The following is an 81,668-nucleotide window of genomic DNA, read 5'->3' as shown; positions in this document are numbered from 1 at the left end:
TCAACCAAACTTCGGCGATGATAGCCTGACCATTTTTTCCATAGTGTCCTACCTAAACGTTTAATTGTTCGAAGTAATTCATTTCGCTCTAGCGAGCTACTCTTTGTATCTTTCCATGGTTTCGCATTTTTTCTAGGTGGAATCACCGCATGTGCTTGCCGATCTGCAATGACCTGACGGCATTGCTTGGTGTCATAAGCTCCATCGGTATAAACAGAGTCAATCTGCTCATCTTGTGGAATCTGATTAAGTAAATCACCAAGCACCTGTGAATCACAGACATTATTGGTTGTGAGCTGAATAGCGCGTATTTGTAGGGTTTTGGCATCTATACCAATATGTAGTTTACGCCATTGGCGACGATATTCAGCTCCATGTTTCTTGCGTTTCCATTCGCCCTCACCTAGAAACTTCATCCCTGTAGAGTCTACGAGTAGATGCAGCCCATCGCTACTTTTTTGGTAGCTGATTGCAATATCAATATGCTTTTGTCTTCTACAAAGCGTACTGTAATCTGGTGCGGTCCAATTTAATCCGCAAAGTTTAATCAGACTTTGCACAAAGCCAGTGACCATACGTAAAGATAGACGGAATAAGGATTTAATCATTAAGCAGCATTGGATGGCTGCGTCGGAGTAGGTTTGATTTCGCCCTTGTTTGCCTTTTGATGGAGCATACCATTGCGTAGCAGGATCAAACCAAAGGGCAATATTTCCGCGATTAATGAGTGCTCGGTTATATGCGGGCCAATTGGTTGTGCGGTAGATTTTGTGTGTAGGCTTCTTCATTTGAAAATTATATCGCTGAAAAAGCCTTTACAGATAGGTTTGTGCAACAAAGCCTCAGTGTACTAGAAATAATAGAAAAATCTGGAGAGGAAAGTATTTCCTTTGAGTTGAAAACGATATTATTTTCATTGTTGACATAAAATAATTCATCAACATGTAAATCAACTCGATGGTCTACATAAATAATTTCTAAATCTAAATTTTTTTCTTTCAGGTACAGCGCTAAAATCTTTTGAAAAGATGGTATTTTTTTAACTCTTTCATCGAGTATAAGCGTTTTAATATTATATTTATTAAGTAAATCTGAATTTAATAAAAGAATTTTAGGAGATATTTCTATAAGCCAATGATAATAGTTAAAAACACCATTTCCACCTAGAAAAATAGCGTGCGGAATATTTTTTTTTCTTTTGTTGTAACGGAAGATTGTATTTTTATGATTATGCCATTTAATAATTCCAGTCGAGTAATTACAGTACCTAATATCGGCATGCTTTATTCGTTCAAATACTGCATTTGTAGCTGTAATCAGATGGCTTGAGTTAGTATTTATAATGACATTGCTGAATCTATATAAATTAATTTCAGGTATTTCAGCTTTGAAATCAAATTTTTGATTCAAGTTAAGAGTTTTAGGTTGAAAATTTAGGTTATTTTTACAATATTTAAATGTCAGAATTTTTTCATGATCGAGCTCATCAAGCCATACAATTTTTCTGGTTTCGATCCTTTTTATCTTCTTTAATAAAACCTTAACGTATTGAGATGTATATGTATTCTTTTTTATTAAATACTTAATAAGGAGGCGACCAAGCATTTTAGCAACTCTATGAAAATCATCTAGACATTAAATAAATCAGATAGTACTTTAATCTAAGAACCAGCGCTTTTAAAGGATTTTTCTTCTGATAGGGGCGGACTTTATATTTTTTCTGAATGCGATAAACCGCTTTGGCATAATCAGGTTCATCTTTATATTGGTCCACAATTTTGAGAACCTCTTGATACATCAACTCTAAATTCTTACTGATATTATGTTCATGAGATCTATAACCAACTAAAGCATGAGGAATATAGATGATCTTTTTATCTAATTTACTGAGCTTTAACCATAAGTCCCAATCCTCAACTTTGGTGTTTGGATTGAATCCGCCCACTTCACGCAGTATCGCAGTTTTAATCATTTGAGAAGATGCAGGTAAGTCAAATCGATGCATAAAAATTCGATGGAATTTATATTCACCATAACCATTCACATTGCACTTAATCGTTTGATTTTGGGCATCTATAGAGTGATTTCCGCCACAAATACACACAATATCTGGGTCTTGTTGAAATGCTTCAAGTTGTAGACGTGTCTTTTCTGGGAAAATGATGTCGTCTGATGCTAAAGTACAAAAAAATTGTCCCTCAGCCCATTCAAGTGCCTCATTAAGCGTATTACATAATCCTCGATTAGCTCTATATCTAAATTCAAATCGGACAAAGCGCTCCTTACATTGAGCAATAAGAGGTTTGATTTTTTCAATAGAGGTATCTGTTGAGCCATCATCAATGATGATGAGCTCAATGTTTTCATAGCTTTGGTTTAAAGCACTTTTAATTGCATCTTGGATATATTGCCCATGATTATAACTGGGAATTGCAATAGTGACTAAAGGGTGAAATGCCGAATGACTCATACAGGATTAAACTCATTACAAAGCTGAATAATCCTTTGAACTTCATCCAATTGAAGGGTAGGTCCAATCGGTAGACTCATCACTTCTGCATGCATTTGCTCTGAAATAGGATAACTTTGATCATTCCACTCTTTATAGGCTTGTTGTTTATGTGGTGGGATAGGGTAATGAATAAGTGTTTGAACCCCATGCTCCGCTAAATAGTTCTGTAAAAGATCTCTATATTCAGTTCGAATGACGAACAGATGCCAAACATGCTGCTGATACTCTTCTGCATTGATCTGGCTTAATGGCAGTTTGATAAAGGGAGTATTGATATTATCCAGATATAAGCGTGCGATTTTGCGACGATGTTGCACTTCCTGCTCTAAAAAGCTTAATTTAATATCGAGCATGGCGGCTTGAATTTCATCTAGGCGACTGTTTACACCAGGTACTAAATTTTTATATTTTTCATGCGAGCCATAGTTGCGAAGTGCGCGTAGCATTTGGGCCAGCTCTTCATTATTGGTTGTGATTGCACCTGCATCACCTAGCGCACCTAAGTTTTTACCCGGATAAAAGCTGAAGCCAGAAGCATCGCCCCAATTGCCTGCTTTAATTCCATGAATTTCTGCACCGTGACTTTGTGCAGAGTCTTCAAGTACCAATAGGTTATTTTTTTTTGCAATTTCCATAATTTCAGGCATTGCAGCAAGTTGTCCATAAAGGTGGACAGGTAAAATAACTTTGGTTTTTTCTGTAATAACCGCTTCAATTTTCTTTGGATCAAGGTTAAAAGTCTGTGGGTCCGGCTCAACCAAAACAGGTGTAAGCTGGTTGGCACTGATTGCCAAAATACTTGCGATATAAGTATTTGAAGGGACGATGACTTCATCACCTTCTTTGAGTTGACCAAGCTCTTTCCAGGCTCTTAAGGTTAAGATAAGCGCATCTAAACCATTGGCTACACCAATCGCATATTTCGTACCGCAAAATTTGGCGAAATTCAGCTCAAATTGTTCGAGTTCTTTTCCGCCAATATACCAACCCGAATCGATCACGCGTGTACAGGCTTCAATTAGTTGTTGTCGATACTGTCGATTAATACTTTTAAGATCAAGAAAAGGAATCATTGCTCAATATAACCTTTAATTATTGCTGGATTGCCTACCATAATTGCATTTTCTGGCACATCTTTTGTTACGACCGCACCAGCACCAATCAAGGCATTTTTTCCGATACGAATACCCGGTAAGATGGTTGCATTCGCCCCAATACTGGCCCCTTGCTCTACAACCGTTTTTGCAAAACTGTCAGGATATTGTTTAGAACGTGGTTTTTTATCGTTGGTAAAGGCCACGGATGGGCCAATAAACACATTATCTTCTAGGGTAATGCCATCCCAAAGATAGACACCAGATTTTACCGTGACATTGTCACCAATGTGCACATCATTCTCGATTAGGGTATGGGCACAAATATTACAACCAGCACCAATCACCGCATTTTTGAGAATAACGCTATATTGCCAAACACGTGTATTTTGACCGATATGAGGGCTATGCACATCAGATAATGGGTGAATAAATGGACGATTCACAACACTGATAAATTCATCATAACTGCGGATATAATCGCTTTCATCATAATGTTCACTTGCCAACACTAATAACACACAATCTTCTGAAAAGTCGTGCATTTCACGCCAAGTCATACTTTCGATAATCAAGCCTTGGGTTGGAGAGTTAAGTAAAACTTCTTCTTTACTATATCCATCATCTAAAATGAAACGGCATTGTCCATGTAGGCAAATTGCTAGCTGTTTTAAGTCTTTATGTGCGTGAAAGCCTCTAGGTTTATTCTTTGAAGCGGAAAAAATATAATAAATACGTTTAATATCAAAAGGAATATGTTGGTTCGCTTCAATTGCGACCAGTCCACCGCGCTGATCACCCAAATCAGGCAAATCAATAAGTTTCTTTAAGCTCATATTTCATGCACCAAAGAAATTAAATATCGACCATAGTCATTTTTATTCATACTTTGGCCAATTTCTAGCACTCGCTGTTTGCTTAACCAGCCATTATTAAAGGCAATTTCTTCTAAACATGCCACTTTATAACCTTGACGTTTCTCCAAGGTTTCTACAAATTGTGCAGCCTCAAGTAAGCTTTCATGTGTACCAGTGTCAAGCCAAGCAAAACCTCGACCCAGTAATTCAACATTTAAGTCACCACGTTCTAGATACATCTGATTAACAGTCGTGATTTCTAATTCACCCCGTTCGGATGGTTTGACCTGTTTCGCGATTTCAACCACATCATTGTCATAGAAATAAAGACCGGTGACCGCAAAATGTGATTTTGGCTGTTTGGGTTTTTCTTCAAGAGAAATGGCACGTTTTTGTTCATCAAATTCAACTACGCCAAAGCGTTCTGGATCTTTAACTTGATATCCAAAAACTGTCGCGCCTTTTTGGCGGGCAACGGCTTGACGTAACATCGGCGTAAAACCTTGACCATAAAAAATATTATCGCCAAGAACCAGACACACGTTACTTTTACCAATAAATTGTTCGCCAATGATAAAGGCTTGGGCCAATCCATCTGGGCTTGGCTGGACGGCATAACTCAGCTCTATCCCCAATTGAGAGCCATCGCCAAGTAAGCGTTTAAACCCATCGATATCGTCAGGTGTACTAATAATCAGGACTTCACGAATCCCTGCCAGCATCAGTACTGAAAGCGGATAGTACACCATGGGCTTATCGTAAATCGGGAGTAACTGTTTTGAAATGCCTTTGGTAATAGGGTAGAGGCGAGTACCTGAACCCCCAGCAAGAATAATACCTTTTGTTGACATTATAGGTGTACCCCTAATCTTTCACGTTGATAGCTGCCATCTTGGACATGGCGACACCATTCTAAATTATCTAAATACCATTCAACTGTTTTACGGATACCTGTTTCAAATGTTTCTTGAGGTTTCCAGCCCAGTTCACGTTCTATTTTTGTGGCATCAATCGCATAACGCAAATCATGTCCTGGTCGGTCTTTCACGAACGTAATAAGGTTTTCATAAGGTTGAACATTATCTTGTGGACGTAATTCATCCAAAATTCTACAAATGGTCTTCACCACTTCGATATTTTGTTTTTCATTATGTCCGCCGATATTATACGTTTCCCCAACAGTACCTTGAGTGACAACTTGATATAAGGCGCGAGCATGGTCTTCGACAAATAACCAATCTCGAATCTGGTTTCCGGTGCCGTAGATTGGCAGGGCTTTACCATCTAAGGCATTCAGAATGACTAATGGAATCAATTTTTCAGGAAAGTGATATGGACCATAATTATTAGAGCAATTGGTTACAATAGTGGGCAGGCCATAAGTTCGTTGCCACGCCCGAACCAAGTGATCCGAACTGGCTTTACTGGCTGAGTAAGGTGAACTTGGTGCGTATGCTGTTGTTTCGGTAAATAAGTCTGTGGTACTTTCTAAATCACCATACACTTCATCAGTTGAAATGTGGTGAAAGCGAAATTTCACTTTTTTATTTTGATCTAATGTCTGCCAATATTGGCGAGTGGCTTCTAATAAGCTGTAAGTTCCTACAATATTGGTTTGAATAAATGCACTCGGCCCATCAATAGAACGGTCAACATGTGACTCAGCAGCCAAATGCATAATTGCGTCAGGTTGAAATTGCTCAAATACTAGCGCTAGTTTTGATGCATCACAAATATCAACCTGTTGAAATTGATAACGTGGATTCTGATCAATTTCTTTTAATGATTCCAAGTTGCCAGCATATGTAAGCTTATCTAGATTCAGAACCTCATCATTCGTATTTTTTATAATATGACGTACAACGGCTGAACCAATAAATCCAGCTCCGCCTGTGATCAAGATTCGCATGAAACTACTTTCCTTTTAAATGATTCGATCATTAAATTATTCATTTGAAAAATAAATTATTTTTGAAATACTTCAAGAAATATTTATCTAACGTTAAACTTATTTTTAATAAAATTTTTCATCCCCTCCCCTAAACCGTTTATAACCCCACATATATTCAGCAGGAAAGCGGTTGATCATCTGTTCAACTGCCTGATTGAGTGCAGTGGTCGCAACTTCGATATCCCGATCATACAACTGCGGATCGTTGAGATCATCACAATACACATCAAATCCCTCACCATCGTCACGGCGGAAACAGCTTAGCCCGACTAAACGGCATTGGGTTTTCTGTGCCATTTTACTGGCCAATGTACTGGTGAGGCAGGGAATTCCGAAAAAAGGAACCACGACACCGCCAGAAGGGTCTGGGACATGGTCCGGCAGAATCACACTGAAACCGCCTTGTTTTAGATTCTTAAATAAGGCTTTAACCCCAGACGCATCTGTCGGCACTAAGGTTGCATTCAGACGTTGACGTGCATGTAAGGCAAATGCATTGAATCCCGAGTCTTTCATCGGTTTATACATGATGGTCGGGATGCCATATTGATGTACCCAGGCATTCATCATTTCCCATGTACCCAGATGTGGGGTAATGATCAGTGCGCCACGAGGATCACTCAGTGCATCGGTCAGGACTTCCAGGTGATGCACGGTATGAATCTGTTGAATGCTCCACTCGGGGGGCATGGCCCAGCATTTTCCAGATTCGATATAACTGAGACATTGCTTGGTCACACTTTCACGTGCAAGCTGTTCCTTTTGCGCTTGGCTGAGTTCAGGATAAGCCAGCCCAAGATTGACTCTGGTTTTCCACAGCATACTTTTATTCGGGTTTTGATTGATAAAGTAAGCCGCCACTTTCGCGATACTGCGCAAAAATGGGAGGGGGAGAATACGGAGCAGAGTAGGGTAAAACGACATGCTAGTAGGTCTTATTTATCGGCATTGCCTTTAAGCACCATATAAATCAGTGCCACAAAAATCAGTAAGGCGCCCACCAGACTACTTACGCAGAAGTATAAAATACGTTGGTTGGTATCCATATTGAAAAGTTCATTTGCCAGGATGTAACGCATAAAGAACCATTGAGCAAGTGAAAACACAATAATGATAATTGTATGTCGACGTACATCAGGACGCATTGCCATAAGACTGACCTCTCAATAAAAAGCAGTCTATTATGCCATTAGCGGCCATGATCTCAAAGCAAAACTCGGTATTATAAAAAAACCCTGCAGCGCGCAGGGTTTTTGTTGAAGCATAAACTCAAGGTTTATTTTTCTTCAGCTTTTGGCTTTTCGCGTAAACGAATACCCAAGTCACGCAATTGATTTGCTTCAACTGGTGCTGGCGCTTGAGTCAACGGACATTCAGCAGTCTTGGTTTTCGGGAATGCAATCACATCACGAATCGAAGATGCACCTGTCATCAACATGATCAAGCGGTCAAGACCGAATGCCAAACCACCGTGCGGAGGCGCACCGTAACGTAATGCATTCAGTAAGAAGCTGAATTTCTCTTCTGCTTCTTCTTCACCAATGCCTAAAGCTTCAAAAATTGCCTTTTGCATTTCTAAAGTATAGATACGAAGTGAACCACCACCGATTTCAGTACCGTTCAGTACCATATCGTAGGCAACAGACAGTGCTTCACCTGGATTGTTCTTCACTTCTTCAACGCTTGATTTTGGCAGGGTAAATGGATGGTGAACAGAGGTCCATTTACCATCATCCGTTTCTTCAAACATTGGGAAATCAACAACCCAAAGTGGCGCCCACTCACACGTTGCAAGATTAAGATCATGGCCGATTTTCACACGAAGTGCGCCCATCGCATCGTTTACAACTTTGGCTTTATCTGCACCAAAGAACACGATGTCGCCATTCTCAGCACCCACACGTTTTAATAAATCAAGTACGATTGGCTCGATGAATTTAACGATTGGTGATTGAAGACCTTCGATGCCTTTTTCAAGCTCGTTGACTTTGATGTAAGCCAAGCCTTTCGCACCGTAGATACCGACAAATTTGGTGTATTCATCAATCGCACTACGCGGTAATGAACCAGCACCAGGAACACGTAAAGCAACGATACGGCCTTTAGGATCTTTTGCAGGACCTGCGAAAACCTTGAACTCAACGTCTTGCATCAAGTCTGCAACGTCAACAAGTTTCAATGGAATACGCATATCCGGTTTGTCAGATGCATAATCACGCATTGCGTCAGCGTAAGTCATACGTTCAAACTTATCGAATTTTACATTCAATAATTCGTTGAACATTTTAACTGTTAAGCCTTCCATTAAATCCATGATGTCATCGTCACTCATGAACGATGTTTCAACGTCGATCTGGGTAAATTCAGGCTGACGATCCGCACGTAAATCTTCGTCGCGGAAACATTTAGCAATTTGGTAATAACGATCGATACCACCCACCATCAACAACTGTTTGAACAACTGTGGTGATTGTGGAAGTGCGTAGAAGCTACCATTTGAAACACGGCTTGGTACTAAATAGTCACGTGCACCTTCTGGCGTTGCGCGAGTCAAGATTGGTGTTTCAACGTCAAGGAAACCATGATCTTCAAAATAGTTACGGATCAAGTTGGTGACTTTAGAACGGAAACGTAAGCGCTCTAACATTTCTGGACGACGGATGTCCAAGAAACGGTATTTCAAACGAATTTCTTCTGAAATATTGGTATTTTCGTCATTCAACGGGAATGGCGGAGTATCAGAAGCTGCAAGAACTTCGATCTCTTTACCTAAAACTTCAATCTGGCCACTCACCATGTTGGCATTTTCAGTACCTTCATAGCGACGACGAACACGACCTGTAATTTTTAAAACAAATTCTGAACGTGCTTTATCTGCTGTTGCGAATGCTTCAGGGGTATCTGGATCGATCACCACCTGTACGAGACCATCACGGTCACGCATATCAAGGAAAATCACACCGCCATGGTCACGGCGACGATGAACCCATCCGCATAAAGTCACTGTTTGATCGATTTGGGCTTCAGTTAAAGAGCCACAGTAATGAGTGCGCATCATATTGAATTATTTATCCAAACTATATTGGCTGTAGAAGGTGAATGCGTAAACAGCGCAGCACCAATGAAGGGGAGATTATGCCTTGTTGAACGTATAGTCTCAAGTCTTAATGTTTTCAAGCGAATTTTAAACACACGCTTTTTGTTAAAATGATTTGCTACGGGCAGTTCGATCCAAAAACAAGAATAATAGACAGGCCATGGTAAAGACGGTTAAGCCTGCTTGGGTAAATTCATTCATCGATTTGCCAATAAAAAAATAAGGTTCATTTTTCCAAAGATCAGTACTGATATGACGGCTATAGTCCAGCACTGACAACAGTCCATAGAAGACGGAAAGGACAATACCGGTCAGCGCCAATCCTTTGAGTCTGGACGGAATGGGATGATGATGTTGATGCGTTTTATAATAATCCCAGCACATTTTCATCAAAAACGGCAGAGCAATAATTGAAGAGCCAATCTGTAAGACAAAATGTAATGGATAACTAAAACCCCACAATGAAATGTTATGGGCCAGTATTTCTTTAAAAGCAAATGTTCGAAAATCAAGATGGGTGAGTCCATCCCAGATCAAATGTGTGCTGATTCCAATGATAAGTGCAATGCAATTCAAAAAGCTGAAAGAAATAAAATCATCCAGTGACTTGATATTTAAAGGATCTTGAATCTCAAGACAACGATAAGTCACAGGACGATAGATGATATACCACAATAGACAAAAGCAGAGGCCAAGCGGTAGGTTCGGAAATAAGAGGCCGGCCCATTGATGGGTTAAAGGTGTATTTTCTTGCGTAAATAATCGATAAAGATCAGGTGTCATACAACCAATCGCCAAGGCGGCGACAGGTAAATATCCCTGGCTCAGTTTGGATAAAGGTGGAGCAAGTACAGCATGTGACAGAGTAAAAGGCATATCGTTGGGGAATAACCATTGATTGCAAACATGGACAAGCAGTTTAACAAATGTGCTTGGTCAGACTGTTTTTTATTGCAAAATAAATGAAATGTTATAATATAACAAAAAATAACGATCAACTGATTCGAGACACGGTATGTCATTTCCGCACAATATTTTGACCTTATCCATTTTAGCTGCTGTTTCTGTATCTGCCTTTGCAGCAGAAAATGAACCAGTGACCACCTTAGATACCATACGTATTAAAGCGCATCCGCTTGAGCAAACCTCAAAAGATTTTGCGGTTGCAGACACCGTTGTAGATGAAAAACGTTTACAACAGGGGGCTGTGACCATTGGTGAAGCGCTGAGCAGTGAGCCTGGCATTTATTCAAATCAGTTTGGCGCAGGTTCTAGTCGTCCTGTCATTCGTGGACAAGATGGCCCACGCGTTAAGGTGCTGCAAAATTCATCAGAAAACATTGATGTTTCTACCTTGTCTCCTGACCATGCGGTAACAGTCGATCCGGCACTGGCCAAGCAGGTTGAAGTGATTCGCGGGCCATCTACCTTATTATTTGGCGCGGGAACCGTTGGCGGGCTGGTCAATGTCAATGACAGCAAGATTCCAACAGCAATGCCTGAAAAAGGTTACGAAGGGAATGTGGGTTTACGTTACAACACAGGCAGTGATGAAAAGCTGGCAACTGCAGGTGTCACGGTTGGGCTGGGTGATCAAGTGGCGTTACGGGTCGAGGGGCTGAAACGCGAAGCTAATGACTATATCGCACCTGACTATCGCCATGAAGGTGAGAAAGAGCGCCGTGTCGGCAATACCTTTGCTAAAGGCGAAACCGTCAATGTTGGCTTGTCCTGGATTTATGATCGCGGTTTTACCGGAGTTTCTTATAGCAACCGTCAGGATCAGTATGGCTTGCCGGGGCATAGCCATGAATATGAAAACTGTAAAGCCCATCTGAGTGGCCGTCCGCATCTGCACTGTGGTGACCATGATCATGAAGAGGGCGAGGACGATCACGATCATGGACATGGCGATCACGACCACGATCATGCTCATGAAACCGGGCCGTGGATTGACCTGAAATCTGAGCGTTATGATGTGCGCACAGAATTGAATGATCCATTTGCTGGCTTTAAAAAGTTACGTGCGCAAGCCAGCTATACCGATTATCAACATGATGAAATTGAAGAAGACACCATCGCCACTCGCTTTAAAAACAAGGGCTATGATGGTCGTCTAGAGTTGGTACACAATCCGATTGGCCCATGGGAAGGAGTGATTGGTACGCAATATGGTCAGCAAAAACTAAAACTTACTGGTGAAGAAGCCTTCTTGGCACCGAATACCACCAAGAAATGGAGTATCTTTGGCTTAGAGCATGCACAATTTAATGATGTTCATGTAGAACTGGCAGCTCGTGCAGAAAAACAGAAAATTGATATTGATGATTCAAGCAAAAAAGATTTTGACGGTTCAGCCTTTTCTGTTTCGGGTGCTGCCAACTGGGAGTTTGCACCAGACTATAAACTTTCTCTGGTTGCGTCACATCAGGAGCGCTTACCGCTGGCGCAAGAGTTATATGCCAATGGCGGACATTTTGCCACCAATACCTATGAACTGGGCAATGATGGTTTAAGTAAAGAGAAGTCAAATAATGTCGAACTCGGTCTGCATTATGACAATGACAAGTTTGACTACGATGTACATGTCTATCACAACTGGTTTGATGACTATATCTATGCGCAAACGCTAGACCGTTATAAAGATTTCCGTTTAGTGGAATATACCCAGGATCAGGCACGTTTCTATGGTGCAGAGGCGGAAGCGGGTTACCAGATCTCGGACATGTATAAAGTCGGCGTGTTTGGTGATTATGTTCGTGGCAAAATCGACAATGAAAATGCACCGCGTGTGCCGGCTGGACGCTTAGGCACCAAAGTAAATGCGGACTTTGGTGATGGCTTTAGCGGTTCAGCTGAATACTACCATGTGTTCCAGCAAGACAAGATTGCAGCGTATGAAACCGATACCCAAGGCTATAACATGTTGAATCTGGGAGTGGCATATTCAGGTAAATACAGCAATGTCGGCGATTATCGTGTGTATTTCAATGCCAATAACTTGCTGGATGATCAGGTTTATCAACATGCATCGTTCTTATCCACGATTCCACAAGTGGGCCGTAACTTTACCGTTGGGGTGAATTTTAACTTCTAATTTTTCACTTAAATCTTATTGAAAAATCAAAGTATAAGCTCTAGCCTACATAAAGTTCCCCCTCTTTGATAAAGAGGGCTGGGGAGATTTTTATTCGGCTAGGGCTTTTTTTGTTTATATGCGCATCTTCCAACGAATCCATCGAAAATTAAACTGGTCAGGTCGACGTTACATGGCAGTCATATTGAGTATTTTTGCGATTGGGTACATTGCTTCGGCAGTCTACCACACAGTAAAACCACTCCCGAAAGGGCTGGATTTTACCGGGCAGTTGCGTCATGCCAATGTGAAATTTTTAGCCGATCAGACCTATATCGATTCCCAAGGCCAGCAACAGGTGGAGCAGCATATTTTCAAGGAAGTCTTCCATTTAATTGATCAGGCACAGACCACCATTGTGCTGGATATGTTCCTGTTTAATCAGGAAGTCGGCGCTTCTAAGGTGAAACAGTTGCCTTTGATGCAAGAATTGACTGATGCGCTGATCGTGAAGCGTCGTTTGCATCCAAATGTAGAAGTTGTGGTGATTACTGATCCGATTAATTCGGTTTATGGCGGCATGACACCAAAACATTATCTACAATTGCGTCAAGCAGGTGTGGATGTGATCGAAACCGATTTAAAACCATTGCGTGCGTCTAATCCGCTTTGGTCAGGGTTCTGGTATATCTGCTGTCAAAACCTGGGTAATAATCCTGAGGGCGGCTGGTTAAGCAGCCCGTTTGGTAATGATAAGATTACTTTGCGCAGTTATCTGGAGTTGTTCAACTTCAAGGCCAATCATCGTAAAACCTTGGTGGTTGATACGGTGGATGGCTGGAAAAGTCTGGTGACCTCAGCCAATCCACACGATGGCAGTTCGCATCATAGTAATGTTGCACTGGTGGTAGATGGACCAACCGCGATTGATGTTTTACAAACTGAACAAGCGGTTGCCAACATGTCAAAGGGTTCCAGTCCCTTTGTGATTATGGGCGGTGTGAGCGAAGACAAAACCTTGCCGCAGGTGCAAGTGCTGACTGAAAAAGCCATTTATGATGGCATTTTGAAAATGATTGAGACTGCCAAGAGCCAAGAACATCTGGACATGGCCATGTTCTATTTGTCGGAACGCAATATTATTGAAGCACTTAAGCAAGCGCAACAACGTGGTGTCAACATCCGGATCATGATCGACCCGAATAAGGATGCATTTGGTCGTCAAAAGAATGGCATGCCGAATCGCCAAGTCGCATCAGAACTTCATGCTGCAGGTATTCCAATTCGCTGGTGCGATACGCGTGGTGAACAGTGCCATAGCAAGATGTTGCTGAAATACAATGCCCAGCAAGCGGAAATCATTCTCGGTTCTGCTAATCTGACCGCACGCAACCTGAAAAACTATAATCTTGAAACCGATATGCGTGTGATTGGTTCAGCACAAGCGCCAGTGTTTAAAGATGCAGGGCAATACTTTGATGCCGCATGGAGCAACGCCAATGCACGTCAAATTACGGTGGACTATGCAAAATATGCCGATGAATCCAAAGTGAAATACTGGATCTATCGTTTTATGGAATGGTCAGGCTTATCCACTTTTTAATTAAGCATACATAGAGTTCTACACAATGGCGAAGATTAAACTGAATATCAGACAGGATCAGCAGATTGATTTAGATGTGCATCAATTCAATCATTATGCCGATATTGTTGAAATTCAAAATTGGGCAGAATTGTTAGAATGCTATCGCTCCCTTAAACAGGAAGTCTATCCTAAAAAAGTGTTTCTGGTTCTGGATGATCGAGCACAGGCAGAATACACCTCGATGCATGCGGTCGAGGATGAGCGTCTGTATGTTGATTTTAGTGACGACCTCAAGGGAATTGAAGTCGATGATCCACGATGGGAGCAAACGTATCAAAATGTATGTGTTCCAAAACAATTGCAGCATTATCTTCAGCAATTGAATGATCCCGCACAGCAGCAGCGTTTTGAAAGCCTGGCTGAAAAAATGCAGCATTACGATGAAAATGACTTAGAAGCACTGCTTTATTTCAATCAAGATCTATTGATCTCTACTCATACTGAAATCATGGTTAAAGTGGCGGCTGTTGAAACAGACGCATTGAAATTGGCGATGCTACCGAATGGCTATTTTTCTTGTGATTTTGATCCTTTTGAGAATTATGCGCTGATTCAAAAAATGCAGCCCTATGGTTTTGAATTTATCGGCCTCGGAGCAGCGTTATTAGGATGGATCAAAACAGCAGATTTTAAAGCTGAAAAGGTTGAAGATTTAATTCTGGATTTGGCTTTGATTTATCCTTTAGACGCTTCCCATCAGCAACAACTGAAAGCGCTCATTTTAAAACATGATTATCTGATTTTACCTTATTCTGAATCACCGCAAGAATATTTAGGTTACGACCTATCCTGATTCAGGATGAGTGTTCAACACGCTAAATTCAGAAGCTTAGTTGGCATTCAGCGTGTTGAAAGTGATATATCCTCAATAAAAAAATTAAGGACTCGGTGGAATCAACTGATCCAGATCTTTATCGGCCATTTGCTCCAGCTCACTTAAATCGGTTTTGATTTTCCACTGGCTTTCATCATCGACCGGGTTGGGTAAGCGCGCCTCTAACCAGTCACAAACCACATCCGGGCTAAATTCCGGATGATTACACTGGATCACCCAGCCTAGAAAATCTTTGGCTTCACCATTCATATAGGGTGGTGGTGATACAGGGAAAAACTGGGTCGGTAAACGTTCATTGGTGGATAAATAATTGAGGACATGTCCAAGTTCTTGCACGGTTTGCCATGCCAAGGCATGTTCAACATCAATATTGAATTTAAACCACCAAGCATGCTGACCATCTGCACCATGCGCCACAATACGGGATTCTTGTACGCTAGGCACTTTACAGAAAAATTGATAGAGACGATCAAAATTCATTTCAGCCACAGATGTTGCCTCAAAACCAAAAAACTGATTCTAACATATCTACGCAAAGCTACAGCTTGCTGCATTTTATCCATGAAATTGAACAGTTAATCTGAAAAAATATGATGACAACAGTGGCGCTTGTTTTTTATTCTAAAATAGAAAGACACTCTGCTTTTAGGGAGATCACGATGCAGCAATTTCAACCTTATATTTATGGCTTGGCAGCTATATTGAGCTATCTCCCTATGATGAGCCATGCTGATAATGGTTGGGGTGGTTATAGCGGGGTAGAGCGCCGTTCCTATCACCAGCAGAGGCCGGCCTATCAACCGCCTGCGCAAGACCCGTTTGCGTTCTCGAATCAGCGCGCGACACCGACTGCGCCACCGAAAGGCTATTATTATCAGCCCTATCAAAATAATGATTATCCTCACCGGAATCATCGACCGGGTGTTCGTGTCGAATATTATCCGGACACTCAATATGAGCGTAGCTATCGCCGGGAGTCTTTTGTAGTGGGAAATGAGCTACCGGGTGAGTTCCGTAGCGAGCGTTATGTGCTGCGGGATTGGGATTCTTATTCTTTGCGTGAACCGCCACGTGGTCGACATTGGGTGGTGGTCGATGGGCGTTATCTTTTAGTGACCGATGATAACTTTACCATTGAGATGATTCGCTGATCTGACATCTGCTTTTTAATTCTGGATGGAGCGGATTCTCCACAATTTCTCGCTATTCATTACAAAGCTTTGCAATGTCGCGAGTTTTATTCATGCTTTCTCCTAGAGTTTTTCTTAATCTGATTTCAGATCGGAAAAACAGAGGATCAAACAATGAAAAAGACCGTCGTATTGCTTGTATCAACACTCATGCTCGGTGTATCTGCATCAGCAATGGCAGATTCAAACCGTTGGAATAATGATCATAAAGACCGTTATGATCAGCGCTATGATCGTTATGACCACCGACATGATCACCGTGAACAACCACGCTGGTCGAATAGTGATCGGGGCAATCATTATGGCCAACGCATTAATTTCAAACGTGGCGAGCGTTTACCGTCAGAATTCCGTAGTCATCGTTATGTGGTATCCAATTATCGCTACCACCGCCTTTATCAGCCACCACGTGGCTATAACTGGATGCAGGTACAAGGAAAATATGTCCTGGTAGATTCCAAATATCGTATTTTCCGGGTGGCATAACCCCCACATTAAAAAAGCAGGCAATCCGCCTGCTTTTTCTATTTATGCCAGTTCATCATCTTGTGGCCGAGGTGTTTTGTTGGAAGGCAAGGGTTGTTCCTGATCTTTACCACGAATCACGGAAGGGTAGTTCCACGATGCAAAACGTACCACCAGAATCGCCACCGCTAAAATCAGGATCGAACCTGTGGTAATCACCAAATCCATCGATGCTTTATGATTGTGTTGAATATCGGCAATCAGCAAACGGGTCAGTGCGGTAATCGCGACATAAATCAAAAAGCGTACCGGCATGTGATTGGTCTTGAAATAAATCCCGACCATGGCGCCCAGTTCCAGATAGATAAACAGCAGCAAGATGTCATCAATGGTGGCGTACTGTTTTACGGTCAGAATTTCAATCACGGTATGTACGGCTGACCATGCAATCATACAGCCGATAATAAACAGGGCTAAATAATGAAAGGCTTCAACTGCGTAATGACCGAAGCGATCAAGTAGATGAGGTAAGCCTTCAAGTTTATCTTTTGAATTCGACATGGCGGTTTATATGCTCAACATGATGATTGGAATGATATGCAAGTTTTATGCTGATTTTATTATAGGCATAAAAAAACTGCCTCAACCTAGATTGAGGCAGTTTTTATGATTGAATGCGACTTAAGCTTGATTGGTGAAGTAATCTTCGCTGAAGTTCATGATCAAGTCTGATCCTGCTTTGATTTTCGCTAAACGCGCATCGAGTTCAGGCAAGATACGATCGACAAAGTATTGTGCCAATGCAATTTTGTTCTGGTAGAAATCACCAGACTTGTCTTTTGCAGCAGCCGCGATTTTTGCGAACATATAGGCGAAGCTGAGTAAACCCACAGCATGTAAGTAGTCAACTGCAGCTGAGTTCGGGAACTCTGCATTTTCAGCTGCTTGTTCAATGATGAACTGGGTGATCGCTTCAATTTCAGTTGCAGCGTCTAGAGTTGCATCTTTAATGAAGTTCAAGTCCGTGTCTAAGTCATTGGCAAAGTCACGGATCTCGGTGATGTATTCTGCGATGAATGCGCCACCACATTTAATGGTTTTACGACCAATTAAATCTTGAGATTGAACGCCGTTGGTGCCTTCGTAAATTTGAGCAATACGAAGATCACGGATACATTGTTCCATACCCCATTCACGGATATAACCGTGTCCACCGAAGACCATTTGCGCATCGAGCGTCGCCTGGAAAGCAGTGTCCGTGAGGTACGCTTTTGCGATTGGTGTTAAAAGTGCAACGCGGTCGTTGGCTTTCTTCACGGCTTCAGCATCAGTTGAGAATTTAGTGATGTCGAGCTGTTGACCGACATACACCGCAAATGCACGAGATGCTTCGTTGTTGGCACGTACATTGAGCAACATACGACGTACATCGCCATGCACTAAAATGCTGTCTGCCGATTTGTTTGGTGATTGAACGCCAGAAGCACTACGACCCTGTAAACGATCAGTCGCGTATTGTGCTGCATTTTGATATGCAAATTCAGAAGCACCGAGACCTTGGATACCCATTGATAAACGTTCGTAGTTCATCATCACGAACATCGCAGCAAGGCCTTCGTTTTCTTTACCGACAAGATAACCTTTGGCACCGTCAAAGTTCATCACGCAAGTCGCAGATGCCTTGATCCCCATCTTGTGTTCGATTGAACCGGGACCAACAGGGTTGCGTTCACCCAATGAACCATCTTCATTCACCAAGAATTTCGGTACGATAAATAACGAAATGCCACGTGAACCTGCAGGTGCATCAGGGGTTTTCGCAAGGACCAGGTGAATGATGTTTTCAGCGAGATCGTTATCACCACCGGTGATGAAGATTTTAGTACCGGTAATGTTATAGGTACCATCTTCATTGCGTTCAGCTTTGGTTTTGATAATACCTAAATCTGTACCAGCATGTGGCTCGGTTAAGCACATGGTACCTGACCATTCACCCGAATAGATTTTAGGTAAATAGGTTTCTTTTTGCTCTTGTGATGCATAGCTGTTTAAAGCCATACCTGCACCCACAGAAAGAAGCGGGTAGAGCATGAATGATGGGTTGGTGGCGAATAGCATTTCATCAGACAGTACCGTTAGCATTTTCGGCATGGCCTGACCGCCCCATTCTTCGTCTGCACCTAAGCCGATCCAGCCGCCTTCAGCGTATTGGCGGAATGCTTCTTTAAAACCTGCGGGTGTGAAAACTTCACCATTTTCCCAACGTGCGCCTTCTTCATCACCCGTACGGTTTAACGGATGTGTCACGTTTTGGGCAAATTTCGCCATTTCTTCTAAAATTGCTTCAGCTGTTGCAGCATCTACATGAGCCAGGTTTTCATTGGCCTGCCAAAATTGTTCTGCTTTAAATACATCATTTAAGATGAATTTCATGTCTGCTAGAGGAGCATTGTAAATTGGCATAATCGTTCCTTTCTACGCACAGCGTCATGTGCAAAATGATCAAATAAAACGAACAAATGAATTGAATCGTATAAATTTAGCATTGATTAAACAAAAAAAGGACGGTCAAAACTGACCAGTCCTTTTTCCGTGATGAACGTTGCATCTCATTCTAAACTATGTTTAGAAAGCGAAGTGTTCCGCATCAAGTTCAAACAATGGCGCAACGCCAGTTGAAAGTACATCTACATGCGAACGAACACGTGGCAGGATCTTCTTGAAGTAGAAGCGAGCTGTGGTCACTTTTGCATTATAGAAGTCAACATCAGTGGTACCTTCAGCCAATTTCTCTTGAGCCACAAGTGCCATACGTGCCCATAAGTAAGCAAGCGTTACATAGCCAGAGAAGTAGAGGTAGTCAACCGCAGCTGCACCCACTTCATCCGGATTTTGCATTGCACGCATACCGATTTGCATGGTGATATCGCCCCATTCCTTGTTTGCAGCAGCCAATGGTGCAATGAACTCTTGCATCGCAGCATTGTCTTTGTTTGCTTCAACAAATTTATGGATGATCTTGGTGAAGTCTTTCAACATTGCACCTTGAGTTTGCAATACTTTACGACCTAACAAGTCAAGCGCTTGAATCTCGGTTGTTCCTTCGTATAGGCAAGCGATACGTGTATCACGTACGATTTGCTCCATACCGTGTTCAGAAATGAAGCCGTGACCACCAAAAACTTGTACACCGTGCTTCGCAGATTCAGAACCAGTTTCTGTTAAGAATGCTTTTGCAATTGGTGTTAACAAAGACAAGATGTTGTCAGCAAACTTACGCTCTTCTTCAGTTTCGCCTTTTTCAACGATGTCTGCATATTGAGCCAATAAGTAAACCAGCGCACGACCACCTTCAGCAAATGACTTTTGCGTTAACAGCATGTTGCGGACAGCAGGGTGAACGATAATTGGATCAGCTTCTTTTTCAGGTGCTTTAGGACCAGAAAGCGAACGCATCGCTAAACGGTCTTTCGCATACGCCAAAGCGCCTTGGAAAGAAGATTCAGATGCAGATAAACCTTGAACCGCAGTACCGATACGCGCAGTGTTCATGAAGGTGAACATGCAGTTTAAGCCACGGTTTTCAGGGCCAATCAAGTAACCTTTTGCTTGGTCGAAGTTAATCACACAAGTCGCGTTACCATGGATACCCATCTTGTGTTCGATTGAACCACAACGTACTGCATTACGCTCGCCGATAGAACCGTCAGCATTGACATTGAACTTCGGTACGATGAATAGAGAAATCCCTTTGGTACCTTTTGGCGCGCCCGGTAAACGTGCAAGTACGATATGGATGATGTTTTCAGCCATGTCGTGTTCACCAGCAGAGATAAAGATTTTCTCGCCAGAGATTGCATAGCTGCCATCCGCATTTGGTTCAGCTTTAGAACGGATGATACCCAAGTCAGAACCTGCATGAGATTCAGTCAGGCACATGGTACCTGTCCAAACACCTGAAACAAGGTTTGGCAAGTAAGTATTTTTTTGCTCATCAGAACCGTGGTGTTCTAAAGTACGCACAGCACCATGAGAAAGGCCAGGGTACATACCCCAGGACCAGTTTGCAGTACCCACCATTTCAGAGATTGCGATCCCTAAAGAGTTTGGTAATGCCTGACCGCCAAACTCTTCATCAGCAGAAAGAGACGGGAAGCCAAGTTCGATATATTTTTGATACGCTTCTTTAAAGCCTGTCGGAGTCGTAACAACACCGTCGTTCCAAGTACAACCTTCGCGGTCGCCCACTTGGTTTAAAGGAGAAAGTTCGTTTTCGCAGAAATCAGCCGCTGCTTCTAAGTATTGATCAACCAATTCACGGCTTACTGTGTCTTGAAATGCAGGAAGTTTTGCGTAATGTGCTTCAGCATTTAATAATTCGTGCAATACGAACTGCATATCACGTAAGGGTGCTTTGTATTGTGGCATAGCGGGTTCCTCAATACTGGTTAAACCAGAGTTATAATCTTAGTCAATGATAAATGTGCCCAAGAGCACCATTTTGTAGCGCTAATCGTGCAACAAGTTATAGTTCGGTACAAGCTTTTGCAGGTCATTTCTTAGTGACTGCTAAGTCAAAGTTTATGGTTCAACCTGTTTAAGCGCTTAGATTGTAGGTGGTTTTCCAGCATTTGAGTGAAACTGTTCAGCTAAAATCGTAAGCAGCTGTGTATATGAAAAATCAATCATTTAACGCATAAAAAAAGGCGCTTTGAAAGCGCCGGAGAGGAGAGGGTGTTTATGTTGTTGGATTCGCTTGACGCTTGAATTGTGATTGGTCTGGGGTAAAACGAACTTCACAGGTGCCTTGAATGACACGTTTATTCCATTGCACGTTGACGCGTTCTCCGATACGTTTACCCTGACATGCCTGTTCGATCTGGGCGCGTTGAGCCTGATGTTGCTGACGCATTTGTTCGCGTTGTTCTGAACGCTGTTCACGTTTAGCTTGCCATTCAGCACGCTGTTCAGGGGTAAGTGGTGCACGTTGCATATTATGACGATGGTGGTCACGATCCATTGACTGTTCCGCTGGCGTGGTCGACTGACAGGCAGCTAAACCTAAAACAGAACCGAGTAAGGTGGTCATCAATACAATTTTTGTCTTGTTCATTGTTTTATCCAGCGTCAGCAGTTGTGATTTGATGCTTAAAGATTAGATAATAAAGATGAAGAAACAATGGAGAGTTTTTTTGAACCATGTTGGTTACAATCCATAAATAGAACACTATTGAGATTAAGCGTTTGAATGTTCGTCGTGTCCCTTTAGCCTTACGCCTGTTTTTAACGGTATTACTGACTACCTTGCTGATCGCGACCATCAGTCTGGGCGTTTTACATTGGACCATGCAAAAGAACTTTGCCCGCTATGTAGCCGATGTCGAGATGCAGAAATTGGATCGGCTGATTGCTAACCTAGGCAATGTTTATACGGTTTATCATGACTGGGGCAATGCCATTCAGGCGCAGATCTTGCAAATCGAGGGAACTGCAGCGCCAGACGACTACGACCGGCTGTCTCAATGGTGGTTACGTCGCCAGTATGATATTGCCTTGCAGCAACGTTATTTCAATGATCATACTTTATTGAGTCTGTCTCCGACGCTGGCGCAAAATAATGTTGAGATGAGAAATCGTCAGATCTTTAATGATGAAGAACTCAAAATCCTCAAACAAAATTTACCTTCCGAATATCAGCCTTTTGAGGGGCTGCGTTTTCCACTCAGCCCAAGCCAGTTCCGTCTAAAGAAAGATGATAAAGATGACAAACAGGAGCATAAATTAAGTACGCCTGCCGAGCATGGTAAAAAGCGTTTTGTCTCGATTCCTGACCGTTTAGGCTTGAGTTCACGCCTATCTTTATATGATGAAAATCAGCAGTTTATTGTCGGTGAGCCGGCTACCGATCAAATCTCGTTTCGTCCGATTATTGTAGATGAACGAGTGGTGGGTTATCTGGGCCTAAAACCAGTGCTGGATCAGGATGATGCGTCCAGTATTAACTTCTTTAGTAATCAAAAACGCTATCTGCTTTTGGTCTATGCATTAACGGTATTGTCTAGCCTGATTGCGGCACTGCTGATGGCGACCTATTTTAAAAAGCCGATTCAGCGCCTGTTAAAAGCCACTTTAGAATTGACGCGTGGTAACTATCAGCATCAGGTGAAGATCAGACGTAATGATGAATTAGGTGACTTGTCCAATCAGATCAATCATCTGGCAGACATCTTGCACCATCATGAAGAGTCACGCCGTCAATGGGTATCCGATACCTCGCATGAGCTGAAAACGCCATTGGCCGTGTTGCAGGCACAAATCGAAGCGATGCAGGACGGGATTCGTAAAGCCACGCCTGAACATCTTGCTGCCATGATGCGTCAGGTCAGCAGTTTGAAGAAATTAACCCAAGATCTGGCGGATCTGGCTCAGGCCGATGCGCAACAGTTGAAATGCTATTTTGCCGAAGTCAATCCGTGGGATGTGGTGCTGCAAGAAGTCGAAAACTTCAGATCAACCTTTGAGCAAAATCAGCTGGACGTTACCTTGTCGGGAGAGGGCGCTTTACTCTCGTTAGATCGTGATCGTTTTAAACAGATTATTGTCAATTTGCTGGGGAACTGTGTTCGCTATACTGAACAAGGTGGAAAAATACAGATTCACACTCAACAAGATGAGCAACAATGGATATTGTATGTAGATGACAGTCCATTGGGGATGAATGATGAGCAACTGGCCCGTCTGGGTGAACGTTTCTACCGTGTCGACGATTCACGTACACGCAGTACCGGCGGCACAGGGCTAGGTTTGGCTTTATCATGTAAACTGGCACAAGCTTTAGGTGGTTCACTGACTTTCGATCATTCACCATTAGGTGGATTACGTTGTGTACTGACTTTCCCGAAACAAAATACGTAACTTTTAGATCCTCTTTGGTTGAGGATGATGGATAGGATGAAGACCATGAAACATATCATGTTGGTTGAAGATGAGGTTGAACTGGCACAGTTGGTTCGTGATTATTTAGAAGCTGCTGGTTTTGAAGTCAGTATGTTCCATGATGGTCAAGATGCATACACCCAGTTCCAGCAACGTAAACCAAGCTTGATGATTCTGGATTTGATGGTGCCGCGTATGGACGGTTTAACCATCTGCCGTAAAGTACGTGAGCAGTCTGATTTGCCGATCATTATGGTGACGGCACGGACTGAAGAAATTGACCGTGTTTTGGGTCTCAATATGGGTGCAGACGACTATATCTGTAAGCCTTTCAGTCCCAAAGAACTGGTTGCCCGTGTTCAGGCTGTTTTGCGCCGTTTAGAGCGTAAAGCGGAACCTGAACAAAATGATCTATTCCGTATTGATAAAGCGCAGCAACGCATCTGGTATCAGCAAAAAGCATTGACCTTGACCCCAACAGAATTCCGTTTACTGGAGCTGTTTTTAGAACATCTTGGACAGGTCTATTCACGTGCACAGTTGCTCGATCATATCAATCCGGATAGCTTTGATGTGGCAGACCGTGTGATTGACAGCCATATTAAAAACCTGCGTCGTAAGATTTCAGAAGCAGCGGATACAGGCAATCGTCATGAATGGATTCAAGCGGTGTATGGTGTCGGTTATCGTTTTGAATATCCAGATGAGTAAAATATTAAAAGCCCTTTATTTATAGAGGGCTTTTTTTTTTGAATAAAAAATTGTCATTATAAATATAAATAGTTATTATTCCTCGCAAAGCCTATATATGGTTTTTTGAAATCCTAAATTTAAAACAATTTAGATAATAAGTTTATTATAAAAGGGGTCTCCAATGTTTAAAAAGACATTTTTAGCTTTCGCTTGTTCTACAGTTTTAGTTGCTTGTGGAGGAGGTGGTGGTAGCTCATCAAATAACACCGATAATGGTAATTCAGTCGCGCCTGTTTCAGATTTAGATAAAGCAAAACAGCTGATTGATACAACCAATAGTATTGTGGCTTATTTTGATAGTTTTGATAGTTTACAATCCCAATATCAACCAACCTTTGATGCTGTTAACGATGCCGGGAAGGATATTGACAATGCAGCAGGGTTGGTGCTCACACTTGCTACATTAGCCTATAATGATGCCCAAGGATCAAATAAGACCTATAATGCAGCACAATTGCAAACCTTGCTTGATAATGATGATTATATTGACTATCAATTAACGGATAGTACCTTTGCTGTGACAGTAAATGCATCATCCGTGACAGTTTCAGGCAGTGCAAAAGCAGAATATTGGACAAATACGATTTGGGATTTTAAAACCAATACATTGAAAGATATTTTTGGTGAAGGTGCTCAAGTGACGGTTAATGCTGTTAAGCTAGAAGCGCCTTATACCGCTGTAACGGATAAATATAATTTTAAAATCGTTGCAGGTGGGAAAATCCTAACCAAGAATGATGCAAATAAAAAAGATGCTTCTTTAGAGTTTAAGAGTGATAGTACAGCACAAGCTATTTATAGTACTGCTGCATTATTAGAGAATCGTGGGGATTCGCGTCCTGAGACTGCGGAACTTAAGTTCTCAAATGTTGTATTGAAAACAACAGATGCTGAAATTGAATTAACCGAGCTGGCAAGCAAAGCTAGAAAAGTTCAATTCAAAAACGGTAATAATTTGGGGACAGAGATCATTCCAACTGAACTTACTTTGAAAGGTAAAGCGATTAGTGGTTCGGAGAGTCTAAATTTAGATGCAAGTATCAAACTAAATAACGATTTAACCAAGACAATTGATATCACAAATGGTGAATCTGCTACATCATTTATTAATGCAGACCTAGTAGTAAAACTATCAGGCAATGTTAAAGGTGCTGCGAATGCAATCAAGCCATTTAATATTGATTTATCTGCTAAACGCAGTGATTATCAAAAAGGGACTGCAAATATTAAAATCTCAGTTGATCAAAATGCTTTAAATGTGGATGTCAAAACAGAAAATTTAGTTGCTGAAAAACCAGCTGTTTCTGCAAAAGTATCTCATGCAAATGGTGCATTTGTAGATATTGCAAATGTAGATCAGTTTACTTCAGCTGATATTAAAGTTGGCAATATCAAGTATGGAACAATCAATAAGGTTTCAAGAAGCGTTTATTCGGCCACCTTTATTGATAACACCACCAAAGCCATTGCGCCATAATCATGAAAGGAGAGGGGTACATGCTACCCCTTTTTATATGCTAAGAAAAAGTTTCGTGCTCTCTATTTTATTGATAGCGAGCTATTGTCATGCTCAAGAGCAGTTGTACTATCAAGTACGTGCTGATGTTTATAGTGAACCTTTATCGATTAAATCATTTACAGATGATTGGAGTGATCCAAATTTTAAATCTGGAAAGAATGCTTTTGCCCATGGATTAATGCAATTAGGGGTAAGAAAAGACGCGTGGGATTTTAGTTGGATTTGGCGTTATGATTATGTATTAAGATTCAGTAAAGATACTGCCAAACTTTATTATCAAATAAAAAATGAAAAATTGATTGATGGTAATACCCAATATGATTTACAGCTTGAGGCGCAGCATGTTGATACAGTTGGGTCTAGATTTGCTTATACTTGGCAAGTTGCTCCAAATTGGAGTTTGACAACAGGTGCAACAGCGTTAATTGGACGTCATTATGTTGATGGTCAAGTCAATGCTTTGGCTCAAACAACAGATCAAGCGCAACTCATGGATCGAGTTAAATGGCTGAATGGTCAAATTGACTATAGTTATGATCAGCCTGCATTAAAAGAAGATAAAATGGGGTGGAAAGAGCAAGCAAATAAAGGCTATGGCTTCGCTTTAGATGCTTCAATAGCAGGGACAATTGCGAATAACTTTAAAGTTCATATTAATATTCAAGATGCCTTAGCTTATTTGTATTGGCAGGATGCACCTTATACGCGTTATAAAATAAACTATGATCAGGATATGCGTCCTAGATTCGATATTCAGGGAAAGTTTAATACCTATAAGCAATACACGCAAAGATTACCTTATAAAGTCTATACAGACATGATATATCAGTCTAATCAACCATGGAGTGTTGGGCTTAGTTCGATAAGCAATGAGTATATGAGTCTTTGGCAGATGAATGCATATTGGGACGCAGTTTTAAAATGGGGGGTTCACTATGAACCTCAAACTCATGCAGTGGGGCTATCTATTCAACATCATAACTTTGGTTTGAAATATATCACGGATGATCTGAATACTAATCAAGCTAAGCGAATGGGGGCACAATTATTTGCACAGCATCGTTGGTGATGGACTTTAATGGGGGAATAAAAATTTTGGGCAATAAGAATGAATGCTAAACCTATTATCCTGTGACTACCCCTTGCGCTGCTACAACGCCTTGCACTGCTATAGTCGCTCTTGCGCCGCTTCAACGCGGCTCATAACCAAGAAAATCTGGAACAGTTTCTATAGATGAATTCATCTCTTTTCCGTCAGATAGAGGGGCTGATATGAGATGAGTTTTGATAAGGGTAAAGGGTAGAGCGCGGCAAAAAGTTTTATCCTGTGGATAACCACAGCGTTATCCACAGAAAATGTGGATAGTTTCTTAGAGGTTTTGTAGAAATTATCTGCTTTTCTGGTTTTAAATGGAACATCACTGAATTCTGCGCAAACTAAGATTACATTACTTTACAATTACTTGTGATGAGCTAGGTTGCTGAAACGAGATTGATTCTAGCTTAAAAACTTATCCCCTGAATAAGCCTTGCTCGGTTTGATCATCGCCTTTATCCGCAAGCTCGTTTGAGCGTTGTCCGCATTAGGGGTGGATGATAATGGGTGTATGATCAGTAACCAGTTGCCATATTTCGTCTATATCCGAGTTGGTCACCGCAATACAGCCTAAGGTCCAGTCTTTGCGCGGCATGTAGCGTGCACTGGCAGGAAATGAGGTAGCACGTGACGGCACTGTCCCGTGAATCATCACATCTCCCCCGGCTGAACGGTTGTGCTGTTTGGCATAACTTAGATCATCAGCATTGGGGTATGAGATGTGCAAAGACTTATAGTACGCACTCTGTGGATTGCGCCAATCAATTGAATAAGTTCCCTCAGGCGTTTTGCCATCACCTTCAAACTGTTTATGTCCTATCGGATCAAAGCCTAAGCGCATCGGATAGCTGCGAATGACTTCCTGTTGATGTTTTAATTGCAGAATACGTTGACGCTTAAAGACTTCAATTGAGGTCACGGGTTTATTCTGTTTAAGTTGCTGTATTTGTTCGGCTGAAAGTGGCGTATGGGGTGCTGCAAATGTGGGGATGAACTTGCCATACTGATAAAAAGCCAGTGCCAATATAATGATTAAAACCACAGATCCAACAATCAATCCAGTTTTCATGATGTTCTTCTTTTTCAAATAAATAGTTCACTTGAGCCGCAATCGCGACCCAAGCGAATCATAACGACTCAAAATTAAGATGAACAACTCACGATCACTTCTGGTACATCACTTGGTAAAGGAGCTGTATCTGCTTCTGTTTCCAGATCAGGCTGTTTTTGATAGGGCTGATTCAGCAGCTTAAATAGACGGTCAACCTCGCTAAAATCACCACGTTCAGCCTGCTCAATGGCTTTCTGGGCCATATGATTGCGCAGGATATACTGCGGATTGGCCTGTTGCATCTGCTGGTCTAATTCATCTGTGTCCTGATGTTGACGGATATTCTGGTAATGCGTCAGGAAATCATCGAACTGCTGGACATGAATACAGTCATCTCTTAAAGCTTTATAATCTTGCTGTTGCAAACGAATAAAGCTTTGGGTGTAATCCAGTTGCTCGGTTTGCAAAATTCTCAAGAAGGCAAAGCTGCAATCCAGACTGTCTTTGTGGAAATGCGGCAGTCCCATTTTTTGACAGAGTCCCTGACCATAATGCTGCAAAAAGGTGGGTTCAAATTTTTCCAGGCAGCTTGCCAGATCCAGTTTGAACTGTTCTTTATCTTCGGCTGATGCCAAAGGAATCAGGTTGTTTAGCCATGTCCACAGATTCCAGTGCCCGATGCTGGGTTGGTTCTGATAAGTATAACGGCCCTGATAATCGGAGTGGTTGTTAATCCAGTTTGGACGGAAACGTTCCATAAAACCGTAAGGGCCAAAGTCTAGGGTTGAACCGGTAATATTGAGATTGTCGGTATTCATGACCCCATGTGCAAAACCGACCAGTTGCCATTTGGCAATCATGATCGCAGTTCGTTCAATCACGGCTTCAGCAAAGGCCAGAATTGGATGTTCTGCTTTCAGACAATCTGGATAATGCCATTTGATACATTTTTGCGTGAACTCAGCTAACAGTTCAGGCGCATATTGATTAATCCATTCAAAATGACCCAAGCGAATATGGCATTCGGAGGTGCGCAATAACATTGCCCCTAGCTCTAGGGTTTCGCGTTGTACGCCTTGGGTTGAACTGGTAAAACCGACTGCATGACTTGATGCAACACCCAAAGCATTTAAGGCATGTCCAGCGAGATATTCACGAATCACCGAACGCAGCACAGCACGGCCATCGCCCATACGCGAGTAGGGGGTGGAACCTGCACCTTTGAGATGTAGATCAATGGTTTCGCCGTGTTTATTCAGGATTTGTCCGATCAGCAAACCTCGACCATCACCGAGTTGTCCTGCCCATTGTCCAAATTGATGCCCTGCATAGACCATGGCGAGAGGAGGGAATTCGGCAAAGGTTTTTTGACCGCTACAGATTTCCACCCAGTTGGCTTTATCTTCTTCGCTCCATTGCAATTCATCTGCCAAGGCTTCATTGAAATGGCCTGCTTTGGCACCACGCAACGGACTAGGTTGTTGCTGATGATAAAGCTTCGGATTTAAAGAATCATAGCGAGGGTTAAATTGCATAAGCGAATCATCTTGAAAGACTGATCTATGACTATAACAAATTAACCGATGCAATGGGGAAGCGTAGAACAGAGGGATGAAACAGCAGATATAAAAAATGGCCTCAATTTGAGACCATTTTTAATTGCTAAGCTGTTATTCAGAAACAGGCGCTTTTTTGATGTTACGCATCAAGGTTTCCAAACATTCACGGTGATGACTTAAACGATGTTCAAGTAACTGGAAATCAACTTTCAGCTTATGATCCATTTGATGGATTTTTTCAGCCATGGCTGCTTTTTTCGCTTGAAGCTCTTGTTCTTTCAGCTTGGCCCAATCATTTAAGGTATGGGTAAATGCTTCATATTCCTGAGCAATACGTTGCTTCATTTGCACGATGTCGGTATTGACATCATGCCCATAGATCGCAAGATCGCGTTCCGCATATTTAAACTTCATCGCAAGTTCAGCTTTTTTGATATTAAAGCTTGGAATACGACGTAAATTTTTCGCTAAACCGAGCTTTGAGCTGGTCCAGATTAACCATTTGGTTGGGTCATATTGCCACCATTTCACGCCATTACGGTAGTCGTACTGGAAGATGTGATGATAGTTATGATAACCCTCACCCCAAGTGAAAATAGCTAAGACAAAGTTGTCACGTGCGGTATTTTCATCGGTATAAGGACGTTTGCCCCACATGTGGCAAAGCGAATTGATGAAGAAGGTCACATGGTGGCTGATGATCAAACGTAATAAACCACCCAGTAAAATCACGCCCCAGATGTCGCCAGTCGCCCATCCGATTAAGCCCAGTACACCGACATGAACAGCGATGACCATTGGCACATAATATTTATGCTGGAACATCACCAGTTTGTCATTGAGCAAATCAGGGGCATTTTTAAAATCAGGTTCAGATGGCGAGTGATCGCGAATCATCCAGCCCAAGTGTGCGTACCAGAAACCACGTTTAATTGAATACGGGTCTTGATCGACATCATCGACATGGCGGTGATGGGTACGGTGACCTGAAGCCCAGAACAAAATACTGTTCTGCACAGCAAAGGTACCGCCAATCATCAATAAAATTTTCAGCGGTAATGCCGCTTCATAAGCACGATGCGCCCAAAGACGATGATAACCGGCCGTAATGCCCAGGCTACTCAGTGCCAAAAGGAAGATCATGCTCACCCAAGCACTTACACTAAAATCATAATAATAAGCGTATAAAGGGATTAAAATAGCGGCAAGAATTGGTGTGCCAATTAAGGTAATGCTAGCAGTCCAGTTAATGGGTGCCTTTTTGAGTGGGGCGGAAGTCATATCCGTCAGCGCTCCTAATAACCTTGTTTGTACAAGATAATAAAACTAAACGAGATAGCAAAACCAATCATGACGATATATTGCTATTTTATCACTGATATTAGCATGCCCAAATCGATTAGCACTAGTATTATTGTACAGTTGTATCGGAAGAACAGTAACAGAATTCATTTGTAAATATGGTCAATGAATTAAAAGGTGAAATAAATCAATGTCTGAGCAAATTACCATGAAAAATCCCATTTTTTCTTTGAAGGCATTTTTTAACAAAACTTTAATCTTCTCTGCTGCTGTCATGCTTGCAGCCTGTCAAAGCCAACCGCAGCCCGCGCAAAAACATAGCTTGCAGCCAAAACGGGTGACACAGCCACCTGCCATGCAAGTCCGTAAAAGTACTGATGGTGTGCAAGATGTGGATTGGCAAATTACCACCATCCAAGGCAAGCGCGCGTTGTTCTTTAACCAGTATCCCGGTTTTCAGCTTAACTCGGTTTCCAAGATGGTCTTCGGGCATACCGGCTGCAACAATATTTATGGTCGTTATAAATATGATTTCAGCCAGCGTAAACTGGATTTTGATGTGATGGCACAGCATCAAAGCTGTAACCGCGCTTTGGCGCAAGAGGCAGATTTGATGGATGCGATTCAACGGGTTGAACGTTTCCAGCTGGATGGTGCAAACCTATATTTGTTAGATGCAAAAGGGCAACGTTTGATTCAGGCCCAGCGTAAGAAATAAAACAAAAGGCGGAATTTATTCCGCCTTTTGTTATTTAAAATGTTGCAACATGGTACTTGGGACATCGGTAATTAAACCTTGAATACCTAACTGTTGTAGGTGCTTGGCACGTTCAACCTCATTCACTGTCCAGACACTAATTGCAAGATTAGCCTGTTGGGTCCGTTGAATGATTTCATCTGTCGCCAAGGCATCTCCCCAGCCAATCTGACAGCAGCCATATTGCTGCGCCAGTTCAATTGCATATTCTCCAATCGGAATTTCAACCAGTAATCCACGCTTAAAATGACTTTGATGGCGTTGTAAAGCAGCTAAAATTTTGACATCAAAACTGGTAATGATTGCGCTTTGCTCAAAACCTTTTAAATCTTGATGTAATTGATAGACCAAGCGTTCAGCTGCTGCATCATCTGCAACGGCTTTAATTTCAACTTCGATATGTTCAAAGTCAGTGAGACACTCAAGAACATGGGGAAGGCTTGGGGTATATTCTTCAAATGCCCATGCCTGCCATTGATGGCGATGATCGAATTGCTGCGCTTCGAATAAATTACAGCTTTCAACTTGCTGGGAACGACCCGCAGTGCGTACAAAGTCATCATCATGGATGACGACCAGTTGATCATCTTTCAGTTGGCGGACATCAAATTCAACACCACGTACGCCTAAATCATGCAGATAACGAAAACCGCCTAAGGTATTTTCAGGGGCTTCACCACGCGCACCACGATGACCAATAATTCGCATTTGTCTCTGCCTATTGAAAAGTTATGCTTGATCGATACTGTCGTTAATATTCTTTTGCCATAGCACTTCACTACCACTTTCGGCACGTTGTAAAGCACGTGAGGCAACGAATAACCAGTCGGATAAGCGATTCAATAATTGTAGCGCAGTCGCCTGAATATTCTGGTCGCGATGATGTACCGACAATAACGCACGTTCTGCACGACGGCACACTGCACGGGCTTGATGGGCATAGCTACATGCCAAAGTGCCCGATGGTAAAATGAAGTCTTTTAACATCGGTAAAGACTCATTCATGTGGTCGATTTCTTTTTCCAGAAAGTCGATGCATACTGGTTGAAGCAGGTGATAGTTTGGAATACAGACTTCGCCACCTAGATCGAACAACCAGTGTTGGATCAGGCTTAAGCTTTTATCCCAATGCGCTTTAGTTTCAATTTGGCTGGCACTGATTTGTGCGCGCAGTACACCAATGGTTGCATTGAGTTCATCGACATCCCCCAAAGCTGCGATGCGTAAATCATCTTTGGCAACACGTGAACCATCTCCCAGACCTGTGGTGCCTGAGTCGCCTGTACGTGTATAGATTTTACTTAAACGATGTCCCATAGTTCTGTTTCTCTGATCCTGAAAATAAAAAGGGGATAATGTCGGTCAGAACATTACCCCGAAACTGGAGTTAAGAAAATGTTTTTATTATTTTAGCGCACGATTAATAACGGAATGTGACACCCGCAGAGGCTTGACGTCCACCATTTACATACCAACCATTGCCAAAGTTATCAGCGGTTCTATATTCTACATCACCCATATTTTCAATGTTGCTAAACACTTTAATATTAGGATTGATATTCCAGTACATGTTTAAATCAACGGTGGCGTAACCAGGGGCTTTAACTTTATTGGCAGTATCCGCATAAATGTCTGAACGTGCGATAACAGAAGCACTTATGCCATAGATTTGATTTTCAAGTCCAGCAGTTAAAGTGAGAGTCTGTTTAGGCTTATATGCAATTCTCAAGTCAGTCTTTTTGTTTTTTGAATCAACATAGGCGTATTCTGTGTTTAGGAATAAGTCATCTTTTTTCCATTTAAGACCTAGCTCACCACCATTGATTTCAGCTTTATCTATGTTGATATACGTTGAGTTCGGGCTTGAGTATTTATAGCTGATTAAATTTTTTATTTCAGTATGGTAAGCAGATAAAAAGGCATTTAGGTTTTGCCCAATTCTTTGATCTACACCTACTTCATAGGAAATACTTTCTTCTGGTTTTAGATCAGGATTACCATAGGTATTTCCGTATGGACCTTCGGAAAAGTAGTAGAGTTCTGTTAGGGATGGTGCTTTAAAAGCTGATCCAATATTGGCATAAATACTTGTTTCAGATAATACTTGATAACGAACAGCGCCCTGACCAACGGTATGTGTACCAAATTGTTCATTATCCTCAGTACGAATACCAAGCTGAGTATTTAGCTTATCTGTCTTATACTGATGTTGAACATAATAACCTGTAGAGTCGATACTTTGCTTTTTATTTTTTACATCATTACTTTTAAAATCTGATTTTAGATAAGTTACACCTGCGAGTAGATTATTCTTAGAGTCTACATTCCAGTTTAAGTTCAGATCACCTTCATTGTTTTCTGTATCAAAGTGGTCTGGATCATTATCTTTTACTTGTTGGTTATCAATAAAGTTTGAATAACGTGCAGATAAGGTAAGGTTCTCAGTAACACCATATTGAATGCTTGAATTAATTAGGCGATTCTCAAATATACGTTCTGCATTATTTTTGCTGGTCATGTAATTGTAGAATTGACTTAGCCCCTCATTTTGACTGATTGACAGGTCAGTTTTAATGTTCTTTTTATTGTCGTAACCTACTTTCGCACTGTAACCTTTCTGATCGTAAGCAGCTTTTTGATCTTTACTTTGATTATCTAGTACTCGTGTTCCATCACTTTCTAGGCGCTGTCCTCTAATTTGTGCATAAAAACCATCTTGAATGAGATCAGCCCCAGCAATAGCTTTATAGGTATTTTTTTCCCCATAGATACCTGTAATAAAACCGCTATTTTTTGTTGGAGTTGAGGTTATCATTTGAACCACTCCACCAATTGCATCTGTTCCATATTGTACAGAAGCTGGACCTTTAAGAATTTCTATCTGTTCAAGATCGGATGAATCAAGAAATGATGGATAAATTGCAGCAAGGTGGTTTTGGCTGTTTAGACGGGCTCCGTCTTTTAAGATAAGAGTGTGATTTGGTCGAGTTCCACGAATTGAAATTTCCGTGATCTGACCTATTCCTCCACTTTGTTTGACAAAAACAGAAGGATCACGCTGAATTAAATCTGATAAGTTGAGTGCAGGATTTTGTTCAATGGTCTTTTGATTAATTACTGTAAGACGTGCAGGAACATTCTTTAATTTTTCTTCAGAACGAGATGCTGTCACGACAATTGTATCTAGCGTCGCAGTTTTATCGCTGGCTTGATCTTGAGCAAAAGCAGGTGAAGAAAACCCCATCGCAATAGCGATAGCCCCAACTAAACGAGTCGGTTGAAAAACAGTAGACATGCGTGCTCCAGACATTCACCCGTCGTGAATGATAAAGTGGAAATACACAACAAGCAGGTCTCCGGACTTCACTATAAATCATCAAATCAATGATTGTACTCATCATCTTCCCACATCGTTCCGATGCAGTGATTTGGCGTTGAGCTGGGATGAGTAATTCAGTGTTACCGTTGCGAGGGCAGTGTTGGAATTTCACCAACTTCCCTATAAGCAAAAGAAATTGCTTTAGACTTGTTGCAAGATTACGCAAAGTATAAAGTGTTAACGTTTCTTAAACAATTGCATTTCAGAATGAACTTTGCACAAAGTGAGTCAAATTGCATTACAATGCGAGAGCTTCAAAATATTCAGACTAGATTGGACAGCTCATGCGCCAAAGCCAGATGCGAACTCGCGCCAAGATTTGTGGAATTACCCGAATACAAGATATTCACGCCGTTGTACAATCTGGTGCAGATGCGATCGGCTTTGTTTTTTTCCCGCCAAGTCCGCGACATGTCAGTATTGAGCAGGCGCAAGCATTGGCAAAGCAGGTCCCGCCTTATGTACAGCTCGTCGGCTTATTTGTAAATGCAACTGCTAAAGAAATCCAGACGGTGCTTGATTCGGTTCCTTTGGATGTATTACAACTACATGGCGATGAAACGCCAGAACAATGCCAATTCATCGCAACACAATGCAAACGTCGCTGGTATAAAGCGATTCAGGTCAAACCTGGTCTGGATGTGGTCGCTGAAATCCAGCGCTATCAAGTAGCGGGCGCCAGTGCAGTGTTATTAGATGCTTGGCATCCTGAGCTAAAAGGTGGGACAGGGCACAGTTTTGACTGGACGCAATTTCCCCAACTCGATATTCCACTCATCCTGGCCGGGGGCTTAACCCCTGAAAATGTCAGTGAAGCTATTGATACCACAGCTGCTTTTGCTGTGGATGTCAGCGGAGGCGTCGAGTCCGCAAAAGGTATAAAAGACCAACAACTCATTGAAAAATTTATGCAAGGAGTCCAACGTGGATCAGCAAAACTCTAATCAAGAAAATCAGGTGATTGATTACACCCAGTTTCCCGATGCGCAAGGGCATTTCGGTATTCATGGTGGACGTTTTGTATCAGAAACGCTGATGGCTGCACTTGAAGACCTCGAAAGTCTTTATGGTCGTATGAAGAATGATGCACAGTTTTTAGCAGAGTTTGACCGTGATCTTGCGTTCTATGTTGGTCGTCCGAGTCCGCTGTATTATGCCGAGCGATGGTCTCAGCACCTCGGCGGTGCGCAAATTTACCTGAAACGTGAAGACTTGAATCATACCGGTTCGCACAAGGTTAATAACACGATCGGACAGGCATTATTGGCAAAGTTGTCAGGTAAGAAACGCATCATTGCGGAAACCGGTGCAGGTCAGCATGGCGTGGCGACGGCAACCATTGCAGCACGTCTAGGTATGGAATGTGTCGTGTACATGGGCGCCGAAGACGTGAAACGTCAGGCCATGAATGTCTATCGTATGCGTTTGTTGGGCGCGACGGTGGTGCCCGTACAAAGCGGTTCAAAAACCTTGAAAGATGCCATGAACGAGGCGATGCGTGACTGGGTCACCAATGTTGATAGTACCTATTATGTGATTGGTACTGTGGCTGGTCCTCATCCATATCCGCAACTGGTTCGCGATTTCCAGTCGATTATTGGTCGTGAAGCGCGCCGTCAAATCCAGGAACAGGCAGGACGTTTGCCAGATGCTTTGGTCGCTTGTGTTGGCGGTGGTTCAAATGCGATGGGCTTGTTCTATCCCTTCCTGAATGATCAAGATGTGAAAATGTACGGTGTTGAAGCCGCAGGTCATGGCATCGAAACAGGTAAACATTCTGCGCCGTTGAATGCAGGGCATGTGGGTGTATTACACGGTAATCGTACTTATTTGATGTCGGATGAGCAAGGGCAGATCATTGAAACGCATAGTATTTCAGCTGGTCTGGATTATCCAGGCGTAGGTCCGGAACATAGTTTCCTCAAAGACATGAACCGTGTGGAATATGTGCCAATCAATGATGATGAAGCCTTACAAGGTTTCCGTGATCTCACCAAGATTGAAGGTATTATCCCTGCACTTGAAAGTTCACATGCGATGGCTTATGTCACTAAACTTGCACCGACTATGTCGAAAGATCAAATCATTATTGCGACAGTTTCAGGCCGTGGTGATAAAGATTTGATGACGGTTGCGCGTATTGATGGCGTTGAAATGGTAGATATGTAGGTCTTAAGATGCCAAGTCTGTTTATGGTGATGCTGGGTGGCCGTCATGTGCGTGCCAACACCGAAGTACATGATGTGGTGATAGCAATTGGTCATAGCTTGTCTGAGCTTACACCGCAACTGAAACAGGCCTGGTTTGGTGAATTAAATGGTTTGCATATTGATGCCTGGGCGCAGATTTCAGGTGTGCAGTCGCAAGGTGTGAATTATCAGATTCACTTCTCCGATGCGGCACCATCAGCATCAGATAAAAAGCTGTACTTGATTAATCTGGGCGGCTATACGCCAAATGCATTTGGTGAGTTGCATAGCTATCATCTTGTCGTTGCAGCTGATGCAGTGGCGGCAAAACAGCTGGGCAAACAGTTCATTGAACAACACTGGCATAAGGCGCATACCGATCGTGTGGTGGATGTCGATGATTGCATTCCGATAGATCATATCGCAGGACGTTATATCCATTTGGTTCAAGGTGAGTTTAGTCCGATGATTTGGGAAAATACTTATCTCACCTTAGCTTAAGCATGATTTTAGAAAAGAAACAGGGAAGCAATTGCTTCCCTGTTTTTATTTAGGATCTGATTAAGGTGTGACTTTGATTCGATCGGTTTTGGGTGCTGTCAGAGGAGAATGCTGAGCCACATATTGTTCTAGGGCATCAATATCTTGTCCGCCACCGACTGGATTTTTACCTTGTTTTAATACCGTGAAGTTATCACCACCATCGGCAAGGAAGCTGTTTACGGTCACACGGTAAACCTTGTTATCATCTAGCGCTTGTCCTGCAACCAAGATATTGCTCGCGCGTGATGAACTCGATGCATCTTTCTTATAGGTATAACTGAGCTCTTTAGACGGCTGCAAGATACGTACTGTGGCTGCATTTGCGCCTGACCATTGTTGCTCTAACACCTCACGAATCTGTTTGCCTGTCAGACTTAATGTCACAATCGAGTTGCCAAATGGCTGCACGGTAAAGACATCACCAAAGGTAATCTGATTATTGGTATTGACCAGTAAATCGGCACGTACACCCCCCGGATTCATCAGGGTAAAGTCAGAACCTTGATTGCTTGCAGTTAATGCCATGGCCTGCTGTGCATCGGCAATTAAATTACCCAAAGCACTTTCACCACTTTCGGTAGCATTACGATTAATCACACCATCCGCGGTACCAACGACACGGGCTGAAATGCTGGTGACGGCTTGACGATATTTATCCAGAATGGCTTCAATGCTTGGGGTTTTATTGAATTTCTCATATAGATCCGTCAAGTTCACTGTGGTTGAGCCCGAGGTATAGGCTTCACTTTGAATCGGAACCTGTTTGGCATCCTTCTTAATCACATCACCTGTTTTGCCATCCAGTTCTAATTGAATATTGGTAATGGCGGTACCGTATTGTCCAGCAGAGGTGAGCAGGAACGGTTTTTGCGGATTCTTGGTCGAGTAATCACAAATATAAGATTGATGGGTATGTCCAGACACCACCACATCAACTGCAGGATCTAGGCGATCGAGGATACCGAGTAATGGACCGCTAAGGCCATCACAAGTTTTCTTATTAAATTTAGTACTTGGTGCGACGCCTTCATGTACCACCACCACAATTGCTTCAATGCCTTGTTTCTTTAACTCTGGAATCAAGGCATTGACCGTATCGGCTTCATCATTAAAGTTAACGTCTTTAATACCCGCAGCTGAGACAATGCTTGGTGTTGCTTTTAGGGTCATGCCGATAAAGGCCACCGGAATACCACCGTAGTTTTTGACTTTATAGGCAGGGAATAAGGTTTTGTTGGGATCAGCCTTCATTGAGACATTGGCAGCCAGGAAGTTAAACTTGGCACCCTCAAACTTGGGATTGATCTGGCAGGGTTTGGTACTGGTATATTGCTGACAGCCGCCATTCTGCAAGCGACGTAATTCATCGGTACCACGGTCAAATTCATGATTGCCGACTGCGTTAAAATCGATCTGAATATCATTCATGGTTTCAATGGTCGGCTCATCCAGAAACAGGGATGAGGTCAGTGGTGAAGCACTAATCAGGTCACCTGCCGAAACGACCGCATTGTTTGGATATTGCGCGCGTAATTTTTTAATCGCATCGGCAAAATAACTGACGCCCCCGACAGGAATACGTACCGTTTTGCTACTGTCATTTGGATCATCTGCTTCTATAAAGCGTTTGGGCGGTTCAAGATTACCGTGAAAATCATTGAACGCAAGAATGTTGATATTTTGATTTTTGCGTTCAACCGTTGATGTTCCATCATTATCGTCATGATCATTACAGGCCGTTAACGCCAGCATCATCAGACAGAGAACTTTGGCTTTTAATAATTGTTGGGTCATCATTGTTTTTGATCGGGTGGTATAAGATTGTTTTCAAAAATAAAACTTCTGTATGAATGTTTGATGAAATTATGAGCTAGAATCATTTGGCAAGCACTGGGATTGAGCGCTAAGAACTACGGCGCAGTTATCATTTTTACAGATAAAACGATTAGCAAATTTGTCCACTTAAGCTTTATGATTGAAGCAGTTGCAAACCCGTACTCATGGAATGAAAGAATGGATTTGATACAAACCAATGGTCAGCCACGTTATGGACGTTTTGATCAGGTACCCTCAAGAATTAATCTGGATGACTATATTTATAAAACGCCTTATGGACAGGTATTAACTGGCTGGCGCAAGCAACTGAAATATAAAAAATTTAAATTCTGTGGCTTGCAACATGAGCATTACAGCATTGGTGTGGCAATTGTCGACCTATCCTGGGCTGGGCATGCGTTCTTTTATATTTATGATCACCAGACTAAAAAGGTGATTGAGTGGAATGCGATTCAACCTTTGGCATTCAAAACACAATTGGATGAGCAGCCGTTATTTAGTCAAAGTTCGTTCAAAAAATCAGCCTATCAATTTGATATGCAGCATGCCAATGGCGTACGTTACATTCAGGTCAGCAAACATGGTGAAATCCAGCTAAAAGCACGGATTTTTTGTGCAGGGACCGATGCCTTAAGTTTATGTAGCCCGACCGGGATTAATGGCTGGACCTATACCCAGAAGCAAACCACATTGGCGGTCGAGGGCTTTTTTATCAGCCCAGCCCAGCAACAAATTGAATTTAATGCCTATAGTCTTGCGGCTTTGGATGATACCTGTGGTTTTCTGCGCCCTGAGACGGCCTGGTTCTGGTTGTCTTGCCAGTTCCGTGATGCACAAGATCGTCGTATTGGTATCAATCTGGCATCAGGCGTCAATGAAAGTTTTGGTAATGAAAATACTTTGTGGGTCAATGGACGTTTGTATCCGCTGACGGATGTTTTATTTGAGCAAAAAGATGAAAAAACTTGGTCAATTCGTTCTTTGGGTGGATGTTTAAACTTGGTGGTGGAAACAGGCTGGTGCCGTTTTGAGAATATTAACTTGCGTTTGATCGGCAGTCAGTTTAATCAATGGCAAGCCAAAGTCAGTGGAACGATTGCGCATGAACAGGTCGAATTAGTGTCATTAGATAGCCAATATGGTTTGTTAGAACAACATTACGCGAAGTGGTGATGTTTAAACAGTATCAAGTTAGCTTGATAAAATAATTTTATGCTTCAGCAGCTCTATTTATAAAGGAAATATTTATTATAGATGGTTTTAAAACATTAACTTGATAAGTTTATTATAAATTAAGTGGTTTAGCATAAATATGAAATGAGGTAAATCTGATGGATTACCAAATATTGAGAAATCTATTAGCATCTGTTATGTCGGTAGATGTCGGGTTAACCGAGGAACGTGAAGAAGTTGTTTTGATTACCTCTTTGCAGAAACCAGCGTATAGGAATAAGCTTAGAAATGAGTTAGAAGAGGCGTTATGTGACTCTAATTTATCATTAGTAAATCTTTTAGATAACGAACGATACTGTGTTTTCTCTGCTGATTCCGAAGATGAAGCTCGCAATTTTCTTTTAGAGCGAATCTGGAGTAAAATTGTTTTATTTGATTCTAAATAATTTCAATTCATAACTTAGACATTATTACCTCGTCCAATTAATGTGTAATAGAACGAGGGATATTGAATAGAAAATATATTAGTAGGATGGACGAGATATATTTATAATCCTGCTTGCCAAAACGCTTCACCCGCAGCAATTGGATCATTGGTCTTGGCTAAAGTATCAATCCAGACATCGTATTGGCGAATAACAGGATGTTGATTTGGATGGAAATCCTTTTTAAACCAATCGCTATATTGTGCTCTTTTTGCAGTCAAAATACCGTTACGTCCAAAGAACCACGGTAAACCTTTACGTGCCATATCAAAACGTTGTCTCAAGTTAAAACCATCGGTTTTGAGCATCACATCAGTACGGTATAGAGTAAAACCAAACATCATGACAGTTGTGAACACTAAGGCAAAGCGACGGGTTGCTTCAGGCACTTCACCAACTTCTCGCATCACATCAAATGCCACATCACGATGTTCCATTTCTTCAATCGCATGCCAAGCAAAAAGTGCACGTACGAAAGGATCAGCTTCGGCCAACGTCTCTTTTTTGCTATAGAAGGTATCCGCCATCAGCGCAGTTAAATGCTCGGCTGCTGCGGTCATGGCAATGTTGTATTGAGGAGAGCGATTCTTCAGTTCAAAGCGAAAGATTTTCTTTAAGCGGGCCGTGAACTGATCCACAGGCATCCCTTGATCTTTCATGATCTGGTTCATTTTATCATGCGCGATACCATGCTGTGCTTCCTGCCGAATAAAGTCAGCGACACGTTCCTGCAAGTCTGGATCATCAATTTTGTCTCGGAATAAACGGACGCATTCAATAAAATAACGCTCGCCATCAGGGAAAGTCAGGCTGAGGGCATCAAACATACGGGTACGGAATGGGTCGCCACCGAACCAGAAGCGGGGTGCCTGCTCGAGATGGAAGTCCAGTTTGGTTCTGACCACAGGATCAACTTGATAGGAAACATGTGCATTCATCTTTGCTATTCCTTGTTTTTCTTCATGTAGCCAGTATGGAAAAAGTCCGATGAAATGTTTTGACAGTTACAGCCAATTTTTATACAAATAACGACAGCTCAGGATGAGATTGGCCCATGTCCGTTAAAATAATCATTGGATATTTACGTTTATTGAATCGTGTTTTGCAGCAGGAACAAATTGATTTGTCTAAAGTTGTTGCGCCTGAACTTTGGCAAACCTTTCAAGCCTGTCTGGAAAATCCGGATGAGCGTGACTTTGATGTCGAACGTTATGCGTTATTGTTACAGGCAGCTCAAGCACACTTCACCCGTCCGATTACTTTAGTTTTGGCTGAACATGCCAATTTGCAGGATTTGGGCTTGATGGGTTATCTGGCCTCAACCAGTATGGATCTCCAGCAGGCACTCCAACTCTTGCAACGATACTACTCGCTGGTATTTAAACAAACCAATCTGGAACAGCTCGATGTCCAGCAGTTTCCTGATTATATCCAGATTGTCTGGGGCGCATCTTATTGCGACTATCGGGAAATGTATGAGCTGAATCTAGCCTTGATCTTTAAAATCGCGCAATCGATTGTGCAGGATGCTCTAGTGCCACCGCAGATGATCCAGTTTGGCTATGCCCCGCATACGGCACTGTATCATTTTGAAAAATTCTATGGTTGTCCGATTCAGATTCAGCAGGGCCAATATGCGATCCGCTTTTCCAATCAGGTTTTAAAGGCAAAAAGTATTGCGGCAGACCAGCAACTGAATCAGGTCTTGTCTACTCAGGCACAGCATTCATTGAACAGTGTCAGCTCGTTTGAGGTTCAGCAGCAGCAATTTAGACAAAAAATGCATAGTCTGATTGAACAGGGCTTAGTGCAGCAGGAAGAAGTGTTGCAAAGCTATGTGGCGAAGCGTTTGCATTGTTCGGAACGGACACTTCAACGTCAGTTAAAGGCTTATGAATTGAATTTTCAGGATGTGCTGGATCAGTATCGTTTAGAACAGAGCAAGCTGTATCTGCAACAAGGTAAGTCTTTGTCTGAGATTGCGGAACGGCTGAATTATGCGGATCAGAGTGCGTTTGGACGGGCGTTTAAGCGTTGGACAGGCGTTACACCCAAGCAGTTTTTAAAATCTCTGTAGATTTTAGATCAAACTTTTAATTAATAAGTGTTTAGCTAAGGTAGTTTGATTTATAAACAAACAAATGGGTTTGATATTTTCCTTACTTTTCAGGGATGAAAAGTAACAAAAATCCTCTGTTGGACTGACGGTACGTCCTGAGCAAATTTTAAAGCCCTGCTTTGAAATGCAGCGCAAGGCTAGTCCAACGGGCGATATCCATGTCGCCTACCTCGATAGTAGATTCTTGTCTAAATTGAAGCGTTATTGAGAGTGGGATTTGAGCAGTAATTCAAATCTTCTATGGTTTTTTTAAACGCGGATAATTAAAGACAATGGCAAGCACTGCACAAATCGCAAGAATCCAGCAATAGTAGATATTGCCAATCAATTCAACCGGAGAAAGTTTGGCAATCGAACAGGCAAGTAGTAACTGTGCTCCATAAGGAATCATGCCTTGAACCACACAAGAAAAAATATCCAGTAAAGCTGCACTCCGTTTAGGATCTACGCCGTATTCTCTAGCCACTTCACGCGCCATATCGCCCGATAAAATAATTGCAACGGTATTGTTGGCCACAAATAGATTCGAGAAGACCACCAGAAAACTAATACCGAATTCACCAGCACGCTGTTTACCGAATTTAAATAGGCGGGTAATCGCATAAATGCGTTGAATCAGCCACTGCAATCCGCCTTGTTTTTGCATCAGGGCGGACAGTCCACCCAGCAACATGGAAAGTAATGCCACCTCAAACATGCCGACAAAGCCGTCATAAATCGCACTGTTCAGCTTGAGCACATCAAAATCCGGTTTTTCAAGCAGCCCCATCAGACCTGATAAAATCACGCCGATCATCAGCACTGCCAAAACATGCAGACGGGTAAAAGCAAGAAAGAACACCGCCAGATAAGGCAGAATCAGCCAGAGATCATAAGGCTTGGATTGAATGGCTTCTGCTTGATGGCTCATGGAAATATAAACCATTAAGGTGATGATGGCTGCGGGAAGTGCAATCCAGACATTGACCCGAAATTTATCTCTGAGTTCGACATTCTGGCTACGGGTTGCTGCTATGGTGGTATCCGAGATCATCGATAAATTATCGCCAAACATGGCACCACCAACCACCGCACCAATGGCATAGACCGGCGCAATATCAGTCGCTTGAGCAAAACCAAAGGCAATGGGCGCACAGGCTGCAATGGTGCCCATCGAGGTACCCATGGCCGTAGCAATAAAGGCGGCAATGATAAACAGCATGGGTAAGACAAATTCTGGCGAAATAAGCGAAAGTCCTAACTGTACCGTCGCATCGACACTGCCAATGGCACTGGAAACACTGGCAAAGGCACCTGCCAGCATAAACACCATGAACATCAGAATCAGATTCGGGTGACTGGCACCTTGCAGGAACTCTTCAATCGCTGTATTGAGTTTCTGTTTATACAGCAGAAGTGCGAGAATCACCGCAGGAATTGCAGCCACAGGTGCCTTGACCTGATAAAAGGCAAATTCAGTTCCGATCATTGAATGATAAAGACCACTCCCAAGAAAGATGATCAAAAATACCAATAGCGGCAGCAAAGCAAGGGCATTGCTTTGTACTTTTTCGGGAGAGTGGGCAGACATAAAATAAAAAGGAAACTTAAAAATTGCGGCTAGTATAAAGGAGCTTGGCGAAATTCTAAAATGCTAAGCGATCAGCCTGAAATTAGGAATCTTTGATCATTGAGAAAAAACTCAAAATATAGATAAATGTAGCAGGGGAGTTGTAAGTCGCAGGATTCGCTATCGCATTCACGTCAAACTCTGTTCAATGAACAAAAAATAGCGTTACAATGCAGTGTTTTTAAATGACCACAAACAACTCCTTAATTTATATAAATCAGGAAAGCATAATCCTATGTCACGTCTTGCCACTCGTTTTGAACAGCTTAAATCTCAGCAACGTAAAGCGCTTGTTTCTTATGTAATGGCAGGTGACCCGCATCCACAAGTCACTGTTCCATTGCTTCATCAAATGGTTGAGGCAGGGGTTGATGTTATTGAACTGGGTCTTCCGTTCTCTGACCCGATGGCAGATGGTCCTGTAATTGCTTTGGCAGCTGAGCGTGCTCTGGCAGGTGGAACCAATACTTTAGATGCATTGGATATGGTGAAAGCTTTTCGCGAAAAAGATCAAACGACACCAGTTGTTTTAATGGGCTATTTAAATCCTGTTGAAGTGATTGGTTATGAAAAGTTTGTGACTTATGCGAAAGACTGTGGTGTTGATGGCGTACTTCTGGTGGACTTACCACCTGAAGCATCTCAGCAATTAGGTGAAGTTCTTAAACAAAATGGAATGGATCAGATTTTCTTGCTTGCGCCAACCTCAACCGACCAGCGTATTCAACATGTGGTCAATCAGGCAAGTGGTTTTGTCTACTACGTGTCACTCAAAGGTGTGACTGGTGCAGCAACCCTAGATACTGCTGAAGCAGCAGCGCGTATTGCAAAAATTAAATCTAAAACCAGTGTACCAGTCGGTGTTGGTTTCGGAATTAGTGATGCGGCGTCTGCAAAAGCGATGGGTCAGGTTGCCGATGCCGTGATTGTAGGAAGTGCTTTCGTTAAATCTTTTGCGACATTGCCAGCAGATCAAGCTGCGCAACAGACGGTGAATAAAGTGAAGGAGCTTCGAGCTGCGCTCGATGAGTTAGTATGAGTCAAGAGTTAACATCAGGGAAGGTTCTTAACCCTTCAACCCCTTGGACTGAGCGTCATGTTCCTGGTATTCAGGTGGCAGATCAACAGCAAACGTTTAAAGCGACCTTTACTGAGCCTACGATTGAATGTCCTGAGTGCCATGCACTGGTGACACGTACTGCCATGTCATTTAATGCCTATGTCTGTCCTCAGTGTGATGAGCACCTGCGTATGCGTGCGCGTGATCGTCTGAACTGGTTCTTTGACCAGGTCAATGGTGAGTTAGGTCAGGAATTTAATGCCAAAGATCCATTAAAGTTTGTGGATAGCAAACCGTATCCAGATCGTATGCGCGAAGCGCAAGACAAAACGGGTGAGACAGAAGCACTTGTGGTAATGCAAGGTTCGCTTAAAGGTTTAGACCTTGTTGCCTGTGCTTTTGATTTTGATTTCATGGGCGGTTCAATGGGTACAGTTGTGGGCGACCGTTTTGTTCAGGCGGCTGAACGTGCCATTGCTTTACACCAGCCAATGATCTGTTTTGCAGCCTCAGGCGGTGCACGTATGCAGGAAGGCATGTTGTCCTTGATGCAAATGGCACGTACTGCAGCAGCCATCCAGAAAATGAAAGAAGCACGTGTGCCTTATGTGGTGGTGTTAACTCATCCGGTTTATGGTGGTGTAACGGCTTCATTGGCAATGCTGGGTGATGTGCATATCGCTGAACCGAAGGCGATGATTGGCTTTGCCGGTAAGCGTGTAATTGAACAAACCGTACGTGAGAAACTGGAAGAACCGTTCCAGCGTGCAGAATATTTGCTTGATCATGGTGTGGTCGATCAAATTGTTCATCGTCATGCATTACGTGATACTGTATACAGACTTGTTGCAAAACTGATGAACTTACCTTGAAACCGCACGCTCCACATTCAACGGATACATTAACAACATGGCTCGATTATTGGGGCCATGTTCATGTTACAGGCATTGATTTAGGTTTAGAACGCGTTATTCCTGTGGCTGAAAAGCTGGGTGTGATGCAACCTGAGGCGAAAGTATTTACCGTCGCAGGTACGAATGGTAAAGGCTCGACCACGACAACTTTAGCTGCAATTTTAAATGCGCAGGGTTATAAGGTGGGCCTGTATCAGTCACCGCATATTTACCGTTTTAACGAGCGCGTAAAACTGGCGGGTGCCGAGGTAGATGATCAGCGTCTGATAGATGCTTTTGTACAGGTCGATCAGGCTCGCCGTGAATGTGGATTAAGCCTTTCTTTTTTTGAAGCAACCACTTTGGCTGCTTTTGTCATTTTTAAACAGCAACAATGTGATGTCTGGGTGCTTGAAGTCGGTCTTGGTGGTCGTCTTGATGTGGTCAATGTGATTGATCCGGATGTTGCTGTGATTACCAATATTGGTTTAGATCATGTCGACTGGCTCGGCGATACGGTCGAAAAAATCGCATTTGAAAAAGCGGGAATCATTCGTCCGAATATTCCGGTGGTTTTTGCCGGGCAACAACAATTGCCACAAGCCGTTCAAGATAAGGTGGCTGAAACACAAGCCCAGTTATATAAGCTCAATCAAGATTATTTCTATCAGCTGGATGAAAATGGACAAACCTGGTCATTTGCATCTTCTGGTAGTACCTTAAAGCTTCCTGTTGGTCAGCTGGCTTTGGATAATATTTCAACTGCGGTTGCTGCTGTACTGGTGAGTGGAATAGACATTTCACAACACGCCATCGCAACGGGTATTCAGCAGGCACGTCTCCAAGGCCGTTTTGAAATCAGACAAATTCAGGATAGAACCGTTATTTTTGATGCGGGGCACAATGCCCATGGTGTCGAATTTTTGTTGAAGCAGTTGCGAAAATTCCTAAAATACAATAAACAGTACACAGAAGTTGTTGCAGTATTTTCAATGTTGGCAGATAAAGACATTCCATCTGTCACTGATTTACTAAAAACAACAGTAAAAGATTGGTTTATTGCTAATTTAGATGTGCCTAGAGCCGCACCAGTGCAACAGATTCAAGATGCATTGCAAGGGCAACAGGTCCATGAGTTCGGCAGTATCCAGCAAGCGTTTGAAACTGTGCTGAAACAAGGTAATAACAATCAGCTGATTTTAGTCTGTGGTTCGTTTCATACTTTAGAAGCGGTCTGGGAGTATTTAGAAGAATGTCGATGAATAACAAACAACGTTGGATGGGTGGCGTTGTTCTATTAGGAGGTGGTGTTTTATTGGCCGCACTGCTTCTTAAAGGTAATGAAGAAATAGAGCAAGATCATACGCAAGCTACCGTTACTCATCCTATTCCCAAAACAGCCACTAAGCCAAAAACTGCTCAGCCTGCCCAAGAGAGTGAAATGGTTTCATTACAACCTTTAGCGGTTGATGTTGAAACAGAAAAACGTTTGCTTGAAGAACAACGTCGCTCTCGTGAAAAAGCAGTTGCTGAACAAGAGGCACGTGCAGCTGAATTTTTAAAAATGCAGCAGCAGGCAGAAGCAGCAGCAGCGCGTAAAGCCGCAGAAGAATACGCAGCGATCAATGCTCGCCGTACCGCTGCACAAGAAAGTTCAGACAATATCCCGCCTGAACTGGTTGAAGATGAAAAAGCCAAGGCAAAACGACTGGCTGAAGACAAACGCAAAGCGGATGAAAAGAAGCGAGCGGAACAGTTAAAAGCAGACCAGCAAAAGACAACTGATGCTGATAAAAAGCTAGCGGAAGATAAACGTAAAGCAGAAGCCGCAAAGAAAGCGGAAGCTGATCGCAAAGCTGCGGAAGACAAACGTAAGGCAGATGCAGACAAGAAAGCTGCTGAAGACAAGCGTAAAGCTGAAGCCGACAAGAAAGCCGCGGAAGACAAGCGTAAGGCCGACGCGGATAAGAAAGCCGCTGAAGATAAACGTAAAGCCGAAGCGGACAAGAAAGCTGCTGAAGATAAGCGTAAGGCAGAAGCTGAAAAGAAAGCCGAAGCTGAAAAAGCCCGTGACCTGATGGAAAACGGCGATAAGAAATGGATGGTACAAGTAGCACTGGCCGCTAATCAGGCCAATGCAGATGCCGTGGTATCGAAATTACGTGCTAAAGGCTATAAGGTAACCACTAGCCCGACCTCTAAAGGTATTCGGATCATGGTTGGCCCAGCCAAAGACCGTGATACGGCAGATACGACCCGTAAGAAAATTACCTCTGATGATAGTCTGAATATGAAATCAGCCTGGGTGATTGATTGGGTTCCGCTTGACCAGCGATAAATGCTGATCTTCTCCTAGACAAATTTGAAAAATCTCGCAGGCGTTAGCTACCCTGCGAGTATTCTCTTGAGTTAGGGGAAACGATATGAACATAAATACTGATATTCGGATATTAGAACGGTTTATTTTTGAATCTGATTCTGCGATTAGTGCACTATCTGGTGTTGGTTGTATCGGGGAAGATCTTTACTTTGTGGGTGACGATGTTTGTTACTTACTCAAAACCAACCGAAACAATAGCACGCTCAGTGCAACGGTCTTCGAAAAAATTCCACTATTTGAACAATCCCAGCAAATACAACTTATCCCACTGAGCAAAGAAAAAAAGCCTGATTTTGAAGCAATAACCTACCTCAACTTTAACGGACAACCACAGTTATTGATTATGGGATCGGGTTCTACGGAAAATCGTAAACAAGCATTACTCTATAATCCTGCCAATGATCAGGTCGAAACTTTTTTAGATGCGGTGGATTATTACTTTTTAGAAAATAATACTGAATTAACAGGTGGAGCTGATCTCAATATAGAAGCAATATGTTCAGACCATCATCATCTCTACATCTTTCAACGCGGTAATATTAATCGCCATCATGGTGTTTTAGTCTTTGATTTAGCTAAGATTCAAGAAGAGAAATCGTTAGAAAATGCCCTTATCAATTCGTTCAACCTCAACTTGCCTGAGATTGAGGGCGCTGCAAGTGGGATTTCTGATGCCTATTTTTTATTGGATAAAAAACTAATTGTTGCCACGGCTGCGGTTGAGCAAACATTAAATACCTATGATGATGGTGATGTCTTGGGGAGTTTTATTTTGTTGTTCTCACCAGATGGTCAAGCTCTATCGAGTCATTTGATTCAGAATGTAGAAGGCAAAACGCTACCCATTAAAGTTGAAGGGATTACGTGGCTCGAGTCGCGACCTGAGGGCGAAGTATTTTTATTGGTCACCGACAGTGACGGGGGAAATTCTGAAATTTTGAAAGTATTGCTGAGTCATTCTGCTTTTGAAAAACTACAAAATTAAGCCAATATGCTTTGCTGGATAATTATCCTCACTGAATTTAAGTGAATCAGATAGACAAAATAAGTGTCTTAACGAGATGGATTCGACAGTTGCTGTTGAATCCATTTTACATTTTCAGGGCTCAGCAAATGCTCGATATTCTTCCAGATCACATGAAAACCATAGCCACCTTGTTTCATTTCTTTTACCGCATCTTCAATTGACCAGTGTTCAAAAATAATGCGATACATGGCAATGGTCGCACCTGTACGGTCTGAACCATGGTAGCAATGGATTAAGACTTTTTGATTGTTCTGTTTGGCAGTTTGAATAGCACGCATCGCTTGTAATAAGTCTTCACGATTGATCGCCCAGGTATAAATCGGGATATGGACCAGATTAAAGGGTTGATCTTTAAGCACCTTGGCATCGTCATTGCGTGCACGAAGGTTGATCACCGTATCAATATTGTACTGTTTTAAGCTTGGAATTAACTGATTGCTCGGCTGTTCGCTACGAAACACATCACTGCTGATCTGATAAAAATTATGGGTGTGTGAGATCAGCGTTCCCCAATTTTCAGGGCGTTGTTCATCATCCAGGCCTGGATGTTTCATACAGCCACCGATACTGAGGCAGGAAGTGACTGTAAGCGCGATGAGTGTTTTTTTCATAAGATAGCTTGATAGCGACTGAATTCAACGGGATCGTGTGCACAAATTAACTCAATCTTAGGCTCATGTTGAGCCAGAGATTGTAAGCGTTTTAGGTTATGCAAACGCTGCTGGTTATCTTCAGCCAATAAACGTTCGGTAAGATCGAGCGCTCTGAGTTTATGTTTAGGATTGAGTTCCAAATGAGAAAAGTAGGCATCCCCACAGAACAGAATCCAGCCGTCCTGTTTTTTTATTGCAATGCCTGTGTGTCCAAGTGTATGTCCGAGCAAAGGCACCATTAAAATTTCATCCTGAAACAACGGGAGGCCTTTTACGCGCTGCAGATTAAACCATTCTTCACCATCGTTATGTTCTGCAAAGCTCCAATGTCGATGCTGTTTAAACTGCGCGGTTTTATAACGTAGTTTGCCTTTGCCAGATAAAGTCTGGGTTGCATTAAATTCAGAGGCCAGCACATGCACGGTTGCATGGGGAAAATCAGAGATGCCGCCTGCATGGTCAAAATCCAGATGGCTCACAAAAATATGTTTTACATCGTTGGGATTAAAGCCGAGTTGCTGAATCTGTTGAATGGCACTGAGTTTCAGGTTTGGGACGATCGAACCAAATTGTGTCAGCAAACTGCCAAGGCGCTGTTCGGTATGTAAATAGTCTTGCAGACCCAAGCCGGTATCAATCAATACCAGACCACGATCAGTTTCAATCAATAGGCAATGACAGACCAGATGGGCTTTCCAGCCCTTTTGTCCAAATAAAGGCGCGCAGACAGGGCAAAAACTGCCACAATGCAGGTGATGGATGTTATAGATCATGATGATTTTTATTGTGTTCCGGATCGAATTATTTTTATAACGTATCGATTCAGAAATACCAAAACAAATTTGAATCAGACCGAAAAAAGCCTATCGCTGAGATAGGCTTGATATTTTGTCTTGCACTGCGACTAAAGCTTTCGCTTCAATCTTTTACTCACAGCATAGCTGCTCACTTTCTTGCGAAGCTTTAGTTGCTTCTCAGGAACGAGCGTTGCTGGTCTTTATGGCTACGCACTTCGTTTGTCTTGCGCTTCGCTTAAAGCCTTTAATCGGCTTCAATCTCTTCGCTCACAGCCTAGCTGTTCACCTTGCGTTTCGGAACGAGCGTTGCTCGTTTGGTCCTCACTCAGGCTGGGGCGTGAGTCTCAAATAAGGTTTAACAGCTTTATAGCCTTTCGGGAAGCGTTGTTTGATTTCTTCCTCATCCTTTAATGATGGCACAATCACCACATCTTCGCCTTGTTGCCAGTTTGCTGGTGTCGCAACTTTATGTTTGTCGGTAAGTTGCAGTGAGTCGACCACGCGCAATACTTCATTAAAATTACGGCCTGTTGATGCCGGATAGGTAATGATCAAACGCACTTTTTTATTCGGGTCAATAATGACCAATGAGCGAACGGTTAAGGTTTCACTGGCATTGGGATGAATAAATCCATAAAGTTCAGACACTTTTCGGTCTTTATCCGCAATGATGGGGAAATTCACCGTGGTATTCTGGGTTTCATTAATGTCCTGAATCCAGCCTTTATGAGATTCAACATCATCTACCGAAAGGGCAATGGCTTTAACACCACGCTTGTCAAATTCATCTTTCAGTTTGGCGGTATAACCCAGTTCGGTGGTACAGACCGGCGTATAATCTGCTGGATGGGAAAACAGAATACCCCAGCTATCGCCTAAAAAGTCATAAAAATCAATATTACCTTCGCTTGATTCTTGCTGGAAATTTGGCGCGGTATCGCCTAAACGTAATGTCATGATCAGTCCTCTATACTTTTTTCTATGTCGTTTCTCTATTCAATATGCAGCATTCACTTTATAAATAAAATTATTGTTTTTGTATTTTGTTATGAACTTTTGAGATATCTCTTAGGGATCTTGTTAAAAAATGATCGGAAATTCACATTCAGGTCGATGTAAGTTTAAGGCAAATTTGCTACATTAACGCATCTTTACTGGTGTGATGTCAGAATCGCCTCGCAGATTTTTTTACCTGTTTGGATGCAAAGCACTTGTAGTTCTTATTTCTGACTCCATAATAACAGCTAAGAAAAAATTAACCGACCTAGGGTTTGTTGTTATTGACGAACCTTATAACAAACAGGATTAGAGAGTTTATTCATGTTGGCAAGTCTGATCGGAGGTATCTTCGGTACAAAAAATGAGCGCGAGCTCAAACGCATGCGTAAAATTGTTGAACAAATTAATGCGCTTGAACCGACGATATCTGCTCTTAACGATGCAGACCTCTCTGCAAAAACTCCAGAATTCAAACAACGTTTTAGTAATGGCGAAAGTTTAGATAAATTATTGCCAGAAGCGTTTGCTGTCTGCCGTGAAGCGGCAAAACGTGTCATGGGCATGCGTCACTACGATGTGCAGTTAATTGGTGGTATTACCTTGCACGAAGGTAAAATTGCCGAGATGCGTACCGGTGAAGGTAAAACCCTGATGGGTACTTTGGCGTGTTATCTCAATGCATTGAGTGGTCAAGGCGTTCACGTCATTACCGTAAACGATTACTTGGCGCAGCGTGATGCCGAGTTAAACCGTCCATTATTCGAATTTTTAGGCTTGAGCATTGGTGTGATTTACTCCATGCAGATGCCTGATGAAAAGGCACAAGCCTATACGGCCGATATTACTTACGGGACCAACAACGAATTTGGTTTCGATTATCTGCGTGACAACATGGTGTTCTCGTTACAAGAGAAAAAACAACGCGGCTTAAGCTATGCCATCATCGATGAGGTCGATTCGATCCTGATTGATGAGGCGCGTACACCATTGATCATTTCTGGTCAAAGCGAAGACTCATCTCAGCTATACCAGCTGATCAACAGTATTCCGCCAACATTACGTCCACAGAAAGAAGAAAAAGTGGCAGATGGTGGACATTTCTGGGTGGATGAAAAGCAGCGTTCAGTGGAAATGACTGAAATCGGTTATGAAACGGTTGAACAGAAACTGATTGAAATGGGGCTGTTGGCTGAAGGTGAAAGCCTGTATTCAGCAACCAACCTGAATCTGGTTCACCATGTGACTGCTGCAATCCGTGCGCACTATTTGTACCAGAAGAATGTACATTACATTATCGGTATTAATCCGCAGACCCAAAAAGAAGAAGTGATTATTGTCGATGAGAGCACGGGCCGTACCATGCCGGGTCGTCGTTGGTCAGAAGGTTTGCATCAAGCGGTTGAAGCCAAAGAAAACATGGAAATTCAGCCAGAAAACCAGACGCTGGCAACCACAACTTTCCAGAACTATTTCCGTCTGTATAAAAAGCTGTCAGGTATGACCGGTACTGCCGATACTGAAGCTTCGGAAATGAAAGAAATTTATGGTCTGGATGTGGTGATTATTCCAACCCACCGTCCAATGGTCCGTGTCGATCATAACGATTTAATCTATTTAAATCGAAATGGTAAATACACCGCGATTATTGAAGAAATTACTAAGATTCGTCAGCAGGGCGTTGCACCGATCCTGATCGGTACTGCGACGATTGAAGCCAGTGAAATTTTATCAGCCAAGTTATTACAGGCCGGTATTCATCACGAAGTCCTGAATGCGAAACAGCATGAGCGTGAAGCAGATATTATTGCGCAAGCAGGTAGTCCGAATGCGGTGACGATCGCAACCAACATGGCGGGCCGTGGAACCGATATTTTGCTGGGTGGTAACTGGAAAGCCAAGCTTGCCAAAATTGAAAATGCGACCCCTGAAGACGAAACGCGTTTACAGGCACAATGGGAAAAAGATCACGAAGACGTGTTAAGTTCTGGCGGTCTGCATATCATTGGTTCTGAGCGTCATGAATCACGTCGTATTGATAACCAGTTGCGTGGTCGTGCAGGTCGTCAGGGTGACCCGGGTGTATCTCGTTTCTATCTGTCGCTTGAAGATGATTTGATGCGTATCTTCGCAGGTGACCGTGTAGTTGCCATGATGCGTGCCATGGGCTTGCAAGAAAGCGAAGCGATTGAGCACAAGATGGTCAGCCGTTCGATTGAAAATGCACAACGTAAAGTTGAGGCTCGTAACTTCGATATTCGTAAGAACCTGTTGAAGTACGATGACGTGAACAACGAACAACGTAAGATCATTTATTCGCAACGTGATGAAGTTCTGGCAGAAAGTACGCTACAAGACTATATCGAAGAAATGCATCACGAAGTGGTGAAAGGCCTAATTGCCAACTTTATTCCACCGGAATCAATTCATGACCAGTGGGATATTGAAGGTCTGGAAGGGGCGTTACAGTCTGACTTGGGAATCGAGTTACCGGTACAGCAATGGTTAGACCAAGATCGCCGTTTAGACGAGGAAGGCCTGATTGAGCGTATTGCAGATGAAGTGATTACCCGTTATCGCCAACGTCGTGAGCAAATGGGAGATGAATCCGCAGCCATGCTGGAACGTCATTTCATGTTGAACTCACTGGATCGTCATTGGAAAGATCATTTGGCGGCGATGGATTACTTGCGTCAAGGGATTCATTTACGTGGTTATGCACAAAAGAACCCTGAACAAGAATACAAGAAAGAAGCCTTCAACTTATTCGTGAATATGCTGGGGATTATCAAGTCTGATGTGGTGACTGATTTATCTCGTGTTCATGTACCGACAGCCGAAGAATTGGCGGAGCTTGAAGCGCAGCAACAACGTCAGGCTGAATCAATGCGTCTTTCATTTGAACATGATGATGTAGATGGTTTAACCGGAGAAGTCACGGTTTCTGAAGAAACTGAAGGCTTTACCGACAATGCACCATTCCCGGTACCGGAAAGCCGTAATGCGCCGTGCCCATGTGGTTCAGGCTTAAAATACAAGCAATGTCACGGTAAAATCTAAATCCTGATTTTTAGATTGCACTAAAATAAAAAAGCAGAGCATTGGACTCTGCTTTTTTTTACGATAAATAACTTGAGTCAATGGCAGCTTTGTAGTTTCATTATTGAACTTACAGATCTTGATTGAATTCGCATTAAAAGCGGGAAGACAATGAAAAAACCATTACAACTTTTAATTTTGGCAAGTGCTGCAGTGTCAGGTATTGCATTTGCAGCTCAAGCTCCACAAACCACGACTGTTGATAAAGTATTGGCAGCAAAAGGTACTAACACGGCAGAAGCGCAAGTCAAGCGTGAAGTGACGACTGTGGTCAGCCCGCGTACCGGTATTCGCTATACTTTAGGCGAAACAGGTAACCGTCCAATCGTATTGCAAACTGCAGCAATTGCACCAGCGAACTCTGCCAACATCAATCGTATTGTGGCATCAAACCCGGCATTATCTGCAAAAAGCCAAGAGAAAGCGAAGATTGCTTTAATTGGTGAAACTGCAGTTCAGGCGGCGAATGCGGCTGCTGCACAAACTGCGGGCACTCAAACAGCTCAAGCGATTCAATAAGCAGTCGCTTCGGAATAAAAAAAGAGATGCAATCGCATCTCTTTTTTTATGGCTACACCAACAGCTTTACAGAAAACTTGGCAGCAGAATCAAGCCAATAATAATCGCAAATAACAACCACTTTGAAGCATAGTACAGTGGACGATTACGTTCTTTTAAACCACGACCGTAATGATGTACTGCATAACCATATTTAAAAATACGGTTGATGAAACCAGTCTTGTCTTGGTCATCATTGGGTGAGCTTGCCGCTGACATGACATTACGGCCAAACCAGTGGTTGAACTTTTGTGCCCAGCCCCATTTCATTGGTCGTTCAATATCACAGAACAGGATAATGCGCGTTTCATCGGTCTTATTCTCAGCCCAGTGCACGAAGGTCTCATCAAATACAGTGGCTTCACCATCTCTCCAGCTATAACGCTCCTGATCAACCTCAATAAAGCAGTCATCGCTATTCGGAGTCACCAAGCCAAGATGATAGCGTACCGAACCGGCATAAGGATCACGGTGTTTACCCAGATAACTTCCGGAAGGAAGCTCGGTGAACATCGCCGCTTTCACTGAGGGAATACTTTCCAGTAGTGCTACGGTTTTGGGACAGAGTTGTTGTGCTGACGGATGACTATCTTGATACCATTTCAGATAAAAGCGTTTCCAGCCACGTTTAAAGAAGGTGTTAAAGCCCGCATCATTATTTTTTTCAGAAGCTTTAATCTGGTTCTGTAGCTGAATGGCTTCCTCGCGAATCACCTGCCAGTTATCTTGTAGTGGTTTGAGTTCAGGGAACTGTGCCACATCAAAGAAAGGTTGGTTCGGCAATTTGGAAAAGCCCGTCATAAACATGTTAATCGGTGCTAAAAATGTCGAATGGTCAAATAATTGTCGAGATGCTTTTAAGCGCTCTTTACCACGTAAATAGGTATATAAGAAGCTGATTAAAAATACGGCAACGATAATCACTGCGTACATAACACAATCGTCTAAGAAAAAATAAAGGCGGTTATTTTAGCACAAAAAATATTTGGAAGAATGCAGTTGCAAAAGCAACTTTATAAGATAAAACAGCATAAATTGAATGGTATTTCAGATGATCTGGATCGGTTATTTACAGATCATCTGAAATTCAGTGCTTAAATCTGATTATTTACATCATCATGTTTGGTTTCACGAATCAGTAAAAAAGCGATTAAAGACAGGATCGACGCGCAGCTGAGATATAGGCCCACTGCACCCAGTCCATAACTTTCAGCCAGTTTGGTCGCAATATAAGGTGCAAAAGAGGCACCGAAAATACCTGCCAGATTAAAGGTTAAGGCAGAGCCAGTATAACGGACCGAGATGGGAAAAATCTCTGACAGTACGGTACCAATTGGTCCGTAGGTTAAACCCATAATCGCAAGACCGATGCACAGGAACAAGAACACCAACAGTGGATTACCTGAGCCTAATAACGGTGCAAAGCAAAGTCCGAACAAGGCAGAAAGTACACAGACTGCAATCGAAGTGTTTTTACGGCCAAATTTCTCTGCAAAAATCGCAGAGAGGGGAATAAAGGCAGCAAAACATAAGGTTGCGAACAGTTGTAACACCAGAAACTCACCGCGCGCATAACCGAGTTTGGTGGTGCCCCAATTCAAGGCAAAAACCGTGGTGAGATAAAACACCACAAAGGTACAGATGGCGGCGATGGTACCCAGGATTAACATGGGCAAATGTTTGGTCACGACTTCCTTGAAAGGTACATTGACTTCTTTTTGCTTATTCAAGACTTTCTGGAAGGCCGGTGTTTCATGCAACTTTAAACGGATGTACAAGCCAACCAAGACCAAGATTGCACTGGCAATAAATGGAATACGCCAGCCCCAGGTCATGAACGCCTGTTCTGTCATAAAGGCATTCAGCAGTAAAAATGAGCCTGTAGCAAGGATAAAGCCGATCGGCGCACCGAGTTGCGGGAACATGCCATACCAGGCGCGTTTGCCTTCTGGTGCATTCTCCGTAGCGAGCAATACGGCACCGCTCCATTCACCACCCAGACCTAAACCTTGTCCTAGACGGCATAAGGCGAGCAGGAGCGGGGCTGCAAGGCCAATCTGCGCATAAGTCGGTAACAGACCGATACACACTGTTGAAATACCCATGGTCAGCAAGGCAGCCACCAAGGTGGCTTTACGACCGATCCGGTCACCAAGATGCCCAAACAGTGCCGCGCCGATCGGGCGTGCAATAAAGGCGATGGCAAAGGTTGCCAGTGATTTTAGAACGGCAGCACCATCGCTACTTTCGGGGAAAAATAAATGTGGAAAAATGAGTACAGCGGCCGTGGCGTAGATATAAAAGTCAAAAAACTCAATCGTAGTACCGACAAGGCTGGCAAATAATACCCGTACTTTTGAATTGCTGGCCACTTCCGGGGTGGCAGTCGTAGTGCTTGACGACATACAAGACCTTCATGTTATTCGTTCAAGAAACAGAAGTCTGTCTTGAAAAATTCCTTTTGAATGTGCAGTTTTACTTAGAAAAACTGAATGCTATATAAGGACTTATAATACATAACAGTAGATTGCTAAAAAGTGTAATCCTGCCCCTAATAGCACAAAAACATGCCAAATTGCGTGAGTATATCTTACCTTTTTTAACGCATAAAACAATGTGCCGATGGTATAAGCCAATCCGCCTGCAATTAAGAGTTGTATCGCCTCTTTGCTTAGATAACGCTGCATATCATCCATCACCAGAATGGCGAGCCAGCCCATCAACAGATAGGCTGCCAGAGAAATTTTCTGGAAGCGGTGAATAAAGACCAGCTTAAACAGGGTGCCGATCAGCGCTATGATCCATAAGGCAATCAGCAGGTAGTGAGCTTTGGCGGTGGGAATCGCAATACTCAGAAACGGGGTATAGGTACCTGCAATCAGATAATAAATTGCAGTATGATCCAGCTTTTTATACCAGTAGCGTTTACGTTCATCCATTGCAAAGTGATAAAGCATGGAACTGCTGAGTAGCAATACCAGACTAAAGCCATAGACCCATAAACTCATCCATTGGCCTAAGGGCAGTGCATGGCCCTTAACGATCAGAAAAATGGAAGCAATCAAAGCAAGGGCAGCGCCAAGTCCATGACTATAGGCATTGATCAGTTCTTCTTTGGGGTCATAGTCCAGCAACGTTTTTGAGTTCATCAAGCGATCAGGTGCATAAAAATACAACTGTATCGTAATGCAATTTCCCTTTTAAAGTAAGACGCTTTAAAATTTAGTTTCTATTTGTCAGGTTTTCATTATGTTTGCGCCGAATTTTTCTTTTGAACAAGAACAGCAGTTTTTCTTGGATATCCAGCAATCTATTGAAAATAAAAGCTTTGATCGGCTGATTCTGAGTCAGTACAAAGGGGAACTGGCACATTTAGAGAAAATCACTTTCCGTAGGATTGAACTGCAAGGGCAGGCAACTTTGTCGTGTTTGTATCACCATACCACTCAAGACATCACCAAAAACTATTCGATTACCGAAGGGCTGGAAAAGATTGCTGAATTATTGGCACAATCTAAACAGGCCAATTTATTTACCTTGAATCAAGATATTCAGCTCAAGAAAAATAAAAAGAAAGCCATGTTGACCCACCAGAAAAAACAGGCAGCAACGGACAAGCTTGAACAACAGCAGCATAATCGTGAAAAGCAGCGTTATGTGCAACAGCAAAGCCCGTTCTTAAAACATCTTGGTATTACCGATGAAAAAGGGCAAATCGTGCCTAGCATGGCACGGAAGTGGAAACAGATTAATAAATTTATTGAGATCTTTTCCAATGCCTATGAACAGATCGATGCTACACAACAGGAATTAAATATTGTCGATTTTGGTTCAGGTAAAGGTTATTTAACGTTTGCCCTATATGATTATTTGCAAGCACAGCAAAAGACGCCTTTAATCACTGGGGTGGAGCTGCGTTCCAATCTGGTGGAGTTCTGCCAGCATGTGGCTGATCAGGTCGGTTTTAATCACCTGGACTTTTTTGAAGGTGATGTTCGGAGCTATCAACCAGAAAAACTGGATGTGATGATTGCATTACATGCCTGTGATATTGCAACGGATTTTGCCATTCATACCGGGATTCGTCTCAATGCATCCATGATCATGTGCGCGCCGTGCTGTCATAAAGAGCTACGTCCACAATTACAAAGCCCAGAGGTGTTACAGCCGATGCTTCAGTTTGGCATTCATGCCGGACAGCAGGCAGAAATGTTGACAGATAGCTTACGTGCCTTGTTGCTGAAAGCCTATGGTTATGAAACCAAGGTATTTGAATTTGTATCTTTGGAACATACCAGCAAAAATAAAATGATTCTGGCGACCAAGCGCAAAGATATACAACAACCTGATGCTAAAATTATGCAGCAGATTCAAGCCTTAAAAGCGATGTATGGGATTGAGAAGCAAAGTCTGGAACTTTTATTGCAAGATCAGATGCCAGTCGAGAATATTGGCTGTAAGTGTTAATTCAAACAGAGAAAACGATGTATCAAGTCAAACAGGGCATTTGGGATCAATTACAGCAAGACGCGAAATTGATCCGGACATTGGTTTTTATTCAGGAACAAGGTATTGCGGAAGCAGATGAGTGGGATGAGCAAGATGCGATCTCACAACACTTTGTTCTTTATGATCAGGATCAGCCGATTGCGACAGCACGATTATTACAAAATAATAGTGTGGGGCGAGTTGCAGTACTGAAGGCTTATCGGGGGCAAGGTCTTGGCCAAATGATCATGCAAGAGATTCTGGCTTATGCACGACAGCAGCAGCGTGAATTTCTGCATTTATCCTCACAAGTGCATGCGATTTCATTTTATGAGCAGCTTGGATTTGCAGTGCAAGGCGAGGCATATGATGAATGTGGTATTCCTCATATTGAAATGATCATGCCAATCACCGCAAAGAACTAAGCTGTCATTGGCTTCATTGATCTGATTACTGCTTAGATTGCTCCGCTACTTCGGAACTGGCCGGCGCAGCTTCCTGAGCATGCGCTTTCTGTTGTTGTGCCTTGCGTTGCGCGCCAGGCATATAATCAGGTTCTTGGGTCATCGCTAAATAGAAAAAACTTAAAAAAATGGTACTGAGTACCCCAACAATGATGACAAATTTCCATCCCAATACGGTTTCATTTAAATCTTTTTGTGGGGATGGCTGCTTATTCATAATCAATTCCCAAATAAATAAAAAAATAAAAGCAGATTTTGCGCCTTTTTCGCTGCTGTTGCCAAGTCTAAAAATAGCAATGTGAATTCTATTGAGTTAATGAGAACAATTGAAAGTGGAATATTCGGAAGAGCTAAGGACAGGATTAGCATGACCACGCTGATCCTGTCTTAATATCGGATTTAAAGTTTGTTCCAGTCTTCGATGGCCTGTAAGCCAACATCTAAACCTACATCATAGCTATAGCGGATTTTGGCCTTATTCTTGGTCAGTCGGCCTGCCATGTTTTTCAGATCGGGTGGGCAGACTTCCAGAATTTTTTGTCCTGATGGGGTGCGTACAAACTGAACCGAATCATTATAACGTTGTGTTCTGGACAATAGGCTTTTTGCAAAGCCTTGATTTTGCTTGAATAGGTATTTTGCAAGGAACTGATCGCCTTTGCTGCCCGCTTTAAAATAATTCTGGGGGCGGGTTCGTACGACCATCAATTTGGAAACATCATGCTGTTGTGCTGCCCAAAGTACCGGCAAGGCATCTGCTACACCGCCATCGAAATAAGGCTCTCCAAACACCTCAACGGCTTGGCGTGTCAGTACCGGAATGGAGCTAGAGGCCCTTAGGCCATCCAGAATATTGTCTTTTGAAGCTTTAATATAGGTGGCCTCGCCGGTAATGGCGTGGGTGAGGACCATATAAAACTCAGGATGACTGGCAAATAAATGTGCCTGATTCAGTGGATGTTCGCTTTCTACGACATCCCACATCCATTTTAAATCGAGCAGGTCACCGCCTTTGAAAAAACGGCCATAATGAATAAATTCTTTTCGAAGCGAATGATCTAAGTAGATCTGTAGGGTACGGCCTTGTTGTGCAGCCAGATAGTTGGCGACATTGGTTGAACCGGAAGAAACACCAACACAGAGATCGAAGGGATTAAACTGTTGCTGTAAAAATGCATCTAAGACACCGCTGGTGAATGCACCGCGCATTCCACCACCTTCAACAACCAGTGCCTGACGATTTTGTTGAAGCATTGAATATCTCGAATAATATGATAAATCCAGGTTTTACACGGATTTATCATATTCCACAATAACACTTTAGTGATTGTGCTGGTGGTTTTCCATGCTAGTTTCAGACATCATGGATGATTGTGACATTTCAGACTGAGGCGCCACTTTATTTTTGTTCATCGGCATATAATCTGGCTCGTTATTCATGGCTAAATAGAAAACCACCATAAAAATAAAGCTTAGAATACAGGTGATAATTAATGCTTTCCAACCCCACGGTGAGGTTTCTGGACAGAGTTTCTCAGACATAAGATAGTTCCAAAGGACAAAAAAATTAAAGCAAAACTGTTGGTGGTTATAGCATAAATCGTGACGTAATGCTCGTAAGTTTTGCTGGCGTGCCATTGAAAAAAGAAAAAAGCCCGTACAGACAACGAGTTCCATACGGGCTGATCTGCAACGCAGAGAGCATAAAATTATTGAATGATTTCTTTTCTCTGCGCGAGGTCTTTTAAGCGTTGTGGTGGCGCAAAACGTTCACCATATTGGTCTGCCAGTTGTTGAGCACGTTGCAAGGATTGCTCAATCCCGTTTTGATTCAGGAATTGAATCGCCCCACCTGTCCACGGTGCAAAACCGATTCCAAAAATTGAACCGACATTGGCATCAATCACAGACTCTAAAACACCTTCTTCATAGCAACGTAAAGTATCCAGCGCCTGTACAAACAGGAAGCGGTCAATCATGTCCTGTTCAGAAATAGTGTTGTCTTTCTGCCAACGGCTGAGTCCATCCCATAAATGCTTTTTGCCATTTTCAGGATAGTCGTAGAAACCGGCACCTGCTGCCTTACCTTTACGATTCAACTCGTGAATCATGGTATGCACCACGTCATCGACAGGAGTTTTCGGTAAATCTTTACCTTCAGCCTGCAAGGCTTTGCGGGTTTCGCTAGCAACATGTTCAGTCAAGCTTAAAGAGACTTCATCCTGAATCGCCAGTGGGCCAACCGGCATACCAGCTTTCAATGCCGCCATTTCAATTTTGGCTGGATGTACGCCTTCTGCAAGTAAACGCATCCCTTCCTGAATAAAGGTTCCGAACACACGGCTGGTGAAGAAGCCACGACTGTCATTGACGACGATCGGCGTCTTGGCAATTTGCTGTACAAAGTCATAGGCTTTCGCCAAGGTATCCGCAGAAGTCTCTTTGCCTTTAATAATTTCAACCAGTTGCATCTTATCTACTGGACTAAAGAAGTGTAGGCCAATGAATTTCTTGGCATCTTTACTTGCCGTTGCTAAACCCGTGATTGGTAGGGTTGAGGTATTTGATGCAAAGATGCCACCTTCTGCCAAATATTGTTCAGCTTCTTGTGTCACTTTGGCTTTTAATTCCTGATTCTCAAACACCGCTTCAATGATCAGATCACAGCCTTGCAGATCTGCTGCATCAGCGGTTGCCGTAATCAGCGCTAAAACCTGATCACGTTTTTCTGCGGTCATACGACCTTGAGAAACACGTTTGTCGAGAAGCTTTTGAGAGTAGGCTTTACCTTTCTCTGCATTTTCAACCGAGACATCTTTCAGGATCACAGGGATGCCTTTGATTGCCGTCGAGTAGGCAATGCCTGCACCCATCATACCTGCACCCAGAACACCGACTTTCTTGGCTTGCCATTTTGCAACTTCTGCAGGGCGGCTTGCGCCCGACTTGATGGCATTGAGGCCATGCCAGAAGGTGCCGATCATATTTTTGGAAATCTGACCGACTGTAAGTTGCGTAAAGTAACGCGACTCAATACGCAAGGCAGTATCAACATCAACCTGCGCACCTTCTACTGCTGCCGCCATGATCGCTTCAGGCGCAGGGTAGCAACCTTTGGTTTTATCGCGTAGCATCGCAGGTGCAATGGCAAGTACTTGTGCTACAGCAGGGGTTTTCGGATCGCCACCCGGAATTTTGTAGCCTTTAACATCAAAAGGTTGCTGTGACTTTGGATTGGCTTTGACCCAGGCAATCGCCTTATCTAACAGCTCTTGCTCATTCTCGGCGGTGTCATGTACCAAACCGAGTGATTTTGCTTTATCGACACCAAATTGCTTGCCTTCCATTAGGAACGGAAATGCATTTTGCAGGCCCAGTAAACGTACCATACGCACGATACCACCACCACCTGGCAGCAAACCTAAAGTGACTTCAGGCAAACCAAACTTGGTTTTTGGATCATTAATGGCAATACGGTAATGACAGCCTAGAGCAATTTCCCAACCGCCACCGAGCGCCGTACCATTTAAGGCAGCAACAACAGGTACGCCTAAAGTTTCAATCGCACGTAAGTCACCCTTGAGCTCTTCAATCATCTTGAAAAATTCAGTGGCATGTTCAGGCTGAACCTGAATCAGTTCATCCAGGTCTCCACCAGCAAAAAAGGTTTTCTTGGCAGAACGGAAAATAATACCTTTCAGATCCGTTTCTGTTTTGAGCTTTTGACTGACTTGTTGGAGTGACTCACGGAATTCTGCATTCATGGTGTTGGCAGATTGACCCGATGAATCAAGGGTAAGAATTACAATATTGTCAGCGTTTTTTTCGTATTTAATAGCGCTCATGTTGTGCTCCTTACACCAACTCAATAATGGTGGCGATCCCCATTCCACCACCGACACACAATGTGGCCAAACCACGTTTTTTACCTTGACGCTCTAATTCATCCAGCAAAGTACCCAAAATCATGGCACCCGTTGCACCCAATGGATGCCCCATCGCAATTGCACCGCCATTCACATTGACTTTCTCGGCCGGAACCTTGAGCTCATTAATAAAACGCATCACTACGGCAGCAAAGGCTTCATTCACTTCAAACAGGTCAATATCATCAATCGTTAAGCCAGCTTTGGCCAAGGCTTTACGCGCAGCAGGCGCAGGACCTGTCAGCATAATGGTTGGATCGGTACCGACCAATGCCGTTGCCAATACTTTGGCACGTGGTTTTAAACCTTGTTCTTTCACTGCTTTTTCAGAAGCCAATAACACTACTGCAGCCCCATCGACGATGCCTGAGGAGTTACCTGCATGATGCACATGGTTAATTTTCTGTGCTTCTGGGTACTTCTGTAATGCAACGGCATCAAAGCCCATTTGTCCCATCATTTCAAAGCTGGCATTCAGTTTTGCCAACCCTTCAACGGTGGTATTGCCTTTAATAAATTCATCTTTTTCCAAGATCAGTACACCTGAATGATCTTTGATAGGCACCACTGATTTATCGAAATAGCCATTGGCTTGAGCTGCAGCTGCTTTTTGTTGTGAACCGACTGCAAAAGCATCGACATCTTCACGGCTATAGCCATCTAAAGTGGCAATCAGATCAGCGCCGACCCCTTGAGGAACAAAAGACGATTTTAAGTTGGTTTCAGGATCAAGTGCCCACGGACCACCATCAGAACCCATTGGAATACGTGACATCGATTCAACGCCACCTGCAACGACGATATCTTCCCAACCTGAACGGACTTTTTGTGCGGCCAAATTGACAGCTTCTAAACCAGATGCACAGAAACGGTTGATTTGCACACCAGCAACATCGTCATTCCAGCCCGCTGCAATCGCTGCGGTTTTGGCAATATCACCACCTTGGTCAGCAATCGGGGTGACGCAACCTAAAACGATATCATCCACTTTTGACGTGTCGAGCTGATGGCGTTGTTGTAATTCATTCAGCAATGATGTGAGTAAAGTAATCGGTTTGACTTCATGCAGTGAGCCATCTTTTTTTCCTTTTCCGCGTGGCGTGCGAATGGCATCAATAATGTAGGCCTCGCTCATAGGTTTTCCTTGTATCACCTTAAAATTGTTGTTTATCGAGTGTACTCAATTTAAAGGTCAGTGCAATGATGATAAACGTTGGCAAGTTTGATGTTTTTCGCCAATTTCTCAGCTTGCAGTAAAAATCATTTTTTCTTTATGATGGAAATTCAGGCAACAGCTCAAGATTTCGAATGAAATTTATCAATATTGTGGGAACATCTGCTGCTGGGAAAACGACTTTTGCCCGTCAGCTCGCGCACAAGCTAGGTTTGTCGCATATTGAAATGGATGATTTGTTTTGGCTGGATAACTGGCAGGAAACGCCAGATCATGAGTTTTTTGCTAAATTACAAAGTCAAATTGATCAGGCACCTCGAGGATGGGTACTTGATGGTAATTATTCTCGAACACTGGATTTAAAGCTTAAATATATTGATACGATTATTTGGCTGGATTATTCATTTTCGTTAAATCTGTACCGCTCAGTTAAACGAGCAATTAGTCGAGCGCTAACACAAAAAAGATTATGGGAAAATTCCAATAATCGAGAGAGTTTCAAAACCAGTTTTTTATCTAAGGACTCTATTATTTTATGGATGGTTACCCATCATGCTCAAAATCGTAAAAAGTATTTAGCCATGATCAAGGATCCTCAGTATCAGCATATCCAATTTATTCGTTTGACTTCGCCAAAACAGGCCGCAATATTTTTAAAGCAGATAAAGCCGACACCATGACAGCCATTAAAACCAAAGCACTCTGTATTTTTCGATACCAAGATAAGGTTTTATTGTCACAAGGCTATGACCCAAGTAAAGATGAAATCTATTTTAGGCCAATTGGTGGAGGTATTGAGTTTGGAGAAACATCTACACAGGCAATTGCACGAGAAGTTTTTGAAGAAATTCAGCAGCAGATTCGCAAATCCAGATTATTAGGTGTGTTGGAGAATTTGTTCACTTTCGATGGACAGCAAGGTCATGAAATTGTGTTTGTATATGAGGCTGAATTTATAGACCCACATATCTACAAGCAACATCACATACAGGGTTGCGAAACCAATGGACATACCTATATCGCACAGTGGTTGAGTCGAGAACAAATCGCACTCAATCAATATCCAGTTTATCCAAAAGGCATTGAGCAATGGCTATTCAATGCGTAGATCATCTCAAGCTTGAGTTTATAGACTCATTCGATAAATCTAAATGAAAGAATTGGTTGTAGGGTGATTCGTTATATTCTGCGAAAGCAGCACCTTCAACAAAACCAAACTTCTTATAAAGTTTGATTGCGGCATCAAAGTGAACGTCTTTTCCTGTTTCTAAGCTTACTCTTTGATAGTGACGTTGCTGAGCGAGTTTTAATAAAAATTTAAGCAGTTGTGCTGCGACGCCTTGACGCAAATGATCAGGATGAGTCCGCATAGACTTGATTTCTGCATGATCGGGTGTCAGCTCTTGGATTGCGCCACAGCCCAGTAATTGATCGTCATTCCATAAGGTATAAAAACTAATAGAATCTTTTTGCAAACTACTCAGGTCTAATGCAAAACTATGTTCAATAGGTGTGTTCTGATGAAGGCCATACAAATGGAGATGAATGAGATTTTGGACTTGTGGGTGAGTGAAGTCAGCTTTTTTTATGATCATTGATGTTCAAGCTTATCGTAAAATTAAGCTTATTTTTTACCATAGTTTTAAAAGAGCGTTCAACAATCTCTTGTTGAACACTCGAATGAAAAATTAGTTGTGATGGCCGTGTAACTGACGATATAAACCAGGAGTGACACCTGTCCATTTCTTAAAAGCACGGTGGAAGGTACTGGTTTCGCTAAAGCCCACTTGCTGAGCCACATCTTCAAGAGTGAGATTTGGAGTCAACAATAAATGAATCGCTGCATCACGACGCAAGGCATCTTTGACCCCTTGGTAGCTTTTACCTTCGGCAGCCAGACGGCGACGCAAGGTTTGTGGTGATAAGTACAACATTGCAGCAACATCATTAAGCGTTGGCATTTCTTCACCAATCTGGCTCTTTAATACATCACGAATACGTGAAGTAAGTGAATTGGTGTTTTTGAATTTTACTAACAATTGTGCTGGTGCAGCTTTCAGGAATTCTTCTAAAGTCTTTTCATCCTGACGGATCGGAAGATCAAGATAATCCGCAGCAAAAGTAATTTCGGTACGTGGCGCATCAAACTGCATGACCGGAGCGAAGAATAATGCATCATATTCATCGGCATGATTAGGACGTTCATAACCAAAATGAACACGTTCTAAAGGGAGACGACGTTCGATTAACCATGACGCAAGACCGTGCCAGATCATCAGCATGCTTTCAGTAATGAAGTGATCCGGATCTAGCGCTTTAGGAATGTGCGGAACCAAACGGGCTTCGTGCTTGTCACGTTCCAGGCTCACCGCCCACTCGTCGCCAAACAACTTGTAGAACTGAGATGAAAGTTCCAGAGCCTGTCCGAGTGTTTTAGAATGAATAATTAATTGACACATGATGGCAAAAGTACCAAGACGGCGTGGTTGTACATCAAAACCGACATGTTCGTCTTGAGTAACCATCCATAACATCTTGATAAAACGGGTGTACTGCTCTGGAGAGATTCGAGCTTTCGGTTGGCGCAGTAATTCTGCTTCTATACCGACATGTGAAAGTAACGTTTCAACGTCCATGCCTAGGCGTTTAACACCTGTTAAAGCCGCATTCACGAAGTGGATGCTGATCGTATCACGGCTCATATTGAATCCTTCAGTTTCTTTACTATTCACGATAATTGACCTAAATAACCGTCTAAAATAAAAAAGGGCTTGTTGGTTGATCAGATATAGCTGCGACAATAGACATTTTTTAGATGGTACAAGGCATGGCTTGTGAAGTTTAGTACTTCTAAATGAGCATGACATAACGCAGTAGCATCAAAAAATGCCTTTGTCCCGTAGGGTTGTGGCAAAAATTTCCTCATCCATCGTTATGAAACTCGGAAATGAATTATCATTCCTGTCGTTTCATGTCTCGTCTGATAAAATTTTTGCTAACAACGCAACATATATATGATCAATTAACAAGCCCTATGGCAATTGACAAGAAAAATAATTGCGCCTTGTATACATGTTAAATTGCCGAAACTATCAAGGTAAATGGCTGAACATGACATTGTTTTTGTGTTTATCCACACCTAGTATAAAAGAAAATTTGAACAAATTGAGTAAAAATTATCATGCCATCTGCTCTAAAGGGATTGAAAGTCCTCGATTTTTCTACTTTATTACCAGGACCATTTGCCAGTATGTACCTTGCCGACATGGGTGCAGAAGTTATCCATATTGAATCTCCAACACGTCCCGATCTGGTAAGGATTATGCCACCCTATGCGAATGGTCAGGCCACTGCACATAGTTATCTCAATCGAAACAAGCAGTCAATCGCACTCGATCTAAAAGATGCCGCCAATATTGAACTGATCAAAACTAAAATCTCCGAGTTCGATATTGTGCTGGAGCAGTTCCGTCCCGATGTGATGCGCCGTTTAGGCTTGGACTATGAGACCCTGGCTGAGATTAATCCAAGATTGATCTATTGCTCAATTACCGGCTATGGTCAGACAGGCGCCTATAAAGATCGGGCTGGTCATGACATTAACTATTTAGCCTTGGCGGGTGTTTCTGGGCATAGTGGACGTCAGGATAGTGGACCGCCGCCTTTAGGAATTCAAATTGCCGATGTCGCAGGCGGTTCTTTACATGCCGTGATTGGTATTCTTGCCGCCGTGGTAGAGCGTCAACGCAGTGGTTTGGGACAGTATATTGATATTTCCATGACCGATTGTGTCGCGAGTCTGAATAGTATGGCTGCATCTGCCAGTCTGGCCGGGCAAACTGCACAGGCGCCTGAAGCTGGCATGCTTAATGGTGCGAGTTTCTACGACTATTATGAAACCAAAGATGGGCGTTATTTCTCGGTTGGAAGTTTAGAGCCTCAGTTTATGGCGGGTTTGGCTGCTGCTTTAGACTTACCCGTACTGTTAGCCAAAGGTGCCTCTTTTGATCCTGAAGATCGTCAAGCTGTAAAACAAGCGCTACGAGATAAGTTTAAGACCCAGAATTTCTCAGAATGGCAACATCTGTTCCAGAGTCTGGATATTTGTGTGGAACCGGTACTCAGTCTGGATGAAGCATTGGCCTCACCAATGGCCCAACAACGCGGCTGGGTGGTGGATGTGCCTTTATCTAGAAATACTTCACAAACTGAGCCACAGTTGGCCTGTCCTATTAAGTTTTCCCGTTCTCAAATGAAGTATGCCTTTATCGGTCAGGGTTTGGGGGAGGGTAAATGGTAGAAAATATGTGCGACTAATCACTGATTGTTAAAATATTGTACAGATCGTTAACATTTTGAATAAGTTGTAATTTAAAAATAAGAGTAACCTTTTATACACAATAACATAAAAGGTTACGTAAACATGACAATCTCGAAGTCATTGATTGTTTCTTGTTTATCCGTTCTATCATTGAGTCTTTTTGCACATCAAACTCAAGCCGCTTCTGCTGCCTTTGACCCAAATGGTCAATGGCTGTTTGGTGATTGGAACGGTCAACGCACGGCGTTGCAAGAACAGGGTTACAAATTTTCTGCTGATTACACGGGTGAATTTGCAGGGGTTTTAGATTCTAAACAGCACTCAAGCCATGGCAGTGAATTCACTGGACAACTGGCTTTGGGTACCAATTTCGACCTGAATAAAATTTTAGGTTGGCAAGATACTGAGGCACAGATCACAGTCACTTACCGTGATGGTCAGTCTTTGTCACAAACTGCAGAGGGTTTACAAGGCCACCAGAGTTCTGTACAGGAAGTCTGGGGACGTGGTCAAACTTGGCGCCTGACGGATCTCTGGATCAAAAAGAAATTTTTAGATCAGGCCTTGGATATTAAAGTCGGACGTTTTGGTGAAGGTGAAGATTTCAACAGCTTTGCCTGTGACTTCCAGAACCTGGCTTTATGTGGTTCGCAGGTCGGTAACTGGGTCGGCGATCAATGGTACAACTGGCCAGTTAGCCAGTGGGCATTACGTGTCAAATACAACTTGCAGCCTGACCTGTATGCACAAATCGGGGCGTACGAATACAACCCTGAAAACTTGCAGCGTGGTAAAGGTTTCAATTTAAGTACGGATGGTTCACGTGGTGCGATTATCCCGGCTGAAGTGGTGTGGACACCAAAACTCGGTGCATTGTCTTTACCTGGCGAATACCGTTTTGGCTACTACTACAGTACGGCTGATGCCGCAGAAATTGAAAATCCTGCCAAAACCGGACACAAACAAGGTGGCTGGTTCACCGTAAAACAACAGTTAACCCGTCATGATGGTCAGTCGGATCGTGGTTTAACTGGTTTCGTCAATGTCACGGTACATGATTCCAAAACCAATGCAGTTAAAGACATGCAAAATGTCGGTCTGATCTATAAAGGTTTACTGGACCAGCGTCCGCAAGACGAACTGGCTTTGGGTGTCGCACGTATCCATGCCAATGATGAAAATAACAGTTTGCTGGATGAAGAGTACAACACCGAGTTGTATTACGGCATTCATGCTACCAACTGGCTCACCATCCGTCCAAATATTCAATATGTACACCATGTGGGCGCATTGAAAGATGGCGATAAAACCTGGGTGGGCGGCATCAAGTTCCAAACCATTTTCTAATTTCGGTACTCGAGCAATTTTGCAGATGGCGTTCATAAAACGGACTGTATCTGCAAAATACTTGTTGTGATTTGAACTCGACCATCCAGTCGATCATGTCTGCGCTGGATGGATCTACAAATACAAAAGATGCAAGGTGATCTTATGAATCAATCTGCTTCAAAATCTGGGCTTAGAACCTTGACGGTGATCATTATCGCCCTCATTGCGTTGTTCTTGCTCATCGGCGGTATCTGGCTTGCTGCAATCGGCGGGTCTTTTTACTATGTAGTTGCAGGTGTGCTGTTGCTGATTGTGGCAGTACAACTTTATAAACGCGCTTCAGGCCCGTTATGGGTTTATGCTGCCCTCATGCTAGGAAGTGTGATCTGGGGTATCTGGGAAGTGGGTACAGACTTCTGGGCACTGGCACCACGTCTTGATATTCTGGGTATTCTCGGTCTCTGGTTACTTATTCCTGCAGTGACACGTGGTATTGATAATCTGGCATCAAGCAAGGTGGCATTATCATCAACCTTAGCAATTGCGATTGTGGTGATGGTGTACTCGATCTTCAATGATCCTCAGGAAATCAATGGCGTCATCCAGACACCACAACCTGCGCAAGCGAAAGCGGTTGACGGGATTGCACCCGAAGACTGGCCTGCATATGGTCGTAGTCAGGGGGGCGAGCGCTATTCTCCATTGACCCAGATCAATGACAAAAACGTCAAAGACCTGAAGGTAGCCTGGACCTTACGTACCGGTGATTTCAGAACTGAAAATGACTCAGGTGAAACCACCAATCAGGTCACGCCAATCAAGATTGGCAATAACATGTTTATCTGTACGCCACATCAGCATTTGATCTCGATTGACCCGGCAACAGGTAAGGAAAAATGGCGTTTTGATCCTAAACTCAAAACCGATAAAACTTTCCAGCATTTAACCTGTCGTGGTGTGATGTACTACGATGCTGCCAATACCACTGAATTTGCAACCAGTTTACAGGCGAAGAAGTCGGTCTCTACCGAGTGTCCACGTAAAGTCTTTGTTCCGGTTAACGATGGTCGTTTAGTCGCAGTGAATGCGGATACCGGTAAGGCATGTTCTGACTTTGGTCAAAATGGCGAAGTGAACTTGCAAGAGTTCATGCCATATGCGTATCCAGGTGGTTATAACCCGACATCGCCAGGTATAGTGTCTGGTACCACTGTCGTGATTGCAGGTTCAGTAACGGATAACTATTCGAGCAAAGAACCTTCTGGTGTGATTCGTGGTTATGACGTCAATACTGGTAAGCTGTTATGGGTATTTGATACGGGTGCTGCTGATCCAAATGCGATGCCTGGTCAAGACACGACTTTTGTGCATAACTCACCAAATGCGTGGGCACCGTTGGCCTACGATCCTAAACTGGACATTGTTTATGTACCGACAGGTGTAGGTACGCCAGATATCTGGGGCGGTGACCGTACCGAACTGAAAGAGCGTTATGCCAACTCAATGCTGGCGATCAATGCCACCACGGGTAAACTGGTTTGGCATTTCCAGACCACACATCATGACTTGTGGGATATGGATGTACCATCACAACCTTCATTGGCGGATATTCAGGATAAATCGGGGCAAACTGTACCAGCGATTTATGTCTTGACCAAAACAGGCAATGCCTTTGTTTTAGATCGCCGTAATGGTCAGCCAATTGTACCGATCACTGAAAAACCGGTACCACAAACCGTGAAGTGGGGACCACAGACCAAAGGTGAGTTCTATTCAAAAACCCAACCTTTCTCTGACTTTAACTTAGCACCGAAAGACAAGTTAACTGATAAGGACATGTGGGGTGCCACCATGTTTGACCAGTTAATGTGTCGTGTGAAATTTAAACGTCTAAACTACGATGGTATCTATACGCCACCTTCTGAAAACGGAACATTAGTTTTCCCTGGTAACCTCGGTGTATTCGAGTGGGGCGGTATGTCTGTGAATGCAGATCGTCAGGTTGCTGTCATGAATCCGATTGGCCTGCCATTTGTCAGCCGTTTGGTTCCTGCGGATCCAAACCGTCCTCAAACCGCGAAAGGAGCAGGTACGGAACAAGGCATGCAACCGATGTATGGTACGCCATATGGGGTTGAAATCAGTCCGTTCTTGTCACCATTCGGTTTACCGTGTAAACAACCGGGCTGGGGCTATGTGGCTGGTGTGGATTTGAAAACCCATGATGTGGTTTGGAAAAAACGTATCGGGACCATCCGTGACAGCTTGCCAAATCTATTCCAGTTGCCAGCAGTGAAAATTGGGGTACCTGGTCTAGGTGGTTCAATCTCGACAGCCGGTAACGTGATGTTTGTGGGTGCAACCCAAGATAACTACATCCGTGCCTTCAATGTTTCAAATGGTGACAAGTTATGGGAAGCACGTTTACCAGCCGGTGGACAGGCAACACCAATGACTTATGAAGCCAATGGTAAACAGTATGTGGTGATTATGGCCGGTGGACATGGTTCATTTGGTACCAAAATGGGTGATTATTTAGTTGCTTATGCTTTGCCAGATAAGAACTAATTTCATTTAGAAATCATCTTAAAAAGCCCGGATTCGTCTGGGCTTTTTCTTTTTATGGCAATTAGATAGGCTTATCAATAAAACCGTTATTAAATATGCAAAAAAAGCATTTTGTTGATGAATGAAAGCTCGCTATGCTAGTCGCCTTTATAATGAATGACTAGCCATACGCCATGTATTTATATACGGATTTCGATCAACAACTGATTAACCAACGTGTTGCTCAGTTTCGTGATCAGACAGAACGCTATTTAGCAGGAAAATTAACAGAAGACGAATATCGTCCACTACGTTTGCAAAATGGTTTATACGTACAACGTTATGCGCCAATGCTCCGTATCGCTGTGCCGTATGGCTTGATGAATACCAAACAACTCAGAAAAATTGCTGAAATTGCGACGGAATATGACCGTGGTTATGCCCACGTTTCCACCCGTCAAAATATTCAGTTGAACTGGCCTGCATTAGAAAATGTGCCTGATATTCTTGCTGAACTGGCAACAGTGCAAATGCATGCGGTACAAACTTCGGGTAACTGTATCCGGAATACCACCACAGATCAGTTTGCGGGTGTCGTAGCGGGCGAGATTGCCGATCCACGTCCGACCTGTGAGTTGATTCGCCAGTGGAGTACTTTCCATCCTGAATTTGCCTTCTTGCCACGTAAGTTCAAGATTGCAGTATCTGCCTTGCAAGAGAAAGACCGTGCTGCAACAGCATTCCATGATATCGGTGTTTATCTGGTGCGTAATGATGCGGGTGAAATGGGCTATAAGATCATGGCAGGTGGTGGTTTGGGCCGTACCCCGATCATTGGTAGCGTGATTCGTGAATTCTTGCCGCGCGAAGATCTGATTGCCTATCTTGAAGCGACCTTACGTGTTTATAACTTGCATGGCCGTCGTGATAACAAATATAAAGCACGTATCAAGATTCTGGTAAAAGCATTAACACCAGAAGTATTTGCGCAAAAAGTTGAAGCTGAATTTGAACACACTCGTGAAGCGTTAAAGATTCAACCTGAAATCCTGAAAAAAATGGATGAAGAATTTACGCCATTTGATTATCAGGATCTGGAAGATCAAGACTTCACAGCATTGTTTGCCGAGCATCCAAAATTCAAACAGTGGTTTAACGTCAATACCAATGCACATAAAGTGAAAGGCTATCGTATTGTTACGATTTCCTTGAAACGTGCAGGGGTTGCGCCGGGTGATGTCACTTCTGAAGAAATGAACTTAATCGCAGACTTGGCGGATAAGTACACCTTTGGTGAGTTCCGTACCACGCACGAACAAAATATTTCATTGGTAGACGTACCACAGAAAGATTTATTTGAATTGTGGCAGACCCTTGAACATCACAACATGGCGCGTGCGCATATCGGCTTTATTACCGATATCATCTGCTGCCCGGGTGGGGATTTCTGTTCATTGGCCAATGCCAAATCAATTCCAATTTCAGAAGCAATTAGCCGTCGTTTTGAAGATTTGGATACGATTTACAATCTTGGCGAGCTTGACCTGAATATCTCGGGCTGTATGAATGCCTGTGGTCATCACCATGTCGGCAATATCGGTATTCTCGGTGTTGATAAAAAAGGTGCTGAGTTCTATCAAATCACTTTAGGTGGCCATGCAGATCATGATGCATCTTTAGGCGATATCTTGGGACCATCTTTTGCAGCAGATGCGGTACCTGATGTGATTGAGGAAATCCTGAATACTTACCTTGATTTGCGTAATGAAGGTGAGCGTTTTATTGATACCTATCGCCGTGTTGGCATTCAACCATTCAAGGAGCGTGCTTATGCTTAATACATCGCTACAAGTGCTTTCTAAAGATGGCACAATTGCAGACAATACTTATCAAGTCATTGCAGAAGATGGTGCGCTTCCACAAGGTGATGTGGTATTAACCACGGCACAACTTGATCAATTGGCACAGGTACAAGGCAAAAAAGCATTGTACATTACAGTAAACGATTCACCTGAAACCCATCAATTTCCACTCAATGAATTTGATGCGATCTTTATTGAGTTTGCCGGTTTTAATGATGGCCGTGGTTATTCATTTGCTGCATTGTTGCGTCGTCAAGGCTACCAAGGTGAATTGCGTGCGGTCGGTGATATCTTCAAGGATGTTCTAAATTATTTAAAACGTTCTGGCTTTGACACTTTTGTGGTGAAAGAAGGTAAGGATATTCATGAAGCCGCTGCGGGTCTTCAGGACTTTACCAATCCTTATCAAGCTTCAACTGCCGTGCCGCAAGCAAGTTATCAGACCGGGGCTTAAGCCTTCTGCAATAAAAAGCTGAACTCTGGTTCAGCTTTTTTTATTTTCTCAAGCTTATTCATCGAGCTGACAATTGATCATCCATTTGATTCCAAACTGATCGGTAAAAGCACCGTAGAGTGCACCCCAGAAGGTTTTTTCCAAGGGCATTTCAACTTGACCATTGACCGATAAGGCATCGAAAAGTCTTTGCGCATCCTCAAGTTCATCAGGGTAGAGGTTAATTGAAATATAGTGATTGTTGCCTTGGGTAAACACACTATGCGGGGCACAGAATTGGTCGTTGACATCCGAAGCCATCAATACCGTAAATTCATTGATCGGTAAAGAAACATGCAGAATCAGGTTCTTATCGGCTTCGGAAAGAGAGACTCCTTCTGTGGGTGGCATATCACCATAGCGGCTGAGCATGGCAAACTCACCGCCAAATACCGATTTATAAAAATTAAACGCCTGTTCGGTTTGTCCTTTGAAATTTAAATAATGATTCAGTTGCATGGGGGACGTCCTGTTGTTTTTTTATTCACAGCATAACTTATCGGGAATTTAACAATGGGTGCATTATTTTTTGTAATTGCCAAAACAAAAAATCCTGCGCTGGGCAGGATTTTTCAGTTAATCGATCGATCCTTAGATCAATTCAATTGCAACCGCTGTTGCCTCACCACCACCGATACACAGTGCTGCAACACCTTTTTTGCCGCCTGTGCGTTTAAGGGCATGAATCAAGGTCAGGATGATACGAGAACCTGTAGAACCAACAGGGTGACCCAATGCACAGGCACCACCATTGATATTCACTTTCTCTGCATCCAGTTTGAAATCATCAATCGGGCACATGGTCACCATCGCAAATGCTTCATTGATTTCCCAAAGGTCAACCTCTTGTGCATCCCAGCCCGCTTTCTTCAATACTTTTTCGATTGCACCGACAGGAGCAATGGTAAATTCAGAAGGGTGCTGTGAGTTAGACGCTGTGGCAATAATTTTTGCCAAAGGTTGTAAACCGCGTTGTGCCGCAACTTCGCTTGAAGTAAGGACCAGTGCAGAGGCACCATCAGAAATCGAACTTGCATTCGCTGCGGTAATAGTACCGTCTTTTGCGAAAGCAGGTTTAAGTGACGGGATTTTATCAATTTTGGCACTTAAAGGTTGTTCATCCTGATCAACAACCACATCACCTTTACGGGTAGAAACCGTTACAGGGACGATCTCGTCTTTAAAGTAGCCTTCAGTAATCGCTTTCTGTGCACGATGTAAAGAACGGATCGCGAAATCATCCATTTGTTCACGAGTATAGTGACGTTGATTTGCCATGTCCTGAGCAAATGAACCCATTAAACGACCTGTTTCTGCATCTTCAAGACCATCAAGGAACATATGATCCTTGATTTCACCATGGCCCATACGGTAGCCGCCGCGTGCTTTAGGTAATACATAAGGCGCATTGGTCATTGATTCCATACCACCCGCAACCACAATCTCGGCACTACCGGCCTTGATCATGTCTGCTGCCTGCATCACCGCTTTCATGCCAGAGCCACAAAGCTTGTTGATGGTGACTGCACCAGTAGAGTCTGGTAAGCCAGCTTTACGCATTGCCTGACGAGCTGGGCCTTGTTTGAGGCCAGCAGGTAATACACAACCCATGATGACTTCTTCTATATCAGTTGGTTGCAGGCCAGAACGAGCAATAGCTTCTTTAATCGTTACAGCACCTAACTCAGGCGCTGTTACACCTGATAATGCACCTTGGAAGCCGCCCATTGCAGTACGAGCGCCATTAACAATTACGATGTCAGTCATTATGTGTCTCCACACTTATAATTTATAAAAAATGTTCCAAACTTAAGCAGTATATTAAAAAAACAACCGGAATAAAGTGTTTTACTTTTTTTAAGCTAGACTGAGGAGTTTTTAACAGCTGGATATTTTCTCAAAGCGGATATTGCCCATGCGGCTTAAGCGTATTTTAGTATGGTAGTCAGGCGAAGTTGAACAGTAAGTAAAACTGCCATTTGCAGCAAAGGGCAGTCCATTTTCACCCTGGAAAATGATTGCATTGGGAGTAGCACCAAAAGCATTATAATGAAGATCGCCGTATTTAAGCTTTAGGGCAACCGCAAAGAGCAAGACTTCGTTGTGATCTCGTTTTCTATTGTGGTTGCTATCTATAAATCCGATAAAGCCTTTATTCCAGTCTGTACCACAATCATTTAAGTTATTACTTGGGCAGAGCATCACATTTTTATGATAAAGCTGTGCATCGGTTTTTGCTTTTTGTATATGAATTGTGAGGTTTCTTTTTAAGTAATTAGCTTCGCTTGAAACCATTAAGTCGTGAAAATGTGGTAGGGCCATAAAGCTGAGAATTGCCAGAATACTGAACACGGTAAGCAATTCACTCAATGTAAATCCATGTGGTCTAAACATGTTTTTCCTGTCTATTTTTATTAAATTTTTTATTAACAATATGTTAAGGGTACTTCTTATTTGTGATAGTGAAAATAACTAACAAATAAGTTAAATAATACTTAAGCATAGATTCATAGACAGTAATCTATTAAAAGCTGTATGGAAATTGAAAATTTACGGAACTACAACGGAAATTGTAAGCAATTTTGTCAATAATTTACGAGGTTAAAGTTATCAAGCACTTGGAAAATTCATCAAGTGTTTGTATGATTCAAAGTGAAGTGAATGGCTGAAAATAATGTTGTAGAACATTAATGTTCTCAGTACGAAAAATCATAGGCTGAGCTTACACAACAAACAATTGTTATCTCTGGAGGATATCCATGAAATTGAGTCGTATTGCACTTGCTATGCTTGTTGCTGCTCCTTTAGCTGCTGCTAATGCTGGCGTAACAGTAACTCCATTAATGCTTGGTTACACATTCCAAGACACTAAACACAATAATGGTGATAAGCATTTAACAAATGGTCCTGAAATCCAGGATGATTTATTTGTTGGTGCGGCATTAGGTGTTGAATTAACGCCTTGGTTAGGTTTTGAAGCTGAATATAACCAAGTTAAAGGTGATGTTGACGCTGCTGCTGCAAATGCTGAATACAAGCAACAACAAATCAACGGTAACTTCTATGTTACTTCTGATTTGATCACTAAAAACTATGACAGCAAAATCAAGCCATATGTATTGTTAGGTGCTGGTCACTACAAATACAAGTTTGATGATGTAGACCGCGGTACTCGTGGTAATAAAGAAGAAGGTACTTTAGGTAATGCAGGTTTTGGTGCTTTCTGGCGCTTGAACGATGCTTTGTCTCTTCGTACAGAAGCTCGTGGTACTTATAACATCGATGAAGATTTCTGGAACTATACAGCACTTGCTGGTTTGAACGTCGTTCTTGGTGGTCACTTGAAACCTGCTGCGCCAGTAGTAGAAGTTGCTCCAGTTGAACCTACTCCAGTTGCTCCACAACCACAAGAGTTGACTGAAGACCTTAACATGGAACTTCGTGTGTTCTTTGATACCAACAAATCTGATATCAAACCACAATACAAGTCTGAAATTGCGAAAGTTGCAGAGAAGTTAGCTGAATACCCGAATGCGACTGCTCGTATCGAAGGTCACACAGATAACACTGGTCCACGTAAGTTAAACGAGCGTTTATCTTTAGCGCGTGCGAACTCTGTTAAATCTTCACTTGTAAATGAATACAACGTTGATGCATCTCGTTTGTCAACTCAAGGTTTTGCTTGGGATCAACCGATTGCTGACAACAAAACTAAAGAAGGTCGTGCTATGAACCGTCGCGTATTCGCTGCGATTTCTGGTAGCCGTACTGTTCTTGTACAACCAGGTCAGCAAGCTCAATAATTTGAGTTTTTGAACTGAATAAAAAGCGACTCGTCAGAGTCGCTTTTTTTTATATTGAAAAAGCTTTACGTGATGTTGATGAGCAAAGAGGTACCTAATATTTTTAAGAGTGACTGAAGATGAAACTGGACTTTATTGCCAATAACATGCTCGAATTATTTAGCTTTCTTGAAAAGATTTTGATAGCTTGTTAAAATTTTGATTAAAAAGTGATAAGCTCTCACAGCTTTGTTAGATATTGTTAAATTTAGAATTTTCTAAGTTTTTTGAAGAGAGATACATCTTTTGGGTGATACCTGAGCAAATGTTACTAAATACTTGGAAAATTGATCGGGTATTTGTATGATTTAAGCTAAGGTGAATGCCTGAAAAAGATACAACAAAACTATTTCTCAGCATTCAAAAAATTTATTCGCGTTTACAGAACAAACAATTTTTTGTTTTTGGAGGATATCCATGAAATTAAGTCGTATCGCACTTGCTCTGCTTGTTGCCGCACCTTTGGCTGCTGCAAATGCAGGCGTAACTGTCACTCCTTTAATGCTTGGTTACACCATGTTCGATACTGAACATAATAATCATGGTGATAAAGGTCAATTAACTCCAAGTCCAGAGCTAAATGACGATTTATTCGTTGGTGCTGCACTGGGTGTAGAAATTACACCTTGGTTAGGTGCAGAAGTTGAATATAGCCAAATTAAAGGCGATACCAGCACCAATAACGATTATAAAGGTCGTAACATTGCTGGTAATGCTTATGTGACTTCTGA

General features: G+C 42.6%; 75 protein-coding genes and 1 riboswitch. Of the genes, 34 read left to right on the top strand and 41 right to left on the bottom strand.

Annotated elements, in window-relative coordinates:
• The 11 genes from ACINWC323_RS09290 to ACINWC323_RS09335 form a co-directional block, all read right to left on the bottom strand.
• A partial coding sequence (locus ACINWC323_RS09290; RefSeq protein ID WP_009507051.1) for an IS5-like element IS17 family transposase occupies positions 1 to 788 on the bottom strand: 788 nt, incomplete at its 3' end.
• A 7-nt stretch (positions 789 to 795) separates the two neighbouring features.
• Entirely contained in the window at positions 796 to 1,605 is an 810-nt protein-coding gene (locus tag ACINWC323_RS09295; RefSeq protein WP_009512180.1) for a glycosyltransferase family 61 protein, read from the bottom strand.
• Positions 1,606 to 1,624: 19 nt separating this feature from the next.
• Positions 1,625 to 2,470, bottom strand: coding sequence for a glycosyltransferase family 2 protein (locus ACINWC323_RS09300; protein WP_009512142.1), 846 nt, complete (start codon positions 2,468 to 2,470; stop codon positions 1,625 to 1,627).
• Positions 2,467 to 3,585 (bottom strand): DegT/DnrJ/EryC1/StrS family aminotransferase, encoded by a 1,119-nt coding sequence (locus ACINWC323_RS09305; RefSeq protein ID WP_009512099.1) that lies wholly within the window; start codon positions 3,583 to 3,585, stop codon positions 2,467 to 2,469. The genes ACINWC323_RS09300 and ACINWC323_RS09305 overlap by 4 nt, the downstream gene beginning before the upstream one ends.
• The gene (locus ACINWC323_RS19765; RefSeq protein WP_009512147.1) at positions 3,582 to 4,442 is read right to left on the bottom strand and encodes a WxcM-like domain-containing protein; all 861 of its coding nucleotides are present in this window, start codon (positions 4,440 to 4,442) and stop codon (positions 3,582 to 3,584) included. Before ACINWC323_RS19765 ends, ACINWC323_RS09305 begins: the two co-directional genes overlap by 4 nt.
• Positions 4,439 to 5,314 (bottom strand): glucose-1-phosphate thymidylyltransferase RfbA, encoded by an 876-nt coding sequence (rfbA, locus tag ACINWC323_RS09310; protein WP_009512131.1) that lies wholly within the window; start codon positions 5,312 to 5,314, stop codon positions 4,439 to 4,441. Before rfbA ends, ACINWC323_RS19765 begins: the two co-directional genes overlap by 4 nt.
• Positions 5,314 to 6,372: a dTDP-glucose 4,6-dehydratase gene (rfbB, locus tag ACINWC323_RS09315; protein WP_009512094.1), complete on the bottom strand. Its 1,059-nt coding sequence runs from the start codon at positions 6,370 to 6,372 to the stop codon at positions 5,314 to 5,316. The genes rfbA and rfbB overlap by 1 nt, the downstream gene beginning before the upstream one ends.
• 105 nt (positions 6,373 to 6,477) lie before the next feature.
• Entirely contained in the window at positions 6,478 to 7,338 is an 861-nt protein-coding gene (locus ACINWC323_RS09320; RefSeq protein WP_032881473.1) for a lysophospholipid acyltransferase family protein, read from the bottom strand.
• Positions 7,339 to 7,349: 11 nt separating this feature from the next.
• Positions 7,350 to 7,565: a hypothetical protein gene (locus tag ACINWC323_RS09325; RefSeq protein ID WP_005226863.1), complete on the bottom strand. Its 216-nt coding sequence runs from the start codon at positions 7,563 to 7,565 to the stop codon at positions 7,350 to 7,352.
• Positions 7,566 to 7,690: 125 nt separating this feature from the next.
• The gene (aspS, locus tag ACINWC323_RS09330; RefSeq protein ID WP_005226864.1) at positions 7,691 to 9,472 is read right to left on the bottom strand and encodes an aspartate--tRNA ligase; all 1,782 of its coding nucleotides are present in this window, start codon (positions 9,470 to 9,472) and stop codon (positions 7,691 to 7,693) included.
• 144 nt (positions 9,473 to 9,616) lie between these two features.
• On the bottom strand, positions 9,617 to 10,387 hold the full coding sequence (locus ACINWC323_RS09335) for a DUF4184 family protein (RefSeq protein ID WP_009512155.1): 771 nt from the start codon (positions 10,385 to 10,387) through the stop codon (positions 9,617 to 9,619).
• A gap of 139 nt (positions 10,388 to 10,526) precedes the next feature.
• On the opposite strand from ACINWC323_RS09335, the gene znuD reads away from it, so the two are divergent.
• From znuD to ACINWC323_RS09350, 3 genes are all read left to right on the top strand, one after another.
• Entirely contained in the window at positions 10,527 to 12,608 is a 2,082-nt protein-coding gene (znuD, locus tag ACINWC323_RS09340; RefSeq protein WP_009512088.1) for a zinc piracy TonB-dependent receptor ZnuD, read from the top strand.
• A gap of 118 nt (positions 12,609 to 12,726) precedes the next feature.
• The gene (locus tag ACINWC323_RS09345; RefSeq protein WP_155758131.1) at positions 12,727 to 14,190 is read left to right on the top strand and encodes a phospholipase D family protein; all 1,464 of its coding nucleotides are present in this window, start codon (positions 12,727 to 12,729) and stop codon (positions 14,188 to 14,190) included.
• Positions 14,191 to 14,215: 25 nt separating this feature from the next.
• Positions 14,216 to 15,025 (top strand): hypothetical protein, encoded by an 810-nt coding sequence (locus ACINWC323_RS09350; RefSeq protein WP_009512145.1) that lies wholly within the window; start codon positions 14,216 to 14,218, stop codon positions 15,023 to 15,025.
• Positions 15,026 to 15,109: 84 nt separating this feature from the next.
• Here the strand turns inward: ACINWC323_RS09350 and ACINWC323_RS09355 are convergent, their stop codons facing one another.
• The gene (locus ACINWC323_RS09355; RefSeq protein WP_032870209.1) at positions 15,110 to 15,547 is read right to left on the bottom strand and encodes a hypothetical protein; all 438 of its coding nucleotides are present in this window, start codon (positions 15,545 to 15,547) and stop codon (positions 15,110 to 15,112) included.
• A 179-nt stretch (positions 15,548 to 15,726) separates the two neighbouring features.
• Here ACINWC323_RS09355 and ACINWC323_RS09360 point away from each other — a divergent pair, with 179 nt between their 5' ends.
• Positions 15,727 to 16,218, top strand: coding sequence for an RcnB family protein (locus tag ACINWC323_RS09360; RefSeq protein ID WP_009512090.1), 492 nt, complete (start codon positions 15,727 to 15,729; stop codon positions 16,216 to 16,218).
• 153 nt (positions 16,219 to 16,371) lie between these two features.
• Entirely contained in the window at positions 16,372 to 16,743 is a 372-nt protein-coding gene (locus ACINWC323_RS09365) for an RcnB family protein (RefSeq protein ID WP_009512079.1), read from the top strand.
• Between the two features lie 42 nt (positions 16,744 to 16,785).
• On the opposite strand, the gene ACINWC323_RS09370 is transcribed toward ACINWC323_RS09365, so the two are convergent.
• The 4 genes from ACINWC323_RS09370 to ACINWC323_RS09385 all read right to left on the bottom strand — a co-directional run bounded on the left by ACINWC323_RS09370 (position 16,786) and on the right by ACINWC323_RS09385 (position 21,835).
• Positions 16,786 to 17,283, bottom strand: coding sequence for a phosphate-starvation-inducible protein PsiE (locus ACINWC323_RS09370; RefSeq protein ID WP_009512126.1), 498 nt, complete (start codon positions 17,281 to 17,283; stop codon positions 16,786 to 16,788).
• 120 nt (positions 17,284 to 17,403) lie between these two features.
• A complete protein-coding gene (locus ACINWC323_RS09375) occupies positions 17,404 to 19,185 on the bottom strand; it encodes an acyl-CoA dehydrogenase C-terminal domain-containing protein (protein WP_009512121.1) in 1,782 nt (593 codons plus the stop codon).
• A 162-nt stretch (positions 19,186 to 19,347) separates the two neighbouring features.
• A complete protein-coding gene (locus tag ACINWC323_RS09380; RefSeq protein WP_009512093.1) occupies positions 19,348 to 21,150 on the bottom strand; it encodes an acyl-CoA dehydrogenase C-terminal domain-containing protein in 1,803 nt (600 codons plus the stop codon).
• A gap of 310 nt (positions 21,151 to 21,460) precedes the next feature.
• Positions 21,461 to 21,835 carry a heavy-metal resistance gene (locus tag ACINWC323_RS09385; RefSeq protein ID WP_009512082.1) on the bottom strand — a complete coding sequence of 125 codons (375 nt, stop codon included), beginning with the start codon at positions 21,833 to 21,835 and terminating at the stop codon, positions 21,461 to 21,463.
• 131 nt (positions 21,836 to 21,966) lie between these two features.
• On the opposite strand from ACINWC323_RS09385, the gene baeS reads away from it, so the two are divergent.
• The 4 genes from baeS (at position 21,967) to ACINWC323_RS20270 (ending at position 26,999) form a co-directional block, all read left to right on the top strand.
• The gene (gene baeS, locus ACINWC323_RS09390) at positions 21,967 to 23,637 is read left to right on the top strand and encodes a sensor histidine kinase efflux regulator BaeS (protein WP_009512103.1); all 1,671 of its coding nucleotides are present in this window, start codon (positions 21,967 to 21,969) and stop codon (positions 23,635 to 23,637) included.
• Between the two features lie 45 nt (positions 23,638 to 23,682).
• Complete coding sequence (locus tag ACINWC323_RS09395; RefSeq protein ID WP_004652437.1) at positions 23,683 to 24,369, top strand: response regulator; 687 nt, start codon at positions 23,683 to 23,685, stop codon at positions 24,367 to 24,369.
• A gap of 163 nt (positions 24,370 to 24,532) precedes the next feature.
• On the top strand, positions 24,533 to 25,888 hold the full coding sequence (locus tag ACINWC323_RS09400) for a hypothetical protein (RefSeq protein WP_009512146.1): 1,356 nt from the start codon (positions 24,533 to 24,535) through the stop codon (positions 25,886 to 25,888).
• 37 nt (positions 25,889 to 25,925) lie between these two features.
• Complete coding sequence (locus ACINWC323_RS20270; RefSeq protein ID WP_009512104.1) at positions 25,926 to 26,999, top strand: hypothetical protein; 1,074 nt, start codon at positions 25,926 to 25,928, stop codon at positions 26,997 to 26,999.
• Between the two features lie 514 nt (positions 27,000 to 27,513).
• On the opposite strand, the gene ACINWC323_RS09405 is transcribed toward ACINWC323_RS20270, so the two are convergent.
• From ACINWC323_RS09405 to ACINWC323_RS09415, 3 genes are all read right to left on the bottom strand, one after another.
• Positions 27,514 to 28,095 carry a L,D-transpeptidase family protein gene (locus tag ACINWC323_RS09405; protein WP_009512128.1) on the bottom strand — a complete coding sequence of 194 codons (582 nt, stop codon included), beginning with the start codon at positions 28,093 to 28,095 and terminating at the stop codon, positions 27,514 to 27,516.
• Between the two features lie 74 nt (positions 28,096 to 28,169).
• Entirely contained in the window at positions 28,170 to 29,612 is a 1,443-nt protein-coding gene (locus ACINWC323_RS09410; protein WP_009512165.1) for a protein adenylyltransferase SelO, read from the bottom strand.
• 135 nt (positions 29,613 to 29,747) lie between these two features.
• Entirely contained in the window at positions 29,748 to 30,917 is a 1,170-nt protein-coding gene (locus tag ACINWC323_RS09415) for an acyl-CoA desaturase (protein WP_005226882.1), read from the bottom strand.
• Positions 30,918 to 31,128: 211 nt separating this feature from the next.
• On the opposite strand from ACINWC323_RS09415, the gene ACINWC323_RS09420 reads away from it, so the two are divergent.
• The gene (locus ACINWC323_RS09420; protein ID WP_009512101.1) at positions 31,129 to 31,656 is read left to right on the top strand and encodes an META domain-containing protein; all 528 of its coding nucleotides are present in this window, start codon (positions 31,129 to 31,131) and stop codon (positions 31,654 to 31,656) included.
• 30 nt (positions 31,657 to 31,686) lie between these two features.
• Here ACINWC323_RS09420 and ACINWC323_RS09425 read toward each other — a convergent pair whose 3' ends face one another.
• The 3 genes from ACINWC323_RS09425 to ACINWC323_RS09435 all read right to left on the bottom strand — a co-directional run bounded on the left by ACINWC323_RS09425 (position 31,687) and on the right by ACINWC323_RS09435 (position 34,990).
• Positions 31,687 to 32,403 (bottom strand): glycerophosphodiester phosphodiesterase, encoded by a 717-nt coding sequence (locus ACINWC323_RS09425; RefSeq protein WP_009512123.1) that lies wholly within the window; start codon positions 32,401 to 32,403, stop codon positions 31,687 to 31,689.
• 21 nt (positions 32,404 to 32,424) lie between these two features.
• Positions 32,425 to 33,012 carry a cob(I)yrinic acid a,c-diamide adenosyltransferase gene (locus ACINWC323_RS09430; protein ID WP_009512102.1) on the bottom strand — a complete coding sequence of 196 codons (588 nt, stop codon included), beginning with the start codon at positions 33,010 to 33,012 and terminating at the stop codon, positions 32,425 to 32,427.
• Between the two features lie 103 nt (positions 33,013 to 33,115).
• Complete coding sequence (locus ACINWC323_RS09435) at positions 33,116 to 34,990, bottom strand: TonB-dependent receptor plug domain-containing protein (RefSeq protein WP_009512095.1); 1,875 nt, start codon at positions 34,988 to 34,990, stop codon at positions 33,116 to 33,118.
• A gap of 35 nt (positions 34,991 to 35,025) precedes the next feature.
• Positions 35,026 to 35,240: riboswitch (cobalamin riboswitch) on the bottom strand.
• 118 nt (positions 35,241 to 35,358) lie between these two features.
• Here ACINWC323_RS09435 and ACINWC323_RS09440 point away from each other — a divergent pair.
• From ACINWC323_RS09440 to ACINWC323_RS09450, 3 genes are read left to right on the top strand one after another with little or no spacing between them, the layout of a single operon-like run.
• The gene (locus tag ACINWC323_RS09440; protein WP_005226887.1) at positions 35,359 to 36,018 is read left to right on the top strand and encodes a phosphoribosylanthranilate isomerase; all 660 of its coding nucleotides are present in this window, start codon (positions 35,359 to 35,361) and stop codon (positions 36,016 to 36,018) included.
• The gene (gene trpB / locus ACINWC323_RS09445; protein ID WP_005226888.1) at positions 35,999 to 37,243 is read left to right on the top strand and encodes a tryptophan synthase subunit beta; all 1,245 of its coding nucleotides are present in this window, start codon (positions 35,999 to 36,001) and stop codon (positions 37,241 to 37,243) included. The genes ACINWC323_RS09440 and trpB overlap by 20 nt, the downstream gene beginning before the upstream one ends.
• 8 nt (positions 37,244 to 37,251) lie before the next feature.
• On the top strand, positions 37,252 to 37,764 hold the full coding sequence (locus tag ACINWC323_RS09450) for a DUF1543 domain-containing protein (RefSeq protein ID WP_009512140.1): 513 nt from the start codon (positions 37,252 to 37,254) through the stop codon (positions 37,762 to 37,764).
• Positions 37,765 to 37,824: 60 nt separating this feature from the next.
• Here ACINWC323_RS09450 and ACINWC323_RS09455 read toward each other — a convergent pair whose 3' ends face one another.
• Positions 37,825 to 39,603 carry a bifunctional metallophosphatase/5'-nucleotidase gene (locus ACINWC323_RS09455; protein ID WP_009512157.1) on the bottom strand — a complete coding sequence of 593 codons (1,779 nt, stop codon included), beginning with the start codon at positions 39,601 to 39,603 and terminating at the stop codon, positions 37,825 to 37,827.
• 216 nt (positions 39,604 to 39,819) lie between these two features.
• Between ACINWC323_RS09455 and ACINWC323_RS09460 the strand changes: the two genes are divergently transcribed.
• Positions 39,820 to 40,815: a DUF2804 domain-containing protein gene (locus ACINWC323_RS09460; protein ID WP_009512161.1), complete on the top strand. Its 996-nt coding sequence runs from the start codon at positions 39,820 to 39,822 to the stop codon at positions 40,813 to 40,815.
• Positions 40,816 to 40,973: 158 nt separating this feature from the next.
• The gene (locus tag ACINWC323_RS0119045; RefSeq protein WP_032881470.1) at positions 40,974 to 41,261 is read left to right on the top strand and encodes a hypothetical protein; all 288 of its coding nucleotides are present in this window, start codon (positions 40,974 to 40,976) and stop codon (positions 41,259 to 41,261) included.
• Between the two features lie 101 nt (positions 41,262 to 41,362).
• Here the strand turns inward: ACINWC323_RS0119045 and ACINWC323_RS09465 are convergent, their stop codons facing one another.
• Positions 41,363 to 42,238, bottom strand: a complete 876-nt coding sequence (locus ACINWC323_RS09465; RefSeq protein WP_009512119.1) for a metal-dependent hydrolase — start codon at positions 42,236 to 42,238, stop codon at positions 41,363 to 41,365.
• Between the two features lie 116 nt (positions 42,239 to 42,354).
• Between ACINWC323_RS09465 and ACINWC323_RS09470 the strand changes: the two genes are divergently transcribed.
• The gene (locus ACINWC323_RS09470; RefSeq protein ID WP_009512116.1) at positions 42,355 to 43,377 is read left to right on the top strand and encodes an AraC family transcriptional regulator; all 1,023 of its coding nucleotides are present in this window, start codon (positions 42,355 to 42,357) and stop codon (positions 43,375 to 43,377) included.
• A gap of 280 nt (positions 43,378 to 43,657) precedes the next feature.
• On the opposite strand, the gene ACINWC323_RS09475 is transcribed toward ACINWC323_RS09470, so the two are convergent.
• Positions 43,658 to 44,989 (bottom strand): Na+/H+ antiporter NhaC family protein, encoded by a 1,332-nt coding sequence (locus ACINWC323_RS09475; RefSeq protein ID WP_009512087.1) that lies wholly within the window; start codon positions 44,987 to 44,989, stop codon positions 43,658 to 43,660.
• A gap of 274 nt (positions 44,990 to 45,263) precedes the next feature.
• On the opposite strand from ACINWC323_RS09475, the gene trpA reads away from it, so the two are divergent.
• From trpA to ACINWC323_RS09500, 5 genes are all read left to right on the top strand, one after another.
• Positions 45,264 to 46,067 carry a tryptophan synthase subunit alpha gene (trpA, locus tag ACINWC323_RS09480; protein WP_005226895.1) on the top strand — a complete coding sequence of 268 codons (804 nt, stop codon included), beginning with the start codon at positions 45,264 to 45,266 and terminating at the stop codon, positions 46,065 to 46,067.
• On the top strand, positions 46,064 to 46,960 hold the full coding sequence (gene accD, locus ACINWC323_RS09485) for an acetyl-CoA carboxylase, carboxyltransferase subunit beta (RefSeq protein WP_004775442.1): 897 nt from the start codon (positions 46,064 to 46,066) through the stop codon (positions 46,958 to 46,960). Before trpA ends, accD begins: the two co-directional genes overlap by 4 nt.
• Entirely contained in the window at positions 46,957 to 48,243 is a 1,287-nt protein-coding gene (gene folC, locus ACINWC323_RS09490; protein WP_009512080.1) for a bifunctional tetrahydrofolate synthase/dihydrofolate synthase, read from the top strand. Before accD ends, folC begins: the two co-directional genes overlap by 4 nt.
• Entirely contained in the window at positions 48,234 to 49,319 is a 1,086-nt protein-coding gene (locus tag ACINWC323_RS09495) for an SPOR domain-containing protein (protein ID WP_009512133.1), read from the top strand. Before folC ends, ACINWC323_RS09495 begins: the two co-directional genes overlap by 10 nt.
• A gap of 91 nt (positions 49,320 to 49,410) precedes the next feature.
• The gene (locus tag ACINWC323_RS09500; protein ID WP_032881478.1) at positions 49,411 to 50,346 is read left to right on the top strand and encodes a DUF6929 family protein; all 936 of its coding nucleotides are present in this window, start codon (positions 49,411 to 49,413) and stop codon (positions 50,344 to 50,346) included.
• A gap of 68 nt (positions 50,347 to 50,414) precedes the next feature.
• Here ACINWC323_RS09500 and ACINWC323_RS09505 read toward each other — a convergent pair whose 3' ends face one another.
• From ACINWC323_RS09505 to ACINWC323_RS09515, 3 genes are all read right to left on the bottom strand, one after another.
• Positions 50,415 to 50,999: a dual specificity protein phosphatase family protein gene (locus ACINWC323_RS09505; RefSeq protein ID WP_009512135.1), complete on the bottom strand. Its 585-nt coding sequence runs from the start codon at positions 50,997 to 50,999 to the stop codon at positions 50,415 to 50,417.
• Positions 50,996 to 51,814 carry an MBL fold metallo-hydrolase gene (locus ACINWC323_RS09510; RefSeq protein ID WP_009512125.1) on the bottom strand — a complete coding sequence of 273 codons (819 nt, stop codon included), beginning with the start codon at positions 51,812 to 51,814 and terminating at the stop codon, positions 50,996 to 50,998. The genes ACINWC323_RS09505 and ACINWC323_RS09510 overlap by 4 nt, the downstream gene beginning before the upstream one ends.
• A 345-nt stretch (positions 51,815 to 52,159) precedes the next feature.
• A complete protein-coding gene (locus ACINWC323_RS09515; RefSeq protein ID WP_009512177.1) occupies positions 52,160 to 52,795 on the bottom strand; it encodes a peroxiredoxin in 636 nt (211 codons plus the stop codon).
• 363 nt (positions 52,796 to 53,158) lie between these two features.
• On the opposite strand from ACINWC323_RS09515, the gene secA reads away from it, so the two are divergent.
• Both secA and ACINWC323_RS09525 read left to right on the top strand, forming a co-directional pair.
• Complete coding sequence (gene secA, locus ACINWC323_RS09520; RefSeq protein WP_009512081.1) at positions 53,159 to 55,894, top strand: preprotein translocase subunit SecA; 2,736 nt, start codon at positions 53,159 to 53,161, stop codon at positions 55,892 to 55,894.
• Positions 55,895 to 56,044: 150 nt separating this feature from the next.
• A complete protein-coding gene (locus ACINWC323_RS09525) occupies positions 56,045 to 56,452 on the top strand; it encodes a hypothetical protein (protein WP_009512085.1) in 408 nt (135 codons plus the stop codon).
• 66 nt (positions 56,453 to 56,518) lie between these two features.
• On the opposite strand, the gene lpxO is transcribed toward ACINWC323_RS09525, so the two are convergent.
• The 3 genes from lpxO to trhA form a co-directional block, all read right to left on the bottom strand.
• A complete protein-coding gene (lpxO, locus tag ACINWC323_RS09530) occupies positions 56,519 to 57,424 on the bottom strand; it encodes a lipid A hydroxylase LpxO (protein ID WP_005226913.1) in 906 nt (301 codons plus the stop codon).
• Positions 57,425 to 57,585: 161 nt separating this feature from the next.
• Complete coding sequence (locus ACINWC323_RS09535) at positions 57,586 to 58,896, bottom strand: MFS transporter (RefSeq protein ID WP_009512089.1); 1,311 nt, start codon at positions 58,894 to 58,896, stop codon at positions 57,586 to 57,588.
• A 102-nt stretch (positions 58,897 to 58,998) separates the two neighbouring features.
• A complete protein-coding gene (gene trhA, locus ACINWC323_RS09540; protein WP_032881476.1) occupies positions 58,999 to 59,640 on the bottom strand; it encodes a PAQR family membrane homeostasis protein TrhA in 642 nt (213 codons plus the stop codon).
• Between the two features lie 100 nt (positions 59,641 to 59,740).
• Between trhA and ACINWC323_RS09545 the strand changes: the two genes are divergently transcribed.
• Entirely contained in the window at positions 59,741 to 60,958 is a 1,218-nt protein-coding gene (locus ACINWC323_RS09545; protein ID WP_009512083.1) for a class I SAM-dependent methyltransferase, read from the top strand.
• A gap of 17 nt (positions 60,959 to 60,975) precedes the next feature.
• Positions 60,976 to 61,404, top strand: coding sequence for a GNAT family N-acetyltransferase (locus tag ACINWC323_RS09550; protein WP_009512086.1), 429 nt, complete (start codon positions 60,976 to 60,978; stop codon positions 61,402 to 61,404).
• 25 nt (positions 61,405 to 61,429) lie between these two features.
• Here the strand turns inward: ACINWC323_RS09550 and ACINWC323_RS09555 are convergent, their stop codons facing one another.
• The 5 genes from ACINWC323_RS09555 to ACINWC323_RS09575 all read right to left on the bottom strand — a co-directional run bounded on the left by ACINWC323_RS09555 (position 61,430) and on the right by ACINWC323_RS09575 (position 66,504).
• Positions 61,430 to 61,660 (bottom strand): hypothetical protein, encoded by a 231-nt coding sequence (locus ACINWC323_RS09555; protein ID WP_009512091.1) that lies wholly within the window; start codon positions 61,658 to 61,660, stop codon positions 61,430 to 61,432.
• A gap of 182 nt (positions 61,661 to 61,842) precedes the next feature.
• The gene (locus ACINWC323_RS09560; RefSeq protein ID WP_009512159.1) at positions 61,843 to 62,697 is read right to left on the bottom strand and encodes a patatin-like phospholipase family protein; all 855 of its coding nucleotides are present in this window, start codon (positions 62,695 to 62,697) and stop codon (positions 61,843 to 61,845) included.
• Positions 62,698 to 62,763: 66 nt separating this feature from the next.
• A complete protein-coding gene (locus tag ACINWC323_RS09565) occupies positions 62,764 to 62,985 on the bottom strand; it encodes a hypothetical protein (RefSeq protein WP_005226923.1) in 222 nt (73 codons plus the stop codon).
• 167 nt (positions 62,986 to 63,152) lie between these two features.
• Positions 63,153 to 65,288: a 3-hydroxyacyl-CoA dehydrogenase NAD-binding domain-containing protein gene (locus tag ACINWC323_RS09570; RefSeq protein WP_009512164.1), complete on the bottom strand. Its 2,136-nt coding sequence runs from the start codon at positions 65,286 to 65,288 to the stop codon at positions 63,153 to 63,155.
• Between the two features lie 10 nt (positions 65,289 to 65,298).
• Positions 65,299 to 66,504 (bottom strand): acetyl-CoA C-acetyltransferase, encoded by a 1,206-nt coding sequence (locus ACINWC323_RS09575; protein WP_009512092.1) that lies wholly within the window; start codon positions 66,502 to 66,504, stop codon positions 65,299 to 65,301.
• A 173-nt stretch (positions 66,505 to 66,677) separates the two neighbouring features.
• Between ACINWC323_RS09575 and ACINWC323_RS09580 the strand changes: the two genes are divergently transcribed.
• Both ACINWC323_RS09580 and ACINWC323_RS09585 read left to right on the top strand, forming a co-directional pair.
• On the top strand, positions 66,678 to 67,223 hold the full coding sequence (locus tag ACINWC323_RS09580) for a P-loop NTPase family protein (RefSeq protein ID WP_009512129.1): 546 nt from the start codon (positions 66,678 to 66,680) through the stop codon (positions 67,221 to 67,223).
• Entirely contained in the window at positions 67,220 to 67,651 is a 432-nt protein-coding gene (locus tag ACINWC323_RS09585; protein ID WP_009512170.1) for an NUDIX hydrolase, read from the top strand. Before ACINWC323_RS09580 ends, ACINWC323_RS09585 begins: the two co-directional genes overlap by 4 nt.
• 1 nt (position 67,652) lies before the next feature.
• Here ACINWC323_RS09585 and ACINWC323_RS09590 read toward each other — a convergent pair whose 3' ends face one another.
• Positions 67,653 to 68,138 (bottom strand): GNAT family N-acetyltransferase, encoded by a 486-nt coding sequence (locus tag ACINWC323_RS09590; RefSeq protein WP_009512138.1) that lies wholly within the window; start codon positions 68,136 to 68,138, stop codon positions 67,653 to 67,655.
• A gap of 93 nt (positions 68,139 to 68,231) precedes the next feature.
• A complete protein-coding gene (locus tag ACINWC323_RS09595; RefSeq protein WP_005226928.1) occupies positions 68,232 to 69,245 on the bottom strand; it encodes an AraC family transcriptional regulator in 1,014 nt (337 codons plus the stop codon).
• 479 nt (positions 69,246 to 69,724) lie between these two features.
• On the opposite strand from ACINWC323_RS09595, the gene ACINWC323_RS09600 reads away from it, so the two are divergent.
• The 5 genes from ACINWC323_RS09600 (at position 69,725) to ACINWC323_RS09620 (ending at position 77,056) form a co-directional block, all read left to right on the top strand.
• Positions 69,725 to 70,843: a CaiB/BaiF CoA transferase family protein gene (locus ACINWC323_RS09600; protein ID WP_009512118.1), complete on the top strand. Its 1,119-nt coding sequence runs from the start codon at positions 69,725 to 69,727 to the stop codon at positions 70,841 to 70,843.
• A 144-nt stretch (positions 70,844 to 70,987) separates the two neighbouring features.
• Positions 70,988 to 72,211 carry a carbohydrate porin gene (locus tag ACINWC323_RS09605; protein WP_171062192.1) on the top strand — a complete coding sequence of 408 codons (1,224 nt, stop codon included), beginning with the start codon at positions 70,988 to 70,990 and terminating at the stop codon, positions 72,209 to 72,211.
• Between the two features lie 144 nt (positions 72,212 to 72,355).
• Entirely contained in the window at positions 72,356 to 74,761 is a 2,406-nt protein-coding gene (locus ACINWC323_RS09610; protein WP_009512096.1) for a glucose/quinate/shikimate family membrane-bound PQQ-dependent dehydrogenase, read from the top strand.
• A gap of 173 nt (positions 74,762 to 74,934) precedes the next feature.
• A complete protein-coding gene (locus tag ACINWC323_RS09615) occupies positions 74,935 to 76,578 on the top strand; it encodes a nitrite/sulfite reductase (RefSeq protein WP_005226932.1) in 1,644 nt (547 codons plus the stop codon).
• Positions 76,571 to 77,056, top strand: a complete 486-nt coding sequence (locus ACINWC323_RS09620; protein WP_005259410.1) for a DUF934 domain-containing protein — start codon at positions 76,571 to 76,573, stop codon at positions 77,054 to 77,056. Before ACINWC323_RS09615 ends, ACINWC323_RS09620 begins: the two co-directional genes overlap by 8 nt.
• Positions 77,057 to 77,110: 54 nt before the next feature.
• Here ACINWC323_RS09620 and ACINWC323_RS09625 read toward each other — a convergent pair whose 3' ends face one another.
• The 3 genes from ACINWC323_RS09625 to ACINWC323_RS09635 all read right to left on the bottom strand — a co-directional run bounded on the left by ACINWC323_RS09625 (position 77,111) and on the right by ACINWC323_RS09635 (position 79,489).
• Positions 77,111 to 77,554 carry a VOC family protein gene (locus ACINWC323_RS09625; protein ID WP_009512172.1) on the bottom strand — a complete coding sequence of 148 codons (444 nt, stop codon included), beginning with the start codon at positions 77,552 to 77,554 and terminating at the stop codon, positions 77,111 to 77,113.
• Positions 77,555 to 77,686: 132 nt separating this feature from the next.
• Positions 77,687 to 78,862, bottom strand: coding sequence for a thiolase family protein (locus tag ACINWC323_RS09630; RefSeq protein WP_009512175.1), 1,176 nt, complete (start codon positions 78,860 to 78,862; stop codon positions 77,687 to 77,689).
• A 111-nt stretch (positions 78,863 to 78,973) separates the two neighbouring features.
• Positions 78,974 to 79,489, bottom strand: coding sequence for a GspH/FimT family pseudopilin (locus ACINWC323_RS09635; RefSeq protein ID WP_009512163.1), 516 nt, complete (start codon positions 79,487 to 79,489; stop codon positions 78,974 to 78,976).
• 365 nt (positions 79,490 to 79,854) lie between these two features.
• Here ACINWC323_RS09635 and omp38 point away from each other — a divergent pair, with 365 nt between their 5' ends.
• Both omp38 and ACINWC323_RS09645 read left to right on the top strand, forming a co-directional pair.
• The gene (omp38, locus tag ACINWC323_RS09640; RefSeq protein WP_009512100.1) at positions 79,855 to 80,898 is read left to right on the top strand and encodes an outer membrane protein Omp38; all 1,044 of its coding nucleotides are present in this window, start codon (positions 79,855 to 79,857) and stop codon (positions 80,896 to 80,898) included.
• Positions 80,899 to 81,354: 456 nt separating this feature from the next.
• Positions 81,355 to 81,668 (top strand): outer membrane beta-barrel protein (locus ACINWC323_RS09645; protein WP_009512098.1); only part of this gene is annotated, 314 nt, incomplete at its 3' end.

The sequence above is a fragment of the Acinetobacter sp. WC-323 genome (assembly GCF_000314615.1).
Classification (GTDB): Bacteria; Pseudomonadota; Gammaproteobacteria; order Pseudomonadales; family Moraxellaceae; genus Acinetobacter; species Acinetobacter courvalinii.
This window is presented reverse-complemented; position numbering and strand designations above follow the sequence as displayed.

What these genes read in the sequence shown, in the direction of transcription:
- ACINWC323_RS09295 (WP_009512180.1), bottom strand. Translation starts at nt 1,605, where the DNA reads ATGCTTGGTCGCCTCCTTATTAAGTATTTAATAAAAAAGAATACATAT.
- ACINWC323_RS09300 (WP_009512142.1), bottom strand. Translation starts at nt 2,470, where the DNA reads ATGAGTCATTCGGCATTTCACCCTTTAGTCACTATTGCAATTCCCAGT.
- ACINWC323_RS09305 (WP_009512099.1), bottom strand. Translation starts at nt 3,585, where the DNA reads ATGATTCCTTTTCTTGATCTTAAAAGTATTAATCGACAGTATCGACAA.
- ACINWC323_RS19765 (WP_009512147.1), bottom strand. Translation starts at nt 4,442, where the DNA reads ATGAGCTTAAAGAAACTTATTGATTTGCCTGATTTGGGTGATCAGCGC.
- rfbA (WP_009512131.1), bottom strand. Translation starts at nt 5,314, where the DNA reads ATGTCAACAAAAGGTATTATTCTTGCTGGGGGTTCAGGTACTCGCCTC.
- rfbB (WP_009512094.1), bottom strand. Translation starts at nt 6,372, where the DNA reads ATGCGAATCTTGATCACAGGCGGAGCTGGATTTATTGGTTCAGCCGTT.
- ACINWC323_RS09320 (WP_032881473.1), bottom strand. Translation starts at nt 7,338, where the DNA reads ATGTCGTTTTACCCTACTCTGCTCCGTATTCTCCCCCTCCCATTTTTG.
- ACINWC323_RS09325 (WP_005226863.1), bottom strand. Translation starts at nt 7,565, where the DNA reads ATGGCAATGCGTCCTGATGTACGTCGACATACAATTATCATTATTGTG.
- aspS (WP_005226864.1), bottom strand. Translation starts at nt 9,472, where the DNA reads ATGATGCGCACTCATTACTGTGGCTCTTTAACTGAAGCCCAAATCGAT.
- ACINWC323_RS09335 (WP_009512155.1), bottom strand. Translation starts at nt 10,387, where the DNA reads ATGCCTTTTACTCTGTCACATGCTGTACTTGCTCCACCTTTATCCAAA.
- znuD (WP_009512088.1), top strand. Translation starts at nt 10,527, where the DNA reads ATGTCATTTCCGCACAATATTTTGACCTTATCCATTTTAGCTGCTGTT.
- ACINWC323_RS09345 (WP_155758131.1), top strand. Translation starts at nt 12,727, where the DNA reads ATGCGCATCTTCCAACGAATCCATCGAAAATTAAACTGGTCAGGTCGA.
- ACINWC323_RS09350 (WP_009512145.1), top strand. Translation starts at nt 14,216, where the DNA reads ATGGCGAAGATTAAACTGAATATCAGACAGGATCAGCAGATTGATTTA.
- ACINWC323_RS09355 (WP_032870209.1), bottom strand. Translation starts at nt 15,547, where the DNA reads ATGAATTTTGATCGTCTCTATCAATTTTTCTGTAAAGTGCCTAGCGTA.
- ACINWC323_RS09360 (WP_009512090.1), top strand. Translation starts at nt 15,727, where the DNA reads ATGCAGCAATTTCAACCTTATATTTATGGCTTGGCAGCTATATTGAGC.
- ACINWC323_RS09365 (WP_009512079.1), top strand. Translation starts at nt 16,372, where the DNA reads ATGAAAAAGACCGTCGTATTGCTTGTATCAACACTCATGCTCGGTGTA.
- ACINWC323_RS09370 (WP_009512126.1), bottom strand. Translation starts at nt 17,283, where the DNA reads ATGTCGAATTCAAAAGATAAACTTGAAGGCTTACCTCATCTACTTGAT.
- ACINWC323_RS09375 (WP_009512121.1), bottom strand. Translation starts at nt 19,185, where the DNA reads ATGCCAATTTACAATGCTCCTCTAGCAGACATGAAATTCATCTTAAAT.
- ACINWC323_RS09380 (WP_009512093.1), bottom strand. Translation starts at nt 21,150, where the DNA reads ATGCCACAATACAAAGCACCCTTACGTGATATGCAGTTCGTATTGCAC.
- ACINWC323_RS09385 (WP_009512082.1), bottom strand. Translation starts at nt 21,835, where the DNA reads ATGAACAAGACAAAAATTGTATTGATGACCACCTTACTCGGTTCTGTT.
- ACINWC323_RS09395 (WP_004652437.1), top strand. Translation starts at nt 23,683, where the DNA reads ATGAAACATATCATGTTGGTTGAAGATGAGGTTGAACTGGCACAGTTG.
- ACINWC323_RS09400 (WP_009512146.1), top strand. Translation starts at nt 24,533, where the DNA reads ATGTTTAAAAAGACATTTTTAGCTTTCGCTTGTTCTACAGTTTTAGTT.
- ACINWC323_RS20270 (WP_009512104.1), top strand. Translation starts at nt 25,926, where the DNA reads ATGCTAAGAAAAAGTTTCGTGCTCTCTATTTTATTGATAGCGAGCTAT.
- ACINWC323_RS09405 (WP_009512128.1), bottom strand. Translation starts at nt 28,095, where the DNA reads ATGAAAACTGGATTGATTGTTGGATCTGTGGTTTTAATCATTATATTG.
- ACINWC323_RS09410 (WP_009512165.1), bottom strand. Translation starts at nt 29,612, where the DNA reads ATGCAATTTAACCCTCGCTATGATTCTTTAAATCCGAAGCTTTATCAT.
- ACINWC323_RS09415 (WP_005226882.1), bottom strand. Translation starts at nt 30,917, where the DNA reads ATGACTTCCGCCCCACTCAAAAAGGCACCCATTAACTGGACTGCTAGC.
- ACINWC323_RS09420 (WP_009512101.1), top strand. Translation starts at nt 31,129, where the DNA reads ATGTCTGAGCAAATTACCATGAAAAATCCCATTTTTTCTTTGAAGGCA.
- ACINWC323_RS09425 (WP_009512123.1), bottom strand. Translation starts at nt 32,403, where the DNA reads ATGCGAATTATTGGTCATCGTGGTGCGCGTGGTGAAGCCCCTGAAAAT.
- ACINWC323_RS09430 (WP_009512102.1), bottom strand. Translation starts at nt 33,012, where the DNA reads ATGGGACATCGTTTAAGTAAAATCTATACACGTACAGGCGACTCAGGC.
- ACINWC323_RS09435 (WP_009512095.1), bottom strand. Translation starts at nt 34,990, where the DNA reads ATGTCTACTGTTTTTCAACCGACTCGTTTAGTTGGGGCTATCGCTATT.
- ACINWC323_RS09440 (WP_005226887.1), top strand. Translation starts at nt 35,359, where the DNA reads ATGCGCCAAAGCCAGATGCGAACTCGCGCCAAGATTTGTGGAATTACC.
- ACINWC323_RS09450 (WP_009512140.1), top strand. Translation starts at nt 37,252, where the DNA reads ATGCCAAGTCTGTTTATGGTGATGCTGGGTGGCCGTCATGTGCGTGCC.
- ACINWC323_RS09455 (WP_009512157.1), bottom strand. Translation starts at nt 39,603, where the DNA reads ATGATGACCCAACAATTATTAAAAGCCAAAGTTCTCTGTCTGATGATG.
- ACINWC323_RS09460 (WP_009512161.1), top strand. Translation starts at nt 39,820, where the DNA reads ATGGATTTGATACAAACCAATGGTCAGCCACGTTATGGACGTTTTGAT.
- ACINWC323_RS0119045 (WP_032881470.1), top strand. Translation starts at nt 40,974, where the DNA reads ATGGATTACCAAATATTGAGAAATCTATTAGCATCTGTTATGTCGGTA.
- ACINWC323_RS09465 (WP_009512119.1), bottom strand. Translation starts at nt 42,238, where the DNA reads ATGAATGCACATGTTTCCTATCAAGTTGATCCTGTGGTCAGAACCAAA.
- ACINWC323_RS09470 (WP_009512116.1), top strand. Translation starts at nt 42,355, where the DNA reads ATGTCCGTTAAAATAATCATTGGATATTTACGTTTATTGAATCGTGTT.
- ACINWC323_RS09475 (WP_009512087.1), bottom strand. Translation starts at nt 44,989, where the DNA reads ATGTCTGCCCACTCTCCCGAAAAAGTACAAAGCAATGCCCTTGCTTTG.
- trpA (WP_005226895.1), top strand. Translation starts at nt 45,264, where the DNA reads ATGTCACGTCTTGCCACTCGTTTTGAACAGCTTAAATCTCAGCAACGT.
- accD (WP_004775442.1), top strand. Translation starts at nt 46,064, where the DNA reads ATGAGTCAAGAGTTAACATCAGGGAAGGTTCTTAACCCTTCAACCCCT.
- ACINWC323_RS09495 (WP_009512133.1), top strand. Translation starts at nt 48,234, where the DNA reads ATGTCGATGAATAACAAACAACGTTGGATGGGTGGCGTTGTTCTATTA.
- ACINWC323_RS09505 (WP_009512135.1), bottom strand. Translation starts at nt 50,999, where the DNA reads ATGAAAAAAACACTCATCGCGCTTACAGTCACTTCCTGCCTCAGTATC.
- ACINWC323_RS09510 (WP_009512125.1), bottom strand. Translation starts at nt 51,814, where the DNA reads ATGATCTATAACATCCATCACCTGCATTGTGGCAGTTTTTGCCCTGTC.
- ACINWC323_RS09515 (WP_009512177.1), bottom strand. Translation starts at nt 52,795, where the DNA reads ATGACATTACGTTTAGGCGATACCGCGCCAAATTTCCAGCAAGAATCA.
- secA (WP_009512081.1), top strand. Translation starts at nt 53,159, where the DNA reads ATGTTGGCAAGTCTGATCGGAGGTATCTTCGGTACAAAAAATGAGCGC.
- ACINWC323_RS09525 (WP_009512085.1), top strand. Translation starts at nt 56,045, where the DNA reads ATGAAAAAACCATTACAACTTTTAATTTTGGCAAGTGCTGCAGTGTCA.
- lpxO (WP_005226913.1), bottom strand. Translation starts at nt 57,424, where the DNA reads ATGTACGCAGTGATTATCGTTGCCGTATTTTTAATCAGCTTCTTATAT.
- ACINWC323_RS09535 (WP_009512089.1), bottom strand. Translation starts at nt 58,896, where the DNA reads ATGTCGTCAAGCACTACGACTGCCACCCCGGAAGTGGCCAGCAATTCA.
- trhA (WP_032881476.1), bottom strand. Translation starts at nt 59,640, where the DNA reads ATGAACTCAAAAACGTTGCTGGACTATGACCCCAAAGAAGAACTGATC.
- ACINWC323_RS09545 (WP_009512083.1), top strand. Translation starts at nt 59,741, where the DNA reads ATGTTTGCGCCGAATTTTTCTTTTGAACAAGAACAGCAGTTTTTCTTG.
- ACINWC323_RS09550 (WP_009512086.1), top strand. Translation starts at nt 60,976, where the DNA reads ATGTATCAAGTCAAACAGGGCATTTGGGATCAATTACAGCAAGACGCG.
- ACINWC323_RS09555 (WP_009512091.1), bottom strand. Translation starts at nt 61,660, where the DNA reads ATGAATAAGCAGCCATCCCCACAAAAAGATTTAAATGAAACCGTATTG.
- ACINWC323_RS09560 (WP_009512159.1), bottom strand. Translation starts at nt 62,697, where the DNA reads ATGCTTCAACAAAATCGTCAGGCACTGGTTGTTGAAGGTGGTGGAATG.
- ACINWC323_RS09565 (WP_005226923.1), bottom strand. Translation starts at nt 62,985, where the DNA reads ATGTCTGAGAAACTCTGTCCAGAAACCTCACCGTGGGGTTGGAAAGCA.
- ACINWC323_RS09570 (WP_009512164.1), bottom strand. Translation starts at nt 65,288, where the DNA reads ATGAGCGCTATTAAATACGAAAAAAACGCTGACAATATTGTAATTCTT.
- ACINWC323_RS09575 (WP_009512092.1), bottom strand. Translation starts at nt 66,504, where the DNA reads ATGAGCGAGGCCTACATTATTGATGCCATTCGCACGCCACGCGGAAAA.
- ACINWC323_RS09580 (WP_009512129.1), top strand. Translation starts at nt 66,678, where the DNA reads ATGAAATTTATCAATATTGTGGGAACATCTGCTGCTGGGAAAACGACT.
- ACINWC323_RS09585 (WP_009512170.1), top strand. Translation starts at nt 67,220, where the DNA reads ATGACAGCCATTAAAACCAAAGCACTCTGTATTTTTCGATACCAAGAT.
- ACINWC323_RS09590 (WP_009512138.1), bottom strand. Translation starts at nt 68,138, where the DNA reads ATGATCATAAAAAAAGCTGACTTCACTCACCCACAAGTCCAAAATCTC.
- ACINWC323_RS09595 (WP_005226928.1), bottom strand. Translation starts at nt 69,245, where the DNA reads ATGAGCCGTGATACGATCAGCATCCACTTCGTGAATGCGGCTTTAACA.
- ACINWC323_RS09600 (WP_009512118.1), top strand. Translation starts at nt 69,725, where the DNA reads ATGCCATCTGCTCTAAAGGGATTGAAAGTCCTCGATTTTTCTACTTTA.
- ACINWC323_RS09610 (WP_009512096.1), top strand. Translation starts at nt 72,356, where the DNA reads ATGAATCAATCTGCTTCAAAATCTGGGCTTAGAACCTTGACGGTGATC.
- ACINWC323_RS09615 (WP_005226932.1), top strand. Translation starts at nt 74,935, where the DNA reads ATGTATTTATATACGGATTTCGATCAACAACTGATTAACCAACGTGTT.
- ACINWC323_RS09620 (WP_005259410.1), top strand. Translation starts at nt 76,571, where the DNA reads ATGCTTAATACATCGCTACAAGTGCTTTCTAAAGATGGCACAATTGCA.
- ACINWC323_RS09625 (WP_009512172.1), bottom strand. Translation starts at nt 77,554, where the DNA reads ATGCAACTGAATCATTATTTAAATTTCAAAGGACAAACCGAACAGGCG.
- ACINWC323_RS09630 (WP_009512175.1), bottom strand. Translation starts at nt 78,862, where the DNA reads ATGACTGACATCGTAATTGTTAATGGCGCTCGTACTGCAATGGGCGGC.
- ACINWC323_RS09635 (WP_009512163.1), bottom strand. Translation starts at nt 79,489, where the DNA reads ATGTTTAGACCACATGGATTTACATTGAGTGAATTGCTTACCGTGTTC.
- omp38 (WP_009512100.1), top strand. Translation starts at nt 79,855, where the DNA reads ATGAAATTGAGTCGTATTGCACTTGCTATGCTTGTTGCTGCTCCTTTA.